Source organism: Priestia sp. FSL R5-0597, assembly GCF_038006305.1.
Taxonomy (GTDB): domain Bacteria; phylum Bacillota; class Bacilli; order Bacillales; family Bacillaceae_H; genus Priestia; species Priestia zanthoxyli.
Genome location: NZ_JBBOUZ010000003.1, coordinates 1 through 85,000, shown reverse-complemented (window position 1 = coordinate 85,000; position 85,000 = coordinate 1). Strand labels below are relative to the sequence as shown.

Here is an 85,000-nt window from a genome sequence, read left to right as displayed (position 1 = left end):
CTCCGTCAGACTTTCGTCCATTGCGGAAGATTCCCTACTGCTGCCTCCCGTAGGAGTCTGGGCCGTGTCTCAGTCCCAGTGTGGCCGATCACCCTCTCAGGTCGGCTATGCATCGTTGCCTTGGTGAGCCGTTACCTCACCAACTAGCTAATGCACCGCGGGCCCATCTGTAAGTGATAGCCGAAACCATCTTTCAATCATCTCCCATGAAGGAGAAGATCCTATCCGGTATTAGCTTCGGTTTCCCGAAGTTATCCCAGTCTTACAGGCAGGTTGCCCACGTGTTACTCACCCGTCCGCCGCTAACGTCATAGAAGCAAGCTTCTAATCAGTTCGCTCGACTTGCATGTATTAGGCACGCCGCCAGCGTTCATCCTGAGCCAGGATCAAACTCTCCGAAGAAATGTTTGACTTGCTCAATTAAAAAATAAAAATTAACGTTGACGTTTGTCGCTTTGTTCAGTTTTCAAAGTTCAATATTCCGTAGAATAAGTTGTCGTTTCAACGACGCTTTATAATAATAAAACATATCAAATGAAACGTCAATAGTTTTTCTGAAAAAACATTGTTTTTTATTCTCGTTGTATTTTACACACCACGATAACAAGTATTCACCAAACACAGATTGTTATACCTTACTATCCATGTTTCACTTTTTCACTCTTATTTTCAACTATGAAATTGATCCTACTAAAATATGAACAGCGTAAAAGATATAAAGTATTTATATCCTTCTTATCAGGCATACTTATAAAGAGAGGAGTAGTGATCAATATGTATTATAGTAGAAAAAATCAAGAACCTCCGGTTCAAGAAGAAACAGAAATTTGGGAATGTACGAAAGAAGAATGTAAAGGCTGGATGAGAAAAGATTTCTCTTACGATAGCCATCAGAAATGCCCCTTGTGTAAAAGTCAGATGAAAACTAAAAAACGCCTTATTGATAAAATCTCCCGTAATCTTCATAGAAAATAATGTACGCCTACGGTTTTAAACAGATTAAACATTACTTATAGGTAAAAACTTCATTTATATATCCATATTTACTTTCTATTTGAAGTAATAGATAGTAGGTAAATCATATTTTTTATTTACAAGAATGTAAAAAAAGACTCCTTTACAGGAGTCTTCTTTATGTTTACCTTTATTTATGCTTTGTGAACGTTAGCAGCTTGCGCTCCACGTTGACCTTGCTCAACATCAAAAGTAACCTTTTGGCCTTCTTCTAATGATTTGAAACCTTCACCTTGAATTGCGCTGAAATGTACGAATACATCGTCTCCGCCTTCAACTTCGATGAAACCGAAACCTTTTTCTGCATTAAACCATTTTACTGTACCTTCTGTCATAATTGTTGCCTCCTGCTGTGGAATGCTCCACAAATGTATTACCATTCTTGCCAAACATACTCTTTAAAGAGAAAAAACTTCTTATTAAGCTTTTCTCTTCTCAATACACCGAACAAAAATAAGTTATGTGGAGTGTACCATATAGTAAGATTAATAGTAAATAAAAAAATACCAGTTTTAACAAATTTCATCTATTCACCATAAGACTTCATTGTTTAACCTGCTTTATAAATAAGGATAATCCAAAAAAAACCTTTTAGTTTATTGAATTACAAATAAGTCCTTGGGATATTCTATGTAGCTAAGAAGGAAAACAAGTGATTGATTACAACTAATCGTTGCAAAGCTTCTTACATTTGGGATGAGGTATCTACAGCAGGCATATTTCAGAAAACCTTATTGTAAATCGATGTATGTTTGATTCATAAGGGGATGGTAGTCATGAACGTAGTAAGAATATATATAATGGGTAGACAATAATATTCATTTATCACTACACAAATGAGGTGTTCGTTAAAGATCATATGCTGCATTAAAAGCTGATTTTTCCTTCTTCACATGGCGGGGTGTATAATCGTTTACATCCCGTTTGTGTTATACGGGATATCTCAACTAATTATAAAAAAGAGTAATCATAAAACAGCTTTGGATTACTTGCTGATTTCCCCTTGTTTAACTTCAAAATATGAAACAATAGACTTTTCATTCTTCCCTCCCCCTCCAAGCTTTTGCTTTTTTTAGCGTTCCATTTTTTGAACTATACGGCGTTCTTTAAAATTATGCTCCACTATTCCGTGCAAAAAATTTCGTGAATCCGTTTTATAATTTTTCTTTTCTCCCTTTGTCATAATCCTTTATCTCTCTTAGTACATCCCTCCTTTTTAAGCTTACTTTTAAAAATCCTCAAGAAGAAATGTTCTTTTCTTTAGCAATTTCATCTATTTTTTTTACTGCAATTGGATCAATATCTCGTAAAAGCATATCCATGACATTCGTTCCTACCCTGTAAATTGTGGTTCCCCACTACAAAAGAGAGAAGAGAAGAGCATAAGGGGTTTTTGCCCCCACCATAGGTGTGGGGCTAGGCAGAGCCTAGCAAAACCATGGGTACAAAGAAAAGCGCTAAATGTCCCCTTTACGTCCCCTTTTTTTGGTGTACGTCCCTTTTACGTCCCCTTTTAAAATCCTAATGTCCCCTTTATGTCCCCCTATTTTGGAGCCATGTCCCCTTTGCGTCTCCCTATGTTTTTTCATCTTTCCACGTGAAATTTTCTGCTTATATTCATGAAGCAGGATGCTTTTAGCATCAAAGTGAATCTTTTATATCCTTGTTTCTGTTTCTCTATTCTTTTGATAAAAATTAAAGACATGTACTTTTTAAATTAAAAACTTTTCATTAATTCACTAAATAACTTTTTAAGATTTTATTATCACCCTAATATATAACTAAACAATTAGATTTTCTTTTTTCTTCTGCAAGAATCTAACTCTATTTTTTAAAAAACGAGTTAATTATCACTAATTTAGAATCAATTTAATTAAAATTAACTCAACAAAAAAGAAGTTTAATTTAATTAAAATAGAGCATATCAACTCGTCTAATTAAAAGCTGTCGAATCTATATTTTTTATACTTAATTAGTAATTAATTGATTTAAATTAATTTCAATTAGGTATACACAGACTGAATGTACCAATAAAAGGTGACTCTACCTAATTAATTTTCATTCAAATAAGATAACTAATTAAGACTCAATTGAGTCTTAATTAGTTATGGCTACTGGACAAAATCAGGAAATGAACATAAGTGGTAGAAAATAAAATGATGACTTAAAAAATAGATTATGTATTTATACCATGCTGAAAACTTGGTTAAATAATTAAGTAGCGAATATAGTGATCAAAAGTAACAATTTATAACTGCGTGAATGTTTTAATATCTTTTAATGCAGAGGAAAGATCTCTAATACCTAGAGAATTAACTAAGATTCTTCAAAAAAGAGGCTATGGTCATAGTGAAGAAAAAGCAAAACACATTTTAGCGTTTCAAAAATTTATCAAATCTCTCTAGACAATGAGTGCCTGAAATTAAGTATGTCTCTATGATACAAGGCGGTTGGTTTTGTTTAGCATCTTCATTAAATTCACATTAAAGAAATTGTGTACTGTTTTTTCTCATTTAATCACATTAGAATTAATCATTGAAGCACTTCAAAAAGCTTACACTGTGCAAAAGCCCTAAAAAGGTTTACCTGTTCGTAACGATTTCGATTCACAATAAATAAGACATGAGTTTACTAAGCATGTCCACAAATAAGAGATAAAGCATCTTTTCAGCCAAAAAGAGTGCTTTTATGATAATGCCTACATAGATATGTTTCACACCATATTACAGAAGAAGTATATTATCTAAACAGAATCGACAGTAGTCTCAGCTATTAAAATCCTCAATAGATTGAGGATTAAATGAGAAAAACAATTTAACACATAACTTTTTTATTCTAAATTATCAATCCAAACTTGATAGTTTAACTTAAGATTAACTTAAAATAACCCCGTTGCATACAAACCTAATTTAGTTGAACTTAAAATGAAATAAGTTACACTAAATTAAATATAAATAAATATAAGTTTAATTAAAACACAAATAAGTTGCACTTAGTTTAACTTATTTGTATTTTAATTAAACTTATTGTAATATTTTAAAAAACCATAATGGATTTGTAGTTTTTTGAAGGACTCAGTTTAAATTTAATTGAACTACATAACGTAAAATATAATAAATTTAATTCAGTTAAGTGTGAAATCTGCTAGAATAATAAAGACAAGCTTTAAAATAAGTCTAATTTAATTAGTCAGGACCAATTAAGTTAGACTTAATTGAGTTATTAAAATATTTTATATAAGAAGATACTAACTAAGTTAGATTAATTCGTTTGTGAGGGAGGTACAATTATGAGCGAAGAAACAATGGTTATTTCAGAAGTTGCTAGAAAATTTAATATAGAAAATCATCAGTTACGGGACTGGTGCGAAGTCGGGTTAGTACGACATAAACGAATTGGAAGAATAAGATACATATTTACTGATGAAGATAAAAAAATCGAGAAGATTATTGAACTAAAGGAAAAGTTCGGAAAACATGCACCAAATGACATGATTCGTGAAGAATTAATTAAAGCAAATTTAATGAGCGAAGAACAAACAAAAATTATTAACAAGGATTTAGAGGAAGAAGATACAAACGAAAACTCCTTTAAAGAAGCATTTTTATTACTTGCTAAAAAAATAGAAGAAATGGATAAAAAAATGGAAAAGAAAGAACAACTAACACTTCCATCAGAAAATTTGGCAGAAAAAAAAGATGTTATAGAGATAAAAGAACAGATGAATAAGCTTGAACAGGACAACCAGCGTTTAAAAGAAGTGAATGATCAATTACTTAAAAAATTAGATTCTATCCATTCAGCCATGACCGAAATTCAAAAAGAACAAGGAAAAAGCATATGGAAAAGAATGTTCACAAAATAATAAAACAGCTTCTAATTACTGACCAGTAATTAGAAGCTGTTTTATTATTTTTGTAGCAGTTGAGAGAGAGAGTTCTCTTAATACCTTCAATAATAAATTCATTTAAATATAGATAGGATTTTCACCTCATAAAAGATGTAAAACTAAATCTTTTGAGATATATTACTAATTTTTATTGAATTATGAGATTAATTAACGCTATAATAAAACTAACAAAAATGACCGGAATAGAAAAAAGACTTCAACTGTTTAAGACGTGTTGGTAGCACTCTTAAACCGTTCCCCCTAGTCACAGTAGGGAAAACACTTGTCGAAGTCTCTTGTTAATAGAGTTAGTTTTTCTATAAAATAAAACTTATGGTTTTATTTTATATGAAATAGCTATCTATTTCAAGGGCTTAGTTCATCAAAATCACGACATTGTTTTCCTTTCTCCAGGGAAACAGTGTCTTTTTTTGTTCCTTAAAGGAGATAATGAACAAATGACAAAAATATTGACCTGCTATTTAAAAGATGTAGACACCTTTAACGGAAGGTTTAAGTGGTTATGGAAGAACAAATCCACACTTCGGAAAAAGAAAGAAGAGTTTTTAGAAATTATCCGTACTCATTATAAACAGAATCAATCAGCTCTACATAAAGAATTTCCTAAAAAAAGAATGGAAATGCTTGATCATGTCATCTATAACCTAGTGGCTACAGGCATCCAAGCCATTCGTTCTGAAACACTCATGAAGAAATTTAAAGTTTCTAAAAGTACGGTTTCTCGTTTTGTACGTTCGTTAAAAGCGACACCTTTTATACTTATAGCACGTTACATTAAAGAGGATGCAACAGGTACTCACCCTGATAGCTATGTATTTATTCTTAAAAGTCATAAGAACTTTAATCGGATTTGCGACGAAATCTTTTTTGCCCATGATACAACAGGTATACAAACGGTCCAACAAGAAGAAATGACAACTCCTGTGACGCTTCCTGTGATGTCTCCAGAAAGTGCAGAAAACGTTGATACACCAAGCTTAAAGACTGCTAAATCACCTGGTGCCTTTATTAACCTTGATTTACCTGTAAATCATATAAATAATCATTTAATGTCTGCTTCACAGTCATTTACCTATATCAAAGGTGTTCCTAAGAAAGTCAATCAAGTCTACGCAGGTAAGTATGGTCATCAATTAAAAGACTTTTATGCTCGCATTCAAAATGCTGCAAAAGCCGTAAAACGAGATACAGAGATTATGATTGAAAAAGAGCAAATACATGAAATTGCATATACATCTATTGTTGGATTAGACAAATATGTACATGAAGCTAATCATAAAGGCCATACTTTGTCCTTAGATAATATGTGCCAATTACTCTATAAAATTGCGAAAAACCAATTCTATCAGTTAGTTGATCCTAAAAACCAGGATTATTCATCAGTATATCCAACTCATGAGGAAGTTATACATAAAGAAGAATCATCAACAAAATTGTTTATACCAAAACATATTATCCGTAAAGAAATCGTTCCTGATTGGTTAAAGGCTGAGCAGGACCAAGAAATGGGTACACAAGAAACAGAAGTGACATTGGAACAACAGCTTGAAACGATTCAATTAAAGCAAGACTTAGAACAAGAGCTTACACCAGAAGAGGAATGCTTGCTGCAAGAACACTGCTCTACGTACAGTTCATTAGAAATGGCGGAACTGAAACAAGATTTAGGACAAGCGTTAACACCTGAGGAGCAAGACTTATTGCATCAATATGCTAAATTAAAGGAACCAGCTTCTTAATTTTTAAAAATAGTTAAAGCATAGCAAGGACTTTCACTATTTTTAACGTATTCAGTGTTTTAAGGGCGGACTTGGTAGGATTTGAACCTGCAAGACACCAAAGTTGTATAGTATAATACGACTGGCTGCTCTGCCATTGAGCTACAAGTCCACACTACAAGTATGCACATAGTCTTTGTTTATATGTACGACAGAAGAAAATGTAAAAAGTGAAGAAATTCCTTAGAAGCTAAATTATTATTAGAGTATGTTTACTTAGAACACTGTTCTAAGTAATAAATAAATCTATATCTACGCAGGAGGAGCACATTATGCCACATAAAATTACGTTAACTGGATCAGCCACAGGACCACTACGAGAATACGATCGCTATGTTGCCTTTGATATGCGTGAAAAAGGGTCACCATCTGCGCCTAAAGGCTTGAAGAAGAGTACGTTTATTTCGTACACGGTATTTGTTGCAAAGAAGGCTTTTAACAAAACAGGTCTCACGAAAAAAAGTATTATGCATGAAAAGATCTTAATTCAAGGAGAACCAACTTTAGACATTCCGATTGATGAATGCCCTGGTGAAGTAGGCGTAATCTGCTTCCAGATTACCGTTCTTCCTAATAAGAAAGATAAAGAAGATAAAGAAGACAATGAACCAAACGATAAAAAAGAGGCCAAACAAGAGGCTTCTGCAGCGCAACAAGAAGTTGCTGCTACCAAACAGGAAGAAAAACCGGCACCTACTTCTCAGCCTGCAGCAAATGAAGAGAAGAAAGCTGAAAAAGTACAGACAGAAGTGAAGGAGACACCTGTTCAAGAGAAAAAGGTGGAGCCACAAAAGAAACAAATAACAAATCAGCCAAAAGGGACACAAGATCTTCTAAGTTTCGACGAAATCATCGTACCTGAAGAGTTCTTAAAGACACGTCCAAACCCTCAAAAAACACAAAAGGTCATTGATTTTGTGAAGCGTACAGGGCGTCTGGATGAGCCATTAACGATTGAAAAAGGTTCGAATATCTTGAAAGATGGTTACCGTCGTTATATTGTGGCCAAAACCCTTAAAATGGATAAAGTTCCAGTTATGTATGAATACCAGAAGTCATAATGTATTTCCTTGAAGATGACCCATTGCAAGGACTGCAAGGAGATTGATAACAATGAGAGCTGTGAAAGAAAGCATTATTTATCCATTACCAGAGGATCAAGACATTGCAAAATTAGAAGCTTCTTTTCGAATCCAATTGCCCAATGCGTATAAAGAATTCTTGAAACAATATAACGGATGTACAGTAATAGATTCTACACCCCTAACAATCATCAATAAGAGGTGTCAAATTGAACGTTTTTTAGGCATTATTAAAAACTTCAGTGAGCATCCTTATGGGGTGTATGATATTGGTTGCTGCGAAACTTCCTTAGGAGAACAAGGACGGAATATTTATGATGAAGACCTCATCGGATCTGAATTAATTCCAATTGCGAAGCTAGCATGGGGAGATTATTTATGTTTGAACTTTCACTATGATAGGAACAATCCGTCTGTTGATTTTCTAGATTACGAAGAATCATATGAGTGTGATCCAGCTACATCAAAGATTGCTGATAACTTTCAAGTTTTTTTGAGTATGTTATTATCTAAGAATACGAAATAGCAGAAAATGCTATTTTGTAATGAGATCATCTACTCATTTTGATTTTTAATCATAAAAGAGGAAGTGTCGACATGAAAAAGTGGCTTTGGATCATGTTATCCGTTGGAGTTATTACTCTCGTGTTTATGATGAATTACTTTATAGACAAAAGTCAGGAACAACAAAGCATGATACACAGCGTCTCACTTACAACCAGCACATCTCCTGAGCAACAAAACATTGTAGAAGTAAAAAAGATGTACAAACAAACCACTGATTACTTTGATTATGAGCAAAAACAAAAGGCTGATTCTCTTAGAATGTACTACGGACAACCCGGAAGCACTCTTAACCAATATAAAGAGCTTCAAGGCATTCAACCTTCTATGATTCATGATGTGAATGTGCATTGGAAAAATGAGCAACATGTCATCATCAACATTATGAAAACGAATCACCAACACAAAAACAAGGTATACAAACGATTTAACTATAACCTTAGCGAAATGTAGATCTATGGTTTTACGTGTCTTCATCGTGAGTCTTATGTGTGGTCTTACGATAACAATAGTTGTTATCATTAGCCTTTTTATGGTGGTTTTCCGCCAGGATAAGCGAAGTTTACACGATTCGATGGCAGCTACCTATGTGAAACGTGTAGATCCTACCAAAGTAGACAGCTCTAAACTTATTTAAAACTTTTTTTAAAAGAGCAATGTTATATATTCAATAACCCTATTATTTCTACTCTTTTACATTTCAAAAAGGAGAAACTTATATGAAAAAGTCAACACCTTGTCCAGGGTGTCAAAAACCTATTACAATTGAGCATTTCGAAGATTTTTCAAGTCCTTTTACAATGAAATGCCCGCATTGTCGAGAAAAACTGAAGGAAACCAAAATGACCCCGTGGTTATTGTTATTAGCTGTTATTATCATTCCCTTATTGGTTTACCTAGGAATTACGGTTAAAAGTTTCTTGTCCGGCCATTTTCCTGTTGTTGAAAAGGTACCAACTATGATTGTATTTATGGCTTTTTGTTACCCTGTGTATGCCTTATATGAAGCTTATAATGCCGTTATTATCTTTAATAAGGGAAATTTACAACTAAAAAAATCTAATTAATCTTTTATCTCTTTTCTATGGATATGTCTTTAGTGCTATCAATACTAGATATATATATTATTAGTGGATCAATTAACAAAACCAGCAAGATTTTAGATACGCCTATTAGGAAATCTGTTAGATGGCATTATTGTAAGTATTTCCTTAGGGCTTATTGGCTTTCTTATTATAGGGGACTTTGATGGTGATGATCCCATTACATCACTCATAGGATTCATCTATGCGGTTGCTGCACCTATTTTATGGTATGGATATACTATAGGGAAACGAATTGTTGGAGTTAGAATTGCGAAAGTCAATGGAAAGAAACTTGAAATTGGAGCAATGCTATTGAGAGTTCTTGTAGCCGGCATTGTTTATGTTATTACATTAGATATTGCGTTAATTGTAAGTGTGTTCATGGTGGTTTTCTGTAAGGATAAAAGAAGTCTTCATGACATGATGGCAGGCACGTATGTTACATATTCAAAACCAGGTGAAATAGAGGATAAACAAGCATTTGTAGATTAATACTTAATCTACAACGGGGTGAATTGTAACTTATTACCTTTTGTTGTTACAGATACAGGTAGCAAATTGAGAAGGTTGCCATATTCAATAGTAAAGATACTTTTGATAGAATAATATGGAAAGCTAAACTTTCATTTGCAATACAGAATACCCTCTGTTTCTAATCTAATATTCGGGACTATTTAAAAATCCTACACCTCAGTGTGTAGGATTTTTTTCTGTGCGTCACCTATCGTGTATAGGCAGTTCTCCGGTACATATAAGAAAATTTCTAAAAAGATGAAGAGGATAAATGTAGATTATTGAACATACTTCTTACTTTCTGCTTTAACTATCCATACAAGTAGTTCTTTTTCTTTGGTATTTAAATGTCGACCTAACCGTTTTTCAAAATCAGAGACTAATTCTGCGAAACGAGGACTATTTTCCATCTACATACCTCCTGTGTCATCTATATTATAAGATATAAAAGATATATTTTATATGAATCTTTATGCTTGTTTTTCGTTACCGAAATTTCCTCCACTTCCCAGGAGCTTTTAATCATATTTACAACAAAGACCGCCCATTATGTATCAGTTTATAAGGCGGTCTTAACTGTATTCATGCTATATGTTTATGACCAAAATATCGACACTATTCTAAAAAGACGTCAGGTAAAAAAGGCGATCGCTAAAATCGCTGCCACACAAGCTAAATAGATATTCCCACTCCAGTCCCTCTTTTCCTTTTCATTCACCGCATAGCTCTTATAAGAACCTTCAATCGGTTCTATTTTTAGTTTTCGTTGTAAGGCTACTTCTTTACCTGAAATCAAGTTTGATTCCTCCATTGTTTGATAATTGTAAGGTAGGAAGCGTCCTTGTTCGTCTCTCAATCGGTTGCTGACGTCTTGGAGGGCCTGCTGCCTTTTCACTGGTAGAAGGCTGCTGTTTGGATTGAATAGTTGCTCCTGACAATGATTGGCCATCTGTTGATGTTCTAAGTAACGTAGAAGTGTTTGTAGCCGTTCCTTTTCGCTCAAGGTCATCATGTTCTCCTCCTCCTTTCTCTTCGATGTTGGGCTCTTGTTCCATCCATAACGGGTGGGAAGAAGGCTGCCACGGAGAGGAGGGGAGAGGGACGTCACTCATTTTATACTGATTCATTAATGCTAAGAAAACAGGATTGTGCGCTGCAGTAAAAAGCGCACACCTAATAATTTGATTTCGGTCTAATTCTGTAGCTTGAAACAGGCTATCTACATATGTACGATACATAGAATGGTACCGCACGGTTGGTCGATAGGTATCAACTTGATTTTTCGACTTCTTATTTCTCTTCATACGCGTTTTTCTCTTTCGAGATGACCTCTAACATCTGTTTTCCTTCTAGCGTTAAATAGACGTCTTTTCGACTTAGTAGCGAGATTGCTAATTCTTTTGTCACTTGATTCTCCCCATTCCTGATAGTCTAAGTTGACGTCTCTTTCTGACGTCTTAATTTATGATATGAACTAATGCTTGTCCTATATGTAACTTTTTTTCTAATGATTAAAAAAGTTACATAATGTCCATACTTCTTGTTAAAGGAGATGGCTGTATGATTCTAGGCTTAGGGAAGAAGCGAACCAGATTTGGAAGATGGTTAGATAAGCAGGAGGATATTAATCAATTAGAACTCGAAAAGGCAACAAAGTTAAGTCGCCCAACTATATCTAGGCTTTGTAATGATAAAGACTACATACCTAAATACTCCACTATCTATAGAATAAATATGGGGTTGCGACAGCTAAAGAAAGATGTAAAAGTAGAAGATTTTCTACAAATATGAATAGAGAATGCTATAATTATTTTGGGAATGATACGTAAATGTTTTATAGACTTTAACGTAGCAGAAAAGCCTACTTGTACAACAAGTAGGCCCTTCATATTTATTAAGTACTCAAAAATATAGCTCCTATTTAAGTTGGGGTTATCCTTAAATATTTTTTAAATTTTTCAGTGGGAATAAAGTTAGATAGATAATGAGAAGAATTTCTTTCTGTTTAGCTGGTGAGATAAACGCTTAAGGTGGTCAGAATCATTCTGAGAAATGGATGATTGGTGAATTAAAACATTTTTTATATCTACTAATATACATAAGTCGTGTAATTCCTGATCAGTGAAGATGTCTTGAAGAAGATTTAACCTGAATAACAAGGGGAGATTATCGCAAAGTTGAGTTCCACCTTCCGAGAAAAAAATTTGTCGCCATAGATGCCCATAATGTGTGGTCATTTCTTTTTCTATTATACTGACAAGTGATATTTCAATATCAAACAGCAAGACATACGATTCAAATAAGCGTTCTTTCTTCATTCACATGCCACCCTTTACAAGATGTTACAAATAGTTAAATTTGGGTTATCCCAGAACTCAAGTCAATCTAGATGTTTAGCATAAAAACATCTTTTACACTAAACTCTTTTTTGCTTATCTTCTCCATCCATCATTTTTATTTGTTTTCCCGTAACGTGATCCTTGAAAGTACCTCTCTTTTAAGCTAATTAGGCATATTAGAGAATTTACGATTAGTTGTATATAACGGGTTAATCATGAGGTCAACTTCTTCTAAAATGTCAACTTCGCTTAATTCCTAAAATAGCACATTTCATTACTATTTACCTCTATCTTGTTATTTCTTTTTACATATAACATGACTTTTTTCACCTTTATAAGTAAAAATATTCAAATTTATTTGTATTAACATATGGTTTCATGTAGTAAAATTAATTTTGCTATAAATGAATAACACAAATAAAAATACATTTATCAAAAGGGGATAAAACAATGAAAAGTCGTGTTATCAAAATTGTTTCTTCACTCGCTATAGGAATAGGAATTGCTGCAGCTCCTGCTTCCTCATATGCTGCAACACCAAAAACCATGAAAGTGCATTACATTGATGTAGGCCAAGGAGATAGTATCTATATCAAAGCTCCTAACGGTGAAGACATTGTTATTGATGGTGGAAATAAAGGAAAAGGAAATGCCGTTGTAAGTTATTTAAAGAAACAAAAAGTTGATGACATAGAAGTATTAATTTCTACTCACCCTGATGCTGATCACATTGGTGGGTTAGATGAAATCATTAATGCATTTAAAGTAGAAAATGTTTATGCGCCTAAAGTAAGTAATAACACGCAAGCTTACAAAGACTTTTTAAATGCAGTTAAAAAGAAAAAATTAAAGGTTCAAACAGCACAAGCAGGCGTAAAGCTACCTGTTAAAGATGTAAATGCTCAAATTGTAGGGCCTACTAAAACATATGCTAACAGTGATTTAAATGATTGGAGTGCTGTTGTCCATATGGCTTATAAAAAGAATACATTTTTATTTACAGGGGATGCTGAAACAAAAGCAGAAGCAGATATGATTAAAGCAAAGAAAACACTACGTGCGGATGTGCTTAAAGTAGGCCACCACGGGGCCAAAACGTCTACAAGTAAGAATTTCTTAGATGTTGTAAAACCTAAGTATGCAGTCATCAGTGTTGGTAAAAATAGCTATGGGCACCCTGCTTCTCAAGTTGTAAACTTACTAAAAAATTCTAAAGCAAGTATTCTGCGAACAGACCAAAGTGGTACGATTATAATTACAGGTGATGGATCATCTTATTCTGTTAAAAAATCGAGGTAATTATGAAAAAGATAAAAGGTATTATTGATCGATTTGAAGAGGGATTTGCTGTTGTTGAAATTGAAGGAGAAACAAAGGATTACCCTAAAGATATCTTCCCTAAGGATACACAAATTGGAGACGTCGTTTATATTACGGGAGATAAAGTTGAGATTGATAAAAGCGAAACGAAAAAGCTGGCAAAAGAAATTGAAGATTTAATGAATGAGGTTTGGGAAGATTAAACTCCCTTACTAGTTGTATACACAGCTATTATTATGTGGTCCAAAAAGCCGAGAGTTACCTTTTCGGCTTTTTTGTTATGATATGTTATGGGACTGGAAGGAGAATTCTCACTGATACCCTGTTTTATGCGCACTTGATTGGGCAAGTATAATAGACGACTTATTCCCTCTTCTTAGAAAGATAAGGCCGTCTACACCATTTTTTCATTCACTATGATTTACCCTCTCATTTTACATTTTTATTTATAAATTTATTTGTTTATATGTTCCTGTTCTAATTCGTTTACTATACCTTCCTTGCATTCATTGATGAATAAATAAGTAAGGTATGAATGTAAGTCAAATTTATTTTTACTAACAAACGTAGAAAAAATGTTTTTATGTTCGCTCATTAGTTTGACCTCCTACATGTAAATTTCTATTTTTATTGTTCCCCAACTAGTAATCTCTTATACATCTAAATTAACAACATATTTTATAAGAACAGCTATTTTCAGTTTCCATTGACCTTTTGTCATTATATTCACATTTACTATCTAAGCTACTTTCATTATGAGTATTATCAAGGACCAAAAAGAACCCTTTGCTATAAAGTAGCAAAGGGTTTTCAACTATAACGGAATAGGGGGGAATACGTTACTAGTCTAATCATATTTATAGATTAATATACATGGCGGTTTATATTTTATTGTTTATAAAAAGCTAATCATACGAAATGAATATCGTCTACAACTTCATTTAAGTCGGGTAGGCAGGCACTCTCACGAGCGCCCGCCCCCCTAAGAACCGTACGTGACAGATTTCCCGTCATACGGCTCAAGCCTTCTTTTTATCCGAACAACTTATTTGATACATGGTACATGTACTAATTTAGCAAATTGACCTGTAGAAACCTCTAGGTTTCGCACTGTAACTTTTTCTCCATTTTGTAGAGTCTGCTTACACAATGCACAACGATATCCTTGTTTTCTTGCAAGTTTCATCCTATCGAATGTATTTTCATTGTTAAAGACCTTACGGTCTCGTTTTTTCCAATACTCTTTTAGACTCGGATCATCTGGGCTGTTTTTGTAGGCTACCATGACATGTCGTTCTATCTTAATCCAGGACATCTTTAACAATTGAATGTTAGTAACTGGACATGTGAGAATCCATTTATTATTCCCACCGTGGTGGGGCTTCTTAAAATAACGCTGGCTAATCCATTTTCTCGACTTCTTTGGATGCAATTGTTTCAAATGCTTTCTCACTTTTAGGAAAATATAATTGTCCATGTAGCTGTAAGTCTTTTTGGATACGACATGTTTCCAATACTGTCCGTAGCCACGAATAATCGGGTTTAAAACACGTATTATTTCTTTTACTGGTCGTCCTCTCATCACAGAGAACGTATCCTTTATCTTGTTTTTAGCCTTTTTAATGCTGTCTCTGCTAGGTTTGATTAGTAGCTTATTGCCTTGTTCCGTCTTGTATTGACGCAGAGAGAAACCGAGAAAATCAAACCCGTTCTCAATATGTGTAACTCTAGTTTTCTCTTTACTAAGTGTAATTCCTCGCTTTTGTAAGTAAGGAGTTAGTTTCTCATACATGCTTTCAGCCTTTTCCTTCGTTTCCGTTACGATGACAAAGTCATCGGCATAGAGAACACGTCCTATCTTACATTTTGGATCGATTGCGTATCCTCCGTTTGGTTTGTATGTCTTTTTATAAACAATACCAATTTCTTCTTCCATACCGCATAAGGCGATATTAGCTAGAAGGGGAGACACAATACCCCCTTGAGGGGTTCCTTCTGTTGTCGTACGAAGCATATCCTGCTCTATGTAACCCATTTTAAGCCATCTTTTGATGAGAGTGTTTCCTGGAAACATAGATGTTTGTTCTACTATCCAATCATGATTAAGATGGTCAAAGCATCCTAAAAAATCTCCCTCAAATGCCCACTTTTTCTTACTATTCGTGTTAAGCTTATTAAAAAGATTACTTATAGCATCGTGTGTGCTTCGTTTAGGACGAAAACCGTAAGAAGTTGGTTCAAACTTGACCTCCCATTGTGGTTCGAGTGCGTTTTTTACTATGTTTTGATACACTCGATCTCGTATCGTGGGGATACCGAGAAGTCTCATTTTTCCATTTTTCTTCGGGATAAACGTTCGTTTTGCTGGCTTTGGACGATGTCGAAAGACATTACATTTAACTATTTGTTTATAAAGTTTGATACGTTCGCTTGGTTTTGAAGCCGTATAGCCATCTACACCAGGTGTTCGCTTACCGTTATTTTGTTGTGTTACTCTGCGAATGGAAAGCAGTAGATTTGCTTTACTCCGTAGGAGTAAACGTTGAAGTTTCCTTACTTTTCTTTGTTGATTTTGCTGTTCGGCACGATAAATTCTTTGTCGTAACTTCGCTACATATTTTTGTATAATACTCCAATCAATAGAGTACCAATCTTTATGCGAGACGTGCGCCGACGCTCGTAGAGAGGTATTCATAACAGCACGCTCCTTTTCGTTAGAAGATAGCCACAAATTTATTTTCGTGTTGAAGACCCATGAGAAGTGGGCGCTCTTTCGAGCCTGTCATTGTCAATAGAGACGACAGTATCCGTCCAGTTATACAGTGTTTCTGCTTTCCTGTCCCTTTTCAGGGTAACGGCTTTCGCTTTTTCTCATATCCCATACCCTCTGCCACATCGTTTGACTTTACAGTCATCCTACTGCTTATGCAGATGACATAGGGCTTACCAAGTTCCACTTCCTACAGATGCGATAGGGGTAGGTAGGTTCTTTACTCCGGGCAAGATGCGGGACGCATCAGAGCAGCATTATGATTCTACTTTTCCTCTTGCCAAGACCCAAGCAAAACTATGCACTATCTTGAGCTAACGTTTACGAAGCTTACAAACCTTCACGTTCGTTTACCATACCTATCTTCTCCTAGCAGTATTCTGGACCATGCATTTGTCCTCTGTTTCCGCATTTCCTCATGCAACCGACAAACTCGTTACCAAGAATGCCGTTTTGGATGGAGATCATCTTTGCGTCTAAATGAGTAGCGTTAGCTACACTGTAAGAAAGCGACTTCTTGTCGCACCATAAAACATGTTATAGGAACTTATTTACATATCGATTATAATTATACTTAAAATACACTTTAGGTATCGGAGGAGAATATATAATGGATATTGAAGTAGGGTTTCTCCCCAAAAGCTACATAAGTGATATTCCCTCAGGCGGTGGTTTGTTTCCCTTCGGAATAGATGGGGATAAACCTTACATTGTAGAGTATGAAGGTCATGATGTAGACATAGAGACCTTTATTAATAACTGGATGAAAGAGTTAAATAGGTTTCCGATATATACAATTTTCACATATATAAGCTACGATGCAGAAGAAATAGGTGATGTATTTTCAGCTGCTAATATTGAATATGTAAAACTAAAAGTAGACAGAGAGACTTTTATTAAAGCTAAAATTGATGATTACAAACAATTTAAAGTCGTTATGCCTTTTTTATATAGCCAAGGAAGTATGAATTGCTTTGCTGCTTGGTCTCTGTCAGAAGATTTATTTAGCTTTGAAAAACGGGATATGAAAACCTTATTTGGAAGAAGAAAGGTTCAAATGCCTGTTGTTACGTTACGAAAAGATTGCACAATGTTTTGGATTTTTTACGATGGTGCATCTGTTGTTTCCTTATCTAATGACGATTTATTTTCTTCAACTAATTCAATTATTAGCTCCTTTCCCAAAGACATTAAAGGGGCTGAGGTGGAATATGAAAAGTGATCCTTATATTTTATAAGCTTTACAAATCTAGTTACTATAATCCATATTCTAGGAAACAAAAAAGGACACAATTTAAAGTGTCTCTTTTTTTATTTTTACGGGGTTAATGATTTCAATTCTTTTTTTAAACTTTTATAATGCCAATTGATATGATCAAGTTCTAATTCTATTTCCATTAACTGATCTATTAGTGTTTCTTTGTCTAGAGAGGAATTACATAAGTTCTTGATTAATAACTCAAGTTTTTCGCTACTTTCATAAATATCATTTAAATCAACTGCTAGCTCATCGTACTCTTTATTAGGTGACAATAGAGAAAATTTATTTATTAGTCCACTGACAGTTGGCTCATTCATTACACTACCCTCCTATTAATCCATCATTGAAATTAAGCATTTATAGTATTTTATCAAATAAACGCTAAAAGTTGATGTATAAGATATACACTTCAAGTTACTAGAATGTAATTTATAGGGATAAAAGTATTTTAATGTTTATCTATAAGTGTTTTAATAGAAAAGTAAATATTTCAGAACAAGAAAGTGAGAACAAATGGACTTTATCTTTAATTTTATAGTTGAATTTATTGAAACAATAATTATAATGTGGCTTGTTTCGTTTGCATTAGAAAAACTGAATGTCTATCAGCTAGAGAAAAAAACTAAATGGAAATTAATACTTACCCTTTCACTCATATTAGGTATTATCTTTGCATTAATTGACCTATTATAATATGTATATCGTATACAAATTTAATGATTCTCTTGCGAAAGGTTCTATATAATAAAGGTTATTCAAGGAGAGGATTAAATGGATAAAGAGCTAGAAGAAAAAGTAGTAAGATCCTTCTTTACTAAGAGAATCCAAGATAGAGTGATGTTCGAACTTTTTTCTGCAAAGAAAAGAGAAGAGGCATTACATCGTCTAAATCACAATTACACAAAGACGTTGAGAGGAGAGTACATGATTGAGATTCCTAAACCAAATTCTTGTGCCGATGACATCGGCAGATTATTAAAGCAGCACGGCGCAGGAAAAGAGTGTTATTCAATTTCATGGAACAAAAAAATAGACGGAAAACAATTACCTTTACTTACAGCTCTTGAAGATGCAGTAGGTTATGGTTTTCCGTCTATTGTCGTTTGCATTCCAAATAAACTAGCATATTTTGAAGCAGAACAAGGATATGGACCTCCACCAAGATATATTTTAAAAAGAGAAACATAAGATGTATACTCCATACATTTTCAGTTTAAATAATCAAAATTATAGGTACAAGGAAAGCCTTATGATTAAAGTATATTTTAATCATAAGGCTTTTCTTCAGGCTTCATTTTAGTAAGATCATATAAAAATACAGTGAAATATGTTGCAATATATATAATTACGATAACCCAAATTTTAAAAGGGTCGATTATAAAGTTAAAAAGGTCAGTTTGAGTAATAAGAAAGTGTATCAACAGAGGAATAAACATACACAACCATATAAAGTTCCTGTCTTTAACAATATTAAAAATAAAAATTATTGAAACGAGAATTGTACAAACTAAATAAACCAAGCACATCCCTCCTAACGACCAAATGTTAGGCCAATAATAGCTACAACTAACATAATAATTAGCATTAATACATTAATTTTAACTAGGAATAAAGCCCACTGCTTGTTTTTCATGGCGAAGTAAAAAACAACAACATAAAACAATACAGAGATTGTTCCTCTTGTAATAAATTGCGTTCCTAATCCATAATCTGTGAAGAAAAAGTACAAACTTAGTAGTAAAGAAAGAATAAAAATAGACAAGTATGAGTTATGAATTAACTTTTTTCTTTTTCGTTCATGTTCAAATAAATACATATGAATACCTCAACATTGGATTTTATACCATTTTATCAATAATATAACTTCTAATCACTATGTATATCATCTTCATTTCTAGTTACCATAATCCAGATTATCAGAACCAAATATTCTTAATTTGGATATTTTATCCTTTCCATATATAATAATATCTAAATAGTTTGTAGAAGAGGGAGAATAAATGAAAAATAGTATTTTTAAAGAGGCTATTAAATATATTGCTATAATTGGGTTTATTTTATCAATATTTAGTTTTAGGTTAGGGTGCTCTATAGCATTTTTGTTTACTGGCTTATACCTTTTCTTAGAAATAAAAAAGAATTCAAGAGTTCAAGATGTTATGTTCGGAATAATATCTATCTCACTATCGTTATATTTCTTTATTTATGAAATATAAGTGAATACCATATACATCTCTAGTTAACATAATGTCTCTTTCCGGAACACAACCCAAAAAGAACTCCTTGAGCCCCAAGGAGTTTAGAAAAGGTCACTATTATGAATTATGCAGCTTTTTATACATCCTTAATTTATCAACGTTTGGCCTCGGGCTGAGTGACAAATAGATGAATAAAAAGTGCACGTTTTATTCGTATGCTCGTACAGAAAAATATAGTCCATAAGGTAAAAAATGTGTTATTATATGTCTGCACATGCATTTTATAGTAAAAAGCCACCTGTCCTGCAAATACTGGGTGGCTTTTTATTTTGTTAACGATAATATTTACTGAATTTTCTTTTTGCAGATTCAGCTATAAATATAATTAGTAGGGAGATAAGTGATGAGATAAAAGCAGTAAAGCTAATTGTCCCTACTCTCATACCGACCCATCCTCCGATAAGGAAACTTACGATAACAACACCCACACTAATCACTCCTACAATTAGAGGTGCTATATATTTAATAGTAGGTTTTTTTCTACTGAGTGCATATGAGAGTACAATTAAACTAGCAATCATAATTATAGAAACTATGTATAAGTCACCCATTATTAACAGCCTTTAAATTCAAGATATCCATACTAGTATATTCTCCTAATGAAGTATCAAATAACACCTTGCTCAATCATAGCATCAGCAACTTTTATAAATCCGGCAATGTTTGCACCTACGACAAGATTACCAGGAGCGTTGTATTCTTGAGCAGCTTTCTTGCTATTTTGGTATATGCTTTTCATAATCGCATGTAATTTGCTATCGACTTCTTCAAAAGTCCAAGAAAGCCTAGTGCTATTTTGAGCCATTTCTAATGCTGATACAGAAACACCACCAGCATTTGCTGCTTTAGCAGGGGCAAATAAAATATTGTTCTCTAAGAAAATCTCGACAGCTTCTAATGTAGATGGCATATTTGCACCTTCACCAATTGCTTTTACTCCATTGGAAACTAATAATTTTGCAGAGTTTTGATCGATTTCATTTTGAGTAGCACATGGTAAAGCAATATCACATGGTACTGTCCAAATTCCATTACAACTTTCCACATAAATCGCTTCAGGATGATCAGCTACATAAGTACTTATACGTTTCTTTTCTATTTCCTTAATGCGTTTAATTGTCTCTAAGTTAAGACCATTTTTGTCATAGATATAACCATTCGAATCGCTGCAAGCAACCACTTTAGCCCCTAGCTGCATCGCTTTTTCAATTGCATAGATTGAGACATTTCCTGACCCCGACACAACAACTGTACTGCCTTCAAAGCTAAGATTCTTATCTTTTAACATTTCTTCAACAAAGTAAACTGTTCCGTATCCAGTTGCTTCTTTACGAGCTAAACTTCCACCATAACTAAGGCCTTTTCCTGTTAGAACTCCTGCTTCAAAGGTGCTACGCATTTTTTTATATTGCCCAAACAAAAAGCCAATTTCTTTACTTCCTACACCAATATCACCTGCAGGAACATCCGTATCAGGTCCGATATATTTGCTAAGTTCTAGCATAAAGCTTTGACAAAAACGCATTATTTCTCCATCTGATTTTCCTTTAGGATCAAAATCAGCACCTCCTTTACCGCCACCAATTGGTTGACCAGTTAAAGAGTTTTTAAAAATTTGCTCAAATCCTAAAAATTTAATAATACTTGCGTTGACAGATGGATGAAATCTTAACCCACCCTTATATGGACCAATTGCGCTGCTATATTGGACGCGAAACCCTCGATTTACTCTAACATTTCCGTGATCATCGACCCACGGTACACGAAAAGTGATGACTCTCTCAGGTTCAACGATTCTCTCCAAAATAGCTTGGTTAATATACTGAGGATTTTTAACGAGAACAGGTATTAAAGAATCGAATACTTCTTTGACCGCCTGATGAAACTCACTTTCATTTGGATTTCGTTTTTTAACTGTTTCAAATACTTGATTAACATAATTCTGTACGCTTTCTGTATACGTCGATTGATTTTTTTCAATTGTTATCATACTTATCCGTCTCCTATTTATCAATTTATAATGAAAATTTAAAAAATTTATCGTAATTTTTTAGAGTTGTTAGTATAAAATATTTTATAATTGAAATAATGATCGAATCAATATAAAGAAACGATAACATCAATGCGTTTTATGCATTAACTAATAAGGAGGATATAAAATGGACTTTAGACAAATCCGTTATTTCATGGAGGTGGCTACACGCGAACACGTAACTGAAGCCGCCCATTCTTTACATGTAGCACAATCCTCGGTAAGTCGACAAATAGTAAATTTAGAAAATGAATTAGAAGTTGATTTGTTTATCAGAGAAGGAAGGAGGGTACATTTAACGCCAATTGGAAAAATATTTTTTGAACGAATGAAACATGCCATGAATGTGATAGACGATGCGAGACGTGAGGTTAAGGAATATTTAGATCCTGAAAAAGGAACAATACGCATTACTTTTCCGATAAGTTTAGCAGCGTATACATTACCAACTGTAATCTATGCATTTAGATTGCGCTATCCGGAAGCAAAATTTCAGTTAAAACAAGCGCTTTACCAGGAATTAATTGAAGGTGTGATTAAAGGAGATTTTAATCTTGGTCTGATAGGTCCACTTCCTCTCAAAGAAAAAAAACTTGAACAAAAAGTTTTATTTACGGAAAATATTGTGGCTCTTTTGCCAATTCACCACCGCCTTGCAAAAGAATCCTCCGTAAAACTTCAAGAACTAATAGACGAACCGTTTGTTTTATTACCTGAGGGTTTTGTCTTTCGAGATATTGTTGTAAATGCTTGTCAGAATCTTGGCTTCACACCAAATGTTGCCTTTGAGGGGGATGATATCGATGCGTTGAAAGGGTTAGTTTCTGCCGGTTTAGGTGTAACACTCATGCCAGAAGTCACGCTAGTCGATAGCTTGCCACGCTCAACAGTTAAAATACCATTGGTTGAACCAAATGTAACAAGGACTGTAGGGGTTATTACCCCAAAGGAACGGTCACTACTTCCAACGGAAAAGTTATTTTATGATTTTCTTCAGGAATTTTTCACTAGATTAGATGATTTTAAGAGCTAATTTATACTCAAGAAAAAGCACGTAACCAGTATAGAAAAGTAATATATTACATCTTTAGTTACCATAATATTTTTTCTGGAATCCAAACCAAAAAGAATCCCTTAAAAAGAAGGGTTAAGATCATGAATTATGCAGCTTTTATACATATGCTTGTTTTTATAATAAATCGCTTTCATGAAGAAAATATGTTATATTTAACTTACTAACACACACATTTCATATCTAGTTTTATAAAAAGCTGCCTCTCCTGACGCTCCGAGGCAGCTTTTTATTTTGTTAATAGTAATAAATATTTTAACATCTTGTAATAGATCTAAATATTTTGTCCGCGAAAGTATACGTTTACGAACGTTTATTTTTTATCAGAAATCTACTGTTTCTATCGTTCGTTTAAGTTTGAGAATAAATTACGAACGCCCTTTTTTGTAATTACATCTTTACGAACGTTTTTGGTGAAATAAATAGAAAGAAATTTGTTAAATCAGATGAGAAAAAGAGAGCTATTTTAAAAAGTCAGCTCTCTTTTTTTGTTACTATAAATGACTTATATGGAGAGTGTTCCAAATAAAACAGCTACAATCGTCATAACTAACGCTGTTCCAATGGCATACTTGGCAGCAAAACGAATGTGATCACCTATATCAATACCAAGAAGTCCTACTAAGACGTAGATAGAACCTTGAAGTGGGCTCAGTAGGTGTAAGGGTTGTCCAAGTAAAGAAGCTTGACCAATTTCTAATGGAGGAATGCCAAAATGAGCAGCTGTTTCAGACATAATAGGGATAATCCCAAAATAGAAAGGGGCATTTGCCATAAAAAATGTGAATGGCATGCTTATAAGCGCAACTATTACTGTTAATTTTGGTCCAAGAGCATCAGGAATAACTGCTATTAAAGTATCCGCCATAGCCTTAACAATCCCTGTTCCATCTATAATCCCAGTAAATATACCTGCTGCGAATATCATGGAAACAACCGTTAATATATTTCCTGCATGAGCATGTAAACGCTCCTTTTGATCTTGTAAATTTGGATAATTAACAATCATTACGATAGCAAATCCAATCATAAACAAGGCTGGCAACGGTAAGAACCCTAGCACTAAAGAAGTAAGAAGTAAAAGTGTTAAAACTAAGTTAAACCAAAATAATTTTGGGCGTTTTATTGATGCATCCATTCCTACATCAAGAGCTGCAGCAATTTCATTATTAAATTCAGTATCTATATTGATAACACCTAGTCTTTTACGCTCGCGTCGTCCAAGGAAATAAGAAATCCCTAAAACCCAGATAGTTCCTGCAACCATAGAAGGAATAAGTGGTAATAGCAAGTCTGTTACGTCTGCCTTTACGGCCGCCGTAGCTTGTACAGCAGGACCACCCCAAGGAGTCAAATTCATAACACCCATTGCTAAAGCTGGAATACAAGCAAGAATAAGTTTATTCATACCTAATCGTTTGTATAGTGGGAGAAATGCAGTTACTACAATTAGATATGTAATGGTACCGTCGCCATCTAAAGCTACTATTAAAGAAAGTACTCCAGTACCCATTACAATCTTTAGAGGGTCGCCACCAACCATCTTTATAATCTTAGCAACTAAAGGATCAAATAACCCTGTATCAATTAACACCCCAAAATAGAGAATAGCAAATATAATCATAATTGCTGTCGGAGCAATGGTTTCAAGCCCCTTCATCATCATCGGACCTAAATCAGTAAATCCACCCAATAAAGCAAAGACGATAGGAACCACTGTTAATGCACTAAAAGCAGATAAGCGCTTACTCATGATTAAATACATGAATACTACAATCATAGAAAAACCTAAAAGTGTTAACATATTATACCCCCTCTATAATTTCCCTTGTTTATTTTTACAAAGTAATTCATTAACAATTCGCTCATACTATGTAAGGGTTTACAAATAATTTAACGCGAATTTTAAGTAATGCTCATAGTTTATAATTTGTTATCAACAAACCCACTTTCTATTCTTGACTAACCATTCCCATGCTAAGTTTATGTTAATCGTGAATTAGGAACATAGATAGGCCCTCTTATTTGTATGTTTTAAAAAAAGTACAAGCAGTATAGCCAATAAACTTATAGTCACTTTACAGCATCTAAGTAGTCAAGCAGTTAGATAACTCCGGATGATATCTAAAAGTGATTTCATAAAAGTAACCATATTAATCACTACAACTTAAATAAAGTAATAATTATTACTTTTTATTTAAAAGTTGTAATAATTGCGACTATTTAAAAGTATATTATCATGGCTTCTTAAGAAAAGTAAATGTTTTTTTATTGAAATAATAAGTCAACGGGAAGTACTCCGGTTAATTCAATAAAAAATGGCAAGGGCATGAGATATCAAATTATTTTCTCAATTTGATACCTCATACTCTTACCATGCTTATATATTCAATCAGTGTAATGGTAGTTAATTTTTGTGAGAACTGAATTAATTTTATCTAAACGATCTTTTGTCTTTTCTGGATAATTTATAGCTATTGCACTTACAAGGTAATCAGCCACGAATAGTGATGCTATAGGCGAATTGTGAAAAGCAATACTACTAGAACTACAAGTCAGTACTAAATCTGAGTACTTAACTAAAGGAGAAGAATAACTGTCGGTAATTGAAATGACCTTTGCATCGTGACTTTTGGCAGCTGTTACAAACTCAACAGTTCTTCTAGCGTATCTTGGAAAAGAGGTTGCAATAACTAAATCTTTAGAAGTAAGGGTAATACCCTTATCCACCCAATCACTTAAGTCAGATACAATTAGCTCACAGTTTCCGAGCAATCGATTGAGGCCAAAAGATAGATGCTGTGCCACGGGTAAACCACTTCTAACACTGGTACAAAATATACGGTCTGCAGATACAATCATTTCTAACGCTTTATTTAGACTCTTTGTAGAAATCATTTCTACTGTTGATTGAATGTTGTTGAACTGACTTTCTGCACAACGCATCCATAAATCACTCTCATCTAAGCCCTTCAAATTTGTTTCCAATCTAATTTGAGGAGCAGCATTATTACGCAACAGCTCCTGAAGTCCTTTCTGAAACTCTGCATACCCAGAATAGCCTAGGCTAAAAGTTAATCTCATTATCGTAGTTGTACTAGTTTTTACTGCTAATGCCAATTGGTCAACAGTTAGAAAAGCTACATCGACAGGGTTTTTAAGGATGTAGTCTGCTACTCTACGTTGAGTTTCTGTTAGTTGTGATATATTATCTTTTAATTTTAATATTGGATTTTCCATACATTCGCTCCAATTAAACAGATTATATTGTAAATTTTATTTTTTAAAGTATATAAAAAGTATTTATCACAATACTTACTTGAATTTTAGCATGTTTGATTTTTTATGTAAAAATGTTTCTTTTAAGTAATAAATCTTAGGACATGTTTTTCTGACGCTTTGTTTATAAAAATAGATTTACTTTATTAAGCATTGGTGATAACATACAATTAAATTAAAAGTAATAAATATTACTACAATATAAATTTTAGTAATATTTATTACTAACACTGTTATTTTACGATGTTTCTTTATCTTTTTGAAGATACAACAAACAAACTGCAAGTATTTTTTGAGTAGAAATACATCACTAATTCTATTAAACCATCTAAAATTTTGTAAGCGTTACCTTTATTTATTAAGTAGAACAGATTCAAAGAGGTTCATTACGTACCATTTATTTACTATCAAAAAAAGAAGAGGAGTGTATATTAATGAGTCATTTAGCACCAGCACTATCCGAAGATATTATCAAGAGAACTAAGCGTCTTAATACAACCCTTATCTCTGATGCAATGGGATGTACAGGTTCAATGGATTATAAGATTAAGCCTGTATCTCCAGGAATGAAGGTAGTTGGAACTGCCTTAACTGTAAGTTTAAGACCTGGAGATAACTTATTTCTTCACCAGGCGATCTATGATGGGACAGAAGGTTATGTATTAGTTGCTGATGGGAAGGGGCATACCGCAAATGCTTATCTCGGAGAATTAATGGCAGCTGCAGCTAAAGCTATGGGAATAGAGGGCATTATTATAGACGGGGCAGTTCGTGATAAGGAGACGCTCAGCGAATCAGAGTTCCCTATTTTTTCAAAAGGGTTTATTCCGAATGGCCCTCTAAAAGACGGTCCAGGTGAATTACATAAACCTATTTCTTGTGGAGGTGTAGCCGTTATTCCAGGAGATCTAATTATAGGTGATGATGACGGGGTTGTTGTAGTTCCAAAAGAAAAGATTGAAGAGGTTCTTTCTAAAGCTGAAAAAAAATTAGAGTATGAGAAAACACGTTTAGAAACGATTGAAGCATTTGAAAAAGCGCGTCTGCAAGGTGAAGCTGAAGGCAACATTCAGCCTTCATGGTTAAGAGAACAAATGAAAGCATATGGGTTATAAACAGAAGGGAGAGCTTTAAAATGAGATTGGGTTTTATTGGATTTGGAGAGGCAGCCTTTGAGTTGTCAATTGGTCTAAAAGGCGAAGGGCTAGAAACCATTTTCGCTCATGATGTTATGATAGACGATCCTACATTTGGTCCACAAATTAAAGAACGGGCTGCTCAAGCTCAAGTGGAGCTTCTTTGTAGACCTCAAGAAGTTTTAAAACAAGTAGATATAGTAATGGTAGCAGTACCCGCAGATAAAGCACTTGAAGTTAGTGAGATGCTAAAACCATTTATAAAGAAAGGTTGTATCTATGTAGATGTATCAGCTTCCACTCCTGTCGTGAAACAAAAAATCAATACAAATATACAAGAAAGAAATGCATTTTTTGTGGATGTCGCAATGCTAGGTCCCTTGCCAGTTTACAAACATAAGGTCCCTATTTCAGCAAGTGGAAATGGGGTAGATCGATTAATATCCTTAATGAATCCTTACAGTATGAACATAACTAAAGTAAGTGAAAAACCCGGTGATGCTTCTGCTGTAAAACTAATCCGCAGCATTTATATGAAAGGTGTAGTTGCTCTTTATCTAGAGTTATTAGAAGCTTCTCATGAATTTAATGTAGAACAATTAGTCTTAGATTCTATTAGTGAAACTCTTGATAGCAAGGGCTTTAGAGAAACAATGAACCGATTAGTAACCGGAACGTCTATACATGCATTAAGAAGATCAATTGAGTTAGACGGCTCTATTCAAATGTTAGAGGCTTGTAATTTAGATTCTGTTATGTCTAAAGCAGCAAAAAGTAAGCTAGAAACATTGGCTTCATTTAATTTAAAAGAAAAGTTTAAAGGACAAAAGCCAGATCATTGGTTGGATGTTATCAAGGCATATAAAGAAGATGTTACTGTAAACAATTAAATAAACTCATCTATTATATCAATATTTAAGTTAAGGGGTGTATTTACATGGGAGTATGGAATTTTCAAGGTGGTTCTATTTGGTCAGAAAAAGGGTTCATTCCAAATAAGTCTACAAGTATAACAGTTACTCATGAGGATGATAGGGATATTCATTTATCTGAATCTAGTGTAATTGTACCGGGACTAGTAGATTTTCATTGTCATTTATGGGCGCCTGGAGCAGAGATTGGTGTTACAGATAAACAATATCTCTCCTCAGGAGTAACTACAGTTGGGGACGCAGGTACTTTTGGTTATGACGGATGGGAAGAGGCAAATCGTTACTGGGAAAACAGCCCGTTAACAGTACGTTCTTGGTTATCAGCCTTACCAGAAGGGCTAACTAATCACCCCAACCCTAACCCGACCAAACCAGAAAACATTTCGTTGGATCGAATTGTTGAAGTTGCATCTTCAGCTGAAGATAGTTTATTAGGAATTAAGATTCGCTTAGGCCAGATGGACGAAACTACTGACCGGTCTTTATTACGACTAGCAAGAAAAGCAGCCGATCAAACTAATTTACGCATAATGGTTCATTTAACTGGAACAAAACTAGATATTGAAGAGGTAACACAATATTTTAATAAAGGGGACATTCTAACTCATCCATTTCAAGGAAGGAATGGAAACGTGTTAAATACTGCTGGAAAGGTAAAAAAAGAATTTCTAGCTGCAGTGGAAAGAGGAATATTATTAGATATCGGCCATGGTAGAAAACACTTTAATTGGGATGTTTTTTATAAATGTTTAGCTGAGGGAATTAAACCAGACACTATCAGTACAGATTTAACAAGCGCGTCATGGAGAGAATACCCTGTTTATAACATGAGCTACATAATTTCTAAAATGATTGTAGGTGGACTGTCTTTAGATGAAGCTTTTAGAGCAGTTCTGGTAACAGCTCCTAAATTGTTAGGAATTAACAATTTTACTTCTACTCCAAAAAACCTTGTGGTTCTGGATTCTGCTTCCACGGAGACTGCTTTTCCGGATGTAGATGGAGAAACTGTGTTAGGTAACATTAATTATCAACCAAAACATTTAATATTTAACGGTATACCAAGCATTGAGAGCATTTTTAATTAAAAATAAACGTTTTTTGACACTATTACAAAAAGTTTTATTATCAGACTTAATTTAGTTAATTTTGCTGGCTGTATTGAGGAGAAAACAGAAGGATAAATGGAGATACTCTTACACATCTTACAAAATCATAAGAGTATCTCTTTATTTTCAAAACAAATGTAAGCGCTATTAAAATTTCTTTTTATTATTTTAAAAGGAGGAATTTCAATGGAAAATTCTCAATTGAATTTCGAAAAGAAGACAATTCGAAAGGTAACACGAAGAATTATCCCATTTCTATTTTTACTCTATATTATTTCTTATCTAGACAGGGCAAATGTAGGATATGCAGCATTGGAAATGAATGAAGCACTGGGACTAACAAGTAAAATGTTTGGTCTCGTTACAGGTATTTTTTTTATTGGTTATTTTATCTTTGAAGTACCAAGTAATATCTTAATGCAAAAATTTGGGGCAAGAGTTTGGATTACTAGAATTCTCATTACTTGGGGAATTATCTCTATGGCAACCGGGTTTGCTCAGAGTGCTAATCAACTTTATATTATTAGATTCTTTCTTGGAGTAGCAGAAGCAGGTTTATTTCCTGGTGTTATTCTATATCTTACTTATTGGTTTCGAGCTAAGGAAAGAGCAAGTACAATTGCGATGTTTATGACAGCAATCGCAGTTTCTTATATTATTGGAGCCCCCGTCTCTACTCTAATTATGGATCATATTCATTGGATGAATATACCTGGATGGCGTTGGATGTTTATTATAGAAGGTGCCCCTGCTGTTGTTTTAGGATTTGTAACATATTTCTACTTAACAGACCGACCAGAACAAGCAAAGTGGTTAACAGATGAAGAAAAAAATTGGTTGATTTCAGAATTAAGAAAAGACGAAGAACTAAGAGAAAAGAAAGGCCAACAAACCTCTAGTCATAAGGCAGCCTTGACTGATCCTAAACTATGGCACCTCTCCTTAATTTACTTTGTATATACTGCAGGCACACTAGGTGTTGGTTATTGGATGCCCCAAATTATTAAAGGATTGTCGAGCTACTTAACAAACACACAGATTGGATTCATTGCTACAATTCCTTACATTATTGCTTCAATAGTAATGAACTACTGGTCAAGGCGTTCAGACAGCACTGGCGAAAGACGTGTACACACAGCTTTACCGTTACTCGTATCTGGTTTAACGTTATTTAGTGTAGGGGTGGTGTCTAATCCATTTATTGCGATGATTTTAATAACAACCTCATTGGCAGCAATGTATTGTTTCAAAGGTCCTTTTTGGTCATTGCCAACTATGATATTAAGTCCAGCCACAGCAGCTGTTGGGATTGCAATAATTAATTCAATTGGAAATCTAGGAGGTTTTGTTGGCCCTTATGCAGTTGGATGGTTAAAAGATTCTACAGGAAACATGCAATCTGGTTTAATTTTCTTAAGTATTATTTTAATTATAGCTTTTATATTAGTATTAGCCATGAAGTTTGATAAAAAGATAATTGCCTTAAAGAGTCAGAAGGAAATAGGGAAAATCTAACTTTAAAATTCAAGGAACATGTCCGGAATATTTATACGTATAAAAGTGAAAATAATCTTTGAACTGGAGTGTTTTTTTCATGTGGATGGTTACTATAATAAATGCTTATTCAAGAGAAAATAATATTACTATATTAGAATTCAAAACAGAAAAAGAGGCCGAAGAAACATATAATAAATTGCAAAAAGGGAAAATTCTTTCCGACATTTTCTACTGTCAAAACCATTTTTAATACTTTTAAAAACCTTACTAGTTAATATCTTGATAATGGACCAGGCTTATGCTAACTTACCTAAAGCAATGGGTTACAATAAATTAGTTGTAGTGGGAAAAATATGCTAATGGTCACTAATAGTTATAAATGCCAAAACTACAACCCATCAAAATTGATTTATTAAATCTTCTCAATATACTCCTTTTTATATTAATTTGTATTTAATGATAGAGCTTAAAGTCAGTGTTAACCTTAAAATTTAATATTTAAAAAGTTTATTTGGCTATCGATAATCAAACTTATGGTAACTAAATTAGAAAAGAAAAAGCCTGTATCTCCTTAGATACAGGCTTTTTCTCGACTCTGTTGTTTAAGTAGAACTAGGTACCTACTTTAAATTCAAAGTTACTCCCTTATTTAGATATGGAGATGTAAAAGTTACTGTTTGTTCATTTACCCATTGTGCATCATGAGCTCCTAAAACATTTAAATCGCTCATATCCGTATTTCGTGTCACGACATGAAGAGATTCGTGATTTAGTCGTTTTTTCACCAAGGAGAATCCAGTTTGTCTATAAAAGTCATAATAATGGTTAGTTTCACCAAGACTCCAATTAGAATAGCCAATAATAAGTTTTTGTGTAGAATTAGGTGAACTAAGATAGTAATAGTCAACTTTATTATTATAAAAGAATATAAACCACCCAACGATTGCTATAGGTACAATAAAGAATGGCCCAATTACACCCCAGAAGACTTTAGACTCCTTTGTTTTGCTAACAGTTATAAGGACTATGTATAGATAGATAAAGTGCAGGACAAAAATCAAAAGATATATTGAAACCCTTAAAGAGAAAACGTATAGGCTCTTTAATGCTAAAAGATAAAAGAATAAATCTATAGTAAGAAGGATGATAGCTGACATTTTCAATATACTCTTATTACTTTTATATTTCATTTACTATAAATCCTTGTAAACGCTAGAATATAATTGACAGTTTTTGCTCAATGTAATTTTACACTTTTGCTTCAATAAGCTAGAACTCTAGTAAAATAATAGAAGGTGTTATTTTACTGGGGGGACAGCGTCTTGGAGGAGAAGTTAATGCTTTATTTAAATATTCAACAATTACATCAACGGAAGTTTAAAGTATCTCAAATTGCACAGGAGCTCAAAGTATCAAGACCAACCGTTTATAAATATTTAAAAATGACATTTGAAGAGACAAAAGCATACATGGAACAGCTTCAAGGCAAAGGTAAGAAATTGGATCCCTACAGGGATTGGATTATCGCTTGGCTTGAAGAATACCCTCATCTCAGTGCAGCGCAAATCCACGATTGGCTCTTAGAGCGTTATCCCGATTTAGTTGTTGGCGAGAGTACAGTAAGAGCATATGTGAAAGAGATGCGGGAGATTTATCAGATTGAGAAAAAAGTAATAATTCGGCAGTATGAAGCAATCCCTGAACAACCTATGGGTAAGCAAATCCAGGTGGATTGGGGAGAAACGAAACAGAAGACAACTGAAAAGAATGAAATTAAACTATATTTCATCGCTTTTGTCTTAGCTCACTCTCGATACAAATACATGGAGTGGCAGGACCGGCCTTTTACGACAAATGATGCCATACGATGTCATGAAAATGCATTTCAATTTTACGGAGGACGCACAGAAGAAATTGTGTATGATCAGGATCGTTTAATTACAGTAAGCGAAAATTCAGGTCAGCTACTTTTAACTTCTGAGTTTCAAAGCTATGTAAATGAACGTAAGTTTAAAGTTCATTTATGTCGTAAGGCAGACCCAGAATCAAAAGGAATGATTGAGAACGTTGTAAAGTACATAAAGGGAAATTTCGCAGACAGCCGAGTATTTAGCAATATTGAAGATTGGAATAACCGTGCGTTACAGTGGCTACATCGCACTGGAAATCAACATGTTCATCAGACAACGAAAAAAAGACCAGCTGAAGTGTTCCCCGTCGAAAAGCAACACTTACAGCCCGTCTCTTCACCACTCTCATACGAAAGCGTCATTACCCCAAGTATAACAAGGAATATTAGTAAGGACAATACAATACGGTTTAAATCAAACCGTTATTCCGTTCCTCTCGGAACGTATAGTGCAGCCTCTGATAATGAGGTTTTTATTGAAGTCACTTCGAGCCAACCGCCAACGCTGATTATCCGTAAACAGTTAGAGGGAGAAGTAATTGCTGAACATAGCATTAGTAATGAAAAGGGAAAGCTTATTCAACATCTACATCATATCCGGGATCGTTCAAAAGGTATTGAAGAATTTAAGCAACAACTGGTTTCACATTTTGAAGATCAGGAACGTGCAACTTCTTATTTAAATGAAATTTGTTTAAGATACCCACGGTATCGGCGTGATCAGCTCATAATTATTCAAAACGTCATTGAGAAATATCCAATGTGGATTGAAGCCACTTTGACTAAATGCATGATAGATAAACTTTACAGCGCCAATGACTTTCGGGATATAGCAAACCATCAAAATGCATTACAAACTGAATGTACCCAAAAGGTGAAGCCTCCCTTTATAAAACATTCAGGTAAAGACAACATCATAGTGACAACTCGCTCCCTTACTACTTACACAAGTATTTTAGGGGGTGAACCACAGTGAATAAGACTGTAAATGACTTGCAGGAGCACTTTCGCCAATTAAGGTTATCGGAAACAGCTGAGGAGCTACCAAAGCTCCTACGTGAGGCTGAAAAATCTTCTTGGACGTATTTAGAATTTCTTGAATCTATCACACGTTATGAACTGAGAAAACGTGAAGTAAAGAGTTTAGAAAGAAGAATGAAGTGGGCGCACTTCCCTTACGTGAAGTCATTAAGTGAATTTAATTTAGAAGAGCAAACAGCTTTAACGGGGCGCCAATTGACCCAGCTCGCAGAGCTAAACTGGCTTGAGCAGCAGTATAATTTAATTTTATTGGGACCGCCAGGCGTTGGTAAAACATTTTTAGCAATCGGTTTGGGAATTGAGTCTATTCACAGAGGTTTCAACGTCTATTTCGTAACTATGGGTGAGCTTATTCATCTTTTAAAAACGGAAGAATTTCTAAATAAATCAAAAGTGCAGCTAAAGCGATTAAGAGGCGCCGATCTGGTCATTATTGATGATTTAATGTATATGGCAATGGATCAGCGAGAAGCAAATTTGTTTTTTCATTTAATTAATCATTTGTATGAACGAAGTTCCATCATTCTTACATCCAATAAAAGCCCTGAACAGTGGGGTGAATTAATGGGAGATCAGGGAATTACCACTGCGATTTTAGATCGTTTACTTCATCGTGTAGAAGTCATTCATATGGATGGAGATAGCTATCGAATGAAACATCGAAAAAGTGTATTTTCAGCTGAAGTGTAAAAAGTAAATAAGCAAAAAGTGTAAAATTCTACTTGACGTCTACAATCCTCCTCCTTTTAATCTAGAAATGTTAAATATCGCTGCTATTAATATCAAGTGAGTAGCAACGAGGTATATAATTTTGGACTTTTCTAGGCGAGTTAAATAGATCACTCTTACTGAATATCGTAAATCCAACCTCTTCCACCTCTATAAATGTATTGACTTTATATATATCGACATTTTTAAATTCTATGGGCCTATTCCATTGTCTCGAAGGAATTAAATCCTGTTCTGCAAGACTTTCCCCGTGAAAAATGAATACACCCAGTCCATTATTAACTAATACCTCTGTTAACCCACTAACAAGATTCAATTTTTCTACAGAGTCAACTTTGATAATAGCACCATCTGATGAAAACTCAAAAAAAGAAACATTATTTTCAATTAAAGTCTCTTTTTCATATCCCAATATCATTGACTCTAAAACAAAGAAAACTGGTAAACGGAACATTCTTTGAATTAAGGAAGTAATCAGATCATGCTTGATCTCACTAATCCCTACAGTAATAGATACAAAATTATCCTTTGGAAAGTCAAAGCTATTAACTATACTTTGGTCTGAATATTGCACAAAATATTCTTTTTTCAACTTCTAGCTCCTTTAGTATTTAATCCTTTTAAACCCTTACTTTTACGTTATAAAACCATTGACCCTTTTAATGTACCAATAAACTCTTTGTAAGTGATAGCAATAATCGGGAAAACTTTAGATTTCATCCTTGAATAAAGAACGTTTGTTCGTATATAATATAGAGAACAAACGTTCTTTTATTTAAGGAGTTCTTTCTATGGATGATGGACAGCTACCAAACAGAGTGATTATATGTATCGACATGAAGGCATTCTTTGCTTCGGTTTCTTCTGTCATACGGGGGTTAGATCCGTTGAAAACAAGGCTTGCGGTGGTAGGAGATATCAAAAGGTCAGGCTCGGTTGTGCTAGCTGCCACACCTTTATTAAAGAAAGAAGGGATTAAAACAGGAAGTCGTCTTTTCGACATTCCTAAAAGGAAAGATATCCATGTGGTGAATCCATCCATGGAGAGATATATCAAGGCTTCGAACTATATTTCAAGTTTGGTGTTACAGTATGTGGCTCCTGAAGACTTTCATGCGTATAGCATTGATGAGTTGTTTATTGATGCGACAGCTTCTTTGCATTTATTCGCTCAAACACCAGAAGAACTGGCCCATAAAATCATCCATGAGATTTATCGCAAGACACGGCTGACAGCTACCGCAGGTATCGGTCCTAATCTCTTACTGGCGAAGGTGAGCTTAGATCATGAGGCCAAGAATAGCCCAACAGGAATTGCGTATTGGCGATATGAGGATATTCCCTTTAAATTGTGGTCCATTTATCCGATGAAGGATTTCTGGGGGATCTCGTCTGCTACGGAAAGGCGCTTAAATCGTTTGGGCATTCACTCCATAAAGGAACTCGCTCTTTCTTCAAAAGAGATGTTACAAAAGGAATTTGGCATTCTGGGTGAAGAGCTGCATCAACATGCGAATGGCATTGATTACAGTCGCATTTCTGATGTGTATATTCCTAGCTCTCGTTCATTTGGAAAAAGTCAGATTCTCTTTCGCGATTATACAAACCGAAAAGAAGTGGAGTTATTGCTGTTGGAGCTATTGGACGATGTCTGTTTTCGCTTACGCATGCATCAAGTGGTGGCTCAAACGATTCATCTATCGATTGGCTACAACAAACAAACAGGTGGAGGCTTCTCCAGACAAAAGAAAATGGGGAGAGCTTCGAACTTAAGCCAGGATATCTTTCCCTATTGTTTAACCATTTTACATATCTATGATAGTGGCATGCCGATTCGCTCCATCGGTATTTCCTTATCCAACACTAGCATTCAAGAAGAAGAGCAAATGAGCTTGTTTGAGGACATTGATCAGCGTGAAAGAGCCTATGCTCTTGCCAAAACGATTGATGACATTCGGCTGCGTTATGGCAAGAATAGTGTACTACGTGCGTCTAGTCACCTTCCTCATTCAACAGCTCGTTATCGAAATGGTCTTATGGGTGGCCATAAAGCTTAAGGAGGAAAAAGAGATGGCACCTAGAGGAATGAAAAAATGGCGTCCATTCGCCACTATGCCAGAGCAATACATAGGGTTAAAAGAAATGATAAATAAGCAAGCAGAAGTAGCTCAACCTGTTTTAACAGAAGAGCAAATGGAACAAATCAATTTCACCTTGATTGAAGCCTTACATACAAATAAACAAGTATACCTTACCTATTACAAGAAAGGCCAATGCATAACAGAGACAGGATTCATTCAGTTTGTGGATTCTCTTGGGAATTTATTTACTTTCATTGATGACGTATTTGAGTTAAAGAATAAAATGAGGTTAAGCGAGCTAATTGATGTTCGCTTGGCTTAATTCCTGAAGAAATCGCATGCAGGAATCACTTATTTGGGTGGAGGTACATTCATGTACAATTTTAGAATCTACACGTTACGTGACGGTTCAAAGAGAGTCATTACAGTAAAAGAAGGAGAATCATTTAAAGAGGAACTCCAAAGAGCAGGTATTCAAGAAACTCAAATTTTTCAGATGCAACTAGTGGAAAAACCAGAGGAATCTTAACATATACCTTTTATATAGACCTAATTGTGTTAGTCTAATAAAAGCCAAATAGAAAAGAGTGATCAATCTGGAAGAAATAAAAGAGCAAGAAATCGATTTTGATAAAGTGTATGACTATGTGGAATTTCCTGATAAGGTCAGTGGCAGGTGCGACAACTGCAACTCAGCTTACTTCAAAAGTTCAGTGAAAAGTGGGGTTTTCTTGCGCGAATGTCGGGATTGTGGCATGAAGAAAAGTATCTAATCATAAAGGGCTATAAGGAGTATGAATATGGAACACATAGTTGATATATTAGAAACTAAAAAAATTCTCTAAGCGACGAAAATCAAGAACTGTTAAAGAAATTGATACGAAAAATAAAATCATTTTCTACTACCCCACTCAATCGCAAACATTGTTTACGTATGGGGCCATTTGCTGACTCTAAAGAGATAACAGAAGTTGTGATTAATATTGTACAACCGTACGAGCTGAAGTTGCTTGGCGACAGCTGCTTTGGTGGCTACGATAGCATAGGATATCACTATTGCATCGCATTACTTGCTTGCAGAGTTGCATTAAACGAGGTAGATGAATTAGAAGTTGTAACAGTGCTTGAATATGAAGTAGAGAAAAAATTGAAAGAAAATGAACTGGTAGCCTCTAGAGGTGGAGAAAACTTTTATGTAATGCTTCGTATTTTTAATTATTTTAAAAAAGATACAGATAAGTTAAATCATTTGATAATATGACTGCAAGATCACAAGGATTGAGATGCAAAAGCATGTCATTTGCTTTAGTCTACAAAGTATTAGCGATAGAAAATATGAAGGTCCCTTTTTCTGATGCTACCTCTACGGTATTTAGAAAGGTGAAGAGGTAGGTAACTAAGTACAAAGAAGAAGAACAGAAACTCAATAGATAAAGCAAATAACTCCTAAACTAGTAAGTTTAGGAGTTATCTATCCATGTCATAGACAAAAGGTTGTTGAAACCCTTTTTTAAAATATGATTATATTCCCAAGACAATGACGAATTTTTTGTTTTGTAAAAAATTTGCAAACTGCGATAAACTCAATGCAACATGCTCTCTAATTTTGAACATCGCTTCTATTTTTCTTTCTTTTCAATAAAAACTAATGCATTCTTCACATGAGTAAACGTTGTTAAGTCATCAAAAGTAACATACAAATCACCCATTTTCCTGGCTAACAAAGGCGTAATTCCAGTAATCATCACTTCAGTTCCTGTTAGACTAATTAAACGATTTAAGTTATAAATACACGAAACAGTATAGGTATCAATTTCTAGTAGTCCAGAAAAATCAACAATAAAGTAGTCATCTTTTGATTCTTCAATATACGTCGATACTTTTTCCATCAACATGTCGTAACGTTGTTCATTTAACACGCCAATAATCGGTAAAATTGAAACACCATCCTTCAATGGTACAATAGGGGTAGACATCTGTGTCATTTGTTCATGATAATCGATAATGAGATTTCCTTGTTTTACTTTTTCAGTTATATCCTTCTGGACGCCTACAAAATATAATTTATCTTCCATCCATAAAGGGTCAATATATAATTCATTCCAAAAAGGACGTCCGTCTTTCTTATAATTTAAAATTTGAACAGTGATAGACGAACGTGCAGCAATTGCTTGTTTCATTTCCTTAACTGTGGTGAGGTTCGTTTGTTTACCTTGTAGAAAACGACAGTTTGTCCCCAGGATTTCTTCTATGTCGTATCCCGTTAAGTCTAAAAATCCTTTATTTGCATAGATAATGGGGTTATCAGGCAAAGATGGATCCGTTATAATCAGACCAGCACGTGTATAATCAAGAGCTTTCTGAATAAATTGTAGTTCATTTATAGGATCTTTATATAGGACCATTATATGCTCCCCCTTATTTTCTTTATTCTTGATATAAAGTATATCAGTGAATGAATAATATACTATTATAAGTGTGCAGATACATATGTAATTCTATAACTCTTGGTTTACCGATACGAACGTATAATATAATCATGTCCTGTCGGGAGGACGTATACAGCCTACCTTCTATTAAACGTCATTTACTTTCAAACACATTTTTAGATTTTTATTGTGTAAGCAACGGATAATACATAAATAAAAAAGGAAGAATGAATTATTCATTCTTCCTTTAATAAATCATTTATTGTTAATTTTCATTACGTAATTTGAATTATTCTTTAACCAATTTAACAAGCATATGAGCTAGATGATGTTTCTCCTCTTCATTCCCAACTTTCCATAACTGATGTAACAAGTATTGCTCTTCATTTTGTGGCTCTTCATGTTTCGCAAGATAATCAGCTATTTTTTTAGCGCCTAAAGTTAACTGGTCATCATTTAAGCCTAATTTCTCACCTTTTGTGACCTTATCTCCTAAGTATGTTTTAAATTCATTAAAACTAGAAAGAATGTTTTCCTTCTTCTCTTGGCTCATCTCATTTAATTTATTATCTACTTTATTTTCAACAGTCCCAGTACTAGTATTCATTTTTATTCTCCTCCTATTTAGATAGTGTTGTTCTTATAGGATAAATCCCCTAATGGCAAGTATGTAAACATTTAATGCCAGTTGAATGTGCTCTAGCGAAATTTATTGCTTTTAATCCCGCCATACTTATTAGTCTGGTGTGCAATTTCAGTAAAAATAGACTGAATAAAAGGTGTCTTTATATGTCGTAAAAAGACATGCGACAGATCTGAAAGAAAAGGAAAAGCTTCGTCATCAATAAATAGAAAAAAGAGCCGTACCTAAAAGGTACAGCTCTTTTTTCAAACATGGCAAATATTGATTTTCATGACAAGGAAATGAAACATCTAATTCCACTTTTTACAGTGTCATTTGTTACTAAAAAATAGTATAGGAAGCATGTAAGAAAATAATACATCCATTATTTACTATGTATGTATTTCTTCTAAGATAGGAACTTTAAAAGAAACAAGGAGGTGACACAACATGGCAAACAACAAAAGCAGCAACAACAACGAATTATTAGTATACGGTGCTGAACAAGCAATCGATCAAATGAAATATGAAATCGCGAGCGAATTTGGTGTAGACCTTGGTGCTGACACAACTGCACGTGCAAACGGATCAGTAGGTGGCGAAATCACTAAGCGTCTTGTACAATTAGCTGAGCAACAACTTGGCGGCGGACGTTTCTAATACAACTTTATAAAGTAATGGCTGAAGGAAGAGTGGGTTCCATTCTTCCTTTTTACTTGTGAAGAAATGATTTGAGGTATCCTAAATAGTTTACTAATTTGTTTGAGTAGAACATTTTTCGAAGTTAATAGAAGCCCTCTACAAACTAAAATAAGCGACCTTATATACGTAAAGAACGTTACTAAGGTCGCTTATACTCCATTCCTATTTATTATTTTGGGTTTCTTTTCTTTGTAATAACATACCTGGCTTCTCATTAAGCTCCCGATGGAATTTCACCCTCATGGTTGATTTTATCGAATAAATAAGTAAGGTAAGAATCCAATTCAAATTGATTATCTTCAACAAAACCTGCTAACACAGACTTACTTTCTTCTCTCATCTTTATTCCCTCCACTTTATATATGTTACATTATTTTGCATGACGACCATGATTTTTGTTCTGACCCATTTTTCGCAAAATGAAGCTTACAATAAGTACTAAAACGACAGATCCGATAATCGCTGGGATGATGGCAAAACCACCGATAACAGGTCCCCAACTTCCTAAAATAAGACCGCCTAACCATGAACCGATAAAACCAGCGATAATATTACCAATAATCCCTCCAGGAATGTCTCGCCCTGTAATTAAACCAGCAAGCCATCCAATAATTCCACCTACAATTAGTGTCCATATAATGCTCATACATTATTCTCTCCTCTCCGAATAGTTATTTAACTTTACCCCCAACTGATGATTGTCAATCTTATTATTTTTTTCTTGAAATGGAATTCGGTTGATAGCTATGCTAGTACTTTTATTTGATTTGGACACACTTGAAGATCTCGTTTATTCCATAAGAGGAATAATCGTTTTGGACAACTACTAGCATATAAAACCCATTGCTTCTTATATAATGGTCTACCCCTTGACCTACTACAGTAAGGGTTCTTTCTTATTTTTTGAATGGACAGACAAGCTTACGGGAGTAGCTCCATAGTCTCTAAAGAATTATGACTTCATTACCTCATCAGTACTTAGTTCAGTATCGCTAACGCGTTGGTATAAGTTGTATAAGCTTAGTGAAGCCCTTGATGGAATTTTTGGTGGAGCTGAGCTGAAGAAGCGAAGGGGGCGATTGGAAGCGTTGAGCCGAAATAACAGAGACATAAAAGACGAAAAAATAAAAAGAATGAAGGAGTCTTTTTTAGTTTTTGATTATAACAGCTTGATTTATCTATTAAAAGAAATAAATGGAGAAAAAGCCGTATTCTCATGCATAAATGGCATCAGAATGCGGCTTTTTTCTATAGATATAGAGATATATCTATACATTTTCTTTTACAATTCACCCTTTAAACTCTTATTATGGTAATAAACTCAAGGTAAGGTGGGAGATGAATTTATGAGAGCAAAGATTGAGAAAGCAAACCATGTGATAATGTTCGAAACGGCTGGTGAATTTTATGCTCATGAAGTGACTCAAGGTATTAATGTAGGTTTCTTTGCCTGTCCCTCTTGTGGAGTAAAAGTGTATCCCAAACAGGATCATTTCTTTTCCCATGACCATGATCGTACATGTATTTATGTAAAAGAGCAATTTAAAAAGAGATTCTAAACTTATACCTTGAATTCTGTTTTATAAAATTATTATAGGTTAATTTATACATTTATAGTATGATATGAAAGTTGTACTTATGAACATATAAAAGGAGAGTCAGCATGAAGGGACTAAGTACGTTGAGAAAGACAGATGCAGTGGGGCGTATAGTAATTCCCATTGAAATAAGAAAAGAACTGAATATAGGTAAAGACGATTCTGTAGAAATTTTATTGGAAGATGATCATATAGAAATAAAAAAATATAAAGAATATGATAAGTGTGTGGTTACAGGTGAGGTAACACCTGAGAACCGTAGGTATGTAAATAAAATGGTTCTAAGTCCGTTAGGCGCAAAAATTTTATTTAACGAAATAAAAGAAAAGCAAAAAACCTTTGAATCGTAAATTCAAAGGTTTTTTAAGTCGACCTATTTTTTATGCTGTATACTTTCTAACCAATTTTGTACAGAAGACCCTAAGCTAGTTGCTCCTACTTTTAATTCATCCATAATATAAGAAATTAAATTGTGTAAACTGTAATCTTCTTTATAAGGGCTATTTTTATTGATGAATTTTAACACCTCTTTTAACTCCTTTACTCTTCCCTGATCCAATTCTTCTTCTAAATGCCGAGTCATGTATTCATCAACAAAATCAGAATTCCTGATGCTTGCTTCAATTAAGAAAGATGCTGCTAATGCTGGAGAGCAATCTAAAGCATAGGCTAAGCGCTTCAGGATATCATATGTTTCTCCATGTCCATCTTTTAAGCGCGTAGAGACACGCTCTTTCTCAATATTCTTGTATAAATGTCTAATTGGCTCTTTGGACATATCTCCCATATATACAGTGCTGCCAAAGCTAAATCCTCTTCTAAAATAATTTGATAGGTAGTCCATCACTTTTGAAGAAGCAAGGCCTGATATACAAATTGATTCAATTACATTTTTTACAGGCGTATTTGTAATGTAAGACAATCGATAAACACATTCTTTAAGATCAATTGGAAGTGATGGTTTTACATCTCGTTTTTTGTCACTTCGAATTTTTCTTTTCTTCTCTTCTACTCTCACATAATCACTCCTAAAATCTAAAATTATCTCTAGGACAATGACTTTTTGTACATACCTAAAACATGTATATGGCAGGGGAGGGGGGAGCATGTATATTTTTTTGAGATAGTGGAAAAAACTTATAATAGTAGAACATGAGAGGAGTCTTTTGTATGAAAATGACGAAAGAAGAAGCACAAGAAATCGCAAAAAAGATAAAAGAAAACTCTAATAAGTACGGCTTACCCGTGAAAAAAAAGAAAAATGCTAGTGCAACTTAAAAGGGGATATATAAGAAAAGGTTCTCAATTTAATAAAAAATATAAGACTTATATTTTTCTACTATAGTACGCTGCATAATCAAGATAAAATAAATATCAGCTAACTCAATTACAATAAATTTCAAATTAGATGTCCTAATAATGAGGAAGTTAAAAAAGGGGCTGCCTAACAAATTAATTTGTTAGGCAGCCCCTTTTTTAATTATAATTATTGGTGACGTAATTTATCAATTTCTTCTGGTGTAAGGTTTGTAAATTCAACGATTGTTTGGGTATCTAAACCCTTTTGAATCATACTTAGGGCCACCTTTATGATTCCTTTCTTTTCGCCTATTTCTTCACCTATTTGTTTTCCTTTTTCTTCTCCAAGTTTCTCAGCTCGTTTTAAAGCTGACTTTTCATCTAATAATGCTTTTCTTCGTGCTTCATATGCTAGTAGCACTTCTGGATCTTGACTAACACGTTCCCACTCGTCCATTGCTTTCTTTAATACTTGATCTTCTTGCATCGCAATCTCCTCCAATACTTGAGTGATTTCTTCATCTTCGGATGCTTCAAGTAATAATAACCATCGAACAAGTTGATCTTCCCGTGGATCTACCTCTCTGTTACGCCATTTTATTAATAACTTAGGTAGCTCCATAAAATGAATTTCCAGCATATCCGTTAAGAGTAATTTCTGCTCTCGCTCATATAACTGAAAAGTGGAGTGATAATCATGAATATGAGATAAATAACGGAAGTTCACAATGTTAATGGTAATCGTTTTACAAAGCTCTCCGTAGTCCATTCCTTCTTTCATTTGACTACTGTACATTTTAGACCAGTAATAGAGTGTTCGTTTTTCCATGTCATGTTTGTTATTAAGCTGAATTTCAATATTAACTCGGCTTCCATCCTCTAACTGTGCGTGCACATCTAAAATAGAGCGTTTATCTTCTTGGTTTTCTTTATTAAAATGCGGATCTAATAACTGCACCGTCTGAATTTTTTTATCATCTGGAAAACGGAGTGCTGCGTTCAAAAAAGCAGCTAAAATAGATTCATTTCCATGTGTGCCAAATAGTGATTTAAATGCAAAGTCGACACGCAAATCTAATCGTTTTGTCATAATACCCTCCATCATTTCCATGTTTGTTATTAGTATACCATGACTGTACCAATTCCTTCTATCTAACACTTTAGGAGTAATTTTATTACCAATACAGTATCTGTCACACCTAATTATGAATGTTCTTCAGAAAAAGAAGTAAGGAGGGAATTTAGAATAAATAGAAGTACTCGTGCTGATTGCAATTGCTCATAAATAAAATCCTCTTTACCATTATTCTTTTAGTCCAATCAGGTTCTTTATACATATAGAAATACACTAAAAATCAATAGACCATGTAAAGCAAAAAAACCACTAGAATACCTAGTGGCTTTTTATTTTAAAAATCGCTATACTCTTCTAAATCATCGTCGTCTAAAGAACCAGATACTTGCTCTAAATCTGCAATCTTACCTTCTTTTAAGGTTGGACTTTCTGAAGGGTTGTCTTCTAACTGCTCTTGCTTGACTACAAAGCCATTAGCTTTAGCCATTTGTTTTAATTCCTTCAGTTCTGAATTGATATGCTCAAGAAGTTCTTCTGTTCTGTGACCTGAATCTACTTGGTCGCTAGATGAATGATCAAGCTCCCGAACAATTAAAGATGAAATATAGTCCCCTAATTTTCGAGACTTTGCATATTTTGCAAGTACGTCATAGACTTCATCACTCAATCGGTTGGTCTTAATCGTAAAGGCGTTTTGACGCTCTGACATGGTTATCACCTACGCGGTTAGGATTTAACGGCTTTCTTCTCAGCTTGTTTCTTTTGAAGGTAACCGATGCTTCGGATTTCTAGGCCAAATAAGTTTAAGTGGCGGCTATCCTCTGGTACTTTATGGTACTTATCTGTACGTTCTTCGCCAATCTTTTCACTCATGCTTGTCATAATCGCTACTTTTAGTGTGGGAGCGACACCACCACTATATACGTATTTACGAATCTTATTTGCCGGTGGTGGGGCCACATCATTTAACTTCGCTAGAAGAATCTCTACATATTCTTTCAAAGAAGATGTAATTTGAGCAGTTAAATCGATAGATGCGCCTGTGTTTTCATTTTTTAACTCGAATTTTTGTTTACTGTAGTTATCTAAAATAAACTGATCAAAAGCACGTAAATCTGTAAATAGCTCAGGGAACTTTTCTTTGCGCAATTTATCAATATGAGCTAAGTAGGGAATACCTTCAATACTTTGGAACGATTCACGGCTATTAGCAGCTTTTAAACCTTCTGGTAAAATCACGACATCGATGGATCCACCACCGATATCAACCATTACAGTTTCACATTCCACATATTCAGTGGCATCTTCGCGATCTTGAAGTGTAAGGTCCTTCTTCAACGCAAAGCGCGCGATTTCGCCTTCTTTAAGGCAAGCACTTTCATCTACAGTTACCTTCAATTCCTTTTCAAATCCTGGAGTATGAGTACGGAACGTATGGTCACCTAGGAAGCGAGTAGCCATGGCTTTTTGAGCTTCACCGAAGGTACTTTCTTTTTTCAGTAACCAGATTGGTAACATCGTAGAGAAATAGTCAATTTCAATGCTGTTATCCTTTTGATCTTTTGCATGCAACGCATGGTAGTATGCAATGGCAGCCAAAAATGTCACATAAGGAATATGACTTGTAATTTTGTTATGTAAACGATTGATGTGGTTGTTGGCAAGTTGTTGACTTGCTGCAATTTCACCGACTAGGAAATAACGTTCTGTCTCTTCGTCACCGATTGTTGTAGACAGTAAGATACGCTTTTTAAATTCTTCTGGTGCTGTCACCGCATCTGTAAAGAATGAATCAGCAGCTTCTTTTTGGAGTTCTACTACGTTAGTTGGAAAGTCAAATAGATACCCATCCATAATATTCATATCAACTGAGTTCCCACAGTCCTTATTAAAACGTGAAATTTTCATTTCTATACACCTCATTTTTAAGTTGAACTTCTGTTGAACTCATTATACAAGAAGAAAGGCGGAAATTCAATCCTTTAGTTCAACTAATTTATCTTCAAAAACTTACATATATCAACAATTTTTTTCATCTAGTTGAACTTATTAAGAAGTAAAAAACTAACATTTAGAGGGGGAGTTGATCAAAGATTCTCTTTTGATCATAAAATTCAATCTAAATATTTTAAATACTAAAACACACACCATCTGTAAAGGTATACTTTTGCGGACTTTTTTATCATGGCTATTCTTATTAAATTTAATTAGAGGATACTTATTTATAAAGCGAGGGAAGCACATGGGACTTGATATTGAAATGTACGGTAAAGAAAATAGGTATCTTGATTTTAAAGAAATTGAGGAGTCATTACATGATGCTCTATTTCGTACAAACAATAAATAGAGAAGTTATTTGTATTTGAGAAAAATTAGAGATGACTATTTGACTAACGTAGAATTTGATCGAGACGAAATTGATAAATTTATAAAGGATTTAGAGAACCAATATTACAGCTATTTATAGGGAAAAGGAGATGAAAGTTAAGAAAAAATAAATCAGCATAACTAAACTGTCACAAAAATTATATCAGTTTAGTTATGCTGATTGTGATATAGTATTCAAGGTGTAATAAATATACATATAAGGAAACGGGGTACAAGAATGAAACATCTTAAGAAAATTTCGGTAGCTTTCCTTGCTTTAGTTTTATCAGTAACTTTAATGGCTTGTGGTTCAAATGAGGCTAAAGAGGAGAACAAATCTAAAGATACCGAAGCAGCAGCAAAACTAGAAATAAAGGAAAAAATGGATGAGCTTGAGAAGAAATACAAAGAGTATAATAAAGCGTATGGATATATGACTCCAGAGGATTTTAAGGATTACAAAAGCGATTTTAATTTATTGTTGCTCTCATTAGAAGGTGACAATGATATCTCGATAGACACAAATAATACCAATGATGTTTCAACATACACAAAAAAGTTAAAAAAGGAGGTAAATTCTTTAACAACTCAAGAAGCCGAAAAGGCTAAAAAACGTATGGTAAACAGCGCAATCGTATACCAATCTACTCTCATAGAAAATGTTCATTTCTTGATGCAATCTACAGATGTAACAGATAATACATATAACGAGCTTAATACTTTTGTAACTATAAATTCAGCTAAAGACCAAACTAATGATGAAATTGATAAACAAGTTGATGATGCTATTAAATCTATTCAAGATCATAACTTAACTAGAGCAACAGACATAAAAAGTGAAGTTAGAAAGCATAGTGAAGTTTATACCGAGGAACAAATTAAGCAAATAGATGAGGCATTAAATTATCTTACTACTTCATTAAGAGAACAAATTGACATACTCAAGACATTTAAAAGCAGCTATGTAGAGGAAGACTTATCTAGAGACGAATTATTGGATTCAGTACGTGAAGGATATAATACTGGAGCCAAGATGATTGAACAATTAGAGTTAGAACTAGGTGTCGAAGTTTAATAATTAAATGTTTCTAAATAGAACTTATTCTATCGAACATGAAAAAGAGGTAAAACTATTACTAGTTTTGCCTCTTTTTCATAAATTAATAGTGATGTTATTATATTTAGAATTGAAGTGAACTGTTGTCTCTCCAGACCATTTAGGATTATAAGCTCCTAAAACATCCAAGTCACCAGCGTCTGTATTTCTAGTCATAATATGAAGCATTTCTTTGTTTATTTTTTCTTTATCATTGGGAAAGCCGAAGGCTGGAAAAAATCATAATAATGATCCGTTTCTCCTAAAGACCAATTAGAATGCTTTATAATTAGCGTCTGAGTAGAATTAGGAGAACTTAGGTAGTAGTACTCTGGGCTATTTTCATTTAAAAATAGACACCATCCTACAACTGCTACCGGCACTAGAAAGAATGGGCCTAATATTCCCCAAAAGACTTTAGATGCTTTAGTTTTGCTCACTACAATTAGCAATACATATATAAATAAAATGAGTTATAAAAACCATCATATTTACTGAAAACTTGATAATTTAAAGTAGTATATAATCAAGAAAAGACTCTTTTATTAGGCTTCTTTTCTCTTCAATTCTATAAATTTTGTACTGCATATAGTAACAATTCTTCCACATTCTTTTTGCCTAATTCCTTGGCTTTTTGCTGTAGTTCTTTTTTTAAATCGCTGGATACCTTTACGCGTACCACTTCTAAATCGCTATCAATATAAATCCCACGGCTGCGTTTGTTAATCTTCCCTGAGACAAGAACCGACTCTAATAGCTCAACAATTTCTTGTGCTGATTCCGTCAATAATACTGGTTTAATTTCAACGATAAATTGTTCTTTCTCTTCTTGTGGAGTAATTCTCATGTTGGTAGGACTTAGGTACTGATAAAATAAATCCATGAGCTTATAAAGTTGTGACTTTGCATAGGCTGTTTGCTTAAAAGAAAACGTTGCATAGCCTTCTTTGGTAATCGTTTTTTTGGATTCAATCTCATAAGCTGCTTCATAGCCGCGATTAAGTAATTCTTCTATGGTTATCTCTTCATGTTGCTCTGTCACTGCCATAATGGGATCTTCTACTGAGATAATACGAGCAAATTGCTCTTTTACTTCATCTTTCTTCACAAAAAGCTGAAAGAGTGCAATATTTTGTTCAGGATGATAAAAATGACGCTTACTCGGTTTACGGCCAACTTCGTGCGTACGCTTAAACTCATCCAAATCTTCTTCATTCACAAAATAACAATTAATTCCCCGATATTCTTCTTGGAACGCAGGTAACAGTTCTTGTTTAATATACTTATTGACTGTTGTGACTGAGATATCCAGTTGCTGCGCTACCTCTTTTGTCGTAAGCCCAGGCTTCTTTAACTCTTCTTGTAAACTAACGACATCTTGAATATCAAATTCATAACGTCCTTCAATATGCCAGTCATCTTTATTAATAGGATTCAATTTTCCTTGTTGAATATATGTATATATCGTTTTTTTTGATGAAATAGATAACATCTCCATCACATCTTCAATAGTAATAGTTTTAATAGGATTATCAATCATTACATACACTCCTTTTCTTTCTATTTTATTCAATTATTTATTATAACATATATATGAGTAATTACAGTTTAAAAGTTTTTATGTATGATGTGTAAATGATATAACTAACTTATAAAAATATTAGTTTTACTATTTACTTTAAGTGATGACAAATAGGGGATTTTTCTACAAACTATATAAATAATAAACTATATTTACAATAAATAAGTTTATACTTTTAATTTTAAATAAGTTACAATTGATAAGTAATAAATGTAGTAAATAATTTTAAATAAATATTTACTTGCAAAATAATTAGATATTTATTTAAAATGACTAATAGTTTAATCATTGTTAGTAGCACTATTATTATGTTTTGAAAGTTTTTTATCGTTTAAATACATATAAATATAAACACAACCCTTACATAGAGAAGCCGATACTTTAGCAGAAGGAATACCCATAAATAAGAAGACATGTTTTACGAAAGGAGAGGTTTTATGAAATATTTTCCATTAGTGCATATAGGAACAGAAGTAAGAGAAAGGAAAGGAGATTTTAATAAAATTGTTTCGTTGATGCTAGATAATAAATATTATGATGCATTAGAACAAAGAAATGAGCATCACCAGCGAAAAAGCGAAGATATGTTCAGTGGTTTTACGGACGAAGAAATGATGTACTACTACGTCCACCAACGAAAGCATATTCGAAAGGACCGGGAACGAAAAGAAAATACAAAAACCGAATACGTACGGATTTTGCTGCAGTTTTATCGGTATGCGGTAACAAGTGAGTCGTTTTTACGTCAGGATGTGGACTATTATATAGAAGAAACTATCTTTAAAAATTTAAGACCTTGGCATATACGGAACTACCAAACATATTTAAGCACAGCGCTATTAGGAAAGGGTGGAAAACCTTATTCACCGGCAACTTTAGATGCGAAGATGACGATTTTAAAAAGTTTTATGAAATGGCTGCATGAAACGAATTATATTCGGCATCCATTACACAAAGAAATCCTAAGCACGTCACTATCCGAGCAAGAAATCCCAAATCGAGATTTGTATTACCATGAAGTCAAACAGCTTCTAGACTATTACAAGGATCATCCTATTAATCATGGATTGTTAACGATGCTAGCCATGACAGGCCTTCGTGTTCAAGAAATAGCTAAAGCCTCGTGGGGAGACATATACCTAGACAGTTTAAGTGGTCATTATCGACTAAGAGGAGTAGGGAAGGGTGGAAAGAAATTTGATAAGTTACTCCATCCAAATCTGTATAAACGTATTCTTGCTTTTCGAGAACGGCGTCATGCCAGTACAGCATTAAATTCAAGTGATCAAGGTCCATTATTTCCAACTAAAGATGGAGACTATTATCAATATAAAAACTTAAGTAATTATATTGTGCGTATCATTGAACGAACGGAATTACCTTTTGTAAAAGAACGGAATGACAGGATTACGCCTCATTATTTCCGTCATTTTTATGCGATTTATAGTAGGCAGCAGGGAGCCGATATTTTCTTAATTCAAAAGGAGCTTGGCCATAGTGACCGTAAAACAACGGAACGTTATCTAGAGAAGGTTTTGCAGCGTGAGCAAGAGATTGGACTAATGTGGAAGGAACAAGATTTTTAAGTATTATCGCATATCACTGTATTTGCATTTGAGTTATATTTCTAGAGAAGGAATTAAAAAAAGCCTGGTTGATTGTTCATATCAACCAGGCTTTTTTTCGTTAAAGTGATTTTCTTTGGCTTTCTAAATAGCATATTCTTTATCGAGTTTATCTTTCATTTCCATAGTCATTAGGTGGGGTAGAATTTCATAGTTAATTTTTGTAGAATAGAGCACTATGATTGTCGTAAAAGCATAATAAATTGATTATTTAAAAGTTAAAAATTACATTGTTATTTTTAAGCTATATTCTAGGTAAACATCATCCTGTAGCTAAATTTCCTTTTTCTACACGTTATTTCTATTTCAGTAGTCATAGATTTGGCTTTTTAAAAGCATGTCAATCCCAACACTTTGCGAATTAATCTCTTAATATAAAAATTTGTTCCGCAAAAACAGTAAAGGTGATTTATAACATCTTTATGGATTGATAGGTAGATATATCGTATTTAATAGAGATGTAGACGTCAAGTCGAATTTTACACTTTTTGCTTATTTGCTTTTTACACTTCTGCTGAAAATACACTTTTTCGATGTTTCATTCGATAACTATCTCCATCCATATGAATGACTTCTACACGATGGAGTAAACGATCTAAAATTGCAGTAGTAATTCCTTGATCTCCCATTAGTTCACCCCACTGTTCAGGGCTTTTATTGGATGTAAGAATGATAGAACTTCGTTCATACAAATGATTAATTAAATGGAAAAACAAATTTGCTTCTCGCTGATCCATTGCCATGTACATTAAATCATCAATGATAATCAGATCGGCGCCTCTTAAGCGCTTTAGCTGCACTTTTGATTTGTTTAGAAACTCTTCCGTTTTTAAAAGATGAATAAGCTCACCCATAGTTACGAAATAGACGTTGAAACCTCTGTGAATAGACTCAACCCCCAAACCAATCGCTAAAAATGTTTTACCAACGCCTGGCGGTCCCAATAAAATTAAATTATACTGCTGCTCAAGCCAGTTTAGCTCTGCGAGCTGGGTCAATTGACGTCCCGTTAAAGCTGTTTGCTCTTCTAATTTAAATTCACTTAATGACTTCACGTAAGGGAAGTGCGCCCACTTCATTCTTCTTTCTAAACTCTTTACTTCGCGTTTTCTAAGTTCGTAACGCGTAATAGATTCAAGAAATTCTAAATACGTCCAAGAAGATTTTTCAGCCTCACGTAGGAGCTTTGGTAGCTCCTCAGCTGTTTCCGATAACCTTAATTGGCGAAAATGTTCCTGCAAGTCATTTACAGTCTTATTCACTGTGGGTCACCTCCTAAAATACTTGTGTAAGCAGTAAGGGAGCGAGTTGTTACTATGATGTTGTCTTTACCTGAATGTTTTATAAAGGGAGGCTTAACCTTTTGGGTACATTCAGTTTGTAATGCATTTTGGTGGTTTGCGATATCCCGAAAGTCATTGGCGCTGTAAAGTTTATCTATAATGCATTTAGTCAAGGTGGCTTCAATCCACATTGGATATTTCTCAATGGTGTGTTGAATGATAATGAGCTGATCGCGCCGATACCGTGGGTATCTTAAACAAATTTCATTTAAATAAGAAGTTGCACGTTTCTGATCTTCAAAATGTGAAACCAGTTGTTGCTTAAATTCTTCAATACCTTTTGAGCGATCCCGGATATGATGTAGATGTTGAATAAGCTTTCCCTTTTCATTACTAATGCTATGTTCAGCAATTACTTCTCCATCTAACTGTTTACGGATAATCAACGTTGGCGGTTGGCTCGAAGTGACTTCAATAAAAACCTCATTATCGGAGGCTACACTATACGTTCCGAGAGGAACGGAATAACGGTTTGATTTAAACCGTATTGTATTGTCCTTACTAATATTCCTTGTTATACTTGGGGTAATGACGCTTTCATATGAGAGTGGTGAAGAGACGGGCTGTAAGTGTTGCTTTTCGACGGGGAACACTTCAGCTGGTCTTTTTTTCGTTGTCTGATGAACATGTTGATTTCCAGTGCGATGTAGCCACTGTAATGCACGGTTATTCCAATCCTCAATATTGCTAAATACTCGGCTATCTGCGAAATTTCCCTTTATGTACTTTACAACGTTCTCAATCATTCCTTTTGATTCTGGGTCTGCCTTACGACATAAATGAACTTTAAACTTACGCTCATTTACATAGCTTTGAAACTCAGAAGTTAAAAGTAGCTGACCTGAATTTTCACTTACTGTAATTAAACGATCCTGATCATACACAATTTCTTCTGTACGTCCTCCATAAAATTGAAATGCATTTTCATGACATCGAATGGCATCATTTGTTGTAAAAGGCCGGTCCTGCCACTCCATATATTTGTATCGAGAGTGAGCTAAGACAAAAGCGATGAAATATAGTTTAATTTCATTCTTTTCAGTTGTCTTCTGTTTTGTTTCTCCCCAATCCACCTGGATTTGCTTACCCATAGGTTGTTCAGGGATTGCTTCATATTGCCGAATCATTACTTTTTTCTCAATCTGATAAATCTCCCGCATCTCTTTCACATAAGCTCTTACTGTACTCTCGCCAACAACTAAATCGGGATAACGCTCTAAGAGCCAATCGTGGATTTGTGCTGCACTGAGATGAGGGTATTCTTCAAGCCAAGCGATAATCCAATCCCTGTAGGGATCCAACTTCTTACCTTTGCCTTGAAGCTGTTCCATGTATGCTTTTGTCTCTTCAAACGTCATTTTTAAATATTTATAAACGGTTGGTCTTGATACTTTGAGTTCCTGTGCAATTTGAGATACTTTAAACTTCCGTTGATGTAATTGTTGAATATTTAAATAAAGCATTAGCTTCTCCTCCAAAACGCTGTCCCCCCAGTAAAATAACACCTTCTATTATTTTACTAGAGTTCTAGCTTATTGAAGCAAAAGTGTAAAATTACGTTGAGCAAAAACTGTCAATTATATTCTAGCGTTTACAAAACTCTATATAAAAGAGGTTTTTTTGTTATTTTCATCCTGAATTTTTTCTTCATAGTAGTGCATTGAAATGTTATTTTGACGGATACATAATACTAATGAAATAAGGACTTTAATATTCCATTGACAAGAATACGGATCCTGCTTACAATTGAAAATGATTATCAACACCAAGGAGGAGACATCGTTATGTCGAAGGGGAACAGTATTCTGAATATTAAGTTATTTATCTTGTCTATTTTAATTTTGTCGACATTATTGGTTGGTTGTTCTAACGCTAATAATGGGGAATCAACATCGAAAGGAAAGCATGATGACATGCTTACAATTGCTTGGCCAAGAGATGTAGGAGAAATGAATCCACATGTCTATAATCCTTCACAATTATTTGCTCAATCTATGGTATATGAGCCATTAGTAAGCTATCAAGACGGTGGTAAGATAAAACCAAACCTAGCTACGTCATGGGAAATCTCTGAGGATGGTAAAGTATACACGTTTCATTTGCGTGAAGGTGTAAAATTCTCCGATGGAACAGACTTTAATGCAGAAATTGTTAAGAAGAATTTTGACACTATTTTGAATAATAAAGAATTACATAGTTGGTTGGGTTTCATTACAAAAATAGCTCAAACAGAAGTAGTGGATAAAAATACTTTTAAATTAACATTGACTGAACCATATTACCCAACAATTCAGGAACTAGCTGTAGTTCGACCAGTTCGTTTCTTAGGAAAAGCTGGTTTTCCTAAAGATGGTAATACTTCAAAGGGTATCGTCAAACCGGTAGGTACAGGTCCATGGATTTTAGAAGAGTATAAAGCAGACGAATATGCTATTTATAAACGAAATGAAAATTATTGGGGAGAGATTCCAAAAGTAGAAAAAATCAAAGTTAAAGTTATTCCAGATGCAGAAACGAGAGTACTCGCATTTGAAAAAGGTGACTTGGACATGATTTATGGAGAAGGAGTTGTCAGTCTAGACACGTTTAAGCAACTAAAGTCTACTGGAAAATATGAAACTAGGGTTTCTGAACCAATTGCCACAAGACAGCTTGTTATGAATACAAAAACAGAACAGCTTTCAGATGAACGTGTACGCCAAGCCCTACATTATGGTTTTAATAAAGAAGAGCTGGTTAAAGGAGTGACTTCAGGCTTAGAAGAGAAAGCAGACCATATCTTGCCTACAAATCTACCTTACACGAAAGATGTAGATGTGAAGTTGGTAAAGTATAATGTAGAAAAAGCAAAGGCTCTATTAGACAAAGCCGGGTGGAAACTTCCTAAAGGAAAAACAGTTCGTGAAAAAGATGGAAAACTACTTGAGTTTGACCTAATGTATGATTCAGCAGAATCAATTCAAAAAGCAATGGCTGAAACTCTTCAATCTGAATGGGCGGCAATTGGAGTTAAATTAAACATTGAGGGAGTTGAATTAGCAGATCAAGTCCAGAGATTTAAAGATAACAAATTTGATATTAATTTCTTTAGTAATTATGGGGCTCCTTACGATCCTCATACATTTTTAAACATTGTCGCATCAAAAGGGTTTGGGTTTAATGAAGCTATTTCAGCATATCCAAATAAAGATGAGTTAATTAAACAAATGGTGAAGGTTCCGCAAACCACAGATGAAAAAGAACGCCAACGACTTTATTCATCTATTTTAAAGTCAATACAAGACCAAGGAGCTATTATTCCTATTTCATATATGAAGAAAACAGTCATCTATCAAAAAAATGTAACGAACTTTAAATTCCCTGCTAATCGTGATGAAAATCCATTCACAGGAATTAGCATCAAACAGTAACTAGCAGGAGGTTTCCATGGGCAATTATATACTAAAACGAATTATGTCCATTATTCCAGTTTTTCTATTGGCCGCACTTTTCACAACTGGAATGGTTCACCTTTCATCAGTTGATCCAGCTGAGGCTTATCTAACTGCAGCACATATCCAACAGACTGATGAGATTTTAGCTCAAAAAAGACATGAGTTTGGTTTAGATCAACCATTTCTTGTTCAATATGCAAATTCTATTTTGAAGATATGCCAACTTGACTTCGGCATATCTTACGTTTCAAATAAGCCAGTATGGGATGAAGTTATATATCGAATACCAGCCACTATCCAACTAGCTCTAGCAAGTATATTAATAGCCGTGCTCATCAGCGTGCCTATTGGATTTTTGGCGGGAGTAAAGAAAGGAAGCGCTATCGATCATTTTAGTCGATTACTCTCCTTTTTTGGTGCATCTATTCCAACTTTTTGGCTGGGCTATATATTGGTTTTCTTCTTTTCTGTTAAGCTTAATCTTTTTCCAGTTGAGGGAATTGGGACATGGCAGCATCTCGTACTGCCTTCTATTACACTAGCTCTACCTTTAATAGCAATGTATACAAGACTATTACGTTCCAGTGTTCTTGAAAACTTACAAGAGCCCTATGTACTGTTTGCTCGGACTAGAGGGCTTAAGGAAAAAACAATTATGGTGAAGCATGTTCTTAGAATTGCTATTTCTCCAATGATAACTGGACTTGGAATGAACCTTGGGAAATTACTTACAGGTACAATTATTGTTGAATCGGTTTTTTCTTGGCCTGGGTTTGGTCGTTATTTCATTGAGGCTATCTTTAATCGTGATATTCCTGTTATTCAATGCTATGTACTAATAGCAGCCATTTTATTTATTTTGAGTAACTTACTAGTAGATATAATTCAAATGTATATAGACCCGCGTATTTCGAGGAAAGAAGGACAGCATTGATGGTAACAAGTATACGTATGATATTTAAAAATCAAAGAGTAATTCCCATATGTTCAACAGTATTAGGTATTCTCTTTATCATCGCTATAGTAGCCCCTTGGATTGCACCCAACGATCCCATCGCTGTCAATTTGGCTTATAAATTGCAGTCTCCAAGCTGGGATTTTCCATTAGGGACCGACCATCTAGGAAGATGTAACCTATCACGTATTTTATATGGATCACGCATCTCATTAGGTTTTGCCATGCTTATCTTCATTTCATCATTAGTAATTGGTTTACTTATTGGTACTTTTTCAGGTTATAAAGGTGGTTGGGTTGACCATGTTTTAATGAGATTTTGCGACGGTGTTATGGCTTTTCCAAGCCTAATCCTTGTACTAGGATTAGTTGGTATATTTGGACCTGGACTCCCGCAAGTTATCTTAGCTTTGATGCTTGTGCAATGGGTTTATTACGCAAGAATGTTTCGAGGGATGGCTCTTAGTTTGAAAGAACAAAACTTTATCTCTGCTGCGAAGATCAGTGGATCTTCACAATGGAAAATTATCAAAAATCATATTATTCCAAACGTGCTACCTCCACTTGTTGTAATGGGTACACTGGAAATGGGATGGGCTATCATGGATATATCGGCTATGTCTTTTCTCGGATTAGGCGTTCAATCTCCTACGCCAGAATGGGGAGCAATGATTCACGAAGGAAAATCGTATATTCGGACGAATCCAGAACTCATGCTTTATCCGGGTTTGTCTATTATGCTTGTCATTGTTACATTCAATTTATTAGGCGAAGCGCTATCGGAACGTTACGGTGTCAAACGTCGATTTTGAAAAGGAATGAAGAAATTTGGGAACAAAAGAGTCAAAAGTGTTACAAGTTAGAAATTTACATGTTCAATTAAAAACCAAAAATGGTGTTACAGATCTTGTTCAAGATATAAATTTTGAACTAAAGCCTGGAAAGATTCTCGGTCTTATTGGTGAAAGTGGTTGTGGTAAAACGATTACGAGTATGTCTATTCTTCAGCTCCTTAGTCGTAAAGAAACAACAATTGAAGGAAGCATAATGCTAAGAGGACAAGAGTTAAATGGTTTAGTCGAAAAAGAAATGCGTAAGATTCGTGGCAAGGATATAGCCTTTATCATGCAAAATCCCATGAATGCTTTTACGCCCGTTTTTACTATTGGACACCAATTTGTTGAGACTATTTGCTCTCATACGAATTGGAATAAAAAGCAGGCAACAGAGCTTGCCATTGAATCAATGAAACAAGTGAATTTATCTGACCCTGACAAGCTTTTGAAATACTATCCTTTTCAACTGAGTGGAGGTATGCTTCAACGAGTAATGATTGCTATTGCAGCAAGCCTCCATCCAGCTATTATTATTGCTGATGAACCGACAACTGCATTAGACGTCAATAATCAGAAGAAAGTACTGCGTCATTTGGACAAAGTTCGTTCTGATTATGGTTCGGCGATTTTGTTAATATCTCATGACTTAGGAGTTATTGCTGAAATGGCAGATGAAGTAGCCGTTATGCAACATGGAAAAATAGTTGAAAAAGCAGATGTTTTTCAACTATTTGATGCTCCCCAGCATGAGTATACGAAGAAATTACTGAATGCAAGGCCAAAAATATATTTAGATGAACCTGTTATCAACTTAATTTAATATAGGATAAGGGTTTTTATAAGAGGTGAACAAGTGAGTTTATTACAAGTAAATGAAGTCACTCATAGCTACGAAAACCGAACATTTTTTAAATGGAAGAATCGTTCTAGAAAAGTACTTTCAGATATCACCTTTTCTATTGAAGAAGGAACCTGCTTAGGAATACTTGGTACGAGTGGAGCCGGTAAGAGCACTTTAGGAAAAGTACTTCTTGGTTTGCAAAAGCCACAATACGGACAGGTTCTCTTTCAAGGACATGATATCTACAATGCAGATAAGCATACTCGGCAGAAACTCCAGCGTGATCTTCAGGTTGTTTTTCAAGATTCACACTCAGCAGTCAATCCTAGAATGACAGCAGAACGCATCATTGCAGAACCGTTAGAAAACTATGAAAAACTAACATCAGGTGAACAAAAACGAACTGTGATTGAATTGTTAGAAAAAGTTGGGCTGAGTGAAAAGGACTTAAAGAAATATCCACATCAATTTAGTGGTGGCCAACTGCAAAGAGTCAATATTGCAAGGGCTATTGCTTTAAAACCAAAGCTTATCGTTTTAGACGAATCCGTAAGCAGTCTAGATATGGTTACTCAAACCCTAATTTTAGAACTACTAAGGGAATTGAAAGAAGAATTTGGCTTATCGTATTTTTTTATTACTCATGACATTAAAGCTGCCTATACTATTAGCGATACATTGGGTGTATTAGAAAAAGGAGAATTAATTGAACATTATAATTCAAAAAATGATTTCTTTACTTCAGAACACCCTATAGTGAAGGAAATGAGAAGCTCTATACTTGCAGAGCATCCGCGGTTTCGTTCAATTGGAACAAGAAATGGTACGCTTTAATGCATATATATGTATAGCAAGGCCTCGATTTTATTTATATAATCGAGGCTATTGTTTTTATTTTCACCATATAGAAAGAGGGTAATTGGATGAATCATCGTACATACCTTACTTTAGCAATTCCTCTAACAATCTCAACCATGACTACGCCCCTACTAGGCGCCGTAGATACTGCTGTTGTTGGACAACTTCCAGGTCCAGCTTACATTGGAGGAGTTGCAGTAGGAACGCTCATCTTTAATACATTATATTGGTTATTTGGCTTTTTACGCGTTAGTACGTCCGCCTTTGCTGCACAAGCAAATGGGGCAAGCAATCCTGATAAAGGAGTCCTTGCTTTATGTCGCCCTTTTTTATTAGCTGTAACAGTAGGGGTGATTTTTATTCTTTTACAATGGCCAATTGAACACGCAGCCCTTCTAGTGATTTCTCCCGATGCTGACGTAAGTAAGTTTGCAATAGAATATTTTAGAATTAGAATATGGGGAGCACCCTTTACGTTAATGAATTACGTTATTCTTGGTTGGCTAATGGGAATGGCTAGGATTAAACAAGCTTTATGTTTACAGATACTAACAAATGTTTTAAATATGATTTTAGCTCTTCTTTTTGTTCATGTTCTTTCTTTTGGTGTACAAGGAGTTGCTACGGCTACCTTAATTGCAGAAGTTTCAGCCTTTGTATTAGGTGTATTTATTGTTTGGAAAGCTTCTCCGTTTGAATGGAAGTTGCCCTCAGTTCAGTCGCTCCTGGATACACGTTCTATGAACAAGATGTTTAATGTTAACAAAGATTTATTTATCCGGACTATTTGTTTACTAATTGTTATTAATATGTTTACAGCAAAAGGTGCTTCGTTTGGTACAGAATTTCTAGCTGCGAATGCTGTATTATTTCAAATTCACTACATAATGGCTTATCTTTTTGATGGTTTCGCGAATGCCTCAAGTATTCTTGTTGGTAAATCAATAGGGTCAAATGATAAAGAGTTATATAAGAAAACCCTTACTTTATCTAGACAATGGTCGTTAATAACAGCTTTCGTTATATCTAGTTTATATACAATTTTTCAAGAACCTATTATTAGACTGTTTACAAGTCTACCTAGTATTATTGAAATTTCATTACAATACAGTTCATGGCTTATTGTCTATCCGTTCGCTGCTTGTTTTGGACTTGTCCTATACGGAGTTTTTACAGGAGCAACTGAAATTGCACCAGTTCGGAACTCTATGATTTACGCAACAATTTTATATGTAATTGTTCAACTTATAATAACTCCTATCTGGCATAATCATGGCCTTTGGCTAGCTTTTGTTATCTATACTATTGGAAGGTCCGCCTTTCTAGTTATGTATACCCCTAAACTAAATAAAAAATTGTTGCAATTAAAGGAATTAATAATTATTTAAATGAAGATACTTTAGCTAGAAATCAAGAATTATCTACATTTACATATATTGAAGCTAGTCCCCTTTTGGGGATTAAATAATTATAGTGAATTCACTCATTATATTGTCTCCCATAATACAGTTAAACATTAGTATGCATCGGTTTATATGAATGATATTTACCTTTCATCGAAAAGACATACAATATTATTTTTATATGTAAGAGTAATAGATAAAGTATTTATTAAAAAAGTTATATCTTTTACACACAATGTAGAAAAATACAAGTCCTATCTACAATATGGTATTTTATATCTCTAAATCCTGGTGGTCTAGTTTGGAGTTAGTATAGTTTCATGGACACCATTTAATTAAGTCCTTACAATGACTTTTGAGAGGATGTATATTAATAGATATACAAAGCAAGCATTTTAGAAATAGGTGCTTTTTTTCTTATTTTATTAAGTTAATTCTATTTCTAAACAATGTCATTCATTAATAAAACGTATATGATACAATTGGGTAAATTTTGAAAAAAGTAAATGAAAAGGAAATATACCTATGTTTAATAAGAAAAGAACATATCAAGTATTAATAGCTATTACTGGAATTGCATACTGCATTTATAGTTACACCCTAAAATCTAGTGTAAGCCAGTCTATAAATTCCTACATTGTATTCCCTGTTAGTATTGCATTGCTATTATTTTTTGCATTTATGTACATTAGATTAGATAAAAAAAGTGAATAAAACAATGCTTAGTCACCTTAGATTATAGAAGTGTAGTCTACCCAAGCGAAGTCTTAAATTAACTTATTTAAGGCTTCGCTATTTCCTAGAATGTCGATTATGTTGACTAGCTTTTCATTTAGTAGATAGTTATTACCTATTATTTAATTTAATGGTATAATGTGGGCTTGTCATTTTAGAATAGATTGGTGTTGAAATAGCTTTAATGGGTTTAATTATTTTATATGTAGAAGATATGCTGGGGTATATCTTAGCTGCATTACCCTTTTATGTAGGGTTTCGTTTTATCTTTTTAAAAAAGAAAAGAAAGATAACATCTTTTAAAGAGGAACTTATTTTAGGTGTGTTTGTATTATATCTTATTGGTTTGGCATCCCAAACCATTGTTCCAAATTGGAATGCGGGTATTGTTACAGATACTGGAGAACCTTTTTTTGATATTTATTTTACAAATGAGCTTTCTCATGTAAATATCCTACCTTTTCATACCCTTTACGAATACTTCTTTCAAACAAATACAAATGTCGATGAATGGAACAGCGTATCACTTTTAAATTTAACTGCAAATGTTATGTTATTTTCACCTTTAGGCTTTTTCGTAGCCCTTATTTGGAGAAAATATCATTCCATTAAGAAAGTAACAATTTTAGGTTTATCTGTTACATGTTTAATTGAATTTATTCAATACTTTATAGGTCGTAGCTCAGATATTGATGATGTTCTACTCAACACGTTTGGTACAGTTATAGGTTATGTGGTTCTTTTAATCATTCAGTATTTAATAAGTAAACCAGTAAGACAAAAAAAGGCGACTATGTAGCTAGTTGCCTTTTTTTATTCCTATAAGCTACATTATGGTGCGACAAGAAGTCGCTTTCTTACAGTGTAGCTAACGCTACTCATCTAGACGCGAAGATGATCTCCATCCGAAACGGCATTCTTGGCAACGAGTCTGTCGGTTGCATGAGGAAATGTGGAAACAGAGGACAAATGCATGGTCCAGAATACTGCTAGGAGAAGATAGGTATGGTAAACGAAAGTGAAGGTTTGTAAGCTTCGTAAGGGTTAGCTCAAGATAATGCACAGCTTTGCTTGGGTCTTGGCAAGAGGAAAAGTAGAATCATAATGCTGCTCTGATGCGTCCCGCATCTTGCCCGGAGTAAAGAACCTACCTACCCCTATCGCATCTGTAGGAAGTGGAACTTGGTAAGCCCTATGTCATCTGCATAAGCAGTAGGATGACTGTAAAGTCAAACGATGTGGCAGAGGGTATGGGATATGAGAAAAAGCGAAAGCCGTTACCCTGAAAAGGGACAGGAAAGCAGAAACACTGTATAACTGGACGGATACTGTCGTCTCTATTGACAATGACAGGCTCGAAAGAGCGCCCACTTCTCATTGGTCTTCAACACGAAAATAAATTTGTGGCTATCTTCTAACGAAAAGGAGCGTGCTGTTATGAATACCTCTCTACGAGCGTCGGCGCACGTCTCGCATAAAGATTGGTACTCTATTGATTGGAGTATTATACAAAAATATGTAGCGAAGTTACGACAAAGAATTTATCGTGCCGAACAGCAAAATCAACAAAGAAAAGTAAGGAAACTTCAACGTTTACTCCTACGGAGTAAAGCAAATCTGCTGCTTTCCATTCGCAGAGTAACACAACAAAACAACGGTAAGCGAACACCTGGTGTAGATGGCTATACGGCTTTAAAACCAAGCGAACGTATCAAACTTTATAAACAGATAGTTAAATGTAATGTCTTCCGACATCGTCCAAAGCCAGCAAAACGAACGTTTATCCCGAAGAAAAAATGGAAAAATGAGACCTCTCGGTATCCCCACGATACGAGATCGAGTGTATCAAAACATAGTAAAAAACGCACTCGAACCACCATGGGAGGTCAAGTTTGAACCAACTTCTTACGGTTTTCGTCCTAAACGAAGCACACACGATGCTATAAGTAATCTTTTTAATAAGCTTAACACGAATAGTAAGAAAAAGTGGGTATTTGAGGGAGATTTTTTAGGATGCTTTGACCATCTTAATCATGATTGGATAGTAGAACAAACATCTATGTTTCCAGGAAACACTCTCATCAAAAGATGGCTTAAAATGGGTTACATAGAGCAGGATATGCTTCGTACGACAACAGAAGGAACCCCTCAAGGGGGTATTGTGTCTCCCCTTCTAGCTAATATCGCCTTATGCGGTATGGAAGAAGAAATTGGTATTGTTTATAAAAAGACATACAAACCAAACGGAGGATACGCAATCGATCCAAAATGTAAGATAGGACGTGTTCTCTATGCCGATGACTTTGTCATCGTAACGGAAACGAAGGAAAAGGCTGAAAGCATGTATGAGAAACTAACTCCTTACTTACAAAAGCGAGGAATTACACTTAGTAAAGAGAAAACTAGAGTTACACATATTGAGAACGGGTTTGATTTTCTCGGTTTCTCGCTGCGTCAATACAAGACGGAACAAGGTAATAAGCTACTAATCAAACCTAGCAGAGACAGCATTAAAAAAGCAAAAAATAAGATAAAAGATACGTTCGCATTAATGAGAGGACGCCCAATAAAAGAACTAATACGTGTTTTAAATCCAATTATTCGTGGTTACGGACAGTATTGGAAACATGTCGTTTCTAAAAAGACGTTTGGATATATGGATAATTACTTATTCCTTAAAATAACAAAACACCTTAAACGACTACATCCAAAGAAGGCGTGGAAATGGATTATTAAACGTTATTTTAAGAAGCCCAACCATGGAGGGAATGATAAATGGACTCTCACATGTCCACTTACTAACATTCAATTGTTAAAGATGTCTTGGATTAAAATAGAACGGCATGTCATGGTAGCCTATAAAAACAGCCCAGATGATCTGAGTCTAAGAGAGTATTGGGAAAAACGAGACCGTAAGGTCTTTAATAATGAAAATACATTGGATAGGATGAAACTCGCAAGAAAACAAGGATATCGTTGTGCATTGTGTAAGCAGACTTTACAAAATGGAGAGAAAGTTACAGTGCGAAACTTAGAGGTTTCTACAGGTGAATTTGCTAAATTAGTACATGTACCATGTATTAAATAAACAAGTTGTTCGGATAAAAAGAAGGCTTGAGCCGTATGACGGGAAATCTGTCACGTACGGTTCTTAGGGGGGCGGGCGCTCGTGAGAGTGCCTGCCTACCCGACTTAACTAAAAATGTATATAATATACATTTTTTATATTAGGAAGTTTATTGTAAACTAAATATATAGAAAAAAAATCATATTATGTTATTTTTTGTTAAATACAAAGTGTAACTAAGGGAGAGAGTGAAAAAAATGTACTTTGATCCAAATAAATCATATCGTATGGTTGATATTCATTCAGGAAAAGGGTTAGGAACTGAGGTTTATTCAAATTATGACTATCTAAGAGAAACTAGCAATGCGGGAGTTACAGTTCATTTTGAGCCTGCTACAAAAGATTATACTTGTAAAATTCGTGTTAGTGGTAACAATTGGGCTAATTATAACTATTTAACCTTAGCATCAAATGAATGGATATATCTTGACACAAAAGACAATGCAACTGAATGGTATATAAAAGATAGAGGAGTAGATTTATTTAAATTTCAGAAGTATGGAGTAACTAAAGACATATATTTGGGATATATCTATAGAGGCGATAAGAAATGGCTTGCAGGAACAAACTTTGATGATAGTAAAAGTTTTCAAGTCGTTCCTATTTAATAAATAATTAAAACGCTATTCTGGAGCGTTCCCAAATCATGTTTTATGTTAACTAAACGTTTATAAATAATCAGAGATACAAATAAAAAAACCTGTTCGTGCCTGACAAGCTAACAGGTTTTTTCATCATTTAATTTAGAAATTAGTCGTGATGTTTTTACGACTCATGAATAGTTTGCTCTAGTTATGATTTAATATGTATATTTTTTTGATATCTTTTTCCACAATAATATGTATTTCTGACAAAAGAAACAGCCCTTGCAGGAAGAGCTGTTTCTTTTAAGCATATAGATTTTAGATTGGAGATACCTTGAAGTATCTCTAATAGTTTACTCAAATTATAAAAACATATTCAATTATGAAAGCAAAAAAAACCACTGGACCTAAACAGTGGTTTTTGTTCGTTCAATGCAGAAAATGAACAAAACATATTGCATATAAAATGTTTTGTCGTTGTTCGATAGTATACCATGAGAATTAGGTTCTATAAGAATTGATACATTTATGTATAGAAAATGAAACATCTTGTAGCATTGTTGAAACATTGTTTATTAAAAATATGGGCAATTTTGCTTTAAAATGAGGTTGTTACTTCTGATAATGTGTTTTATGGTGCGACAAGAAGTCGCTTTCTTACAGTGTAGCTAACGCTACTCATCTAGACGCAGAGATGATCTCCATCCGAAACGGCATTCTTGGTAACGAGTCTGTCGGTTGCATGAGGAAATGTGGAAACAGAGGACAAATGCATGGTCCAGAATACTGCTAGGAGAAGATAGGTATGGCAAACGAAAGTGAAGGTTTGTAAGCTTCGTAAACGTTAGCTCAAGATAATGCATATTCTTGCTTGGGTCTTGGTAAGAGGAACAGTAGAATCATAAAGCTACTCTAATGCGTCCCGCATCTTGCCCGGAGTAAAGAACCTGCCTACCCCCGTCGAATCTGAAGGAAGTGGAACTTGGTAAGCCCTATGTCATCTGCACAAGCAGTAGGATGACTACAAAGTCAAACAATGTGACAGAGGGTATGGGATATGAGAAAAAGCAAAAGCCGTTACCCTGAAAAGGAACAGGAAGGCAGAATCACTGTATAACTGGACGGATACTGTCGGCTCTACAGACAATGACAGGCTCGAAAGAGCGCCTACTTCTCATAGGTCTTCAACACGAAAATAAATTTGTGGCTATCTTCTAACGAAAAGGAGCGTGCTGTTATGAATACCTCTCTACGAGCGTCGGCGCACGTCTCGCATAAAGATTGGTACTCTATTGATTGGAGTATTATACAAAAATATGTAGCGAAGTTACGACAAAGAATTTATCGTGCCGAACAACAAAATCAACAAAGAAGAGTAAGGAAACTTCAACGTTTACTCCTTCGGAGTAAAGCAAATCTACTGCTTTCTATTCGCAGAGTAACACAACAAAATAACGGTAAGCGAACACCTGGTGTAGATGGCTATACGGCCTCAAAACCAAATGAACGTATCAAACTTTATCAACAACTAGTTCAATGCAATGTCTTTCGACATCGTCCAAAACCAGCAAAAAGAACATTTATTCCGAAGAAAAACGGAAAGCTACGACCTTTGGGCATTCCTACGATACGAGATCGAGTCTATCAAAACGTAGTAAAAAACGCACTCGAACCCCAATGGGAGTTTAAGTTTGAGCCCACTTCCTATGGTTTTCGTCCTAAACGAAGTACACACGATGCTATAAGTAATCTTTTTAATAAGCTTAACACCAATAGTAAGAAAAAGTGGGTGTTTGAGGGAGATTTCTTAGGATGTTTCGATCATCTTAACCATAATTGGATAATAGAACAAACATCTATGTTTCCGGGGAGCACTCTCATTAAAAGGTGGCTTAATATGGGATACATAGAGCAGGATATGCTTCATATGACAACAGAAGGAACCCCTCAAGGGGGAATTGTGTCTCCCCTTCTAGCTAATATCGCCTTATGTGGTATGGAAGAAGAGATTGGTATTGTTTATAAAAAGACTTACAAACCAAACGGAGGATACGCAATTGATCCAAAATGTAAGATAGGGCGTGTTCTATACGCAGATGATTTCGTCATCGTAACGGAAACGAAGGAACAAGCTGAAAGTATGTATGGGAAACTCACCCCTTACTTACGAAAACGAGGAATTACACTTAGCATGGATAAAACTAGAGTTACACATATCGAGGGCGGGTTTGATTTTCTTGGCTTCTCGCTGCGTCAATACAATACGGGACAAGGAAAGAAGTTATTTATCAAACCTAGCAGAGACAGCATTAAAAAGGCTAAAAACAAGATAAAAGATACGTTCTCTGTGATGAGAGGACGACCAGTAAAAGAACTAATACGTGTTTTAAACCCGATTATTCGTGGCTACGGCCAGTATTGGAAACATGTCGTATCCAAAAAGACTTACAGCTACATGGACAATTATATTTTCCTAAAAGTGAGAAAACACCTTAAACAATTGCATCCAAAGAAGTCGAGAAAATGGATTAGCAAGCGTTATTTTAAGAAGCCCCACCACGGTGGAAATAATAAATGGATTCTCACGTGTCCACTTACTAACATTCAACTGTTAAAGATGTCCTGGATTAAGATAGAACGGCATGTCATGGTAGCCTATAAAAACAGCCCAGATGATCCGAATCTAAGAGAGTATTGGGAAAAACGAGACCGTAAGGTCTTTAATACTGAAAATACATTGGATAGGATGAAACTCGCAAGAAAACAAGGATATCGTTGTGCATTGTGTAAGCAGACTCTACAAAATGGAGAGACAGTTACAGTGCGAAAACTAAAGGTTTCTAGAGGTGAATTTGCTAAATTAGTACATGTACCATGTATTAAATAAATAAGTTGTTCGGATAAAAAGAAGGCTTGAGCCGTATGACGGGAAATCTGTCACGTACGGTTCTTAGGGGGGCGGGCGCTCGTGAGAGTACCTGCCTACCCGACTTAACTAAACGTTTATAAAAATATGCGAAGATAAAACGAAAAAACCTGTTCGTGCCTGACAAGCCAACAGGTTTTTTCGTGACTTAATTAAAGATTATTTGTGATGATTTTATCCATCTTAAGTAGTCTGCTCAAAATAAGTGTAAAGTATGTACATTTAATTATATTTTAATTTTCAAGTATTTGTTTCTCTTCGTCTTCTATGTCATCTCTCAATCACAGAATTTGAAAAGTATAGCCAATGTTAATATAATTTTCGATTACGCAGCAATGACTAAGATTAATAAAGAAGAAGAGATAAATAAAAGAAATTATGCTTAGCTAAAAGTTTATACGTTTGGTTATTATGAGAAGTATTTACCTAGTCCAAAACGAAATATATCAATTGGTCCTGGACGCTCATTTTAATGTGAATCTATGAAGCCCTTAGTTTATCTAGGGGCTTTTTTAATGATTTTAAGGAGGTTTTATTGTGACTTAAGATGTTTCTAGTATAATTTTTTTAATTTTTTACAAGAAAATATAAGCACTACTACTTAATTTTGGTATAATAGGAAAGGCTTTTTGTAGTTCTCAAGAATTACAATAAAGTAAAAAAAAGAAAAGTACGAGGGATAATTATCTATGAAAATGTTAAAAGTTGTTTTGGGAGCTCCATTATTAGCGCTGGCGTTAGCTGGTTGTGGTCATGAAAGTAGTGAATCTGAACCACAAAAAGAAGTCACTACACCGCGAACAGCAGTACATACAAATGATACTAACAAGGACACTACTAAAGACACGAGTACTGTAAAAGAAGCTACACCTCACACTCTACAGACGAAGGCAACAGATTTACAAAAAGCTGTTAACTCCAATAATGCTGATATGGATTACCTTATGAGTTTAATGGTTGGCTATCAATATATCCAAGTAGGTAATAACGAATATATCTATTACGGAATTAACCAAGAACAAAATGTCTTTTCAATAATGGAAGTGACTTTTGATAATACAGGTAACTACATTCAAAATGTTAATTTAATTGACAATGCTTCAGCAGATCAAATTGCCATATTACAAAGTCAAATCAAAGATCAACAAGCGCAATTATCAGATCTTGAGCAAAAGCAAATGCAAAAAGAGTTAGACGATTACTATGCTCAACTAGAAGCTGAACAAAAAGCTCAAGAAGAAGCTGATGCTAAGGCAGAAGCTGATGCTCAAGCTGAAGCAGACAAACAAGCTCAAGTAGAGGCGGAAGCACAAGCTAAAGCCGATAAAGAGGAACAAGAGCAAGCTGCAGCTGAACAAAAAGCTCAAGAAGATGCAGATAAAAAAGCCGAAGAGGAAGCACAAAAAGCTCAGGAAGAAGCTGATGCACAGGCAAAAGCAGATGCGGAAGCAGCGGCGCAAGCTCAAGCTGATGCCCAAGCTGATGCAGACGCACAAGCTAAACAAGAAAAAATTTATGCTGCATATGAGGCAGTATCAGATATGCAAGGTTGGATATCACCAGAGGCTCAACAAAAGATTGAGGCGGAATTAGCTTCAAGTGGTGATGGCTCAAGTGAAACTTTAGACCATTGTTTTAACGTATACAACGGAGATGAAGCCGATACGGAAAGTTTATTCTGTAGTAACCAAGAATAATAAACAAGCATAAGGAGTGTGGGGGTTACCTTCACTCCTTTTCATTAACAAGTATTATTTTTTATGAACATTATTCTAAAATAACTAATACTTTCAAACTAATAAACAAGTCTATTACGTAAATAGATATTAAGATAGAAGTGTATATCTGTCTTAGTATAGAAAAAGTGTAGGATTAAAAGGAGATACAGCATGATATTAGCTCAAGGTGAACAAATTGTTAAGGAGTATAAGTGGAAAAGCAAACTTACTATTATCTTAACTAATAAACGTCTCGTTATACGTGACAAGAAAAATGGAGGTTGGAAAGAAGATTATTCTATTTTCCTAAAAGAGGTAGTAAATACAAATATGGCTAAGGACACGCCAGGATATGCAATAAACATAGGGATAGTAGGCGTTTTAGGATTTATTGCATCCTTACTTATGGGGGATGTATTTACCTATGCAAAATACTACGGAACAGCAATTTTATTAAGTTATCTTATACATAAAAGAAGTAATTTTAGGCTTATTGTGACTTTTTCATCAGGAAGAAGAAAAGTAGTAAATGTTCATTGTGCTCATAAAAGAGAATTATTAGAGTTAATGGACTTAGTAGATGCTAAAGTAGCCGAAGTAGCATAATTCTATATTCATATTTAACTATATTGTTAAACATACATACAATAAACATCTTAAGAGGAGGAACAATAATGTACAAAAAAGGTATTATTTCATTAGTAGCAGCAACTACATTTTTAATTAGTGGTTGCCAATCAGAGGAAAAGGCAGATTCAAAAACGGTAGAAACTGAGAAAGGTAGTAATCAGGAAGCTGGTAATAACAATGCTGTTAAGACTACGGAAGGTAGCGGTAGTACTACCAGCGATAACACGTCTGAAAATAAAAGTGAAGGAAGTAAAAGCACCACTGTGGACAATGACAACACCGTAAAAGGTAGTGGCAATGCAACTGATACTCATAAAAATGATTCCCAACCTGTGTCTAGTAATAAAGATACGACGGTGAGTAGCAATTCAACGTCTAATAATACAGGTAGTCCATCAATTGATACAGCAGGTCTTCTTATGAGTGATTATATAGGTGGATTAACAGACGCTATTAATACAGGAAGATTCGACTATTATGTTAGTGACTTTATTGAAGGATCCCTCTATAATCAACAAAAGTCATTAGTTAGTAAACTATATAAACAAGGTATTAAGGAAAGATGGGAAGATTATTCTTTAGTTAGTTTTAATAAAACTGGGGAATCTTCAAAAGGAAGTCTTTATAAGATAGCAACCCGCGAGACTGTTACAATCATTAAGCCTGATGGTTCCCAAGCCACTAAAAAATATAATTGGATGTATTCTGCAATTTATCATGATGACCATTTATTTTTAACAGATATCGCTAAAAATGGCCCAATAACAACTGTTTCAGAAAGTAAAGCAACGAATAATCAAAATCAGTCTACAGATAATCAAACAGTTACAAACAGCCCAGCACCTGCTAGCAAAAAAGAAGAGTATCTATATAAACTGGACCATACTAAAGATATGCTAGAAGCAAGTGCTACTTCTGAAAATGATATGGAAAGAAAGCAACAATATAGCCAGAATTATCAATTGTGGGATGGTTTATTAAACGAGATTTACGGTGTTTTAAAGACACAATTATCTGCTTCAGAAATGAGTAAGCTTCAATCTGATCAACGCCAATGGATCGAATCTAGAGATGCAGCTGCCCAAGAAACTTTTGATGAAGAAGGTGGCGGTACCTTATCACAAGCTGAACAAGTACGTACATTATGGGAACTTACAAGAGACCGTTGCTACATTTTAGTTTACAACTATATGAAATGATGAGTAAATATTATTATTTGGAATTTTATATGTTGCTTACCTTTTTTATCTTATGTTTGTATGCTTTAATATAAGTACAGACATACATATCTATATAAGTTCGTTTTTGCTAGGAGAGAGCAGCCAGTATATGATGGTTGCTCTTTTCGTATTTGTATAGAAGAAACTAAACAAAATGGGTTAGTAATTAACGTGGTTTGGTTTAGGGAATTTACACTAAGAGAAGGAAGAAAGAAAAGAATTAAAATAGAAGAATGGCGTACTTACTCTCCAGGATGAAATGCGTGAATTGGGCATTACAGAAAATCAAATATTTTAAATGCAAATGATTGAAGTTGAACCACCGAAGAATAATAAAACTAGACGATGATACATTGGCAGCTGCTACTATAGTGGCTGTCTTTTTTGTCGAAATTTGAATATGAGAATAGATGGTTATGTTGGAAAATTAATAGTATCATAGTCATAGCAAGTGGGTGGTCATATATAACCAAGGGGAGAGATTCGATGAAGAAAAAGGGTATTATCTCATTATTATCTGTAGGACTATTAGCTTCCTCATTATCAGTAGGTACAGCTCAAGCGGACAGCAATACTTACGAGGCTTCAAAGAAGGCAATTGAAGGTCAATTAGAGACTAATAAACCACTCAATCATAACGTAATTAGTCCTAGTGTACTTAATGATTTTAAAGAGAAAACTCTGAACTCATTAAAAACTCCGAAGTCTTTTTCAGCAAAAAAATCAAATGCTGCCAGTATTAGTGGTAGTAGCGGTTCGCCAATGTATGAGAGTGAGCCCAATGATGATTTCAAAATAGCAGACACTTTACTAAATGATAGAATGACATTTGGACAGTTTGACGATACTTTCGATATAGATTTTTATAAGGTATATGTATCTGGGAAAGGTACTTTATTAGTAGGAGGGGTAACGGATACTCCTTCCGGTATAGATTTATTATTTGTGGCAACCGAATATGATTACCAAGATCATGGATATTTAGAATACTTAGATTCTGAATATGATGATGGGGTAGAAGTCCAAGAATACAAAGTTAATAAAGCAGGCACATATTACATACCTGTTCTAGATTTAAATAGTAGTGAAACTGATGACGTGTATGGAATCTCAACCTTATTTCAAGCTGAGGCTAAAGATACAGTTGCACCAAATAAACCTACTGTTAACAAGGTAGACAATAACGATAAAGTTGTAACAGGTAAGGCAGAAGCAGGTTCAACAGTCACTGTTAATGTAGGGAAAAGTCGAATTGGATATGCAAAGGCGAGTTCAAATGGTTCATTCTCGGTTAACATCCCTGTTCAAAAAGCAGGAACTAGCCTTAATGTAACTGCTAAGGATGCTTCAGGGAATGTGAGTAAACTTACGTATGTAACTGTTGTGAAAGCAGATGTTACGCCGCCTAACAAGCCAACAGTTAATAAAGTAGACGATAATGATAAGGTCGTAACTGGTAAAGCTGAGGCTAATTCCACTGTTACAGTTAATGTAGGGAAAAATCGAATTGGGTATGCAAAAGCAAATTCGAAGGGAATATTCTCTGTTAGTATCCCAGTACAGAAAAAGGGTACTACACTTAACGTAACTGCTAAGGATGCTTCAAATAATGTAAGTAAACTTACGTATGTAACTGTTGTAAAACATTAATTTTTTTGAATCGGTTTTGCTAGAAGAGAGCAACCAGTATATGATGGCTGCTCTCTTCGTTTGTACAGAGATAGTTTATTAAAATCAACTTAAAATTTTCTCCTAAGAGGTTATTTTAATAGTCCTGTTGAATTTTATTAGCATATATTACTTATTTAACTACTTTATGCTAAAATAACTAAGACTTTAAAACTATTAACAACTTAGAAGGGAACACACACATGAAAATATTTTTAATCATTGTCATCAGTCTTATTGTTCTTAATATCTTAAACAAAGCGAGACGCAAAACCAAATGGAACCTTTCCAATGCCCGTTTAACGTCTTCCATCAACAAATGCAAAGCGGAAATGACTAAATCGTATAACTGTCATGAAGATGATTTTGAAGTGTATCGTCACGACGATCGAGTAGAAAACGACGGTACTGCCCTTATTTTAGACCGAAACAAAGGGAAAGTTGCGTTTGTGTATGAACAACGTTTTAGCATTACCGATGGCTATAACATTTTAGATGCACAATTTGTACCAAGGATACATATGTCAGACAACACGGTTACCTTGAAAGTTTATACGGAAGATATTGACGTTATGTACCTTACAACGTACGCACGCCGAGGGTTTTTCACAGGTGGCGAAGCCTATGAAATGGCCAACGTGCGAACAATGGCTCTATTAGAAAAATTAATTGGGTTAAAAGGGTATTATCCTGATTTTAATGATTCACCTTCCGAATCCCCGTACTCCATGGCAGACGAACTTCGTAAACTAACCGACATGTATGAAGACGGGTTGTTAGACAAAGAAGAATTTACGAAAGCTAAAGCAAGATTATTAGCTTAATACCCTTACCTTTTTTCTATAGGAGGATATTATGAGTAAAGAAAAGTCGAGTAAAGCGTTAATGGTTTTTGGTATTTTATTATTGATTACAATAGTGTCAACTCTGGTATTCTTGTGCTTAACCAAGTACAACCCTCACTATTGGGATGATGTACTAATAAGCTTCGGTGCTATTAGTATGCTCGGAGTAGTTTTTCTACTTTACATAAAGGAAGTGCGTATTAAAGAAAACTGGTCAAAGATACCTTTAGTTGGTAGAACTATATGGTGGATGATGTTCATTACTCATAGTTACAATTTCATAGAACAATTTATGGTAGCGTTTATCTTTCGATAAGCGTTCTTTTTTTACTTAACTAAATGAGTAAACATTAAAAGTTTGTTATAAAAACCATAGTTTTATCATTTACTCTTAGTGACGACAAATATGAACTTTTTCTATAATATAAAATATACAACAAATAGGTCATAGTGACAGGTAGTACTTCAGCAAAAAGCTTAGCCAAGAGTATCTTTTTTAAAGAAAGTTTATTGAAAAAACCTAGAGGATCCGAATGTAGAACTTTCTATTTCTTGTCCATTCCATATCCATCGATTCATTGTGTGGCTACTTTTATTTAGATATACGTTATTGCTAAGCTCATTATATTTATTTGAGTAATGAAGATTGGCTAGAAGTAAGTTAGATTTTACTGAAACCATAATGTTATCATTGATGATGTTATGGGTCGCGTGATACTGCATTAATAATTGGCCACCATCCATTTTTATTGTATCGTTCCCATATAAGATATTTTGTGCAATCGAAGTATTCATTGTTCCCCCACGCTTTTGATCATATCCTCCAATTGAGATTCCTGTAAAACGATTCTCATAAATCATGTTACCTATGACTTGAATGTTGCTAGTTTGTTTACCTTGGTGTTCACTAGCGATTTCTATTCCTAAATCGTTATGACTTGAAATATTATGTTTAATAACAACATCCTTTCCTCCATCTACATAGATTCCTCCAGCAGAATATTCGTGTCTATAGGCTGGGTTAGAATAGCTGCTTACGTTATAAATAGAGTTTTCACTGATAACTCCTTCACGAGCTTGATCAAATTTTTGATTAGGAGCTATCTTTTCGAAGCCAATTATATCAATTCCTATATTATCAACGTTACGAATTGTATTTGCATGGATCACAAACTTTTTAACATTCCCATTTAGAGTCAGCGCTTCACTAAAACCTAAAGTTAGGTTTTCAAGTAAGTTTCCCGATATTTCAATATTGTTTAATGAACGTGGCGCTTCGGATCCATAAAAAGCTATTCCATGTGTATTTCCATTTTTGTGTGCGGTCTTAATATCAAAAATATGATTGTTAATAATCCGAAGACCTTTGCCCCTTCCCTCCACTAAAATACCGCACGGTGTATCTTGTTCTTTCAAAGTAGAAAAATGCCCTATATTTAGACCTTGAATTGTAATATAGCTCTTGTTTTTTATGGTAACTAGCCCTCCATCTGAAGAACCACTCTTTATTTTCTTTCCACTAATAATTGGCCTTTCATTTTTATAATTTCTGAAGATAATGGGATTCTGTTTATTACCTGAACGACTAATCACTAACTTTTCGTGATAAACACCGTCTCGAATATTAACAGTCGTCCCAGGTTTAGCTACTTTACCTGCCTTTTTCAAAGTTTTAAAAGGGCTGTTTTTAGTACCTGCATTTTCATCACTTCCTGCAGGAGAAACGTAGATTTCATGATGTATAGGCTCTACTGAAGGTTGATTAGCAGCCTCAACCCTTTGATTTATACAAAACAGGAAAAGAAGAAGAATACTAACTGCTTTTTTCATAAGATACTCCTTAATGTTCATGAATTTCATTTACAAGATCTTTCAATTATACTATCGCTTCCTTAATCAGTGTGTAAAACACCGCACTATGTCTTATTATTTTCTTAAACTACAATCATTTTTACATTTAAAATGGAAAGTGCTAAAGTAATGCTAGAGTAATGTAGTAAATCAGTTAAAACTGGAACATGTAAATCAATAAGTATATAAATAATAAAACTTCAATGATGGAAAAAGTACTGTAGTATTATTATTTTCATGGAGAACTTACATTAAAAAGAAGTTTGGAAGTTTAAATCGATGTAGAGATCCAGCATAGATTCAGATTAACTCAATCTTTTATATTGGTGAGCTTTAGCATATTCACCATATTGAATTTGATGTTGTTTCCTTGAAGCATACTGAAGAAGTAAAGTATGCCTAAAAAATGACCATTTTTTCTATTATCTATATACAATAAAACTTTTAAAACTTGATGTTTTTATTGTAAGGTAATAAGATAAATAAACATTTTATATTTAATGAATTAATTTTTATGCAAAACCCACAATTCCTCTTTAGCATTTCTTCGTGGGCTTTGTTTATAATTACACCTGAAGAGGAGTACATAGGTTATGAAAGATAAACATTTTGAAAATAAGTTTAAAGAAACCCTAAAAAAATTAAATGATATTGAATTTGCATTAAATGAGTCATCTATTGTAGCTATCACAGATAATAAGGGATTTATAAACCACGTAAACGATAAGTACTGCGAAACATCTAAATACGAAAGGCATGAACTCCTCGGCCAAAATCATCGTATTGTCAATTCAAATTATCATTCAGAAATGTTTTTGAAAAATTTATGGAAAACTATTCAGTCAGGAAACGTATGGCATGGAGAGGTAAAGAGTAAAGCAAAAGACGGCTCATACTATTGGGTAGATACAACTATTGTTCCTTTCTTAGATGAAGAAGGTCATCCATATCAGTACGTATCTATTCGTAATGATATTACAAAACGAAAAGCTTATGAAGAAAAGATTAAGCAACTGGCTTATTATGATCACTTAACCAATTTGCCTAATCGTTACTGGTTGAATAAGCAGTTGAAAAATTTACTCTTGGACAAAAAGTCAGCACAATTGACAGCCTTCTTATTTCTAGATTTAGATCGCTTTAAATCTATTAATGATACGTTTGGCCATCACCGTGGAGATGTCTTGCTTAAAAGGGTAGCAGACAGATTAAAGAATTGTATATCATCTGCTGATTTTATTTCAAGACATGGAGGAGACGAGTTTATCCTAGTAATACACACCTTGAAAACGATTGATGAAATAAAAAAAATCACTGAAAAAATTATAAAAGAGGTGTCTCTTCCTTTCTACATAGATGGCCATAAATTTCTGGTTTCTACAAGCATTGGCATCAGCCTATTTTCAAAGGAATGTAAGCAACATGTTATTCCAGAGAACATTGGTGAACTAATAGATGAACTAATTAAACAAGCAGATATGGCTATGTATATAGCAAAACGAAATGGACGAAACACATACGAAGTAAGTTCACATACATCAAATAAAGAACTATTCAAAGCTGTTAGTATGGAAAATGAGTTGAGATACGCACTAGAAAGAAATGAATTTCAACTAGTTTATCAACCACTTGTTGATTTAAAAACCCTTGAAATAATAGGAGTAGAAGCGCTTATTCGTTGGAATAGTGAGAAGTATGGTATTGTCTACCCTGATGAATTTTTACCTATTTTAGAAGAGCTAGGATTGGTGGTACCAGTTGGAACCTGGGTATTAGAACAGGCATGCAATCAAATGAAAACATGGACAGATATGTATTCTAGGGTTACTAAACTTGGCGTAAATGTATCGCCTATGCAATTGAAATCACCGGAATTTGTAAAAGTTGTTGAAGATATCTTGAAAAAAACGGGACTTAATCCATCTTTTCTTGAAATTGAAATTACGGAAAACGTAATCCAATACAACCAAGATTTAAAAGAAGTCCTGATACCTATCCAAAACTTAGGGGTTAAAGTGGCCATGGATGATTTTGGAACGTGTTATTCTTCTCTGAGCCACCTCAGATATTTACCAATTAATACGTTAAAAATTGATAAATCATTTATTGATGATTTGGATCAGATAGGAAAAGTCCTCGTGGAAACAATTATTCAAATGGGAAAAAAATTGGGCTTGAATATAGTCATAGAAGGAATTGAAACCGAAGAACAGTTACAATTTGTATTAGAGAAAGGTTGTCAAGTCGGCCAAGGTTACATATTTTATGAACCTCAACTACCTGAGAAGATGTATAATATTTTAACCCAATAGAAAAAATTGTTACATATCGGTAAAACAGATGCTGAGAGTGCTTTTTCCAAGACTAATAAATAAGCCTATAACAACATGAATAAGTAATTGCAGTTACCTAATTAAACTGCAATTGCTTTTTCAATTTTAATAAGAAGATCTTATACAATGACATGTTAATTTTTCTAAAGAGCTTTTTTTATAATTAATTGATCCCCTAATGTTGTAATTTCCAAGGTATCGCCATTATAAATGTTTAAACAATCTCTGAGCTTTTTAGGAATGTTTAAGTATTTATCTTTCTTTATGACCCGTGATTGCCCCGTAAACAAAAGAATTCCTTCTGTAGGAAATTCATACTTATGTTTTTTCGCGACAATAGTACTATTCCCTTTGATAAAGAACTGTAATTGTATATGTTCTTCTAAATCGAGAGATTTGAGCACAGAAGAAGGGAGTTTTACCCTCCCTTCTTTGATTTCAAGTAAAGATAACTTATTCAGTTCAGGTTCCATAGATTCCTTTATTAGACCTGCAGGTTTATTTTCCTCTTTTTTCTTCTTTAAAATAATGCTCGTATTAATGACTTTCACTTCTATTTCCTCGTGTAAATTTATATCATGTATTTCGCGGAGCGTCTTTGGAATTACAATACAGCCTAATTCGTTGATAGATCTAGTCAAATTTTTTGCTACTTTTTTCTCCAACCGTACCGGTAAAAATTTAACCTGTCTCATAACAAAAAAGTTTTTATAGTTGAAGAATTGTATTGTAGAAGATGTATGGATATTAGCACGCTTTAAAAACAGAGTCGGTACCTTTACTCTCCCCATATTATCGATTGTCAAATATTCTTTAAGTAATTCGTCCTTTTTCACTAATAAAAATCCTTTCAAGTGTACTCTATAAATAAAGGTTAACTTTGAGTCTAATTAATATTCATCTTTTATGTTTTTATTAGCTTAACTAGGTTATTAAACTTTGATTTTTATAAATTAAATAACCACAATTATTCCAAATATATCATACAAATATAAATAATAGGTTAAAAGTAATATTTTTTACTTTATGGGTTATATTGAAAATTTATTTGCTTTATAATAGGACAAGTTGTAGAGGAGGAATATTGCAGTGAATAATTTAAATCATAATACTATCCTTCCCCAGGAATGGCTAGATTTAGTCAAAGAAGCGATGAATTCAGACGTTACTCAGGAGGAATTTAAGGAGTTTTTAAATAGGAAATCTCAAGAATTAAACAACCATAAACAACATTAATAAATGATTAATGTTGTTTATGGTCAAGGTATCTATTTACTTTCTAGGAATTTCCTAATTTCTTCAATGGTCAATTCCAATTCCTTAGCTTCCTTTATAAGTTCAATCCACTCTCTATTTAGTTCTTGTGCTACTAATTGTCCTTTACTGTCCATAAAAGTTACCTCCAGATATTCAGGGGGCTCAGCTGCCATAGCCCTTAGACCTTAGACCTGTAGCTTTGCGTCCTAGCTTTTCAACTAGTTTGCCTTTATCTCAATATGTAAATTTATAAATATTTTACTATATAATGGTTGTCGAATTGTGTCAAAAAAAGTATTGTCATTTATTTTTTCTACAAGCTACATACACTGTTCATATCTAATAAAAAAGAGCATTATAAAAACTAAACAAATATCCAGCTAATTACTACCTCGCTTCACATACATCTTTCTCAATAAAAATTTTGCTCGATGAAGCCTCGCCCTGACTGTTCCCACACTAATATTTAAGGCAGTAGAAATCTCATTATAAGGTAAGTCTTTAAAATAAAAATAAACAATAACATGCTGATACTTTTCAGGTAAAAGCTCTATCCTTTTAAGAAGTGCCTCATTTTCCAATCTTTCTATTACATGTTGTTCCAATAATATAGTATCAATGTTTTGTGAGTATTGAGTCATCTCTATATCATTAGAGGATATTACTCGTTTGTTCTTCACCCTTCTCAAAAAATCAATACTCTGATTAACAGTAACACGATATAACCATGCATACGCTGATTTTTTACTATCTTTACCTTCTAGCTTCAGAAGTTGATAATACTTAATCCAGACCTGCTGCACAATGTCTTCGGCCGCATGACTGTCTTTTACATATGCGGAGGCTATATGTAAAAGCTGTGTTTGATATTGCTCTACTAGGCTATTTACAGTTACCTCGTATTCAAATTCCTCCAATTACAATCATCCAAACTAGTTAAATTCTCTTTTAAGTTGTCTATGCTGAACAAAACTTAATGACAGCAAATAAAAAGCTACCTCATCAGTAGAAGAGGTAGCTTTTTGTCAGGGTTCAAACGTATAAGATGTATTAAAATCGAATGGCAACTCAATTATATCATGGTTTTTTCCATAAAAGGTATATTCAACCTTTAAAACATCTAGATAATAAATGACTGCATATTCTATGTAAGTCAATTATACGAATATATAATAGCCAAAAATATATTACTTCATTTGTATTCTAACTATTTAAAACTAATAAGCAAAAACGTGACTACCGATTCTCTTGTATGCTTTGCGTGTAAATATCCATTTATTTGTTGCAGTTGTAGGATTATAATAGTAGACAGCTCCATCAGTAGGATCCCATCCTTTAAATGCATCCGTTACTGCTCTATAAGCAGATTGATTTGGGGTCAAAGCGTATTGTCCGTCATTTAAAGCTGTAAACGCATTTGGTTGACTAATAACGCCAGGTATACTTTGTGGAAAATCTGGACTTTTAGCACGGTTTAGAATGACGGCTGCTACAGCTACTTGCCCCTCATAGACTTCACCTCGCGCCTCTCCATAAACCACATGCGCCATTTTTTCTACATTATTTATTTTTGCATATGTACCAGGTCCGACGACCCCGTCTTGCGTGAGCCCCACATCATGTTGAAAATTCTTAACGGCTTGCTGAGTCAATAAACCATACTGACCAGTTGGATTTACGTGTAAATATCCCATCTTAACTAGCTGTGTTTGCAGCGAAGTTATTTCTTGTTTATGACTAGTTGATTGTAACGACACAGACGCGGATGCAGGAGATCCTATGTATAGAGTTCCTACTAAGGAAACGCCTAGAAATCCTACTTTCAGTTTCTTTAAAAAGTGCATGTAATTTCTCCTTTGTTTAAATAATTATTAAAACTCAGCCTTTATCCTGTAAGGTATAATTGTTTGTACTGCTTTACGTAGTACTCTTTATATTTCAATGATAAATAGACCTTGGATAAAAGTTAGGTAATATGTCTACTGAATTTAGGAGTCGATTGGTTAATTTTAACGCTAATATGAATTTAAACCAGTGTAAATAGTCCTATTAAATAAAAACAGAAAAAACCACTAGTAGGTTTCTAGTGGCTTTACTGTTTAAAAATCGTTATATTCTTCTAGATCGTCATCGTCTAATGAGCCGGATATGTTTTCTAAATCTGCAATCTTTCCTTCTTTCAGTTGGAGAACCTTTGAAGGCTCTTCTTCTTTGAAAGAATCGTTTCCTACAAAACCTGTTGTTTTTGCTAATGTTTTTAACTCAGCTAGTTCATTCTTTATATGTTCAAGCATTTCGTAGGTTCGTGTGTTTTCCATTGCTTTTCTTTCAGTAGATGAATCATTTAGATCACGTAGAATTAAAGATGAAATATAATCCCCTAACTTACGCGATTTAGCATATGTGGCTAGTTGATGATACACTTCATCACTCAATCGATTTGTCTTAATCGTAAACGCATTTTGACGCTCTGACATCCCCATCACCTACGTTGTTAGGATTTAACGACTTTCTTCTCTGCTGCTTGCTTCTTTTGAACGTAACCAATACTACGAATCTCTAAACCAAATAAATTTAAATGGTGGCTATCTTGAGGAACCTTATGATACTTTTCAGTACGCTCTTCTCCGATTTTGTCACGCATGCTATTCATGATAGCAACTTCTAAAGTAGGAGCTACCCCACCACAGTATACATATTTACGCACTTTATTTGCTGGTGGTGGTGCAACATCATTTAATTTAGCCAATAAAATCTCTACATATTCTCGAAGAGAAGACTTAATTGTACTTGTTAAATCAATGGATTCGCCCGTGTTTTCGTTTTTTAATACAAACTTTTGTTTGCTGTAGTTATCAAGAATAAATTGATCAAAGGCACGTAAGTCTGTAAACAGTTCTAAGAATTTTTCTTTACGTAATTTATCAATATGTGCTAAATAAGGAATGCCTTCAATGCTTTGGAATGACTCACGACTATTGGCAGCTTTCAACCCTTCCGGTAAAATAACTACGTCAATGGAACCACCACCAATATCCACCATAACTGTTTCACATTCCACATACTCATTTGCATCTTCACGATCTTCAAGCGTTAAGTCTTTTTTCAAGGCAAAACGTGCACTTTCTCCCTCTTTTAAGCACGCACTTTCTTCTACTACTACTTTTAACGTACTTTCAAAGCCCGGTGTATGCACAGTAAACGAATGGTCGCCTAAGAAACGATTTGCCATGGCTTTTTGAGCTGCCCCAAATGTGCTTTCTTTCTTAAGGAGCCAGATTGGTAACATGGTAGAAAAATAGTCAATTTCAATTGTATTGTCTTTTTTATTTTTCGCATGTAACGCATGGTAATACGCAATCGCAGCTAAAAAGGTGATGTATGGAATGTGACTTGTGATTTTATTATGTAATTTATTAATATGATTATTAGCCAGCAATTGACTAGCTGCAATGTCTCCTACTAAGAAATAACGCTCTTTCTCTTCCCCATGAATGGTTGTAGAAAGTAAAATACGCTTCTTAAATTCTTCTGGAGCTGTAACAGCATCTGTAAAAAACGAGTCTGCAGCTTCCTTTTGAAGTTCAACTACATTCGTTGGAAAATCGAATAGATATCCATCCATAATGTTCATATCAACGGAGTTACCGCAATCTTTATTAAAACGTGAAATTTTCATTTATAAACACCTCATCTTTTAAGTTGAACTTATATTCAACTCATTGTACTCTATACGAGGTGATTATTCAATATCTCTGGCCAACTTATTCATCTACAAAACCTTACATATATCAACAATTATTCACATTAAGTAGAACATGAACCCACAAATAATATTTAGATTTAACACCTTATGTATCTTACGTTATATCATCAACATAATAAGAGCCTGCATCAAAAATGATACAGGCTCCCGTCTCTTACAACTAAATAATCCTCGTTCTCATTTGCCCTTGTGAGGCCCTTTCGTCACGTATATCGATTCATAACGAGAGTGCCGTTCGTTAAATTACAATACCTACTTATCAATTTGGGTAATACATCTGCTGAAGTCGCTGTTACGTCTTTCAAAACCGAATCAGTCCCTTCATTACGCTTAAGTATTTAACCTTTCACAGTAGCCTCTAAAAATCTTATTTGGGCTCTGTACTATCTGTTTACCACATATGTATGGATTAAAACTTCTTTTTTGATTTAACTTATTAATCTCATTGAAAATTGTCTCTTCTATAAAACCCTTCATTTATCTATCATAAATAAAAAAGCAGTTTGCATTTGCAAACTGCTCTTTTGATGACCCGTACGGGATTCGAACCCGTGTTACCGCCGTGAAAGGGCGGTGTCTTAACCGCTTGACCAACGGGCCATGATTGTTTTTTAAGTTTAACTTAACTGTTTGTTATACTGGTGGGCCTAAGTGGACTCGAACCACCGACCTCACGCTTATCAGGCGTGCGCTCTAACCAGCTGAGCTATAGGCCCTTCATTTGGAGCGGGTGATGGGAATTGAACTCACGACATCAGGCTTGGAAGGCTGATGTTTTACCACTAAACTACACTCGCGTTACTTAAGATGGGGCGACTGATGGGAATCGAACCCACGAATGCCGGAACCACAATCCGGTGCGTTAACCACTTCGCCACAATCGCCATATGTATCTAATTGGCAGGGGCAGTAGGAATTGAACCCACACTGACGGTTTTGGAGACCGTAGTTCTACCTTTAAACTATGCCCCTATCAGATGGTGGCTCGGGACGGAATCGAACCGCCGACACAAGGATTTTCAGTCCTTTGCTCTACCAACTGAGCTACCGAGCCTTTATATAAATGGCGGTCCCGACGGGAATCGAACCCGCGATCTCCTGCGTGACAGGCAGGCATGTTAACCGCTACACCACGGGACCAAGATAGAAAATGGAGGAGGAAGAGGGATTCGAACCCCCGCGGGCTTTGACACCCCTGTCGGTTTTCAAGACCGATCCCTTCAGCCGGACTTGGGTATTCCTCCATATATTTATAACAAATGTAACTTGTATGGTAGCGGCGGAGGGAGTCGAACCCACGACCTCACGGGTATGAACCGTACGCTCTAGCCAGCTGAGCTACACCGCCATATCATTCATTGTAATTATTAAATTGGTGGAGCCTAGCGGGATTGAACCGCTGACCTCCTGCGTGCAAGGCAGGCGCTCTCCCAGCTGAGCTAAGGCCCCATGATACTTCTGGTCGGGAAGACAGGATTCGAACCTGCGACCCCTTGGTCCCAAACCAAGTGCTCTACCAAGCTGAGCTACTTCCCGTTCATGGCGCGCCCGAGAGGAGTCGAAC

The 85,000-nt window shown here is 34.5% G+C and carries 79 protein-coding genes, 11 tRNA genes, 1 rRNA gene, 2 pseudogenes and 1 riboswitch (1 of these 94 cut by a window edge); of the genes and pseudogenes, 48 read left to right on the top strand and 45 right to left on the bottom strand.

The window, feature by feature from the left end:
- Positions 1-402: ribosomal RNA gene (locus MKX72_RS27765) — 16S ribosomal RNA — on the bottom strand (it extends 1,150 nt beyond the left edge of the window).
- Between the two features lie 372 nt (positions 403-774).
- Here MKX72_RS27765 and MKX72_RS27760 point away from each other — a divergent pair.
- The gene (locus MKX72_RS27760; RefSeq protein WP_099000348.1) at positions 775-975 is read left to right on the top strand and encodes a cold-shock protein; all 201 of its coding nucleotides are present in this window, start codon (positions 775-777) and stop codon (positions 973-975) included.
- A 173-nt stretch (positions 976-1,148) separates the two neighbouring features.
- On the opposite strand, the gene MKX72_RS27755 is transcribed toward MKX72_RS27760, so the two are convergent.
- A complete protein-coding gene (locus MKX72_RS27755; RefSeq protein WP_074684490.1) occupies positions 1,149-1,349 on the bottom strand; it encodes a cold-shock protein in 201 nt (66 codons plus the stop codon).
- A 2,954-nt stretch (positions 1,350-4,303) separates the two neighbouring features.
- Between MKX72_RS27755 and MKX72_RS27750 the strand changes: the two genes are divergently transcribed.
- Positions 4,304-4,879, top strand: coding sequence for a MerR family transcriptional regulator (locus tag MKX72_RS27750; RefSeq protein WP_098113960.1), 576 nt, complete (start codon positions 4,304-4,306; stop codon positions 4,877-4,879).
- 482 nt (positions 4,880-5,361) lie between these two features.
- On the top strand, positions 5,362-6,663 hold the full coding sequence (locus tag MKX72_RS27745) for a replication protein (protein WP_154974701.1): 1,302 nt from the start codon (positions 5,362-5,364) through the stop codon (positions 6,661-6,663).
- A 66-nt stretch (positions 6,664-6,729) separates the two neighbouring features.
- Here MKX72_RS27745 and MKX72_RS27740 read toward each other — a convergent pair.
- Positions 6,730-6,814, bottom strand: a pseudogene (locus tag MKX72_RS27740).
- A gap of 160 nt (positions 6,815-6,974) precedes the next feature.
- On the opposite strand from MKX72_RS27740, the gene MKX72_RS27735 reads away from it, so the two are divergent.
- The 5 genes from MKX72_RS27735 to MKX72_RS27715 all read left to right on the top strand — a co-directional run bounded on the left by MKX72_RS27735 (position 6,975) and on the right by MKX72_RS27715 (position 9,925).
- Positions 6,975-7,763 carry a plasmid stabilization protein gene (locus tag MKX72_RS27735; protein WP_154974698.1) on the top strand — a complete coding sequence of 263 codons (789 nt, stop codon included), beginning with the start codon at positions 6,975-6,977 and terminating at the stop codon, positions 7,761-7,763.
- A 52-nt stretch (positions 7,764-7,815) separates the two neighbouring features.
- Positions 7,816-8,310 (top strand): SMI1/KNR4 family protein, encoded by a 495-nt coding sequence (locus MKX72_RS27730; RefSeq protein ID WP_340761020.1) that lies wholly within the window; start codon positions 7,816-7,818, stop codon positions 8,308-8,310.
- 71 nt (positions 8,311-8,381) lie between these two features.
- Entirely contained in the window at positions 8,382-8,801 is a 420-nt protein-coding gene (locus tag MKX72_RS27725; RefSeq protein ID WP_108674994.1) for a hypothetical protein, read from the top strand.
- Between the two features lie 266 nt (positions 8,802-9,067).
- Positions 9,068-9,415, top strand: coding sequence for a hypothetical protein (locus MKX72_RS27720; protein WP_340761019.1), 348 nt, complete (start codon positions 9,068-9,070; stop codon positions 9,413-9,415).
- A 96-nt stretch (positions 9,416-9,511) separates the two neighbouring features.
- Complete coding sequence (locus tag MKX72_RS27715; protein ID WP_340761021.1) at positions 9,512-9,925, top strand: RDD family protein; 414 nt, start codon at positions 9,512-9,514, stop codon at positions 9,923-9,925.
- Between the two features lie 299 nt (positions 9,926-10,224).
- Here the strand turns inward: MKX72_RS27715 and MKX72_RS27710 are convergent, their stop codons facing one another.
- The 3 genes from MKX72_RS27710 to MKX72_RS27700 all read right to left on the bottom strand — a co-directional run bounded on the left by MKX72_RS27710 (position 10,225) and on the right by MKX72_RS27700 (position 11,250).
- Positions 10,225-10,356, bottom strand: coding sequence for a hypothetical protein (locus tag MKX72_RS27710; protein WP_340761018.1), 132 nt, complete (start codon positions 10,354-10,356; stop codon positions 10,225-10,227).
- A 221-nt stretch (positions 10,357-10,577) separates the two neighbouring features.
- Positions 10,578-10,742, bottom strand: coding sequence for a hypothetical protein (locus tag MKX72_RS27705; protein WP_340761017.1), 165 nt, complete (start codon positions 10,740-10,742; stop codon positions 10,578-10,580).
- A complete protein-coding gene (locus tag MKX72_RS27700) occupies positions 10,729-11,250 on the bottom strand; it encodes a hypothetical protein (protein WP_340761016.1) in 522 nt (173 codons plus the stop codon). The genes MKX72_RS27705 and MKX72_RS27700 overlap by 14 nt, the downstream gene beginning before the upstream one ends.
- A gap of 256 nt (positions 11,251-11,506) precedes the next feature.
- Here MKX72_RS27700 and MKX72_RS27695 point away from each other — a divergent pair, with 256 nt between their 5' ends.
- Complete coding sequence (locus MKX72_RS27695; protein WP_340761015.1) at positions 11,507-11,737, top strand: transcriptional regulator; 231 nt, start codon at positions 11,507-11,509, stop codon at positions 11,735-11,737.
- A 182-nt stretch (positions 11,738-11,919) separates the two neighbouring features.
- On the opposite strand, the gene MKX72_RS27690 is transcribed toward MKX72_RS27695, so the two are convergent.
- Entirely contained in the window at positions 11,920-12,264 is a 345-nt protein-coding gene (locus MKX72_RS27690; RefSeq protein ID WP_340761014.1) for a hypothetical protein, read from the bottom strand.
- Between the two features lie 471 nt (positions 12,265-12,735).
- Here MKX72_RS27690 and MKX72_RS27685 point away from each other — a divergent pair, with 471 nt between their 5' ends.
- Complete coding sequence (locus tag MKX72_RS27685; RefSeq protein WP_340761013.1) at positions 12,736-13,584, top strand: ComEC/Rec2 family competence protein; 849 nt, start codon at positions 12,736-12,738, stop codon at positions 13,582-13,584.
- A gap of 2 nt (positions 13,585-13,586) precedes the next feature.
- The gene (locus MKX72_RS27680; RefSeq protein ID WP_154990849.1) at positions 13,587-13,808 is read left to right on the top strand and encodes a DUF3006 domain-containing protein; all 222 of its coding nucleotides are present in this window, start codon (positions 13,587-13,589) and stop codon (positions 13,806-13,808) included.
- A gap of 842 nt (positions 13,809-14,650) precedes the next feature.
- On the opposite strand, the gene ltrA (MKX72_RS27675) is transcribed toward MKX72_RS27680, so the two are convergent.
- Positions 14,651-16,300, bottom strand: a complete 1,650-nt coding sequence (gene ltrA, locus MKX72_RS27675) for a group II intron reverse transcriptase/maturase (protein ID WP_340761012.1) — start codon at positions 16,298-16,300, stop codon at positions 14,651-14,653.
- Between the two features lie 685 nt (positions 16,301-16,985).
- On the opposite strand from ltrA (MKX72_RS27675), the gene MKX72_RS27670 reads away from it, so the two are divergent.
- Positions 16,986-17,597 (top strand): hypothetical protein, encoded by a 612-nt coding sequence (locus MKX72_RS27670; protein WP_340761010.1) that lies wholly within the window; start codon positions 16,986-16,988, stop codon positions 17,595-17,597.
- Between the two features lie 95 nt (positions 17,598-17,692).
- On the opposite strand, the gene MKX72_RS27665 is transcribed toward MKX72_RS27670, so the two are convergent.
- Positions 17,693-17,953: a hypothetical protein gene (locus MKX72_RS27665; protein WP_340761009.1), complete on the bottom strand. Its 261-nt coding sequence runs from the start codon at positions 17,951-17,953 to the stop codon at positions 17,693-17,695.
- A gap of 454 nt (positions 17,954-18,407) precedes the next feature.
- Here MKX72_RS27665 and MKX72_RS27660 point away from each other — a divergent pair, with 454 nt between their 5' ends.
- A complete protein-coding gene (locus MKX72_RS27660; RefSeq protein WP_340761008.1) occupies positions 18,408-18,824 on the top strand; it encodes a hypothetical protein in 417 nt (138 codons plus the stop codon).
- Between the two features lie 343 nt (positions 18,825-19,167).
- On the opposite strand, the gene MKX72_RS27655 is transcribed toward MKX72_RS27660, so the two are convergent.
- The 3 genes from MKX72_RS27655 to gdhA form a co-directional block, all read right to left on the bottom strand.
- On the bottom strand, positions 19,168-19,452 hold the full coding sequence (locus tag MKX72_RS27655) for a hypothetical protein (protein WP_340761007.1): 285 nt from the start codon (positions 19,450-19,452) through the stop codon (positions 19,168-19,170).
- 714 nt (positions 19,453-20,166) lie between these two features.
- Positions 20,167-20,445 (bottom strand): YesK family protein, encoded by a 279-nt coding sequence (locus MKX72_RS27650; RefSeq protein WP_340761005.1) that lies wholly within the window; start codon positions 20,443-20,445, stop codon positions 20,167-20,169.
- A 56-nt stretch (positions 20,446-20,501) separates the two neighbouring features.
- Entirely contained in the window at positions 20,502-21,884 is a 1,383-nt protein-coding gene (gene gdhA / locus MKX72_RS27645; protein ID WP_340761004.1) for an NADP-specific glutamate dehydrogenase, read from the bottom strand.
- Between the two features lie 169 nt (positions 21,885-22,053).
- On the opposite strand from gdhA, the gene MKX72_RS27640 reads away from it, so the two are divergent.
- Positions 22,054-22,959 (top strand): LysR family transcriptional regulator, encoded by a 906-nt coding sequence (locus MKX72_RS27640; protein WP_016763689.1) that lies wholly within the window; start codon positions 22,054-22,056, stop codon positions 22,957-22,959.
- 544 nt (positions 22,960-23,503) lie between these two features.
- Here the strand turns inward: MKX72_RS27640 and MKX72_RS27635 are convergent.
- Both MKX72_RS27635 and MKX72_RS27630 read right to left on the bottom strand, forming a co-directional pair.
- Positions 23,504-24,802, bottom strand: a complete 1,299-nt coding sequence (locus MKX72_RS27635; RefSeq protein WP_154992501.1) for a CitMHS family transporter — start codon at positions 24,800-24,802, stop codon at positions 23,504-23,506.
- A gap of 584 nt (positions 24,803-25,386) precedes the next feature.
- Positions 25,387-26,238 (bottom strand): MurR/RpiR family transcriptional regulator, encoded by an 852-nt coding sequence (locus MKX72_RS27630; RefSeq protein ID WP_340761003.1) that lies wholly within the window; start codon positions 26,236-26,238, stop codon positions 25,387-25,389.
- A 473-nt stretch (positions 26,239-26,711) separates the two neighbouring features.
- Here MKX72_RS27630 and MKX72_RS27625 point away from each other — a divergent pair, with 473 nt between their 5' ends.
- The 4 genes from MKX72_RS27625 to MKX72_RS27610 all read left to right on the top strand — a co-directional run bounded on the left by MKX72_RS27625 (position 26,712) and on the right by MKX72_RS27610 (position 30,969).
- Positions 26,712-27,392, top strand: a complete 681-nt coding sequence (locus MKX72_RS27625) for an RraA family protein (protein WP_154992499.1) — start codon at positions 26,712-26,714, stop codon at positions 27,390-27,392.
- 20 nt (positions 27,393-27,412) lie between these two features.
- Positions 27,413-28,303, top strand: coding sequence for a prephenate dehydrogenase/arogenate dehydrogenase family protein (locus tag MKX72_RS27620; protein WP_154992498.1), 891 nt, complete (start codon positions 27,413-27,415; stop codon positions 28,301-28,303).
- A 47-nt stretch (positions 28,304-28,350) separates the two neighbouring features.
- Positions 28,351-29,433, top strand: a complete 1,083-nt coding sequence (locus MKX72_RS27615; RefSeq protein ID WP_154992496.1) for an amidohydrolase family protein — start codon at positions 28,351-28,353, stop codon at positions 29,431-29,433.
- Between the two features lie 207 nt (positions 29,434-29,640).
- Entirely contained in the window at positions 29,641-30,969 is a 1,329-nt protein-coding gene (locus MKX72_RS27610; protein WP_340761002.1) for an MFS transporter, read from the top strand.
- 602 nt (positions 30,970-31,571) lie between these two features.
- On the opposite strand, the gene MKX72_RS27605 is transcribed toward MKX72_RS27610, so the two are convergent.
- On the bottom strand, positions 31,572-32,108 hold the full coding sequence (locus MKX72_RS27605; protein WP_340761001.1) for a hypothetical protein: 537 nt from the start codon (positions 32,106-32,108) through the stop codon (positions 31,572-31,574).
- Positions 32,109-32,288: 180 nt separating this feature from the next.
- On the opposite strand from MKX72_RS27605, the gene istA (MKX72_RS27600) reads away from it, so the two are divergent.
- Positions 32,289-33,836, top strand: a complete 1,548-nt coding sequence (gene istA, locus MKX72_RS27600; RefSeq protein ID WP_141235330.1) for an IS21 family transposase — start codon at positions 32,289-32,291, stop codon at positions 33,834-33,836.
- The gene (istB, locus tag MKX72_RS27595) at positions 33,833-34,591 is read left to right on the top strand and encodes an IS21-like element helper ATPase IstB (protein WP_060746201.1); all 759 of its coding nucleotides are present in this window, start codon (positions 33,833-33,835) and stop codon (positions 34,589-34,591) included. The genes istA (MKX72_RS27600) and istB (MKX72_RS27595) overlap by 4 nt, the downstream gene beginning before the upstream one ends.
- Positions 34,592-34,661: 70 nt before the next feature.
- On the opposite strand, the gene MKX72_RS27590 is transcribed toward istB (MKX72_RS27595), so the two are convergent.
- Positions 34,662-35,222: a hypothetical protein gene (locus tag MKX72_RS27590; protein WP_154992493.1), complete on the bottom strand. Its 561-nt coding sequence runs from the start codon at positions 35,220-35,222 to the stop codon at positions 34,662-34,664.
- A 199-nt stretch (positions 35,223-35,421) separates the two neighbouring features.
- Between MKX72_RS27590 and MKX72_RS27585 the strand changes: the two genes are divergently transcribed.
- The 5 genes from MKX72_RS27585 to MKX72_RS27565 all read left to right on the top strand — a co-directional run bounded on the left by MKX72_RS27585 (position 35,422) and on the right by MKX72_RS27565 (position 37,972).
- Positions 35,422-36,687: a Y-family DNA polymerase gene (locus MKX72_RS27585; protein WP_340761000.1), complete on the top strand. Its 1,266-nt coding sequence runs from the start codon at positions 35,422-35,424 to the stop codon at positions 36,685-36,687.
- Between the two features lie 13 nt (positions 36,688-36,700).
- Entirely contained in the window at positions 36,701-37,033 is a 333-nt protein-coding gene (locus MKX72_RS27580) for a YolD-like family protein (RefSeq protein ID WP_328154854.1), read from the top strand.
- A 51-nt stretch (positions 37,034-37,084) separates the two neighbouring features.
- Entirely contained in the window at positions 37,085-37,240 is a 156-nt protein-coding gene (locus MKX72_RS27575) for a hypothetical protein (protein WP_340760999.1), read from the top strand.
- 58 nt (positions 37,241-37,298) lie between these two features.
- Positions 37,299-37,484 carry a hypothetical protein gene (locus tag MKX72_RS27570; RefSeq protein WP_154990810.1) on the top strand — a complete coding sequence of 62 codons (186 nt, stop codon included), beginning with the start codon at positions 37,299-37,301 and terminating at the stop codon, positions 37,482-37,484.
- Between the two features lie 161 nt (positions 37,485-37,645).
- Entirely contained in the window at positions 37,646-37,972 is a 327-nt protein-coding gene (locus tag MKX72_RS27565) for a hypothetical protein (protein ID WP_235907458.1), read from the top strand.
- A 358-nt stretch (positions 37,973-38,330) separates the two neighbouring features.
- On the opposite strand, the gene MKX72_RS27560 is transcribed toward MKX72_RS27565, so the two are convergent.
- On the bottom strand, positions 38,331-39,116 hold the full coding sequence (locus tag MKX72_RS27560) for a PAS domain-containing protein (RefSeq protein WP_154990812.1): 786 nt from the start codon (positions 39,114-39,116) through the stop codon (positions 38,331-38,333).
- Between the two features lie 313 nt (positions 39,117-39,429).
- Positions 39,430-39,747: a DUF3243 domain-containing protein gene (locus MKX72_RS27555; protein WP_221816991.1), complete on the bottom strand. Its 318-nt coding sequence runs from the start codon at positions 39,745-39,747 to the stop codon at positions 39,430-39,432.
- Positions 39,748-40,212: 465 nt separating this feature from the next.
- On the opposite strand from MKX72_RS27555, the gene MKX72_RS27550 reads away from it, so the two are divergent.
- Positions 40,213-40,422 carry an alpha/beta-type small acid-soluble spore protein gene (locus MKX72_RS27550; protein WP_221816990.1) on the top strand — a complete coding sequence of 70 codons (210 nt, stop codon included), beginning with the start codon at positions 40,213-40,215 and terminating at the stop codon, positions 40,420-40,422.
- Between the two features lie 256 nt (positions 40,423-40,678).
- Here MKX72_RS27550 and MKX72_RS27545 read toward each other — a convergent pair whose 3' ends face one another.
- Complete coding sequence (locus tag MKX72_RS27545) at positions 40,679-40,804, bottom strand: hypothetical protein (protein ID WP_255906693.1); 126 nt, start codon at positions 40,802-40,804, stop codon at positions 40,679-40,681.
- 30 nt (positions 40,805-40,834) lie between these two features.
- Entirely contained in the window at positions 40,835-41,110 is a 276-nt protein-coding gene (locus tag MKX72_RS27540) for a GlsB/YeaQ/YmgE family stress response membrane protein (RefSeq protein WP_048018805.1), read from the bottom strand.
- Positions 41,111-41,810: 700 nt separating this feature from the next.
- Here MKX72_RS27540 and MKX72_RS27535 point away from each other — a divergent pair.
- On the top strand, positions 41,811-42,023 hold the full coding sequence (locus MKX72_RS27535) for a hypothetical protein (RefSeq protein WP_154990814.1): 213 nt from the start codon (positions 41,811-41,813) through the stop codon (positions 42,021-42,023).
- A 104-nt stretch (positions 42,024-42,127) separates the two neighbouring features.
- Positions 42,128-42,412 (top strand): AbrB/MazE/SpoVT family DNA-binding domain-containing protein, encoded by a 285-nt coding sequence (locus tag MKX72_RS27530; protein WP_154974848.1) that lies wholly within the window; start codon positions 42,128-42,130, stop codon positions 42,410-42,412.
- 23 nt (positions 42,413-42,435) lie between these two features.
- Here the strand turns inward: MKX72_RS27530 and MKX72_RS27525 are convergent, their stop codons facing one another.
- The 4 genes from MKX72_RS27525 to MKX72_RS27510 form a co-directional block, all read right to left on the bottom strand.
- Complete coding sequence (locus tag MKX72_RS27525; protein ID WP_154990816.1) at positions 42,436-43,080, bottom strand: hypothetical protein; 645 nt, start codon at positions 43,078-43,080, stop codon at positions 42,436-42,438.
- 468 nt (positions 43,081-43,548) lie between these two features.
- On the bottom strand, positions 43,549-44,451 hold the full coding sequence (locus MKX72_RS27520) for an Rpn family recombination-promoting nuclease/putative transposase (protein ID WP_154990817.1): 903 nt from the start codon (positions 44,449-44,451) through the stop codon (positions 43,549-43,551).
- Between the two features lie 319 nt (positions 44,452-44,770).
- The gene (locus MKX72_RS27515) at positions 44,771-45,145 is read right to left on the bottom strand and encodes a hypothetical protein (protein ID WP_154990818.1); all 375 of its coding nucleotides are present in this window, start codon (positions 45,143-45,145) and stop codon (positions 44,771-44,773) included.
- Positions 45,146-45,162: 17 nt separating this feature from the next.
- Positions 45,163-46,344, bottom strand: coding sequence for an Alp7A family actin-like protein (locus MKX72_RS27510; RefSeq protein WP_154990819.1), 1,182 nt, complete (start codon positions 46,342-46,344; stop codon positions 45,163-45,165).
- 697 nt (positions 46,345-47,041) lie between these two features.
- On the opposite strand from MKX72_RS27510, the gene MKX72_RS27505 reads away from it, so the two are divergent.
- Positions 47,042-47,878, top strand: a complete 837-nt coding sequence (locus MKX72_RS27505) for a hypothetical protein (protein WP_340760997.1) — start codon at positions 47,042-47,044, stop codon at positions 47,876-47,878.
- A gap of 589 nt (positions 47,879-48,467) precedes the next feature.
- Here the strand turns inward: MKX72_RS27505 and MKX72_RS27500 are convergent.
- Positions 48,468-49,439 (bottom strand): helix-turn-helix domain-containing protein, encoded by a 972-nt coding sequence (locus MKX72_RS27500; protein ID WP_154990821.1) that lies wholly within the window; start codon positions 49,437-49,439, stop codon positions 48,468-48,470.
- 479 nt (positions 49,440-49,918) lie between these two features.
- Here MKX72_RS27500 and MKX72_RS27495 point away from each other — a divergent pair, with 479 nt between their 5' ends.
- Positions 49,919-51,067 carry a tyrosine-type recombinase/integrase gene (locus MKX72_RS27495; RefSeq protein WP_340760996.1) on the top strand — a complete coding sequence of 383 codons (1,149 nt, stop codon included), beginning with the start codon at positions 49,919-49,921 and terminating at the stop codon, positions 51,065-51,067.
- Between the two features lie 542 nt (positions 51,068-51,609).
- Here MKX72_RS27495 and istB (MKX72_RS27490) read toward each other — a convergent pair.
- Entirely contained in the window at positions 51,610-52,368 is a 759-nt protein-coding gene (istB, locus tag MKX72_RS27490) for an IS21-like element helper ATPase IstB (RefSeq protein WP_063247688.1), read from the bottom strand.
- Positions 52,365-53,912 (bottom strand): IS21 family transposase, encoded by a 1,548-nt coding sequence (istA, locus tag MKX72_RS27485; protein WP_154991771.1) that lies wholly within the window; start codon positions 53,910-53,912, stop codon positions 52,365-52,367. The genes istB (MKX72_RS27490) and istA (MKX72_RS27485) overlap by 4 nt, the downstream gene beginning before the upstream one ends.
- A gap of 321 nt (positions 53,913-54,233) precedes the next feature.
- Between istA (MKX72_RS27485) and nikA the strand changes: the two genes are divergently transcribed.
- From nikA to MKX72_RS27405, 16 genes and pseudogenes are all read left to right on the top strand, one after another.
- Positions 54,234-55,859 carry a nickel ABC transporter substrate-binding protein gene (gene nikA, locus MKX72_RS27480; protein WP_154974380.1) on the top strand — a complete coding sequence of 542 codons (1,626 nt, stop codon included), beginning with the start codon at positions 54,234-54,236 and terminating at the stop codon, positions 55,857-55,859.
- A 16-nt stretch (positions 55,860-55,875) separates the two neighbouring features.
- On the top strand, positions 55,876-56,817 hold the full coding sequence (nikB, locus tag MKX72_RS27475) for a nickel ABC transporter permease subunit NikB (RefSeq protein WP_154974378.1): 942 nt from the start codon (positions 55,876-55,878) through the stop codon (positions 56,815-56,817).
- Positions 56,817-57,650, top strand: coding sequence for a nickel ABC transporter permease subunit NikC (gene nikC, locus MKX72_RS27470; RefSeq protein WP_154974376.1), 834 nt, complete (start codon positions 56,817-56,819; stop codon positions 57,648-57,650). Before nikB ends, nikC begins: the two co-directional genes overlap by 1 nt.
- 16 nt (positions 57,651-57,666) lie before the next feature.
- A complete protein-coding gene (gene nikD / locus MKX72_RS27465) occupies positions 57,667-58,494 on the top strand; it encodes a nickel import ATP-binding protein NikD (protein ID WP_154974374.1) in 828 nt (275 codons plus the stop codon).
- 33 nt (positions 58,495-58,527) lie between these two features.
- Complete coding sequence (gene nikE, locus MKX72_RS27460; RefSeq protein WP_154974372.1) at positions 58,528-59,349, top strand: nickel import ATP-binding protein NikE; 822 nt, start codon at positions 58,528-58,530, stop codon at positions 59,347-59,349.
- Positions 59,350-59,438: 89 nt separating this feature from the next.
- Positions 59,439-60,761 carry an MATE family efflux transporter gene (locus tag MKX72_RS27455; protein WP_154974370.1) on the top strand — a complete coding sequence of 441 codons (1,323 nt, stop codon included), beginning with the start codon at positions 59,439-59,441 and terminating at the stop codon, positions 60,759-60,761.
- A gap of 934 nt (positions 60,762-61,695) precedes the next feature.
- On the top strand, positions 61,696-62,310 hold the full coding sequence (locus tag MKX72_RS27450; RefSeq protein WP_154992460.1) for a VanZ family protein: 615 nt from the start codon (positions 61,696-61,698) through the stop codon (positions 62,308-62,310).
- A gap of 638 nt (positions 62,311-62,948) precedes the next feature.
- Positions 62,949-64,599 (top strand): annotated as a pseudogene (gene ltrA / locus MKX72_RS27445) (group II intron reverse transcriptase/maturase).
- Positions 64,600-64,835: 236 nt separating this feature from the next.
- A complete protein-coding gene (locus tag MKX72_RS27440) occupies positions 64,836-65,246 on the top strand; it encodes a hypothetical protein (protein WP_098113475.1) in 411 nt (136 codons plus the stop codon).
- 1,213 nt (positions 65,247-66,459) lie between these two features.
- Entirely contained in the window at positions 66,460-68,109 is a 1,650-nt protein-coding gene (gene ltrA, locus MKX72_RS27435) for a group II intron reverse transcriptase/maturase (protein ID WP_155009616.1), read from the top strand.
- Between the two features lie 728 nt (positions 68,110-68,837).
- Positions 68,838-69,845 (top strand): hypothetical protein, encoded by a 1,008-nt coding sequence (locus MKX72_RS27430; protein WP_328170977.1) that lies wholly within the window; start codon positions 68,838-68,840, stop codon positions 69,843-69,845.
- A 192-nt stretch (positions 69,846-70,037) separates the two neighbouring features.
- The gene (locus MKX72_RS27425) at positions 70,038-70,472 is read left to right on the top strand and encodes a hypothetical protein (RefSeq protein WP_340760995.1); all 435 of its coding nucleotides are present in this window, start codon (positions 70,038-70,040) and stop codon (positions 70,470-70,472) included.
- Positions 70,473-70,540: 68 nt separating this feature from the next.
- Positions 70,541-71,695, top strand: a complete 1,155-nt coding sequence (locus MKX72_RS27420; RefSeq protein WP_340760994.1) for a lysozyme inhibitor LprI family protein — start codon at positions 70,541-70,543, stop codon at positions 71,693-71,695.
- Positions 71,696-72,202: 507 nt separating this feature from the next.
- Positions 72,203-73,366, top strand: coding sequence for an Ig-like domain-containing protein (locus tag MKX72_RS27415; protein WP_340760993.1), 1,164 nt, complete (start codon positions 72,203-72,205; stop codon positions 73,364-73,366).
- A 221-nt stretch (positions 73,367-73,587) separates the two neighbouring features.
- On the top strand, positions 73,588-74,208 hold the full coding sequence (locus MKX72_RS27410) for an SHOCT domain-containing protein (RefSeq protein ID WP_340760992.1): 621 nt from the start codon (positions 73,588-73,590) through the stop codon (positions 74,206-74,208).
- Between the two features lie 31 nt (positions 74,209-74,239).
- Positions 74,240-74,545, top strand: a complete 306-nt coding sequence (locus tag MKX72_RS27405) for a hypothetical protein (RefSeq protein WP_048018746.1) — start codon at positions 74,240-74,242, stop codon at positions 74,543-74,545.
- 191 nt (positions 74,546-74,736) lie between these two features.
- Here the strand turns inward: MKX72_RS27405 and MKX72_RS27400 are convergent, their stop codons facing one another.
- On the bottom strand, positions 74,737-76,059 hold the full coding sequence (locus tag MKX72_RS27400; RefSeq protein WP_154974663.1) for a DUF1565 domain-containing protein: 1,323 nt from the start codon (positions 76,057-76,059) through the stop codon (positions 74,737-74,739).
- Positions 76,060-76,673: 614 nt separating this feature from the next.
- Between MKX72_RS27400 and MKX72_RS27395 the strand changes: the two genes are divergently transcribed.
- Positions 76,674-78,392: a sensor domain-containing protein gene (locus MKX72_RS27395; RefSeq protein ID WP_340760991.1), complete on the top strand. Its 1,719-nt coding sequence runs from the start codon at positions 76,674-76,676 to the stop codon at positions 78,390-78,392.
- A 164-nt stretch (positions 78,393-78,556) separates the two neighbouring features.
- Here MKX72_RS27395 and MKX72_RS27390 read toward each other — a convergent pair whose 3' ends face one another.
- The gene (locus tag MKX72_RS27390) at positions 78,557-79,249 is read right to left on the bottom strand and encodes a hypothetical protein (RefSeq protein ID WP_154990775.1); all 693 of its coding nucleotides are present in this window, start codon (positions 79,247-79,249) and stop codon (positions 78,557-78,559) included.
- Between the two features lie 253 nt (positions 79,250-79,502).
- On the opposite strand from MKX72_RS27390, the gene MKX72_RS27385 reads away from it, so the two are divergent.
- A complete protein-coding gene (locus MKX72_RS27385) occupies positions 79,503-79,649 on the top strand; it encodes an anti-repressor SinI family protein (protein WP_098113918.1) in 147 nt (48 codons plus the stop codon).
- A gap of 32 nt (positions 79,650-79,681) precedes the next feature.
- Here MKX72_RS27385 and sinI read toward each other — a convergent pair whose 3' ends face one another.
- The 16 genes from sinI to MKX72_RS27305 all read right to left on the bottom strand — a co-directional run bounded on the left by sinI (position 79,682) and on the right by MKX72_RS27305 (position 84,972).
- A complete protein-coding gene (gene sinI, locus MKX72_RS27380) occupies positions 79,682-79,804 on the bottom strand; it encodes a DNA-binding anti-repressor SinI (protein WP_098113917.1) in 123 nt (40 codons plus the stop codon).
- A gap of 19 nt (positions 79,805-79,823) precedes the next feature.
- A riboswitch (cyclic di-GMP riboswitch) is annotated at positions 79,824-79,908 on the bottom strand.
- Between the two features lie 142 nt (positions 79,909-80,050).
- On the bottom strand, positions 80,051-80,587 hold the full coding sequence (locus MKX72_RS27375; protein WP_098113916.1) for an RNA polymerase sigma factor: 537 nt from the start codon (positions 80,585-80,587) through the stop codon (positions 80,051-80,053).
- A 300-nt stretch (positions 80,588-80,887) separates the two neighbouring features.
- Positions 80,888-81,514, bottom strand: a complete 627-nt coding sequence (locus MKX72_RS27370) for a cell wall hydrolase (protein ID WP_098113915.1) — start codon at positions 81,512-81,514, stop codon at positions 80,888-80,890.
- A gap of 255 nt (positions 81,515-81,769) precedes the next feature.
- Positions 81,770-82,147, bottom strand: coding sequence for a hypothetical protein (locus tag MKX72_RS27365; RefSeq protein WP_098113914.1), 378 nt, complete (start codon positions 82,145-82,147; stop codon positions 81,770-81,772).
- Between the two features lie 17 nt (positions 82,148-82,164).
- Positions 82,165-83,349: an Alp7A family actin-like protein gene (locus MKX72_RS27360; RefSeq protein ID WP_154990773.1), complete on the bottom strand. Its 1,185-nt coding sequence runs from the start codon at positions 83,347-83,349 to the stop codon at positions 82,165-82,167.
- Positions 83,350-83,964: 615 nt separating this feature from the next.
- Positions 83,965-84,036: transfer RNA gene (locus MKX72_RS27355), tRNA-Glu, on the bottom strand.
- Positions 84,037-84,075: 39 nt separating this feature from the next.
- Positions 84,076-84,152 (bottom strand) — tRNA-Ile (locus MKX72_RS27350).
- 6 nt (positions 84,153-84,158) lie between these two features.
- Positions 84,159-84,233 (bottom strand) — tRNA-Gly (locus tag MKX72_RS27345).
- 11 nt (positions 84,234-84,244) lie between these two features.
- Positions 84,245-84,320: transfer RNA gene (locus tag MKX72_RS27340), tRNA-His, on the bottom strand.
- Positions 84,321-84,334: 14 nt separating this feature from the next.
- Positions 84,335-84,408, bottom strand: a tRNA-Trp gene (locus tag MKX72_RS27335).
- Positions 84,409-84,414: 6 nt separating this feature from the next.
- Positions 84,415-84,490, bottom strand: a tRNA-Phe gene (locus tag MKX72_RS27330).
- A gap of 10 nt (positions 84,491-84,500) precedes the next feature.
- Positions 84,501-84,576 (bottom strand) — tRNA-Asp (locus tag MKX72_RS27325).
- Between the two features lie 11 nt (positions 84,577-84,587).
- Positions 84,588-84,680 (bottom strand) — tRNA-Ser (locus tag MKX72_RS27320).
- Between the two features lie 27 nt (positions 84,681-84,707).
- Positions 84,708-84,784, bottom strand: a tRNA-Met gene (locus MKX72_RS27315).
- A gap of 25 nt (positions 84,785-84,809) precedes the next feature.
- Positions 84,810-84,885, bottom strand: a tRNA-Ala gene (locus MKX72_RS27310).
- Between the two features lie 10 nt (positions 84,886-84,895).
- Positions 84,896-84,972: transfer RNA gene (locus MKX72_RS27305), tRNA-Pro, on the bottom strand.
- Positions 84,973-85,000: the final 28 nt, after the last annotated feature.

Bases quoted from the DNA above. Each gene is read 5' to 3' on its own strand.
- MKX72_RS27760 (WP_099000348.1), top strand. From the start codon at position 775: ATGTATTATAGTAGAAAAAATCAAGAACCTCCGGTTCAAGAAGAAACA.
- MKX72_RS27755 (WP_074684490.1), bottom strand. From the start codon at position 1,349: ATGACAGAAGGTACAGTAAAATGGTTTAATGCAGAAAAAGGTTTCGGT.
- MKX72_RS27750 (WP_098113960.1), top strand. From the start codon at position 4,304: ATGAGCGAAGAAACAATGGTTATTTCAGAAGTTGCTAGAAAATTTAAT.
- MKX72_RS27745 (WP_154974701.1), top strand. From the start codon at position 5,362: ATGACAAAAATATTGACCTGCTATTTAAAAGATGTAGACACCTTTAAC.
- MKX72_RS27735 (WP_154974698.1), top strand. From the start codon at position 6,975: ATGCCACATAAAATTACGTTAACTGGATCAGCCACAGGACCACTACGA.
- MKX72_RS27730 (WP_340761020.1), top strand. From the start codon at position 7,816: ATGAGAGCTGTGAAAGAAAGCATTATTTATCCATTACCAGAGGATCAA.
- MKX72_RS27725 (WP_108674994.1), top strand. From the start codon at position 8,382: ATGAAAAAGTGGCTTTGGATCATGTTATCCGTTGGAGTTATTACTCTC.
- MKX72_RS27720 (WP_340761019.1), top strand. From the start codon at position 9,068: ATGAAAAAGTCAACACCTTGTCCAGGGTGTCAAAAACCTATTACAATT.
- MKX72_RS27710 (WP_340761018.1), bottom strand. From the start codon at position 10,356: ATGGAAAATAGTCCTCGTTTCGCAGAATTAGTCTCTGATTTTGAAAAA.
- MKX72_RS27700 (WP_340761016.1), bottom strand. From the start codon at position 11,250: ATGAAGAGAAATAAGAAGTCGAAAAATCAAGTTGATACCTATCGACCA.
- MKX72_RS27695 (WP_340761015.1), top strand. From the start codon at position 11,507: ATGATTCTAGGCTTAGGGAAGAAGCGAACCAGATTTGGAAGATGGTTA.
- MKX72_RS27690 (WP_340761014.1), bottom strand. From the start codon at position 12,264: ATGAAGAAAGAACGCTTATTTGAATCGTATGTCTTGCTGTTTGATATT.
- MKX72_RS27685 (WP_340761013.1), top strand. From the start codon at position 12,736: ATGAAAAGTCGTGTTATCAAAATTGTTTCTTCACTCGCTATAGGAATA.
- MKX72_RS27680 (WP_154990849.1), top strand. From the start codon at position 13,587: ATGAAAAAGATAAAAGGTATTATTGATCGATTTGAAGAGGGATTTGCT.
- ltrA (WP_340761012.1), bottom strand. From the start codon at position 16,300: ATGAATACCTCTCTACGAGCGTCGGCGCACGTCTCGCATAAAGATTGG.
- MKX72_RS27670 (WP_340761010.1), top strand. From the start codon at position 16,986: ATGGATATTGAAGTAGGGTTTCTCCCCAAAAGCTACATAAGTGATATT.
- MKX72_RS27665 (WP_340761009.1), bottom strand. From the start codon at position 17,953: ATGAATGAGCCAACTGTCAGTGGACTAATAAATAAATTTTCTCTATTG.
- MKX72_RS27660 (WP_340761008.1), top strand. From the start codon at position 18,408: ATGGATAAAGAGCTAGAAGAAAAAGTAGTAAGATCCTTCTTTACTAAG.
- MKX72_RS27655 (WP_340761007.1), bottom strand. From the start codon at position 19,452: ATGTATTTATTTGAACATGAACGAAAAAGAAAAAAGTTAATTCATAAC.
- MKX72_RS27650 (WP_340761005.1), bottom strand. From the start codon at position 20,445: ATGGGTGACTTATACATAGTTTCTATAATTATGATTGCTAGTTTAATT.
- gdhA (WP_340761004.1), bottom strand. From the start codon at position 21,884: ATGATAACAATTGAAAAAAATCAATCGACGTATACAGAAAGCGTACAG.
- MKX72_RS27640 (WP_016763689.1), top strand. From the start codon at position 22,054: ATGGACTTTAGACAAATCCGTTATTTCATGGAGGTGGCTACACGCGAA.
- MKX72_RS27635 (WP_154992501.1), bottom strand. From the start codon at position 24,802: ATGTTAACACTTTTAGGTTTTTCTATGATTGTAGTATTCATGTATTTA.
- MKX72_RS27630 (WP_340761003.1), bottom strand. From the start codon at position 26,238: ATGGAAAATCCAATATTAAAATTAAAAGATAATATATCACAACTAACA.
- MKX72_RS27625 (WP_154992499.1), top strand. From the start codon at position 26,712: ATGAGTCATTTAGCACCAGCACTATCCGAAGATATTATCAAGAGAACT.
- MKX72_RS27620 (WP_154992498.1), top strand. From the start codon at position 27,413: ATGAGATTGGGTTTTATTGGATTTGGAGAGGCAGCCTTTGAGTTGTCA.
- MKX72_RS27615 (WP_154992496.1), top strand. From the start codon at position 28,351: ATGGGAGTATGGAATTTTCAAGGTGGTTCTATTTGGTCAGAAAAAGGG.
- MKX72_RS27610 (WP_340761002.1), top strand. From the start codon at position 29,641: ATGGAAAATTCTCAATTGAATTTCGAAAAGAAGACAATTCGAAAGGTA.
- MKX72_RS27605 (WP_340761001.1), bottom strand. From the start codon at position 32,108: ATGTCAGCTATCATCCTTCTTACTATAGATTTATTCTTTTATCTTTTA.
- istA (WP_141235330.1), top strand. From the start codon at position 32,289: ATGCTTTATTTAAATATTCAACAATTACATCAACGGAAGTTTAAAGTA.
- MKX72_RS27585 (WP_340761000.1), top strand. From the start codon at position 35,422: ATGGATGATGGACAGCTACCAAACAGAGTGATTATATGTATCGACATG.
- MKX72_RS27580 (WP_328154854.1), top strand. From the start codon at position 36,701: ATGGCACCTAGAGGAATGAAAAAATGGCGTCCATTCGCCACTATGCCA.
- MKX72_RS27575 (WP_340760999.1), top strand. From the start codon at position 37,085: ATGTACAATTTTAGAATCTACACGTTACGTGACGGTTCAAAGAGAGTC.
- MKX72_RS27565 (WP_235907458.1), top strand. From the start codon at position 37,646: ATGGGGCCATTTGCTGACTCTAAAGAGATAACAGAAGTTGTGATTAAT.
- MKX72_RS27560 (WP_154990812.1), bottom strand. From the start codon at position 39,116: ATGGTCCTATATAAAGATCCTATAAATGAACTACAATTTATTCAGAAA.
- MKX72_RS27555 (WP_221816991.1), bottom strand. From the start codon at position 39,747: ATGAATACTAGTACTGGGACTGTTGAAAATAAAGTAGATAATAAATTA.
- MKX72_RS27550 (WP_221816990.1), top strand. From the start codon at position 40,213: ATGGCAAACAACAAAAGCAGCAACAACAACGAATTATTAGTATACGGT.
- MKX72_RS27545 (WP_255906693.1), bottom strand. From the start codon at position 40,804: ATGAGAGAAGAAAGTAAGTCTGTGTTAGCAGGTTTTGTTGAAGATAAT.
- MKX72_RS27540 (WP_048018805.1), bottom strand. From the start codon at position 41,110: ATGAGCATTATATGGACACTAATTGTAGGTGGAATTATTGGATGGCTT.
- MKX72_RS27535 (WP_154990814.1), top strand. From the start codon at position 41,811: ATGAGAGCAAAGATTGAGAAAGCAAACCATGTGATAATGTTCGAAACG.
- MKX72_RS27530 (WP_154974848.1), top strand. From the start codon at position 42,128: ATGAAGGGACTAAGTACGTTGAGAAAGACAGATGCAGTGGGGCGTATA.
- MKX72_RS27520 (WP_154990817.1), bottom strand. From the start codon at position 44,451: ATGACAAAACGATTAGATTTGCGTGTCGACTTTGCATTTAAATCACTA.
- MKX72_RS27515 (WP_154990818.1), bottom strand. From the start codon at position 45,145: ATGTCAGAGCGTCAAAACGCCTTTACGATTAAGACCAACCGATTGAGT.
- MKX72_RS27510 (WP_154990819.1), bottom strand. From the start codon at position 46,344: ATGAAAATTTCACGTTTTAATAAGGACTGTGGGAACTCAGTTGATATG.
- MKX72_RS27505 (WP_340760997.1), top strand. From the start codon at position 47,042: ATGAAACATCTTAAGAAAATTTCGGTAGCTTTCCTTGCTTTAGTTTTA.
- MKX72_RS27500 (WP_154990821.1), bottom strand. From the start codon at position 49,439: ATGATTGATAATCCTATTAAAACTATTACTATTGAAGATGTGATGGAG.
- MKX72_RS27495 (WP_340760996.1), top strand. From the start codon at position 49,919: ATGAAATATTTTCCATTAGTGCATATAGGAACAGAAGTAAGAGAAAGG.
- istA (WP_154991771.1), bottom strand. From the start codon at position 53,912: ATGCTTTATTTAAATATTCAACAATTACATCAACGGAAGTTTAAAGTA.
- nikA (WP_154974380.1), top strand. From the start codon at position 54,234: ATGTCGAAGGGGAACAGTATTCTGAATATTAAGTTATTTATCTTGTCT.
- nikB (WP_154974378.1), top strand. From the start codon at position 55,876: ATGGGCAATTATATACTAAAACGAATTATGTCCATTATTCCAGTTTTT.
- nikC (WP_154974376.1), top strand. From the start codon at position 56,817: ATGGTAACAAGTATACGTATGATATTTAAAAATCAAAGAGTAATTCCC.
- MKX72_RS27455 (WP_154974370.1), top strand. From the start codon at position 59,439: ATGAATCATCGTACATACCTTACTTTAGCAATTCCTCTAACAATCTCA.
- MKX72_RS27450 (WP_154992460.1), top strand. From the start codon at position 61,696: ATGGGTTTAATTATTTTATATGTAGAAGATATGCTGGGGTATATCTTA.
- MKX72_RS27440 (WP_098113475.1), top strand. From the start codon at position 64,836: ATGTACTTTGATCCAAATAAATCATATCGTATGGTTGATATTCATTCA.
- ltrA (WP_155009616.1), top strand. From the start codon at position 66,460: ATGAATACCTCTCTACGAGCGTCGGCGCACGTCTCGCATAAAGATTGG.
- MKX72_RS27430 (WP_328170977.1), top strand. From the start codon at position 68,838: ATGAAAATGTTAAAAGTTGTTTTGGGAGCTCCATTATTAGCGCTGGCG.
- MKX72_RS27425 (WP_340760995.1), top strand. From the start codon at position 70,038: ATGATATTAGCTCAAGGTGAACAAATTGTTAAGGAGTATAAGTGGAAA.
- MKX72_RS27420 (WP_340760994.1), top strand. From the start codon at position 70,541: ATGTACAAAAAAGGTATTATTTCATTAGTAGCAGCAACTACATTTTTA.
- MKX72_RS27415 (WP_340760993.1), top strand. From the start codon at position 72,203: ATGAAGAAAAAGGGTATTATCTCATTATTATCTGTAGGACTATTAGCT.
- MKX72_RS27410 (WP_340760992.1), top strand. From the start codon at position 73,588: ATGAAAATATTTTTAATCATTGTCATCAGTCTTATTGTTCTTAATATC.
- MKX72_RS27405 (WP_048018746.1), top strand. From the start codon at position 74,240: ATGAGTAAAGAAAAGTCGAGTAAAGCGTTAATGGTTTTTGGTATTTTA.
- MKX72_RS27400 (WP_154974663.1), bottom strand. From the start codon at position 76,059: ATGAAAAAAGCAGTTAGTATTCTTCTTCTTTTCCTGTTTTGTATAAAT.
- MKX72_RS27395 (WP_340760991.1), top strand. From the start codon at position 76,674: ATGAAAGATAAACATTTTGAAAATAAGTTTAAAGAAACCCTAAAAAAA.
- sinI (WP_098113917.1), bottom strand. From the start codon at position 79,804: ATGGACAGTAAAGGACAATTAGTAGCACAAGAACTAAATAGAGAGTGG.
- MKX72_RS27370 (WP_098113915.1), bottom strand. From the start codon at position 81,514: ATGCACTTTTTAAAGAAACTGAAAGTAGGATTTCTAGGCGTTTCCTTA.
- MKX72_RS27365 (WP_098113914.1), bottom strand. From the start codon at position 82,147: ATGTCAGAGCGTCAAAATGCGTTTACGATTAAGACAAATCGATTGAGT.
- MKX72_RS27360 (WP_154990773.1), bottom strand. From the start codon at position 83,349: ATGAAAATTTCACGTTTTAATAAAGATTGCGGTAACTCCGTTGATATG.